General features: G+C 71.8%; 106 protein-coding genes. 43 read left to right on the top strand and 63 right to left on the bottom strand.

All coding sequences use genetic code 11. The annotated features are described in order from the left end of the window. Positions 1–90: 90 nt before the first annotated feature. Positions 91–990 (top strand): M20/M25/M40 family metallo-hydrolase, encoded by a 900-nt coding sequence (locus tag AB0I88_RS18865; protein WP_361025579.1) that lies wholly within the window; start codon positions 91–93, stop codon positions 988–990. On the opposite strand, the gene AB0I88_RS18860 is transcribed toward AB0I88_RS18865, so the two are convergent. Together AB0I88_RS18860 and AB0I88_RS18855 are read right to left on the bottom strand one after the other, a co-directional pair. Further along, positions 973–1,533 (bottom strand): HD domain-containing protein, encoded by a 561-nt coding sequence (locus tag AB0I88_RS18860; protein ID WP_361025576.1) that lies wholly within the window; start codon positions 1,531–1,533, stop codon positions 973–975. The two genes, AB0I88_RS18865 and AB0I88_RS18860, sit on opposite strands and share 18 nt — an antisense overlap. Before the next feature lie 64 nt (positions 1,534–1,597). Then, on the bottom strand, positions 1,598–1,969 hold the full coding sequence (locus AB0I88_RS18855; protein WP_361025573.1) for a hypothetical protein: 372 nt from the start codon (positions 1,967–1,969) through the stop codon (positions 1,598–1,600). 431 nt (positions 1,970–2,400) lie between these two features. On the opposite strand from AB0I88_RS18855, the gene AB0I88_RS18850 reads away from it, so the two are divergent. After that, on the top strand, positions 2,401–3,921 hold the full coding sequence (locus AB0I88_RS18850; protein WP_361025570.1) for a glycoside hydrolase domain-containing protein: 1,521 nt from the start codon (positions 2,401–2,403) through the stop codon (positions 3,919–3,921). A gap of 76 nt (positions 3,922–3,997) precedes the next feature. Here AB0I88_RS18850 and AB0I88_RS18845 read toward each other — a convergent pair whose 3' ends face one another. The 4 genes from AB0I88_RS18845 to AB0I88_RS18830 all read right to left on the bottom strand — a co-directional run bounded on the left by AB0I88_RS18845 (position 3,998) and on the right by AB0I88_RS18830 (position 6,722). After that, complete coding sequence (locus AB0I88_RS18845) at positions 3,998–5,569, bottom strand: ABC transporter permease (RefSeq protein WP_361025568.1); 1,572 nt, start codon at positions 5,567–5,569, stop codon at positions 3,998–4,000. A 4-nt stretch (positions 5,570–5,573) separates the two neighbouring features. Continuing rightward, on the bottom strand, positions 5,574–5,810 hold the full coding sequence (locus tag AB0I88_RS18840) for a hypothetical protein (protein WP_361025565.1): 237 nt from the start codon (positions 5,808–5,810) through the stop codon (positions 5,574–5,576). Between the two features lie 165 nt (positions 5,811–5,975). Next, positions 5,976–6,314 (bottom strand): L-rhamnose mutarotase, encoded by a 339-nt coding sequence (locus tag AB0I88_RS18835; protein ID WP_361025562.1) that lies wholly within the window; start codon positions 6,312–6,314, stop codon positions 5,976–5,978. A 42-nt stretch (positions 6,315–6,356) separates the two neighbouring features. Beyond that, positions 6,357–6,722 carry an Mth938-like domain-containing protein gene (locus AB0I88_RS18830; RefSeq protein WP_361025559.1) on the bottom strand — a complete coding sequence of 122 codons (366 nt, stop codon included), beginning with the start codon at positions 6,720–6,722 and terminating at the stop codon, positions 6,357–6,359. A 109-nt stretch (positions 6,723–6,831) separates the two neighbouring features. Here AB0I88_RS18830 and AB0I88_RS18825 point away from each other — a divergent pair, with 109 nt between their 5' ends. The 3 genes from AB0I88_RS18825 (at position 6,832) to AB0I88_RS18815 (ending at position 9,395) form a co-directional block, all read left to right on the top strand. Continuing rightward, positions 6,832–7,245, top strand: coding sequence for a MarR family winged helix-turn-helix transcriptional regulator (locus AB0I88_RS18825; protein WP_361025556.1), 414 nt, complete (start codon positions 6,832–6,834; stop codon positions 7,243–7,245). Between the two features lie 68 nt (positions 7,246–7,313). Then, positions 7,314–8,666, top strand: coding sequence for an NAD(P)/FAD-dependent oxidoreductase (locus AB0I88_RS18820; RefSeq protein WP_361025553.1), 1,353 nt, complete (start codon positions 7,314–7,316; stop codon positions 8,664–8,666). A 78-nt stretch (positions 8,667–8,744) separates the two neighbouring features. Further along, a complete protein-coding gene (locus AB0I88_RS18815) occupies positions 8,745–9,395 on the top strand; it encodes a thymidine kinase (RefSeq protein WP_361025550.1) in 651 nt (216 codons plus the stop codon). A gap of 86 nt (positions 9,396–9,481) precedes the next feature. On the opposite strand, the gene AB0I88_RS18810 is transcribed toward AB0I88_RS18815, so the two are convergent. From AB0I88_RS18810 to AB0I88_RS18745, 14 genes are all read right to left on the bottom strand, one after another. Next, entirely contained in the window at positions 9,482–10,723 is a 1,242-nt protein-coding gene (locus tag AB0I88_RS18810; protein ID WP_361025547.1) for a lamin tail domain-containing protein, read from the bottom strand. Positions 10,724–10,814: 91 nt separating this feature from the next. Beyond that, positions 10,815–11,774 carry a lamin tail domain-containing protein gene (locus AB0I88_RS18805; protein WP_361025544.1) on the bottom strand — a complete coding sequence of 320 codons (960 nt, stop codon included), beginning with the start codon at positions 11,772–11,774 and terminating at the stop codon, positions 10,815–10,817. A gap of 288 nt (positions 11,775–12,062) precedes the next feature. Further along, positions 12,063–14,591 (bottom strand): M14 family zinc carboxypeptidase, encoded by a 2,529-nt coding sequence (locus AB0I88_RS18800; RefSeq protein ID WP_361025541.1) that lies wholly within the window; start codon positions 14,589–14,591, stop codon positions 12,063–12,065. 438 nt (positions 14,592–15,029) lie between these two features. After that, positions 15,030–15,869: a CoA ester lyase gene (locus AB0I88_RS18795; protein WP_361025538.1), complete on the bottom strand. Its 840-nt coding sequence runs from the start codon at positions 15,867–15,869 to the stop codon at positions 15,030–15,032. After that, positions 15,866–17,029, bottom strand: a complete 1,164-nt coding sequence (locus AB0I88_RS18790; protein ID WP_361025536.1) for an acyl-CoA dehydrogenase family protein — start codon at positions 17,027–17,029, stop codon at positions 15,866–15,868. The genes AB0I88_RS18795 and AB0I88_RS18790 overlap by 4 nt, the downstream gene beginning before the upstream one ends. Further along, the gene (locus tag AB0I88_RS18785) at positions 17,019–17,318 is read right to left on the bottom strand and encodes an OB-fold domain-containing protein (RefSeq protein WP_361025533.1); all 300 of its coding nucleotides are present in this window, start codon (positions 17,316–17,318) and stop codon (positions 17,019–17,021) included. The genes AB0I88_RS18790 and AB0I88_RS18785 overlap by 11 nt, the downstream gene beginning before the upstream one ends. Further along, positions 17,315–18,430, bottom strand: a complete 1,116-nt coding sequence (locus tag AB0I88_RS18780) for a thiolase (protein WP_361025530.1) — start codon at positions 18,428–18,430, stop codon at positions 17,315–17,317. The genes AB0I88_RS18785 and AB0I88_RS18780 overlap by 4 nt, the downstream gene beginning before the upstream one ends. Next, positions 18,427–18,801, bottom strand: a complete 375-nt coding sequence (locus tag AB0I88_RS18775) for a MaoC/PaaZ C-terminal domain-containing protein (RefSeq protein WP_361025528.1) — start codon at positions 18,799–18,801, stop codon at positions 18,427–18,429. The genes AB0I88_RS18780 and AB0I88_RS18775 overlap by 4 nt, the downstream gene beginning before the upstream one ends. Then, positions 18,788–19,246 carry a MaoC family dehydratase N-terminal domain-containing protein gene (locus AB0I88_RS18770; protein ID WP_361025525.1) on the bottom strand — a complete coding sequence of 153 codons (459 nt, stop codon included), beginning with the start codon at positions 19,244–19,246 and terminating at the stop codon, positions 18,788–18,790. The genes AB0I88_RS18775 and AB0I88_RS18770 overlap by 14 nt, the downstream gene beginning before the upstream one ends. Beyond that, entirely contained in the window at positions 19,243–20,202 is a 960-nt protein-coding gene (locus AB0I88_RS18765) for a RidA family protein (protein ID WP_361025585.1), read from the bottom strand. Before AB0I88_RS18765 ends, AB0I88_RS18770 begins: the two co-directional genes overlap by 4 nt. Before the next feature lie 2 nt (positions 20,203–20,204). Continuing rightward, positions 20,205–21,536, bottom strand: a complete 1,332-nt coding sequence (locus AB0I88_RS18760; protein ID WP_361025522.1) for an MmgE/PrpD family protein — start codon at positions 21,534–21,536, stop codon at positions 20,205–20,207. Next, positions 21,533–22,765, bottom strand: a complete 1,233-nt coding sequence (locus AB0I88_RS18755; protein WP_361025519.1) for a CoA transferase — start codon at positions 22,763–22,765, stop codon at positions 21,533–21,535. Before AB0I88_RS18755 ends, AB0I88_RS18760 begins: the two co-directional genes overlap by 4 nt. Then, positions 22,765–23,772, bottom strand: a complete 1,008-nt coding sequence (locus AB0I88_RS18750; RefSeq protein ID WP_361025516.1) for an LLM class flavin-dependent oxidoreductase — start codon at positions 23,770–23,772, stop codon at positions 22,765–22,767. The genes AB0I88_RS18755 and AB0I88_RS18750 overlap by 1 nt, the downstream gene beginning before the upstream one ends. Continuing rightward, entirely contained in the window at positions 23,769–24,230 is a 462-nt protein-coding gene (locus AB0I88_RS18745; protein ID WP_361025513.1) for a MaoC family dehydratase, read from the bottom strand. Before AB0I88_RS18745 ends, AB0I88_RS18750 begins: the two co-directional genes overlap by 4 nt. Before the next feature lie 53 nt (positions 24,231–24,283). On the opposite strand from AB0I88_RS18745, the gene AB0I88_RS18740 reads away from it, so the two are divergent. Continuing rightward, a complete protein-coding gene (locus AB0I88_RS18740; RefSeq protein ID WP_361025510.1) occupies positions 24,284–24,982 on the top strand; it encodes a hypothetical protein in 699 nt (232 codons plus the stop codon). Here AB0I88_RS18740 and AB0I88_RS18735 read toward each other — a convergent pair. Next, the gene (locus tag AB0I88_RS18735; RefSeq protein ID WP_361025507.1) at positions 24,979–25,770 is read right to left on the bottom strand and encodes an IclR family transcriptional regulator; all 792 of its coding nucleotides are present in this window, start codon (positions 25,768–25,770) and stop codon (positions 24,979–24,981) included. The two genes, AB0I88_RS18740 and AB0I88_RS18735, sit on opposite strands and share 4 nt — an antisense overlap. A gap of 172 nt (positions 25,771–25,942) precedes the next feature. Between AB0I88_RS18735 and AB0I88_RS18730 the strand changes: the two genes are divergently transcribed. The 6 genes from AB0I88_RS18730 to AB0I88_RS18705 all read left to right on the top strand — a co-directional run bounded on the left by AB0I88_RS18730 (position 25,943) and on the right by AB0I88_RS18705 (position 33,590). Beyond that, positions 25,943–26,980: a flavin reductase gene (locus tag AB0I88_RS18730; protein ID WP_361025505.1), complete on the top strand. Its 1,038-nt coding sequence runs from the start codon at positions 25,943–25,945 to the stop codon at positions 26,978–26,980. Positions 26,981–26,984: 4 nt separating this feature from the next. Next, complete coding sequence (locus AB0I88_RS18725) at positions 26,985–28,271, top strand: acyl-CoA dehydrogenase family protein (protein ID WP_361025502.1); 1,287 nt, start codon at positions 26,985–26,987, stop codon at positions 28,269–28,271. Beyond that, entirely contained in the window at positions 28,268–29,701 is a 1,434-nt protein-coding gene (locus AB0I88_RS18720; RefSeq protein ID WP_361025500.1) for an aldehyde dehydrogenase, read from the top strand. Before AB0I88_RS18725 ends, AB0I88_RS18720 begins: the two co-directional genes overlap by 4 nt. A 112-nt stretch (positions 29,702–29,813) precedes the next feature. After that, complete coding sequence (locus tag AB0I88_RS18715) at positions 29,814–30,686, top strand: isocitrate lyase/phosphoenolpyruvate mutase family protein (RefSeq protein WP_361025497.1); 873 nt, start codon at positions 29,814–29,816, stop codon at positions 30,684–30,686. After that, positions 30,683–31,834, top strand: a complete 1,152-nt coding sequence (locus AB0I88_RS18710) for an NAD(P)/FAD-dependent oxidoreductase (RefSeq protein WP_361025494.1) — start codon at positions 30,683–30,685, stop codon at positions 31,832–31,834. Before AB0I88_RS18715 ends, AB0I88_RS18710 begins: the two co-directional genes overlap by 4 nt. 193 nt (positions 31,835–32,027) lie before the next feature. Beyond that, positions 32,028–33,590, top strand: coding sequence for an aldehyde dehydrogenase family protein (locus AB0I88_RS18705; RefSeq protein WP_361025491.1), 1,563 nt, complete (start codon positions 32,028–32,030; stop codon positions 33,588–33,590). A gap of 437 nt (positions 33,591–34,027) precedes the next feature. Here AB0I88_RS18705 and AB0I88_RS18700 read toward each other — a convergent pair whose 3' ends face one another. Next, positions 34,028–34,336, bottom strand: a complete 309-nt coding sequence (locus AB0I88_RS18700) for a Dabb family protein (protein ID WP_361025488.1) — start codon at positions 34,334–34,336, stop codon at positions 34,028–34,030. Positions 34,337–34,409: 73 nt separating this feature from the next. Here AB0I88_RS18700 and AB0I88_RS18695 point away from each other — a divergent pair, with 73 nt between their 5' ends. The 10 genes from AB0I88_RS18695 to AB0I88_RS18650 are packed head-to-tail and all read left to right on the top strand — an operon-like array spanning position 34,410 to position 43,389. Next, positions 34,410–36,011 carry a nitrilase-related carbon-nitrogen hydrolase gene (locus AB0I88_RS18695; RefSeq protein WP_361025485.1) on the top strand — a complete coding sequence of 534 codons (1,602 nt, stop codon included), beginning with the start codon at positions 34,410–34,412 and terminating at the stop codon, positions 36,009–36,011. A gap of 49 nt (positions 36,012–36,060) precedes the next feature. Then, a complete protein-coding gene (locus tag AB0I88_RS18690; protein ID WP_361025482.1) occupies positions 36,061–36,870 on the top strand; it encodes an oxidoreductase in 810 nt (269 codons plus the stop codon). Then, positions 36,870–37,829 carry a dienelactone hydrolase family protein gene (locus AB0I88_RS18685; protein WP_361025479.1) on the top strand — a complete coding sequence of 320 codons (960 nt, stop codon included), beginning with the start codon at positions 36,870–36,872 and terminating at the stop codon, positions 37,827–37,829. Before AB0I88_RS18690 ends, AB0I88_RS18685 begins: the two co-directional genes overlap by 1 nt. 5 nt (positions 37,830–37,834) lie before the next feature. Beyond that, on the top strand, positions 37,835–39,037 hold the full coding sequence (locus AB0I88_RS18680; RefSeq protein WP_361025476.1) for an aromatic ring-hydroxylating dioxygenase subunit alpha: 1,203 nt from the start codon (positions 37,835–37,837) through the stop codon (positions 39,035–39,037). After that, positions 39,034–39,726: a hypothetical protein gene (locus AB0I88_RS18675; protein WP_361025473.1), complete on the top strand. Its 693-nt coding sequence runs from the start codon at positions 39,034–39,036 to the stop codon at positions 39,724–39,726. The genes AB0I88_RS18680 and AB0I88_RS18675 overlap by 4 nt, the downstream gene beginning before the upstream one ends. Then, the gene (locus AB0I88_RS18670; protein ID WP_361025470.1) at positions 39,719–40,639 is read left to right on the top strand and encodes a hypothetical protein; all 921 of its coding nucleotides are present in this window, start codon (positions 39,719–39,721) and stop codon (positions 40,637–40,639) included. The genes AB0I88_RS18675 and AB0I88_RS18670 overlap by 8 nt, the downstream gene beginning before the upstream one ends. Next, entirely contained in the window at positions 40,636–41,391 is a 756-nt protein-coding gene (locus AB0I88_RS18665; RefSeq protein WP_361025467.1) for an SDR family oxidoreductase, read from the top strand. Before AB0I88_RS18670 ends, AB0I88_RS18665 begins: the two co-directional genes overlap by 4 nt. After that, on the top strand, positions 41,391–42,032 hold the full coding sequence (locus tag AB0I88_RS18660) for a hypothetical protein (protein ID WP_361025464.1): 642 nt from the start codon (positions 41,391–41,393) through the stop codon (positions 42,030–42,032). Before AB0I88_RS18665 ends, AB0I88_RS18660 begins: the two co-directional genes overlap by 1 nt. Continuing rightward, positions 42,029–42,772: an arylmalonate decarboxylase gene (locus AB0I88_RS18655; RefSeq protein WP_361025461.1), complete on the top strand. Its 744-nt coding sequence runs from the start codon at positions 42,029–42,031 to the stop codon at positions 42,770–42,772. Before AB0I88_RS18660 ends, AB0I88_RS18655 begins: the two co-directional genes overlap by 4 nt. 53 nt (positions 42,773–42,825) lie before the next feature. Next, positions 42,826–43,389 carry a hypothetical protein gene (locus AB0I88_RS18650; RefSeq protein ID WP_361025457.1) on the top strand — a complete coding sequence of 188 codons (564 nt, stop codon included), beginning with the start codon at positions 42,826–42,828 and terminating at the stop codon, positions 43,387–43,389. 107 nt (positions 43,390–43,496) lie between these two features. Here AB0I88_RS18650 and AB0I88_RS18645 read toward each other — a convergent pair whose 3' ends face one another. The 10 genes from AB0I88_RS18645 to AB0I88_RS18600 form a co-directional block, all read right to left on the bottom strand. Next, positions 43,497–44,186 carry a neocarzinostatin apoprotein domain-containing protein gene (locus AB0I88_RS18645; RefSeq protein ID WP_361025454.1) on the bottom strand — a complete coding sequence of 230 codons (690 nt, stop codon included), beginning with the start codon at positions 44,184–44,186 and terminating at the stop codon, positions 43,497–43,499. A 29-nt stretch (positions 44,187–44,215) separates the two neighbouring features. After that, the gene (locus tag AB0I88_RS18640; protein WP_361025451.1) at positions 44,216–47,194 is read right to left on the bottom strand and encodes an ATP-binding cassette domain-containing protein; all 2,979 of its coding nucleotides are present in this window, start codon (positions 47,192–47,194) and stop codon (positions 44,216–44,218) included. Further along, positions 47,191–47,922, bottom strand: a complete 732-nt coding sequence (locus AB0I88_RS18635) for an ABC transporter ATP-binding protein (protein WP_361025448.1) — start codon at positions 47,920–47,922, stop codon at positions 47,191–47,193. Before AB0I88_RS18635 ends, AB0I88_RS18640 begins: the two co-directional genes overlap by 4 nt. Further along, positions 47,912–49,270, bottom strand: coding sequence for an ABC transporter substrate-binding protein (locus tag AB0I88_RS18630; RefSeq protein ID WP_361025445.1), 1,359 nt, complete (start codon positions 49,268–49,270; stop codon positions 47,912–47,914). Before AB0I88_RS18630 ends, AB0I88_RS18635 begins: the two co-directional genes overlap by 11 nt. Then, positions 49,267–50,442, bottom strand: a complete 1,176-nt coding sequence (locus tag AB0I88_RS18625) for a hypothetical protein (protein ID WP_361025442.1) — start codon at positions 50,440–50,442, stop codon at positions 49,267–49,269. Before AB0I88_RS18625 ends, AB0I88_RS18630 begins: the two co-directional genes overlap by 4 nt. 40 nt (positions 50,443–50,482) lie before the next feature. Beyond that, the gene (locus AB0I88_RS18620) at positions 50,483–51,463 is read right to left on the bottom strand and encodes a DUF916 domain-containing protein (protein ID WP_361025439.1); all 981 of its coding nucleotides are present in this window, start codon (positions 51,461–51,463) and stop codon (positions 50,483–50,485) included. 138 nt (positions 51,464–51,601) lie between these two features. Beyond that, a complete protein-coding gene (locus AB0I88_RS18615; protein ID WP_361025436.1) occupies positions 51,602–53,248 on the bottom strand; it encodes a WxL domain-containing protein in 1,647 nt (548 codons plus the stop codon). A gap of 227 nt (positions 53,249–53,475) precedes the next feature. Beyond that, positions 53,476–54,861: an MmgE/PrpD family protein gene (locus AB0I88_RS18610; protein WP_361025433.1), complete on the bottom strand. Its 1,386-nt coding sequence runs from the start codon at positions 54,859–54,861 to the stop codon at positions 53,476–53,478. Between the two features lie 43 nt (positions 54,862–54,904). Further along, positions 54,905–55,675: a cyclase family protein gene (locus tag AB0I88_RS18605; RefSeq protein ID WP_361025430.1), complete on the bottom strand. Its 771-nt coding sequence runs from the start codon at positions 55,673–55,675 to the stop codon at positions 54,905–54,907. Continuing rightward, positions 55,675–56,865, bottom strand: a complete 1,191-nt coding sequence (locus AB0I88_RS18600; RefSeq protein ID WP_361025427.1) for a CoA transferase — start codon at positions 56,863–56,865, stop codon at positions 55,675–55,677. Before AB0I88_RS18600 ends, AB0I88_RS18605 begins: the two co-directional genes overlap by 1 nt. A gap of 77 nt (positions 56,866–56,942) precedes the next feature. Here AB0I88_RS18600 and AB0I88_RS18595 point away from each other — a divergent pair, with 77 nt between their 5' ends. From AB0I88_RS18595 to AB0I88_RS18585, 3 genes are all read left to right on the top strand, one after another. Continuing rightward, positions 56,943–58,376: a dihydroorotase family protein gene (locus AB0I88_RS18595; RefSeq protein WP_361025424.1), complete on the top strand. Its 1,434-nt coding sequence runs from the start codon at positions 56,943–56,945 to the stop codon at positions 58,374–58,376. 348 nt (positions 58,377–58,724) lie between these two features. Continuing rightward, entirely contained in the window at positions 58,725–59,225 is a 501-nt protein-coding gene (locus AB0I88_RS18590; protein WP_361025421.1) for a type II toxin-antitoxin system antitoxin SocA domain-containing protein, read from the top strand. Positions 59,226–59,233: 8 nt separating this feature from the next. Then, entirely contained in the window at positions 59,234–59,716 is a 483-nt protein-coding gene (locus AB0I88_RS18585; protein ID WP_361025418.1) for a hypothetical protein, read from the top strand. Positions 59,717–59,720: 4 nt separating this feature from the next. On the opposite strand, the gene AB0I88_RS18580 is transcribed toward AB0I88_RS18585, so the two are convergent. The 4 genes from AB0I88_RS18580 to AB0I88_RS18565 form a co-directional block, all read right to left on the bottom strand. Further along, positions 59,721–61,682: an acyl-CoA dehydrogenase gene (locus tag AB0I88_RS18580; protein ID WP_361025415.1), complete on the bottom strand. Its 1,962-nt coding sequence runs from the start codon at positions 61,680–61,682 to the stop codon at positions 59,721–59,723. A gap of 217 nt (positions 61,683–61,899) precedes the next feature. Then, on the bottom strand, positions 61,900–62,772 hold the full coding sequence (locus AB0I88_RS18575) for a DUF4437 domain-containing protein (protein WP_361025412.1): 873 nt from the start codon (positions 62,770–62,772) through the stop codon (positions 61,900–61,902). Beyond that, the gene (locus AB0I88_RS18570; RefSeq protein ID WP_361025409.1) at positions 62,769–64,259 is read right to left on the bottom strand and encodes an AMP-binding protein; all 1,491 of its coding nucleotides are present in this window, start codon (positions 64,257–64,259) and stop codon (positions 62,769–62,771) included. Before AB0I88_RS18570 ends, AB0I88_RS18575 begins: the two co-directional genes overlap by 4 nt. A gap of 25 nt (positions 64,260–64,284) precedes the next feature. Beyond that, the gene (locus AB0I88_RS18565; protein ID WP_361025405.1) at positions 64,285–65,181 is read right to left on the bottom strand and encodes a hydroxymethylglutaryl-CoA lyase; all 897 of its coding nucleotides are present in this window, start codon (positions 65,179–65,181) and stop codon (positions 64,285–64,287) included. 58 nt (positions 65,182–65,239) lie between these two features. Here AB0I88_RS18565 and AB0I88_RS18560 point away from each other — a divergent pair, with 58 nt between their 5' ends. The 3 genes from AB0I88_RS18560 to AB0I88_RS18550 all read left to right on the top strand — a co-directional run bounded on the left by AB0I88_RS18560 (position 65,240) and on the right by AB0I88_RS18550 (position 67,785). Continuing rightward, positions 65,240–66,433 (top strand): CoA transferase, encoded by a 1,194-nt coding sequence (locus tag AB0I88_RS18560; RefSeq protein ID WP_361025402.1) that lies wholly within the window; start codon positions 65,240–65,242, stop codon positions 66,431–66,433. Next, complete coding sequence (locus AB0I88_RS18555; RefSeq protein WP_361025399.1) at positions 66,433–67,080, top strand: isochorismatase family protein; 648 nt, start codon at positions 66,433–66,435, stop codon at positions 67,078–67,080. The genes AB0I88_RS18560 and AB0I88_RS18555 overlap by 1 nt, the downstream gene beginning before the upstream one ends. A 159-nt stretch (positions 67,081–67,239) precedes the next feature. Beyond that, entirely contained in the window at positions 67,240–67,785 is a 546-nt protein-coding gene (locus tag AB0I88_RS18550) for a PadR family transcriptional regulator (protein WP_361025396.1), read from the top strand. An 88-nt stretch (positions 67,786–67,873) separates the two neighbouring features. Here the strand turns inward: AB0I88_RS18550 and AB0I88_RS18545 are convergent, their stop codons facing one another. Beyond that, entirely contained in the window at positions 67,874–68,839 is a 966-nt protein-coding gene (locus AB0I88_RS18545; RefSeq protein WP_361025394.1) for an alpha/beta hydrolase, read from the bottom strand. Positions 68,840–69,029: 190 nt separating this feature from the next. Continuing rightward, positions 69,030–69,314 (bottom strand): hypothetical protein, encoded by a 285-nt coding sequence (locus AB0I88_RS18540; RefSeq protein WP_361025391.1) that lies wholly within the window; start codon positions 69,312–69,314, stop codon positions 69,030–69,032. A gap of 253 nt (positions 69,315–69,567) precedes the next feature. Between AB0I88_RS18540 and AB0I88_RS18535 the strand changes: the two genes are divergently transcribed. Both AB0I88_RS18535 and AB0I88_RS18530 read left to right on the top strand, forming a co-directional pair. Then, positions 69,568–71,235, top strand: a complete 1,668-nt coding sequence (locus tag AB0I88_RS18535; protein WP_361025388.1) for a cellulose synthase catalytic subunit — start codon at positions 69,568–69,570, stop codon at positions 71,233–71,235. Then, on the top strand, positions 71,232–73,181 hold the full coding sequence (locus AB0I88_RS18530; protein ID WP_361025386.1) for a galactose oxidase early set domain-containing protein: 1,950 nt from the start codon (positions 71,232–71,234) through the stop codon (positions 73,179–73,181). Before AB0I88_RS18535 ends, AB0I88_RS18530 begins: the two co-directional genes overlap by 4 nt. Positions 73,182–73,185: 4 nt before the next feature. On the opposite strand, the gene AB0I88_RS18525 is transcribed toward AB0I88_RS18530, so the two are convergent. The 3 genes from AB0I88_RS18525 to AB0I88_RS18515 are packed head-to-tail and all read right to left on the bottom strand — an operon-like array spanning position 73,186 to position 75,526. Beyond that, complete coding sequence (locus tag AB0I88_RS18525) at positions 73,186–74,193, bottom strand: glycoside hydrolase family 6 protein (RefSeq protein WP_361025383.1); 1,008 nt, start codon at positions 74,191–74,193, stop codon at positions 73,186–73,188. 30 nt (positions 74,194–74,223) lie between these two features. Continuing rightward, positions 74,224–74,958, bottom strand: a complete 735-nt coding sequence (locus AB0I88_RS18520) for a hypothetical protein (RefSeq protein WP_361025380.1) — start codon at positions 74,956–74,958, stop codon at positions 74,224–74,226. Then, positions 74,951–75,526 carry a sigma-70 family RNA polymerase sigma factor gene (locus tag AB0I88_RS18515; protein WP_361025377.1) on the bottom strand — a complete coding sequence of 192 codons (576 nt, stop codon included), beginning with the start codon at positions 75,524–75,526 and terminating at the stop codon, positions 74,951–74,953. The genes AB0I88_RS18520 and AB0I88_RS18515 overlap by 8 nt, the downstream gene beginning before the upstream one ends. Positions 75,527–75,588: 62 nt before the next feature. Between AB0I88_RS18515 and AB0I88_RS18510 the strand changes: the two genes are divergently transcribed. Continuing rightward, positions 75,589–76,785, top strand: coding sequence for a hypothetical protein (locus tag AB0I88_RS18510; protein WP_361025374.1), 1,197 nt, complete (start codon positions 75,589–75,591; stop codon positions 76,783–76,785). Here AB0I88_RS18510 and AB0I88_RS18505 read toward each other — a convergent pair. Both AB0I88_RS18505 and AB0I88_RS18500 read right to left on the bottom strand, forming a co-directional pair. Continuing rightward, positions 76,768–77,382, bottom strand: coding sequence for a class I SAM-dependent methyltransferase (locus AB0I88_RS18505; RefSeq protein ID WP_361025371.1), 615 nt, complete (start codon positions 77,380–77,382; stop codon positions 76,768–76,770). The genes AB0I88_RS18510 and AB0I88_RS18505 overlap by 18 nt on opposite strands. Before the next feature lie 20 nt (positions 77,383–77,402). Further along, positions 77,403–78,434 (bottom strand): hypothetical protein, encoded by a 1,032-nt coding sequence (locus tag AB0I88_RS18500; protein ID WP_361025368.1) that lies wholly within the window; start codon positions 78,432–78,434, stop codon positions 77,403–77,405. Positions 78,435–78,622: 188 nt separating this feature from the next. On the opposite strand from AB0I88_RS18500, the gene AB0I88_RS18495 reads away from it, so the two are divergent. After that, positions 78,623–79,537, top strand: a complete 915-nt coding sequence (locus AB0I88_RS18495; protein WP_361025365.1) for an AbfB domain-containing protein — start codon at positions 78,623–78,625, stop codon at positions 79,535–79,537. 276 nt (positions 79,538–79,813) lie between these two features. Here the strand turns inward: AB0I88_RS18495 and AB0I88_RS18490 are convergent, their stop codons facing one another. The 4 genes from AB0I88_RS18490 to AB0I88_RS18475 all read right to left on the bottom strand — a co-directional run bounded on the left by AB0I88_RS18490 (position 79,814) and on the right by AB0I88_RS18475 (position 84,884). Next, the gene (locus AB0I88_RS18490; protein WP_361025362.1) at positions 79,814–81,805 is read right to left on the bottom strand and encodes a beta-galactosidase; all 1,992 of its coding nucleotides are present in this window, start codon (positions 81,803–81,805) and stop codon (positions 79,814–79,816) included. Beyond that, complete coding sequence (locus AB0I88_RS18485; protein ID WP_361025359.1) at positions 81,802–83,139, bottom strand: sugar ABC transporter substrate-binding protein; 1,338 nt, start codon at positions 83,137–83,139, stop codon at positions 81,802–81,804. Before AB0I88_RS18485 ends, AB0I88_RS18490 begins: the two co-directional genes overlap by 4 nt. Before the next feature lie 14 nt (positions 83,140–83,153). Continuing rightward, positions 83,154–83,954: a carbohydrate ABC transporter permease gene (locus AB0I88_RS18480; protein WP_361025582.1), complete on the bottom strand. Its 801-nt coding sequence runs from the start codon at positions 83,952–83,954 to the stop codon at positions 83,154–83,156. A 63-nt stretch (positions 83,955–84,017) separates the two neighbouring features. Next, positions 84,018–84,884 carry a sugar ABC transporter permease gene (locus AB0I88_RS18475; protein WP_361025356.1) on the bottom strand — a complete coding sequence of 289 codons (867 nt, stop codon included), beginning with the start codon at positions 84,882–84,884 and terminating at the stop codon, positions 84,018–84,020. A 99-nt stretch (positions 84,885–84,983) separates the two neighbouring features. On the opposite strand from AB0I88_RS18475, the gene AB0I88_RS18470 reads away from it, so the two are divergent. Both AB0I88_RS18470 and AB0I88_RS18465 read left to right on the top strand, forming a co-directional pair. Continuing rightward, entirely contained in the window at positions 84,984–86,045 is a 1,062-nt protein-coding gene (locus tag AB0I88_RS18470; protein ID WP_361025353.1) for a LacI family DNA-binding transcriptional regulator, read from the top strand. Between the two features lie 70 nt (positions 86,046–86,115). After that, positions 86,116–86,499: a sporulation protein gene (locus AB0I88_RS18465; RefSeq protein ID WP_361025350.1), complete on the top strand. Its 384-nt coding sequence runs from the start codon at positions 86,116–86,118 to the stop codon at positions 86,497–86,499. Here the strand turns inward: AB0I88_RS18465 and AB0I88_RS18460 are convergent. The 4 genes from AB0I88_RS18460 to AB0I88_RS18445 all read right to left on the bottom strand — a co-directional run bounded on the left by AB0I88_RS18460 (position 86,462) and on the right by AB0I88_RS18445 (position 89,398). Continuing rightward, entirely contained in the window at positions 86,462–87,178 is a 717-nt protein-coding gene (locus AB0I88_RS18460; RefSeq protein WP_361025347.1) for a PilZ domain-containing protein, read from the bottom strand. The two genes, AB0I88_RS18465 and AB0I88_RS18460, sit on opposite strands and share 38 nt — an antisense overlap. Before the next feature lie 226 nt (positions 87,179–87,404). Then, a complete protein-coding gene (locus AB0I88_RS18455; protein ID WP_361025344.1) occupies positions 87,405–88,094 on the bottom strand; it encodes a hypothetical protein in 690 nt (229 codons plus the stop codon). Further along, positions 88,091–88,921 (bottom strand): ATP-binding cassette domain-containing protein, encoded by an 831-nt coding sequence (locus AB0I88_RS18450; protein ID WP_361025341.1) that lies wholly within the window; start codon positions 88,919–88,921, stop codon positions 88,091–88,093. Before AB0I88_RS18450 ends, AB0I88_RS18455 begins: the two co-directional genes overlap by 4 nt. Before the next feature lie 150 nt (positions 88,922–89,071). After that, on the bottom strand, positions 89,072–89,398 hold the full coding sequence (locus tag AB0I88_RS18445; RefSeq protein WP_361025338.1) for a PadR family transcriptional regulator: 327 nt from the start codon (positions 89,396–89,398) through the stop codon (positions 89,072–89,074). Positions 89,399–89,499: 101 nt separating this feature from the next. Here AB0I88_RS18445 and AB0I88_RS18440 point away from each other — a divergent pair, with 101 nt between their 5' ends. The 3 genes from AB0I88_RS18440 to AB0I88_RS18430 are packed head-to-tail and all read left to right on the top strand — an operon-like array spanning position 89,500 to position 91,870. Next, entirely contained in the window at positions 89,500–90,018 is a 519-nt protein-coding gene (locus AB0I88_RS18440) for a SigE family RNA polymerase sigma factor (protein WP_361025335.1), read from the top strand. Next, positions 90,015–90,818 (top strand): hypothetical protein, encoded by an 804-nt coding sequence (locus AB0I88_RS18435; protein ID WP_361025332.1) that lies wholly within the window; start codon positions 90,015–90,017, stop codon positions 90,816–90,818. The genes AB0I88_RS18440 and AB0I88_RS18435 overlap by 4 nt, the downstream gene beginning before the upstream one ends. Beyond that, complete coding sequence (locus AB0I88_RS18430) at positions 90,815–91,870, top strand: amidoligase family protein (RefSeq protein WP_361025329.1); 1,056 nt, start codon at positions 90,815–90,817, stop codon at positions 91,868–91,870. Before AB0I88_RS18435 ends, AB0I88_RS18430 begins: the two co-directional genes overlap by 4 nt. Here AB0I88_RS18430 and AB0I88_RS18425 read toward each other — a convergent pair. Next, complete coding sequence (locus tag AB0I88_RS18425; RefSeq protein ID WP_361025326.1) at positions 91,864–92,127, bottom strand: hypothetical protein; 264 nt, start codon at positions 92,125–92,127, stop codon at positions 91,864–91,866. The genes AB0I88_RS18430 and AB0I88_RS18425 overlap by 7 nt on opposite strands. A gap of 414 nt (positions 92,128–92,541) precedes the next feature. Here AB0I88_RS18425 and AB0I88_RS18420 point away from each other — a divergent pair, with 414 nt between their 5' ends. The 4 genes from AB0I88_RS18420 to AB0I88_RS18405 are packed head-to-tail and all read left to right on the top strand — an operon-like array spanning position 92,542 to position 96,011. Continuing rightward, on the top strand, positions 92,542–93,267 hold the full coding sequence (locus AB0I88_RS18420) for a PIG-L deacetylase family protein (RefSeq protein ID WP_361025323.1): 726 nt from the start codon (positions 92,542–92,544) through the stop codon (positions 93,265–93,267). Further along, positions 93,267–93,953, top strand: coding sequence for a 4-carboxy-4-hydroxy-2-oxoadipate aldolase/oxaloacetate decarboxylase (locus tag AB0I88_RS18415; RefSeq protein WP_361025320.1), 687 nt, complete (start codon positions 93,267–93,269; stop codon positions 93,951–93,953). Before AB0I88_RS18420 ends, AB0I88_RS18415 begins: the two co-directional genes overlap by 1 nt. 47 nt (positions 93,954–94,000) lie before the next feature. Further along, positions 94,001–95,053 carry a 4-oxalomesaconate tautomerase gene (locus AB0I88_RS18410; RefSeq protein ID WP_361025317.1) on the top strand — a complete coding sequence of 351 codons (1,053 nt, stop codon included), beginning with the start codon at positions 94,001–94,003 and terminating at the stop codon, positions 95,051–95,053. After that, positions 95,046–96,011, top strand: coding sequence for a VOC family protein (locus tag AB0I88_RS18405; RefSeq protein ID WP_361025315.1), 966 nt, complete (start codon positions 95,046–95,048; stop codon positions 96,009–96,011). Before AB0I88_RS18410 ends, AB0I88_RS18405 begins: the two co-directional genes overlap by 8 nt. 2 nt (positions 96,012–96,013) lie before the next feature. Here the strand turns inward: AB0I88_RS18405 and AB0I88_RS18400 are convergent, their stop codons facing one another. Together AB0I88_RS18400 and AB0I88_RS18395 are read right to left on the bottom strand one after the other, a co-directional pair. Then, positions 96,014–96,721 (bottom strand): GntR family transcriptional regulator, encoded by a 708-nt coding sequence (locus AB0I88_RS18400; RefSeq protein ID WP_361025312.1) that lies wholly within the window; start codon positions 96,719–96,721, stop codon positions 96,014–96,016. 272 nt (positions 96,722–96,993) lie between these two features. Then, positions 96,994–97,764 carry an alpha/beta fold hydrolase gene (locus AB0I88_RS18395; protein ID WP_361025309.1) on the bottom strand — a complete coding sequence of 257 codons (771 nt, stop codon included), beginning with the start codon at positions 97,762–97,764 and terminating at the stop codon, positions 96,994–96,996. Between the two features lie 138 nt (positions 97,765–97,902). On the opposite strand from AB0I88_RS18395, the gene AB0I88_RS18390 reads away from it, so the two are divergent. After that, on the top strand, positions 97,903–98,859 hold the full coding sequence (locus AB0I88_RS18390) for a LysR family transcriptional regulator (RefSeq protein WP_361025306.1): 957 nt from the start codon (positions 97,903–97,905) through the stop codon (positions 98,857–98,859). Here the strand turns inward: AB0I88_RS18390 and AB0I88_RS18385 are convergent. From AB0I88_RS18385 to AB0I88_RS18345, 9 genes are all read right to left on the bottom strand, one after another. Next, positions 98,825–100,084: an SPFH domain-containing protein gene (locus tag AB0I88_RS18385; protein ID WP_361025303.1), complete on the bottom strand. Its 1,260-nt coding sequence runs from the start codon at positions 100,082–100,084 to the stop codon at positions 98,825–98,827. The two genes, AB0I88_RS18390 and AB0I88_RS18385, sit on opposite strands and share 35 nt — an antisense overlap. A 227-nt stretch (positions 100,085–100,311) precedes the next feature. Continuing rightward, positions 100,312–101,898, bottom strand: coding sequence for an SPFH domain-containing protein (locus tag AB0I88_RS18380; protein WP_361025300.1), 1,587 nt, complete (start codon positions 101,896–101,898; stop codon positions 100,312–100,314). 31 nt (positions 101,899–101,929) lie between these two features. Beyond that, positions 101,930–103,144, bottom strand: a complete 1,215-nt coding sequence (locus AB0I88_RS18375; protein WP_361025297.1) for a VWA domain-containing protein — start codon at positions 103,142–103,144, stop codon at positions 101,930–101,932. After that, positions 103,131–103,961 (bottom strand): SRPBCC family protein, encoded by an 831-nt coding sequence (locus tag AB0I88_RS18370; RefSeq protein ID WP_361025294.1) that lies wholly within the window; start codon positions 103,959–103,961, stop codon positions 103,131–103,133. Before AB0I88_RS18370 ends, AB0I88_RS18375 begins: the two co-directional genes overlap by 14 nt. Continuing rightward, the gene (locus tag AB0I88_RS18365; protein WP_361025291.1) at positions 103,958–104,809 is read right to left on the bottom strand and encodes a MoxR family ATPase; all 852 of its coding nucleotides are present in this window, start codon (positions 104,807–104,809) and stop codon (positions 103,958–103,960) included. The genes AB0I88_RS18370 and AB0I88_RS18365 overlap by 4 nt, the downstream gene beginning before the upstream one ends. Before the next feature lie 4 nt (positions 104,810–104,813). Then, positions 104,814–105,779, bottom strand: a complete 966-nt coding sequence (locus AB0I88_RS18360; protein WP_361025288.1) for an XdhC family protein — start codon at positions 105,777–105,779, stop codon at positions 104,814–104,816. 65 nt (positions 105,780–105,844) lie between these two features. After that, positions 105,845–108,238 carry an aerobic carbon-monoxide dehydrogenase large subunit gene (locus AB0I88_RS18355; RefSeq protein ID WP_361025285.1) on the bottom strand — a complete coding sequence of 798 codons (2,394 nt, stop codon included), beginning with the start codon at positions 108,236–108,238 and terminating at the stop codon, positions 105,845–105,847. Further along, positions 108,235–108,726 carry a (2Fe-2S)-binding protein gene (locus AB0I88_RS18350; RefSeq protein WP_361025282.1) on the bottom strand — a complete coding sequence of 164 codons (492 nt, stop codon included), beginning with the start codon at positions 108,724–108,726 and terminating at the stop codon, positions 108,235–108,237. The genes AB0I88_RS18355 and AB0I88_RS18350 overlap by 4 nt, the downstream gene beginning before the upstream one ends. Positions 108,727–108,730: 4 nt before the next feature. Then, positions 108,731–109,645 carry a xanthine dehydrogenase family protein subunit M gene (locus AB0I88_RS18345; RefSeq protein ID WP_361025279.1) on the bottom strand — a complete coding sequence of 305 codons (915 nt, stop codon included), beginning with the start codon at positions 109,643–109,645 and terminating at the stop codon, positions 108,731–108,733. 80 nt (positions 109,646–109,725) lie between these two features. Here AB0I88_RS18345 and AB0I88_RS18340 point away from each other — a divergent pair, with 80 nt between their 5' ends. Then, complete coding sequence (locus AB0I88_RS18340; protein ID WP_361025276.1) at positions 109,726–110,967, top strand: XdhC family protein; 1,242 nt, start codon at positions 109,726–109,728, stop codon at positions 110,965–110,967. The last annotated feature ends 227 nt before the right edge of the window (positions 110,968–111,194 follow it).

Here is a 111,194-nt window from a genome sequence, read left to right as displayed (position 1 = left end):
GGGACTTGAGGTCGCTGAGGACCCAGGCCCAGCCGCCGCCACCCTCCGCGCCGGCACCCGAACTCCACACGCGGGGTCGGCCCGCCCAGGGTGATCCTCAACGCCCACCTCGACGTGGTGCCCGGCGTCGCGGAGCAGTTCACCGCCCGCCTCGACGGCCACCGGCTGTACGGACGCGGCGCCCACGACATGAAGGCCGCCGCCGTGGTGATGGCCACCGTGTTCCGGGAGGTGGCGCCGACGCTGCCGTACCCGGTGGCGTTGCAACTGGTCACCGACGAGGAGGTGGGCGGCTTCGACGGCACCGGGCACCAGGTGGCGCGGGGCGTCCGGGCCGGGTTCGTGATCATCGGCGAGCAGAGCGGCCTGCGGATCGTCACCGAGTCGAAGGGCATCGTCCGGGCCCGGCTCACCGCGACCGGCCGCACCGCCCACGCCGCCTACCCGTGGCTGGGGTCGAACGCACTGCTCACGGTGACGGCGGCGGTTCAGCGGCTGCTCGCCCGGCACCCGGTCCCGGCCGCCGAACAGTGGGCCACGACCGTCAACGTGGCCCGCGTCGAGACCTCCAACACGGCCGCGAACGTGGTGCCGGCGGACGCGTCCGCTCTCGTCGACATCCGGTTCCCGCCGTCCGACGAGGACCTCGCCGGGCGCACGGCCGCCGAGATCGCCGCCCATCTGACGGCGGTGACCGGGGTGGAGGTCACCGTCGAGGCGCTCGGCGCGCCGCACCACGCCGATCCGGACAGCGCCGAGGTGCGGCTGCTGCGGCAGGCCGCCCGGCAGGTGGGGTACGACGGGACGCTGCTGCGCAAACACGGGGCGGCCGACGGGCGGTTCTACTCGGCGGTGGGCGTGGACGCGGTCATCTTCGGGCCGGGCGGCGACGGGCAGCACGGTCCGGAGGAGTACGTCGATCTGCGGACGCTTCCGGCGTACCGGAAAGCACTGGAGACGTTTTTGGAAGAGCTAGGCGGCTGCGGCTAGCAGGTGCTCGACGCGGGCGGCCATGCCACGCAGATGCGGGCGGCGCTCGGCGTCGACCTTCGCGTTCCACGAGCAGGGGCCGTGCCGGTGCAGCATCTCGGTGTAGCGGGCCTCGGGGTCGACCCGCAGACCGCTCGGGCCCACCGTCTGGTCGGCGTAGGTGAGGGCGTCGGCCATCAGGCTGCGCTCGTCCGGGAAGGCGGCCAACTGCCCGGCCAGACCGCGGGCGGCGCCCACGAAACGGGCGCCCGAGTGGTAGGCCACCAACCCGGCGATCCGGGCCGGCCAGCCCTCGGCGCTCAGGTGCACGGCGCCGTCCAGCGGATGGAAACCGGTCAGCGCGATCGGCTCGGCATAGCCGATGTCGTGCAGCCAGGCCGCCGCGACGAGCACGTCCGGATCGAGACCGAGCCGGGCGGCGAGCTCGGCCGCCCGCCGCGCCACCCCCGCGGTGTGCCGCCAGCGGTCACCGCTGTCGCCGATCAGCGACCCGGCCACCAGCCGGGCCGTCTCGGCACGCGATCGGAGCAGCACGACGGTCATGGGCGGATGCTATGTCGCCGCAGGTTAACGACGGATGGACGGACGATGGCCGCTGATCGAAAAGTCAGCGGCCGCGGACGCGCTGAGCGGGCACACCGGCCGCCGCGAGCTGCCCGGCGAGCTGCCCGCCGGGATTGTCCCGGCCGCGGACGCGCTGAGCGGGCACACCGGCCGCCGCGAGCTGCTCGGCGAGCTGCCCGCTGGGATTGTCGACGAAGACGGCGACCTGCAAGTCGTCGCCGAGGCCGCACGCCGCCGCCACCGAACCCAGGTTGATCGGGTCCAGCTCCCACACGTCGGCCAGGTCGACGATCAGCCGCAACGGCCGGACCCGGCGCACCGTGTGCACCAGGAGCTGCCGCAACTCCACCGCCGCGTCCGGCCCGACCGATCCGTGCGGCTGGATGACCACGCTGCCGTCGGGACTTGTGCTCACATCGAGTACCGAGTCACGCATCGGACTGCCTCTCGCTACCCAGCGTTCATCTGCCCGCCCACGATAGGTGTGACGGGGCGACACGTCGCCAACGGAACATGACCATCCGGTGAACAGATCAGCGGCACGGGCTCGAGCAACACATCGCCGGCCGGTGACCGGGGTACGGACCGGGGCGAGGGAACCGGGCCGGGATCACGACGGTGGCCGGGGCGACCGCCTGGACCGGCTCGCCGTTCGGGTGATCCGTATCAGCCGAACGGCCCTGTGCGGATCGGCGCCCGTTTGCTTGTCTCGATGGGCCTTCCGACGTGACGAAGTGGGTCCACTTGAACGCAGCACCCAGCCCCGGCCGCCATCGGCTCCATCCCCGCCGGCTCGTCAGGCACCGGAAGCGCCTACTCGGCGCGCTCGTCGTGACACTTTCAGTGATGCCGCTGGCGTTCGTCAACGGCAACGCCACCGCGGCCACCGCCCTCGCCCCGCAGCCGGGCAACTTCACCGGACACGGCTTCGACGCCTGCACCGCCCCGTCCAGCGACACCATGGCGGCCTGGCTGAAGTCGTCGCCGTACCGTGCCGTCGGCATCTACTTCGGCGGCGCCAACCGCGGCTGCACCCAGAAGAACCTCACCGCCGCGTGGGTCCGCGAGCAGGTCAACCGGGGCTGGCGGATGATCCCGCTCTACGTCGGCCCGCAGGCCAGCTGCACCAACGTGACGCGGAAGAACCTGATCGACGACACCAGGGCGGCCGCGCAGGGCCGCGCCACCGCCGACGACGCCGTGCGCCAGGCGAGCGCGCTCGGGCTCTCCAGGGAGAGCGTGCTGATCTACGACATGGAGGCGTACGACAGCAAGAACACCGCCTGCCGCGAGGGCGTGCTCGCGTTCATGAGCGCGTGGACCGGCCGGCTGCACGACCACGGCTACTTCTCCGGCTACTACAGCAGCGCGGCGTCCGGCATCGCCGACATGGTCGCGGTCCACGGCAAGCCGGGGTACGTGCGACCCGACTACATCGACTTCGCCCGCTGGGACCAGGTCGTCACGGTCTCCGACAAGGTCATCCCGGAGACGTACTGGCAGCCGCGACGCCGGATGAAGCAGTACCGTGGCGCCCACCAGGAGACCTGGGGCGGCGTCACGATCAACATCGACAACGACTACCTGGACGTCGCCCGGCTGCCGTCGGCCGGCCAGTCCGACTGGAACCGCAACGGCTGGCCGGACGTCCTCGCCCGGACCACGGCGACCGGCAACCTGTACGCCTACCCGGGCAACGGCGTCCACGTCTCCGAGGACTCCCGGACCAAGGTCGGCTCGTACGCCTCGGCGAACGCGCTGCTGCGGATGGACCTGAACCGGGACGGTCACGTCGATCTGATCGTCCGCAACCGGGCCGGCGCCGTGTACTTCCACCCCGGCCTGAGCAGCGGCAGGTTCGGCGCCCGCAAGCGGCTCTACAAGAACCTGAGCCACCTGCGGGAACTGACCGCGATCGGCGACCTCAACCGGGACGGCTACCCCGACATGCTGGCCGCGCAGACCAGCAACGGCAACGTCTACCTCTACCCGGGGAAGAAGGGCGCCAAGTTCGGCAAGCGCACGGCGATCGCCTACGGCGACTGGAACAACCGCAGCGAGTTCACCGGCGTCGGCGACTTCGACCGCGACGGTTTCCCGGACCTGCTCGTGAAGCTGAACAGCAACAACGGCCTCTACCTGTACCGCGGAAAGCAGGGCGGGTTACAGACCGCGCTGCGGATCGGCTCGGCCGCCGGGCTGCGTGACCTGTACGGCATCGGCGACTTCGACCGGGACGGCCACCCCGACGTGGCCGCCGTGCAGACGTCCACCGGCGACCTGCTGCTCCAGCGGGGCACCGGCACGGCGCTCACCGCCGGGCCGCGGCTGTCCACCGGGTACAAGGGCCGCTCACCCCTGTTCTGATACACCGCCGGCCTCCCCTTCGGCGGCCGGCGGTGTGTCCCACGAACGGACTCCCGTGACAGCTGAACCCGAACGGTCAGTAGCCCACGTCACGTCGCCGGAACCCGAGCACACCCGCCACGATCAGCACCGCCGCGACCGCGCCGACCACCACCGGTGGGCCGGCCGTCACCGGCTCCAACGGCGCCTGCGGCAGATGCGTGAACGGCGACAGCCGCAGCGCCCACTCCGGCAGCCCGAACGACGCGGCGAACAACTCCACCACCGCGCAGTAGCCGAGCACCGACCAGGCGGCCACGGCGGCCGCCCGCGCCACCCAGCCCAGACCGAACGCCGCCACCGCCACCACGGCCCACACCCCCGGCAGGTACACCAGCGCGGCCCCGGCCATCCGCGCCGCCTGGCCCGGGTCGCCGACGGTCAGCCCGTACGCCAGGCCCTCGAAGGTGCCGCCGGCCAGCAGCACCAGCGCGCTCCCGGCCAGCGCCACCCCGAGGTGGCCGCCCAGCCAGGCGACTCGGCTCGTGGCGGTGGCCAGGATCGGCTCGGCCCGCCCGGCCGTCTCCTCGGCCCGCGCCCGCAGCGCCGCCGACACCCCGGCCGCCGCCGCCAGCAGCGCGCTCAGGGTCACGGTGAGCGCCAGATAGGAGTCGACGACGTCCTGCGCGCCGCCCGGCAGGAACTCGGCGATCTCCGGATTGCCGGTCACCCACTGCTCGATGCTGTCGGCGATCGCCCCGTACGCCATCCCGAGCATCCCGACCCCGGCCGTCCAGCCGATGACCAGGCCCCGCTGCAGCCGCCAGGCCAGCCCGGACGGGGTGCCCAGCGCCCGCGAGGCGTGCGGGCGGCCGGGCCGCGACCGCAGCAGGCCGGCCCCGAAGTCGCGCCGGTCCAGCACCGCCAGGGCCGCCGCCACCACCACGACGGCCGCGGCCAGGGTGATCGCCAGCGGCCACCAGCGGTCCGCCCCGAACGGCATGGTCTGCTGGCCCCACCCGATCGGCGACGCCCACACCACCCCGGACCGCCCGGAATCACCGACCGCCCGCAGCGCCCACGCCGCGCCGATCAGCGTGCCGACCGCCGCGTAGACGCCGCGGGTGTGCTCGAAGATCTGCGCGGCCAGCACGGTCAGCGCCGCGAACAGCAGGCCCAGCGCGGCCGTCGCGGCGGCCACCAGCAACGACCCGGCCACCGGCAGACCGGTGCCGGCCAGCGCGGCGAACACCACCGCCCCGACGGCCAGGTCGGCGATCGCGGCCAGCCGCAGCGCCGCGAACACCGGGGCACGCCGGCTGATCGGGGTGGACCGCAGCAGCTCGGCGCGGCCGGCCTCCTCGTCGCCGCGGGTGTGCCGGCCGATCAGGAACATGTTCATCAGCGCGACCACGACGGCCGCGAACCCGAACATCTCGAAGACGATCTCGCCGCCGATGGAGGTGAGCAGCTCGGGCGGGCCGCTCATCGCGATCACCGCGGTGTTGGCGCCGACCGTCTCGCGCAGCCGGGCCAGGGCGGCCGGATCACCGTACAGATCCTGGCTCTGGGTCGACTGGACCAGGAACAGCAGGCCGGTGCCGGCGATCCACCACGGCAGCGTGGCCCGCTCCCGGCGCAGGCCGAAAGTGAGCAGTGGGGCGGGCATCGGCTCAGAACCAGCGCCGGCGCCGGTAGTGGCCGTGGTGCCGATAGTGCCCGTGATGCCGGTAGTGGCCGTGGTGTCGGTAGCCGCCCGGGTGGTGGTAGCCGTAACCCTGGCTGCGCTGGATCCGGTGGTTGACCTCCCGCAACAGCCCGTCGACGGCCGGGTTGTGCCGGCCGTGGGACATCCGCTGAAGCTTCGACGCGACCATCGAGAGCACGAACCGCTTGATGAAGCCGCTCACCGCACCCACTCCTCCGTGTGCCGGGCCGGCCGTTCCACCGGGCCTGTGCCTACCAGGGTAGGCCGCCGTCTCCAGGTCTCAGCTGTTCCGCCATCGGTATCGTGCGGCGCCTCTGGCGGTCCCCTGGCGCGGTGCCGTGGACCGGCCGGCCGCCGCGGACCGGCGTCAGAGCCGGTCGAGCTGCTCCTCCAGGTGGAAGACCTGGTCGAGCACGAGCATGCCCTGGTCGGGGCGGGCCTCGCCGAGCGACGGGAAGAACCCGGCCATCGCGGCCTGCCAGCGGGCGTTCACCTCGGTCCTGGCCATCGCCTCCTGGGCGGCCGCGAAGTCGTCGGTCTGCAGGACGCCGACGAGCAGGCCGTCCGGACGCAGGAAGAGCCGGTAGTCGCGCCAGCCGGTCGCGGCCAGCGCCCGCAGCATCTCCGGCCAGACCTCGGCGTGGGCGGCGCGGTACTCGTCGAGCTTCGCCGGGTCCACCTGCAGGGTGAAGCAGACGTGCGTCATCGGGGCCTCCCTCGGATCACGACTCGCCGCCATCATGGTCGCTCAGCAGGTGGAGTGGAACAGGCCTCCCACCGGCTGCGACCCGGCCAGCTCGTTGTAGATCCGGACCGCCTCGGTGGTCTCCGCCTCGTGCACGGTGACACCCCGGTCCCGCAGCGCCCGCAGGGTGGCCGGATCGATCTGGAGCACCAGGTCCATGCCGCGGGAGAGCACCACCGTGGTGGCGCCGTGCTCCAGCAGCTCCTCGACGTCGGCGGGCTGGATGCCGGGGCGGTGCCGGGTGCCGGTCTCGTTCCAGTCCCAGGGGCGGCCGCCGCCGGGCCATAGCTTGAAGTCCTTGCCGGGCGGCAGGCCCTCGACCGCCATCTCGCCCCACGACACCGATGTGATCCGCGGCGATCGCGCCATCGCTCCTCCTTGAGTCACCGGCCGACGATAGCCGTGCCGGTCCCCCGCGTGGGAGACAGCGAGGCCCGACCCGCTGATCCGGTCGCCCACGGATCGCTAACGTGGCCTGATGGCTCACCGGCTGGTGTTCGATCTGATGACGGCCGAGCGCTCGGTCCGTCGCTGGATCGACGCCCGGTGCGGTGACAGCGGCATCGGTGCGGCCGGCGCCGGGGTGCTGTTCCACCTGGCCGCCCACGGCGACGTGCTGCTCGGCGACGTGGGCGCCGCCCTGGGCGCGTCACCGTCCGGGATGAGCGGGCTGGCGAGCCGCCTGGAGAAGGGCGGCTTCGTGGTCAAGACGCCGGATCCCCGGGACGCGCGGGCGGTGCGGCTGACCCTCACCGAGCGGGGGCGGCGGGCGGTGGCCGCGGCCCGCGAGGTGGTGACCGAGCTGAACGCGGAGCTGGCCGGGGGTTTCACCGACGCCGAGCTGGACGTGGTGGCCCGCTGGCTGGGACGAACGACACAGCGCCTGACCTGAGCGGTACTTCCGCGGACACCCGGGGCATACCAAGGTGTGAATGGGTGCCCTGAGGTGAGGGAGTGCTGATGCGTCACAAAGTGGTAGTCGTGGGGGCCGGTTTCGGTGGCCTCTTCGCGATCAAGGCGCTCCGCCGGGCGGACGTCGACATCACCCTGATCAACGGTACGTCGTACCACCTCTTCCAGCCGCTGCTCTACCAGGTTGCCACCGGCATCCTGTCCGAGGGCGAGGTGGCCCCGCCGATCCGCGAGGTGCTGCGCCGCCAGCGCAATGTGGACGTCCGGCTCGGCTGGGTGCAGGACGTCGACGTCGAGGCGCGGGTGGTCTCGGTGGCCGGGCCGGGCATCGACTACACGGTGGAGTACGACACGCTGATCGTGGCGGCCGGCGCCTCCCAGTCGTATTTCGGCAACGACGAGTTCGCCGACGACGCGCCGGGCATGAAGAGCATCGACGACGCCCTGGAGCTGCGGGCCCGGATCTTCGGCGCCTTCGAGGTCGCCGACCTGCACACCGATCCGGAGACGATCGAGCGCTGGATGACGTTCGTGGTGGTCGGCGCGGGTCCCACGGGCACCGAGATGGCCGGGCAGATCGCCGAGCTGGCGCACCGCACGCTGCGCGGACAGTACCGGCACATCGACTCCCGCAAGGCGCGGATCCTGCTGGTCGACGCGGTCGGGGCGGTGCTGAGCACGTTCGGTGACCAACTGTCGAGCAAGGCCGAGGGTCAGCTCGCCCGGCTGGGCGTCGAGGCGCGGACGAACACGAAGGTGGTGGCGGTCGACCCGGCCGGCATCGAGGTGGAGTCCGGCGGGCGCCGCGAGCGGATCCCGGCGATGACGAAGGTGTGGGCGGCCGGGGTGGCGGCGCCCGCGCTGGCCGGGAAACTGGCCGTGGCGACCGGGGCGAGGACCGACCGGGCCGGCCGGATCCACGTCGAGCCGGACACCAGCCTGCCGGGCCACCCGGAGATCTTCGTGCTGGGCGACATGATGAACCTGGCCGGCGAGGACGGGAAGCCACTGCCCGGGGTGGCGCAGGTCGCCATCCAGAGCGGCCGGCACGCGGCCGGTCAGATCCGGCGCCGCCTGGCCGGGAAGCAGACCGGCCAGCCGTTCCGGTATTTCGACAAGGGCAGTCTGGCGACGATCTCCCGGTTCTCGGCGGTGGCGAGCATCGGAAAGTTGCGGCTGTCCGGCTTCCCGGCCTGGGTGGTGTGGGTGGCGGTGCACCTGTTCTACCTGGTCGGCTTCAAGAACCGGGTGACCGCGGTGATGCACTGGTTCGTCAGCTTCCTGGGGCGGGGCCGTTCGGAGCGGGTCGCCACCGAGCAGCAGGCGTTCGCCCGTCAGGCGATCCGGGCCTACGGCGATCCGTTCCGCCGGGCTGAAGAGGGCGGAGCCCAGGTCGGGTAGCGTGTAGCGGCCCGAGTAAGTCCTGAGGAAGGCTCACCATTGGTCCCGGTCACAGTGTCTACGCCCGTGGTGTCCCGAGTGCGGACGCTCGCGCCGGTCTTCCACGAGCTGACCCTGTTCCACGGCAGCATGGGCGCCGGCAAGTCGACGCTGGCGCTGCAGAACGCGTACAACCGGCGGCAGTCGGGCCGGCCCGGCATCCTGCTCACCAGCATGGACCGGGCCGGCGCCGGGGTGATGTCGTCACGGCTCGGGGTGGAGGCGGACGCCATCGAGGTCACCGACGGCACCGAGCTGACCGCGCTGATCGCCGGCGAGGTGCCGGCCGGCGGGTTCGTGATCGTCGACGAGGCCCAGTTCCTGCGGCCCGAGCAGGTGGAGCAGCTGGCCTGGGCGGTCGACGAGCTGTGTGTCGACGTGGACGCCTACGCGATCTCCACCGACTTCATGTCCCGGTTGTTCCCGGGCGCGCGGCGGCTGCTGGAGCTGGCCGACAACATCGTGTCGCTGCAGGTGGAGGTGACCTGCTGGTGCGGCCGTCCGGGCCGGCAGAACGCGCGGATCGAGGACGGCCGGGTGGCCCGGTCGGGCGCGCAGGTGGCGGTCGGTGACACGTCGGACGCGGCCGACGTGACGTACCGGGTGTTGTGCCGGCGGCACTGGCGCGACGGGATCGCCGGGCCGGACTCCCTGCCGGCAGCGCCCGGCTTCCCGCATCGGACGGACTGACCGGCGGTATCGAGCGGGCGCCGCGTCAGCAGCGCCCGGCTTCCCCCATCGGACGGACTGACCGGCGGTATCGAGCGGGCCCCGTGTCAGCAGCGCCCGGAGCCCCACGCCGTGCACGTGACGGTCCACTGGTCGGCGGTCAGCAGCGTGACCACGCCACCGGCGTCGTCGAGGATCCGGCGGCCGCCGCCGAGCGGGACGGTGATCGCCTCGCCCGCCGCGAGCACGGTGCGTTCCTCGAACCGGTGCGCCCACCACTTGCTCATGACCACGTGGCCGAACAGGTCGACCGCCTCGGTCCCGGTGTTGACCAGTTCGATCAGTTCCGGCCCGGTGGGTTTGACCCGCAGCCGGGCGCGCCCGGTGAGCGGGCTGCCGCACCCGGTCAGGCACGGGTAGATCATCCAGGCGCGGAGGTCGCCCTGTGGGTCGAAGAGGTAACCACCGTCGCCGTTGAAGTGCAGCGCCGGGATGATGTTGGCGAACACCGGGGCGGTCAGTCCCCAGTACTTGTGGGTGGCGGTGTCCCGGCCCCGGCCGATGTGCACGTAGACGGCGCCGCCGGCGGGCGCCACCGTGCCGGCGGCGAAGGTGTAGCGCCGCAGCCCGGAGTCGCGGATCCACCAGCCGCCGATCGGCACGTCCCGGGTGGAGGGGTTGCCGATCCGGACCCATTCGCCGTTGAGGTCGATGTCGTCGAGGCCGTCGGCGTCGCCGTTGACCCAGACGGTGAGGCCGCTGTCCTGGGCCGGGCCCACGCCGCAGGTGTCGGCGTCGTACAGCCGCCGGCGTTCGGTGGCCGCCTGCTGGGCCGCGTACTGGTAGTCGGCGTCCCAGGCCCACTCGTCGGAGAACGGCAGCCACAGGGCGTGGCCCTGGCGGATCAGCTCGTGGCCGAGGTCGCGCCACTGCCCGCCGATCCGTACGGCCACCGACCGCAGCGGACGGTCCCGGCTGCTGCTGGCCGGGTGCTGGGCGGTCATCCGTACCCGTCCGCCGCCGGCCGCGACGAGCTTCTCGAGGGCCGCCGTCGCGGTGAGGCTGTGGCATTCCCCGCGCCGGCGCTCCGGGCGCGGCGAGTAGACGGTCTGCTCCATCGCCTGCACGCCGATGATCCGCACCGACTCGGCGGCGGTGGTGCCGTCGCCGGCGAAGTCCACCTTGAGGGTGTCCCCGTCGGCGACCCAGACGACCCTGCCGGTCCAGACGGCGCAACGGGGGCTGCCGGCCGCCGGGCGGCAGGCGGCGGACACCGCGGCGGCCGGGGCGGCTGTACCGGCCGCGGCCAGGGTGGCGGCAGCGGCGAGAGCGGTGAGACGGCGCAGCATGCCGCGTCGATCGGACGCGGCCCCGGCCGGGTTGAGTGAAGCGGGCCGGCCGCTACCGTTCGCCGCCCGGGTCGCACCGCTACGGCGACCGTCAGCCGTCGCAGCCCACAGCGCACGGGTAGATCATCCAGGCGCGCAGGTCGCCCTGCTTGTCGAACAGGTAGCCGCCGTCGCCGACGCTGTGCTGGTCCGGGTCGGTGTTGGAGAAGATCGGTTTGGTGAGCCCCCAGTACTTGTGGGTGGCGGTCTCCTTGCCCTTGCCGACGTGCACGTAGACGTCGCCGCCGGCGGGCACGACGGTGCCGGCCGGGAAGGTGTAGCGGCGCAGCCCGGAGTCGCGCACCCACCAGCCGGCGATCGGCACGGCGGCGGCGGACGGGTTGTGCACCAGGAACCATTCACCGTTGAGGTTCGTGTCGTCGGCGCCGTCCGGGTCCGGGTTGACGGTCAGGGTGATGCCGCTGTCCTGTGCCGGGCCGGTGCCGCAACTGTCGGTGTCGTAGAGCTCGCGGCGCTCGGCGGCGGCCTGCCCGGCGGCGAGGTGGTAGGCGTCGTCCCAGGCCCACTCGCCGGGGAAGGGCAGCCAGAGCGCGTAGCCGCCGCGGATCATCTGCTCGCCGACGTCCTGCCAGACACCGTCGATCTTCACGGCGACCGAGCGCAGCGGCCGGTTCCCGTTCTTGCTGGAGGCCTTGAGCGAGGTGAGGCGCACCTTGTTGCCGCCGGCTTTGAGGATCTTCTCCAGCCGGGCGGTGGCGGCCAGCGCGTGACAGTCCCCCTTCCGGCGTTCCGGCCGGGGCGAGTAGCGGCTCTGCTCCATCGCCTGCATGCCGAGGATCCGCACCGAGACGAGTTTCCTGGTGCCGTCGCCGGCCAGATCGACGCGGAGGGTGTCGCCGTCGGGCGCCCAGTCCACCGTGCCGGTCCACAGTTGGCAGCGTGGGCTTCCGGGAATCGGCCGGCAGGCCGTGGTCGCGGCTTCGGCCGGGGCGGCGAGGCCGGTCAGGGACAGTGTGGCTGCGGTGGCCAGCGTGGCCAGGCGACGGAACATGACGCCTCAGATCGGCCCGCATCGACATCGGTTGAGGATTCGGCGCCGCTTCCTCCCGCGGCTCGACGGCGGCCCGGCCGGATCAGGGCTCACCGCGGGCGGCGCTCTTGAGAACCCGAAAACCACACACCATCTCCGGTACGCGTGACGCCGCCCCGGCACACTCCGCCCGTCCCGCCGAGCCGCGCGGCCGCCCGAGGTGCGCACGGCTCTGCCGCGGCCGCCGGGCTGACCTGCCCACTCACCGGGTCGCCCCGCGGGCGGACCGCCGCCCGCGGGACATCTCGATCAGCCGGCGGTCCAGAACAGGGCCCGGGCGTAGCCCGCGTACAGGCCCTTCGGGTGAGCCCGGAACAGCGGCTCGGTGCCGAACAGGACGGCGTTGCCGCCGCCGGCCGTGGCGCCGGAGATCACCGCCGCCTGGCCCGCGGCCTGGGCCGGGCCGTTGACGCCCGCCGAGGTGGGCAGCCAGTGGCCGGCGACCAGCGGGTCCGCGCCGTAGCGCTGTTCGACGGTGAAGCCGGTCCCGGTGAACCAGATCGGCGAGTAGACGAACGAGTGCGCCGGGGAGCCGGCGCCCACGACCGGGCCCTCATTGTTCACCGTGACCACGCCGTTGGCGTCGCCCCGGCCGGCGACCGCGGTGGCCGGCAGGACCTTGGCCGCCGCGTTGAAGGCCGCACCGGTGGCGCCCCGGGTGATCACGCCGCCGCCGCGGGCCAGGAACGCGTCGACCGTGGCACGGGCGGTGGCGTTCAGGGCCGTGTACGACAGCCCGGACGACACGATCAGCGTGTCCACTCCGGACAGGTCGAAGCCGGCGTTCAGGACCGCCGTCGACACGGTCTGGACGGTGAAGCCCATCTCCTTGAGGGCGAACAGCTCGTCCGCGGAGACGGCGCCGGCGATCACCGGCTGGTCGAGGACGTCGCCCTTCACCCCGCGCGGGGCGGCGGTGAAGCGTACCCCCAGGGTCTTGGCGAGAGCGGTGGCCTCGGGCCGCGCCTCGGCCGGGACCACGATCGTGCTCGCGTCCGTACGCCGCAGCTTGACACCCTGCGCGAGCAGCTCGTTGACCGCGCGCACGTCGTTGCCGTCGCGCAGCGACAGGGTGAGGTCACGCCCGCGCGGCGCGTCGACCGAGCCGGTGGGGGTGGCTCTGGTGACCGGCGACGTGCGCACGTGCGGCAGCGTGCGGGGGCTGGCGTCGACCCGCGCGCCCCACAGCAGGCCGTGACTCCAGCCGGAGATGTCGTACATCTGCGGCACCAGGTCGGAGATGTCCCGGCCGGCTTCCAGGAGCACGTTCGCGAGGCCGCGCTTCGGCTGGTGCATGTCGACGATGTAGGTGCCGTCCTGGTAGCGCTTCCCGTTCGCGGTGAAGTCGTGGCGGGCGCGGGTGACCCGGACGTCGTTGGCGATCAGGTGGTCGACCAGCCGCGCGGCCGCCGGGGTGCCCGCCGGGATGACGTAGGCGCGCGGGAACGTCGTCGAAAACCGGTCCTCGGGGCCGAAGCCGGGCACGAAACCGTCCGGGATCGTCGGCGACGGCTCGCCCGCCCAGCCGCGGCGGAACTGCTCGATCTGGTCGGCGAGCAGGGTGGCCCGGTTGGTGCCGGTGTAGGTGAGCGCCGCCTCGATGGTCGCGGCCGCCACGTCGGTGTTGATCCGGGCGCGGCGCCGCAGCTCCTCGACCGGCAGGTTGTTGTAGTCGGCGTTGTTGACGCGCAGCGGGATCTCCACGGTGTGCCCGATCGCGCCGTGGTACATGGCGTACATCGGGGTGAAGATGGGCGGCCAGTCGTCCCAGTCGCCGGGAGCGTAGTCCCGGAACGGGATGTCGGCGGCGGCCGTCTCCGGGAGGCCGAGCTGCTGGACGGCCTTCTCCATGCCGAGCGCGTTCGGCAGCGCGTGCTTGATGTACAGGTCGTACTCGTAGTTCTGCCCGTGCGGCGCGGTGGCCGGCTCGATCAGCGTGGTGCCGGTGTAGCCGTGCTCGTCGAGCATGACGAACGGCTGCGTCCCGATCACCACGTCCCGCACCGCCCGCGACTCCGGCTGGGTGCTGGTCGCGTGGTCCCGGTTGACGTCGAAGCCGGCGCCGTTGGCCCTGGTCCCGGCGACGCGGCCGTCCGGGTTGTTGGTGACGGTCAGGTAGACCCGGCTGTGCTCGAGGAAGTCCTTCGTCGCGGGGTCGGTGGCGGTGGCGAGGCGCTCGATGACGCGCAGCGCGCCGTCGGTGCCCTCCCACTCGTTGCCGTGGATGTTCGCGTTGATCCAGACCGGCGCCTTGTAACCGGCCCGGAGAGCACGATCCCGCTTCGCGGCGGCCGGATGGTCCTCGATCAGCTCACGCCAGTGGTCCTGCCGGGCCGTCTCCCCCGCCGACTCCGGCGCGGTCACCGTCACCAGGTAGAGGTCGCGGCCTCCGGCCGACTTCCCGATGATCTCCGCGGACACCCGGTCCGAGGCCTGCTGCAGCGCGTTCAGCTTCGGGGCGATCTCGTGGTACGGGACGAGCCCGAGCTTGATCGAGCGGTCCTCGGGATTCGCGGGCCACACCGGCAGGCTCGTCTGCCTCGGGTAACCCTTGCGTTTCCGGAGACTCCACGTGGACGCGGGCTCCTCCGCGGGCAACGTACGCGCCGACTGCGAGGCGATCGAGTCGACGGCGGCGACCTCGTTGCGTTCCGGCCCGTTGCCGAAGTCACGGGTCGAAGGGGTGTCGCCGGGTGCGCCCGCCTCCGCCGGCGCGGCGAGCAGGGCGGTGGCGAGTAACGCGGCGCCGAATCCGGTCAGGGTTCGTGACAAGTCCACAAAGCACCTCCGTTGGGATTCCCCGACCCTCCCCGGAGTGCCGCGGCATACGCAATGATCTATATGGCTGATTCGCCATACCGTTAGGGTCATCCTCCGCTTCCGATCATGATTCACGTTCTCGCCACGCACCTGTTGATCGGTCGCATCACGTCCCGGCGCATGTTGATCGGTCGCGCTCAGTGCACGGACACGTTGATCGGATCGTCACGCCGGTACATGACGCCGGCAGAGGAACAACACGTCGGCATCGGCCCGAAGATTCTCGCCGGCCGCGTGCCGAACCCGGTGTGTTGAGTTGGGGCGCGATCCGCACCCCAACTCAACACACCGGATCGCGGCCACACCGTGTGAAACTCGGGCACCATCCGCACCCCAACCCAACACACCGGGCCGCGGCCACACCGTGCGGAACTCGGGCACCATCCGCACCCCAACTCAACACACCGGGTCTGGGCCACGCCCGTGCGGAGCGGCCAGGGAGAGGGTGCGGCGGGCGTCGCGGATCACGGCCAGGTCGACCATGCGGCCGTGGGCGTCCAGGCACACCCCGCCGCCGGCCGCCTCGAAGCGGTCCACCAGATCGCGGGCGGTGGCGATCTCCTCGCCGGTGGGGGTGAACACCTCGTGCACGACGGGGATCTGCGCCGGATGGATGCAGGCACGCCCACGGAAGCCGAGCCGTTTGAGGGCGACCGTGGACCGGCGGAGGGCGTCCAGGTCACGGAAGTCGGTGGTGACCGCGGCCGCGGGCGGCTCGATCCCGGCGGCTGCCGAGGCGAGGACGACCGTCGACCGTACCGTCAGAAGCTCTTGATCTCCGGGGGTGATGCCGAGTTCGGCGCTGAGGTCGGTTTCGCCGATCTGCATCCGGGTGACGCGAGGAGCCGCCGCGATGGCTGTTGCCGCGAGGATCGCGCGCGGGGTCTCCAAGAGGGGTACGAGGCCGACCGCACCCGCCGGATCGTGCTCGTCGAGCAGCGCCGCCAGCGCGGTGACCTGCTCCAGGGAGGCCTTCGCCACGACCAGGCCGCGCAGTGCGGGGGCGATGACGGCGCGGGCGTCGCCGAGCCCGGCCGCCCCGGGGTTGACCCGCACCCAGACCGGCGCGGCGGCGGGCAGCCGCCGCAGCCATTCGGCGACGGTGTGGCGGGCCGATTCCTTCTCGGCGGGCGGGACCGCGTCCTCCAGGTCGGCGATCAGCGCGTCGGCGCCCCGGTCGAGGGCGGTGGCGAGCATCTTCGGCCGGTTGCCGGGCACGTACAGGAACGATCTCATCCGATGGCCGCCGCCCCGGACAGCAGCGCGCGGGCGATGACGACGCGCTGGATGTCGTTGGTGCCCTCGCCGATCATCATGAGCGGCGCGTCCCGGTAGAGGCGTTCCACCACGAACTCCTTGGAGTAGCCGTAGCCGCCGTGCACCTGCATCGAGTTCAGCGCGCAGAAGACGGCGGCCTCGGAGGCGAACGCCTTGGCCATGCCGGCCTCCATGTCGACGCGGTGGCCGCCGTCGGAGCGGGACGCGGCCCAGTAGACGAGCAGCCGGGCGGCCTGCACCTGGGCGGCCATCTCGGCGAGTTTCAGCTGGACCGCCTGGAAGTCGCCGATCGCCTTGCCGAACGCCTTGCGCTGCCCGGCGTACTTGAGCGCCTCGTCGTAGGCGGCCTGGGCGATGCCGAGGGCGCGGGCGGCCACGTTGATCCGGCCGGTCTCCAGGCCGGAGAGCACCTGCTGCATACCGCGGCCCTCGACGCCGCCGAGCAGCTGGGCCGCCGGGACCCGGACGTCCTCCAGCAGCACCTCGCACGACTCGGTGCCCCGGTAGCCGAGTTTCGGCAGGTCCCGTTCGACGGTGAAGCCGGGGGTGCCGGCCTCGACGAGGATCACCGACATGCCCTTGTGCGCGGGGGTCGCGGCCGGGTCGGTCTTGCAGAGGACGGGTAGCGGGTCGGCGTGCCGGGCGTTGGTGATCCAGGTCTTGCGGCCGTTGAGGACGTAGTGGTCGCCGTCGCGGACGGCCACCGTGGTGATGCCTTGCAGGTCGGTTCCGGCGTCCGGTTCGGTCAGGGCGATTCCGGTACGCCGCCGCCCGCCGGCCAGATCCGGCAGATATCTGGCCTTCTGGTCGCCGGTGCCGTGCCGGGCGATCAGCCAGCAGGACAGCGAGTGGCTGCCGAGGATCCCGGCGACGCCCATCCAGCCTTTGGCGATCTCCTCGAAGGTGAGGGCGAAACTGACCATGTCGGCGCCGAGCCCGCCGTACTCCTCGGGGACGGTGAGGCCGAACAGGCCCATCTCCCGCATGGTGTCGACGATCTCGGTGGGGTAGCGGCCGGACGCCTCCCACTCCTGCGCGACCGGCCGGATCTCGCGGTCGACGAAGTCGCGCAGCACGTCGCGGAACATCCGCTGCTCGTCGTTCAGGTCAAAGTCCATCGTCACTCCCTGTGAAGACGGGTGGTTCGGAGCCCTCGACGAGACGGACGGGCCGGTCGCATCGGGGATCGGGGATGCCGGTGAGGTGGGTGAGCACGATCGGGCCCTCGGTGAGGCGGACCCGCGCGAGCACGAATGGCTCGCCGGCACGGTGGACGACGGTGAAGCTGTCCACGGTTCCGGTGCCCGCCGCCTCCACTTCGGCCGGATGATCGCCGCCGCAGGTGACGCAGATCGGCCGCGGATAGTGCTGGTACGCCCCGCACGCCGGGCAGTGCTGGATCTTCACCGGTCCACCCCGAGGATCACCGTGGCGTGGCTGGAGAAGATGCCGCCGGTCCCGTGCGCGAGCGCCGTGGACGCCCCCGGAACCTGCCGGGCGCCGCATTCGCCGCGCAACTGGCGTACCGCCTCGACCAGCAGCAGGACGCCGAACTGGCCGGGATGGCAGTAGGCGAGGCCGCCGCCGGTGGTGTTGTGCGGTGTCGTGACGGCGAGCCCCTCACCGGGCGCCGCGAACCCGAGCGCTTCGAGGCCGAGCGGCACCGAGATCGTGAACGAGTCGTAGAGCTGCACCACGTCGATGTCGGCCGGGGTGAGCCCGGCCCGTGCGAAGGCGCGCCGGCCCGAGTCGATCGCGCCGGTGTGCAGCAGGTCGGGGGCGGTGGCCATGCCGGTGTGGGTCAGCGCCTCACCGTAGCCGAGCACTTCGACCGGCTGTTTCGGCAGGTCACGGGCGCGTTCCAGGGAGGTCAGGACGATCGCGCCGCCGCCGTCGGTGACCAGGCAGCAGTCCAGTCTGCCGAGCGGGCTGGAGATCGGGGGCGCGGCGAGGACCTCTTCGACGGTGAGGGCGCCTTTCCCGTACGTCCATGCCTTGGGGTTGATCTGGGCCCGCGCCCGCGCGGCGACCGCGACCGACGCGAGGTCCGCCCTGGTCAGGCCGTGAACGTGCAGGTAGCGCTGGGCGACCATGGCGTAGTAGGAGATCGGGTGGAGCGGGCGGTAGGGGGCTTCCCACTCGGCTTCCGGGGTGCCGTGGTCGTAGACGGCGTTCAGTGAGCGGCTGCGGGCGGACCGCTGGTCGCTGGCGTAGGAGACGACGACCGTGTCGCACTGTCCGGCGGCGATGGCCTGCGCGGCGCGGGCCACGTACATCTCGAAGACCGCTCCGCCGGCGAACGTCGAGTCGCACCAGGACGGCCGCACCCCCAGCCAGTCGGCGAGCTGGGTGGCGGAGAAGCGGGAGATGCCGTTGGTGGCGATGCCGTCCACGTCGGCGAGGGTGAGCCCAGCGTCGTCGAGCGCCCGGGTGACCGCCTGGGTCTGCAACTCCAGGATCGTCTTCCCGGTCGCGCCGAGGTCGCATTCGGCGGCACCGGCGATGGCGACGCCGGTCATTGGAGGGTCAGGGTGGCCGAGGCGGGGGCCACCGCGATCCGGCCGCCGTCGACGACCTCGACGCGCAGGTCCACCTCGATCGTGCCGGCTTCCTCGCGGACGACCGTGCCGACGCAGCGGATCGTCTCCCCGGCGAAGACCAGGCTTTTGAAGCGGAACGACAGGGCGGTGAGCACGGCGTCCGGGCCGAACCACTCGCGCAGCGCGACGGCGAGGTGGGCGCCGAACATCTGACCGTCCACGACCGGCTTGTCGAGGCCGCGTTCCCGCAGGTAGTCGGCGTCGTAGTGGAGTTTGTGCCAGTCCCAGGTGGCGCCGGCGTAGGCGATCATGTCGGGCGGTTCGATGGTGAACTCCCTAGCGAGAGACATGGATCAGCGTCTCCTCGTTGACGGCCAGTACGCGGCCGGCCTGATCGGTGTAGGTGGCGACCGAGGTGACCACGAGCATCGTCTTGCCGCCGCCGGTGACCCGCTCGGTCATGTCGGCCAGCTTCCAGCGGGCGGTGATCACGTCGTCCGGGCCGGCCGGGCGCTCAAACCGGTAGGAGTTCCCACCGCGGACCAGCCGGGTGCCGGGCACGTCCAGATGCCAGCCGTGGCCGGCGTAGCCGTCGGCGTCGCGGGGCAGGTTCGCGTACTGGTTGGTCTCGCAGATCAGCGTCGGCGGGGCCACGTCACCGGCCAGGTGCGCCGGATCGGTGTCGCCGGTGGCCAGCGCGAAGTAGCGGATCGCGGCCCGGCCCAGCGGCTCCGGCGCGGTGTAGACCCGTTCCTCCCCGATCCGCGCGGCCAGCTCCGGGGTCAGCAGCGTCACGACAGCACCGCCGTCGGCACCGTCTCCAGCAGGAACTCCGGTCGCAGCAGGGCCGAGCAGACGACCGACGTGACGACCGCGTTCGGGAAGTGCTCCGCCCGCAGGGCGGCCGTGCGCGGATAGTCGGCGACCGCCGCCGGGGTCAGGTATTCGACCAGGTGGACGACGTCGTCGCCGGTGGCGCCGGCCTCCGCCAGGACGGTCTCGACGCTCCGGTAGACGTGGCCGGCCTGGGCGGCCAGGTCCCCGGCGTGGACGGCCTGCTGGCTGACCGGGTCGAGCGCGCCGAACCCGGCCAGGTAGACGGTGCCGGCCGCCCGCACGGCCGGTTTGTAGGTGAGCGTGTCGTACCTGGACCAGCCGGGGTTCAGCGCGGTCAGCGGCGGGGTCGCGGCGATCGCGTCCAGCGAGACCCGGGCGCCCGGCTCGACCGGGACGTCGACGAGGATGCCGGCCGCGCCCGGATGGACCGGGCCGGAGCCGAGGATCTCCCGGCGCGGGCGCCCGCATCGGGGGTATTCGGCGCGGGTCGCCGTCGCCGTGTAGTCGACGGTCCGGACCAGTGCGCCGGTGTCCAGTCCGGACACGGCCAGCAGGGCGGCGATCCGTTCCAGGCACCAGCCGTACTGGTCACGGAAGTCGCCCTCGGTGGTGTGCACGCTCGGCAGATAGGTGACGCCGTCGGCCACCCGCATCACGTCGCCGCCGTCGGTGAGCAGTGCTCCGCCGCCGGGGTGCGTGACGACGGCCACGGCGTAGGGCGCGTCCGTGCCGACGATCGACTCGACCGGCACCCGCGACACCGGGACGCGGTGCTCGCCGAGCACGGCTTTCCGCGCGGCGCCGAGGGCCGCCGGGTCGGCCAGGGCGGCGGCGGTGACGTACTCGGTCACGTGGACCACGTCGCCGATTGGCACATCGAGGTGGTCGTAGCCGGGCACGGCCGGCAGGTACACGGTCAATGGAGACACCCTTCGATCCGGTCGAGCAGTTCCGTCACGCTCCCGGCGGCGGTCAGCGCGTCCGCGGCCGCGAACACCGCTTCCGCGCCGGGTCCGAGGTTCGCGGCGGCCTTGGTGCGCGCTCCCCCGCCGGTGGGCCGCTCCACCCGGGCGATCCGGCCGTCACCCTCGACGATGCCGGGCGCGGCGGCGGCGACCACGTCGGCGGCGCCGGCCCGCACGGTGATCCGGGCGGCCAGATCGAGGATGTCCGGCCGGTCCAGATCCTCGAACGTGTCCAGGTCCACCCAGCCGTCGACGATCATCGCGGCGACACACCAGTAGACGCTGAACCTGGCCTCGTAGGCGCTGCGCGGCCGCCGTTTCTCCAGGCCCCCGACGATCGGTACGGCGTCCGGGTGCAGTGTCACGGTCAGCGCCGACGGTGCCGCTCCGGTGAACTGCCCGGCCGCGTCGATCGAGGCGTGCGTCAACTGGCAGGCCGGATACGGCTTGATCCCGATCCGGGTCGTCTCCCACCGTCTCCCGAGATCACCGAGCAGGACGTGCGGGTCGGGATCGCGGGCGGTCATGGTCCGGAACAGGCCGTATTCGCCGTCGAGCGCTCCGGGCGGGCCGGTCGCCCCGGCGGCGGCGAGGCGGGCGGCGAGGATGCCGTTCGCGGCGGCGGTGCCCGGGTGCAGCTGTTTGGTGCCGGCCGGGCTGTGCAGGAACTCCAGCAGCCCGCTCGCCCCGCTCGCCGCGATCCCGACGGCGTGCGCCAGCCCCGTCGCGTCGAGGCCGATCAGTTTCCCGGCGGTGACGGCCGCGCCGACGACCCCGCACATCGAGGTGGCGTGCAGCCCGCGCGCGTGGAAGCCGTGCGGCGCCGCCGCCCCGAGCCGGCACACCACTTCCAGGCCCGCGACCAGCGCGGTGATCGTCTCGCTGCCGCCCGCCCCGGTCTGTTCTCCCACGGCGAGAGCCACCGGTACGGTCACCGCGCTCGCGTGCACCAGTCCGCCGGCGTGGGTGTCGTCGAAGTCCAGCGCGTGTACGGCGACGGCATTGCCGAACGCGGCCGCCACCGCGCCGGCCCGTTCGCCGCTGAACAGCCGTGCCTCGGGCGGGCCGCCGAGCCCGCGCGCGACGGTGAGCGCGGGTTCGGCGGCGCCGCGTCCGATGCCGGCGACGGCACAGCCGACCGCGTCGATCAGATGCTCCCGAGCCGCCCCGACGACCGGGCCGGGCAACCGGGTGAAGTCGAGGCGGGCGGCCCACCGCGCCAGCACCACCGCGGCGGGGCCGCCGGCCACCCGGGGCCCCTGTCCCGCAGGGCCGCCGCTCACTCGGGGTCCTTGCCCCGCGGGGCCGCTGCCCACTCGGGGTCCCTGCCGAACGCGCCGGCGGATCGGAGCTCGTCGAGGCGGGCGCCGGAGTAGCCGAGCAGTTCCGCCACGTACCCCAGGTCTTCTCCCCGGCGCGGAGCGCGGCGGTAGGCGGGCGGCGCGCCGCCCACCCGGACCGGTGACGCGACCTGGCGCACGGTGCCGTAGTGCGGATGCTCGGTCTCCACGACGAGCCCACGCGCCACGGTGTGCGGGTCACGCAGCGCGGCGGCCACGTCGTTGACCGGCCCGCACGGGATGCCCGCCGGTTCGAGCAGGGCCAGCCACTCGGCGGTGGCCCGGGTCGCGAAGATCTCCTCCAGCAGCGGGAGGAGCACGCCGGCGTGGGTGCGCCGGTCCGCGAAGGTGGCGAATCGCGGATCGCTCAGGGTGGGCACGCCGAGGACGGTGACGAGCCGCTGCCAGAACTTCTCCTTGGCGCAGCCGACCACGACCCAGCCGTCGGCGGACGGGAAGAGCTGGAACGGGACCAGGGACGGGTGGGCGGAGTAGCGGGTGCGGGCCGGTTCGAACCCGGCGTTGAGGTGCCAGGCCGCGGGGTAGGTGAGCATACCGACCGCGGTGTCGAAGAGGCTCAGGTCGCAGTCCATGCCGTGGCCGTCGCGGCGGGCCGCGTGGACTCCGGCCAGCAGGGCGATCGCGGCGACGAACCCGCCGGAGTAGTCGACGATGGACAGCCCGGACTTGGTGGGCGGCCCGCCCGGTTCGCCGGTCAGCTCCATCCAGCCGGCCAGGCCCTGGAGGATGTAGTCGTAGCCGGGCTGGGCGGCGCGCGGTCCGGTCATGCCGAACCCCGTCAGGGAGCAGCAGACGATGCTCGGGTTGACGTGTTTGAGCCGGTCGTAGGTGATGCCGATCTTCGCGGGCACGTCACCGCGGAGGTTGGAGTAGACGGCGTCGCAGTGGCGTACCAGGTCTTCGAAGACCTCGCGGCCGGCGGGGGACGCCAGGTCGAGCGAGAGCGAGCGTTTGCCGCGGTTGAACGTCTCGAAGAACAGCGAGTCCTCGCCGTGCTGGTAGGGCGGCACGTAGCGGCCGACGTCGCCGCCGGTGCCCGGTTCTTCGATCTTGATGACGTCGGCGCCCAGGTCGGCGAGGTGGACGGAGCCGAACGGGCCGGCGCCGTACTGTTCGACGGCGACGATGCGGATGTCCTCGAGCGGCCTCATCACATGCTCCCGACGAGTTCGAGCAGGCGGGTCTGGGCTTCCCGGACCTCGCCGGCGGGCAGCCCGTACGAGGGTGGGGAGAGTTTGATCGCGTCGGCCAGGCCGTCGTATTCGAGGATCCGGGCGGCACAGTGGGCCGGGGTCCCGGCGATGGTGAAGGCGTCGACCATCGCGTCGGGGATGAGGTCGCCGAGGGAGTCGGCGGGCCGACCGTCCCGGAGGGCGGCAGCGGCCGCCGCGCAGACGTCGGCGCCGAACATGCCGGCGTAGGAGCGGACCGACGCGTAGAAGCCGACGACGTTGGCTGCGCGACGGCGGGCCACGGCCGGATCGGGGTCGACCGAGCAGCAGGCGGCGGCGACCACGTCGAACGGCCGGGCGGGGCGGCGCGCGAATCCGGAACGCAGTGCGGGGAGGATGCGTTCGCGCAGTTCGGCGGGCGGGCACAGCTCGTGGGCGAGCCAGCCGTCGGCGACCTCCCCGGCGAGGGCGACCATGGCCGGGCCGACCCCGGCCAGGTAGACCGGAAGGTGCGGGCGGACCGGCGGGTACGGCCTGTGCCACCCGCGGACCCGGATGGCGCGCACACCCTTGTGGACGATCGGGTCGCCTCCGGCGAGGACGGCGCGGACGATGGTGACGGTGTCGCGCAGCCGGGGCAGCGGCCGGTCGAAGGGGACGCCGTGCCAGTCCTGGTTGAGCCGGGCCACGCCGGTGCCGAGCCCGAGACGGAACCGGCCTTCGGACAGTTCGTCGAGGTCGGCGGCGGCGAGGGCGGTGAGCATGGCACTTCGGGCGAAGGCGAGCGCGATGCCCGTACCGATGCCGACGCGGCCTTGGCCGCCCGCTTCCCTGCCGGTGCCGGCGGCGAGAGCGGAGGCGGTGACGAAGGCGCTGCGGTGCAGTTCGGGGGCCCAGACGACGCCGGCGCCGGCGGTCTCGGCGGCGCGGGCGGCGCTGACCAGCTCGGCCATCGTCTCGCCCCAGGGCTGCACGTCGAGTCTCATGAAGCGGGCCCGTGGCCGCGCTTGTAGGTGAGCATGGTGCGGGTCCAGGTGATGACGTCGGTGCCGTCCTGGTTGAAGCCGGTGGTGAAGACCTTGACGATGCCCGCGTACGGCCGCGACCTGGACTCACGCAGTTCGAGGACGGTGGACTTGGCGTAGATGGTGTCGCCGACGAAGACCGGGTGGGGCATGACGATCCGCTCCCAGCCCAGGTTGGCGAAGGCGTGCTGGCTCACGTCGGGCACCGACAGCCCGGTCACGATGGCCACCGTGAGGGTGGAGTTGACCAGCAACTTCTTGTACGGCGTACGCGCAGCGTAGTCGGCGTTGAAGTGGCTCTGGTTGGTGTTGAGCGTCAGGAGCGTGAACCACGTGTTGTCCGCTTCGGAGATGGTGCGGCCGAACGGATGGCGGTACGTGTCGCCGACGGTGAAGTCTTCGTAATAGCGGCCGAGCATGCGGCGAAGCTAGCACTTGTTTCGCACAGTGGAAAGGTGTTTCCATCTACGCCATGCTCGAAGCGTTCCTCTACCTGCACATCGTGCTCATGGTCTTCTGGCTCGGCGGGGACCTGGGAGTCTTCTACTCCAGCCGGTACGTGATCGACTCCTCGCTGACCCCGGCCGCCCGGCTCACCGCCTTGAAGATCATGCTGGGGCTGGACCTCGGGCCGAAGATCTGCCTCATCCTCTTCCTGCCCAGCGGCCTCACCCTGATCTCCCTGGACGCGCACGGTGGCGAACTGTGGGGCGTGCGGCTGCTGCCGTGGTGGCTGCTCGTACCGGTCTGGGTCGGCTCGTTCGTCTGGGTCCGGCTGATGTGGACCGACCACCACGAACCGGGAAAGCACGCAGCCGTGAAGCGGATCGACTGGGCGATCCGCGTCGCCGTGGTGACCGGCATGTTCGGCGCGGGCGTCTTCACGCTGGTGGCCGCCGAGCCGTTCGGCGTCACGACGAACCCGAAGTGGCTGGGCGGCAAGGTCATCCTCTACGCCCTGGCGATCGCGGCGGGGCTGGGCATCCGCCGGCAGCTCAGACCGTTCGGCCCGGCCTTCTTCGGGCACGTCATGGCGGGTACGGCCGGCGACGCGGACGAGGCAACCGTCAAGCGCAGTGTCAACGGCTGCCTCCCGTACGTCTGGGTGATCTGGGGTTCGGTGCTGCTGGCCGGCCTCCTCGGCGTGGCCAAGCCGCTGGCGAACCTCTAGCCCTGAGGGCGGTACCCCAACTGCGCGGAGATCCGGGACGCGGAGGTGAGCAGGTCGGCGACGGCCTCCTCGGTGTCCGGCTTGAACCGCAGCGCCGGCCCGGCCAGGCTGATCACGGCCACCACCCGGGCGTCGTGGTCGAAGACCGGCGCGGCGACGGACGCGGCCCCGGCCTGGCGCTCGCCGAGCGAGGTCGCGTATCCCCGCTTGCGGACCACGGCCAGGTCCTTGCGCAGCTTGGCCGGATCGGTGATGGTCTTGTCGGTGACCGCCTCGAGCGGATGCCGGGACAGGTAGGCCTCCACCTCGAAGTCCGGCAGGAACGCCAGGAACGCCTTGGACGAGGCGCCGGCGTTGAGCGGGAACGGGATGCCGAGGCTCACCTCGAGGCGCAGTTCCTGGTCGGGGACGACCTGGTCGACGTAGAGCCGGGTGTCGCCGCGGCGCAGCGACAGGGTGGCGGTCTCGTGGGTGCGCGCGGACAGGTGCTTGAGCTCGGGCGCGGCCATCGCGCGGACGTCGGTGCGGGCCAGGTACGCCCGGCCGAGGGCGACGGCGGCATGGCCCAGCGCGTACCGCCGGGTGGCCGGGTCGACGGTGATCAGCTCGCGGCTGCGCAGCGCGGTGAGGATGCGGTGGACGGCCGCCTTGGTGAGGCCGAGCGCGGTGGCGATCTCGGTGACGCCGAGATCGGGCTGGTCGGCGCGGCCGAAGTAGAGGAGCACGTCCATCGCGCGCTCCACGGCGGCGATGGAACGGGACTGGCCTTCGTCCTCACTGACTGCCACTGCGAAAACCCCCACGGAACAGGTACGGAACAGACTTCGCCGAACTCTAGCCTGCCATTTCGCGGTGCGAAACGCCGTACCGTTCCGCGGTTGACACGGCTTGCGAGCGTCGTTACGTTCAGCGTAACGACGTTTCCTAGAGCGAAACAGTCCGCAGGAACGGAGCGTACGAGTGCCGGTCGACAGCACGACCTTCCGATCCGTGCTCGGACAGTGGCCGAGCGGCGTCTGCGTGGTCACCACCGTCGGCCCGCACGGGGTGCACGGGATGACCGCCAGCTCATTCTCCTCCGTCAGCCTCGAACCGCCGCTCGTGTCGGTCTGCCTCGGCAACCATCTGCCCAGCCGGGCACTGCTGGGCGAGGCGGGCAAGTTCGCCATCAGCTTCCTCGGCAAGGACCAGGCGCACATCGGCCGCCGGTTCGCCGGGCAGGAACCCGACGTCAAGAACCGGTTCGCCGGACTCGACTGGACCACCACGCCGAACGGGTGCCCGGTGCTCAGCGACGCGATCGCGTGGCTGGACTGCACGGTGGCCCATGCCTACCCGGGCGGCGACCACACCATCTTCGTCGGCGCGGTCACCGACGCGGCGCTGCCCCGGGTCACCTCGCCGCTGCTGTTCCACTCCCGCAACTGGGGCCAGATCGCCGACCCGCTGCCGCCGGCGGTGAACCTCACCGTCGACGTGGCCGCCGACGACCCGCTCGCCGGCGCGCTGCGGCGGGCCGGCGCGCGGGTCCGCGGCGACGGGCACTGCTTCGAGTTCTCCGCCGACGCCCCGCCCGCACCGGCGGCCATCCGGGCCGCCAAGAAGTCCGGCGCCACCGTCATCGGATACGTTCCCGACGCCTTCGACCCGGACCGGGAGGACGAGGTCCTGGCAGGTGTCTCCGCCCTCACCGCCCTCGGCTGCGACGAGATCGGCTGCGCCGAGTCGCTCGTCGCCCCGGCGTCGCCGTTGCAGGTCCGCCGGGTGCTGCAGGACGCCGTGGCCCGGGCCCGGCCGGCCGTGCTGCGGGTGCGCCTGTCCGGCGACAACCGCCTCGCCCTGGTCAACGCGCTGGTCGCGATGAAGAGCGGGGTCTCGCACTTCGACGTCGTCGCCCCCGGCTCCGGCTCCTCCGGGCTGCCGCTCGGCGACCTGCTCCACCTGTCCCGCCAACTCGAGGTCGCCGGCCCGCCCGACCTCGCCCAGATCAGGGAGTGACACGATGGCCGACCGACTCATCGGCGAGAAGCTCGTCGACGACATGACCGTCGAGGAGAAGGCCCGGGCCGCCCTCGTCGAACAGGTTCTTCCGGCGCTACGGGCCAAGGCCGGCCGGGCCGACGCCGACGGCGCCTTCCCGCGCGAGCACATCGGCCTGCTGCGGGACGCCGGCCTGATGGGTCTCATCGTCCCCGAGGAGTACGGCGGGCTCGGCGGCACCCTGCGCGACCTGGCCGCCGCCACCTACGCGATGGGCAGCGCCTGCCCGTCCACCGCGCTGGCCTTCTTCTTCCACAACACGTCGGCGTCGCGCGGGCTGCTGCCGCTGGAGGCGATCGAGTCCGGGCTCCTCGACGACGACGACGTCCCGGCGGTGCGGGCGTTCGCCGAGAAGGTGCTGCGGCTGATGTCCGGCGGCAGCTGGCTCGCCAACTTCGCCAGCGAGTCGGTCAAGTCCAGCGGCGCCAACATCGCGATCGCCACCACCGCGGTCGCCGCCGACCGGGACGGCGTCCAGGGCTGGGAACTGACCGGCGAGAAATCGTTCGGCTGCGCCACCGGCATCGCCGACCATTACCTGGTCACCGCCCGGCTCGACGGCTACGAGACGGCCGACGGGCTGGTCATGTTCCTGGTGCCGCGCGACGCCGGCGGGGTGTCCGAGCGGCCGTTCTGGGACGGGCTCGGCATGCGCGGCAGCGCCAACCACGGCATCCGGCTCGACCGCGTGTTCATCCCACGGGAGGACGCGCTGACCGTACCGGGCGCGTTCGTGAAGATGTTGCAGTGCAGCCGGGGCAGCTTCGTCGGCAACCAGCTCGCCATCACGGCCGTCTACGTCGGCGCGGCGCAGGGCGTCTACGACGACACGCTGGAGCGGCTGACCCGCAAGACGTTCGCCGACACCGGCCGCCCGATCGCCGAGTCACCCATGCACCAGGTGATCATCGGCGACATGACCGAGAACCTGGAGCGGGCGTACCTGTGGCTGCGCCGCCAACTGCTGCTCGAGACGTGCGAGCCGCCGATCGCCACCAAATCCGAGGTGTACGCGCAGTGGCGCATCGCCAAGGGCAGCATCTGCCAGGCCGCGTTCGACGTGGCACTCGGCGCCCTCAAGGCGTCCGGCACCTCCAACGCGACGATGAACGGCACCGTCGGCCGGGCACTGCGTGACCTGGCGATGGGCCTGGTCATGACGTTCCCGCCGGAGCGCGGCCGGCTGGAGGCCGCGTCGGTGATCACCAGCAACCGCGCCAACGACCTCTTCGCGAGCGTGGCTGAATGACCAGAAGCCTCATCAACGGTACGTGGAAAGCGTGCGCCACCCCGGTAGGAGTGGATCTGGAGAACCCGGCCACCGGTGAGGTCCTCGGCCCGGCCCTCGGCGCGTCGCCGGCGGAGGTCGAGGACGCGCTCGCGGCAGCCGGCGCCCTGGGCGCCTGGGATGCGCCGCCCTCCTCCCGGGCAGACATTCTGGACACCGTCGCCGCCGCGGTCGGCGCCGCCGCACCGGAGATCGTCGCACTGGAGTCGAGGGCCACCGGCGTCCCGATCCGGCAGACCACACCACTCGGGATGATCCTGGCCGGCGCGTTCGCGCTGGCCGCCGGCCGGCTCCGGGCCGGGCTACTGACCTCGACGGCGACCCGCGACGACGGCCGCGAGGTGCTGGTCGAACGGCTCCCGTGGGGTCCGGCCGCCTGCCTCGTGCCGTGGAACGCGCCCGCCCCGATGGCCGCGCACAAGGTCGCCAGCGCGCTGGCCGCCGGCTGCCCGGCCATCCTGAAACCCAGCGAGTACGCGCCGTACGGCACCGAGCGGCTGGCCGAGGCGATCGACACGGCGCTGCGCGCGGCCGGCGCCCCGCCCGCACTGTTCCAGCTGCTGCACGGTGGCGCCGAGGTGGGCGCGGCCATCGTGTCGGATCAGCGGATCCGGGCCGTCTCGTTCACCGGCGGGCTCGGCGGCGGCCGGGCGGTCGCGGCCGCCTGCGCCTACGACATCAAGCCGGTGCAACTGGAACTGGGCGGCAACAACGCGCTGATCGCCCTGCCGGACGCCGACGAGGACGCGGTGGCCCGGGCCGCCGCCGACCTGCTCACCACCCTGAACGGGCAGTGGTGCCGGGCGCTGGGTCGGTTGATCGTCCCGGCCGGCCGGGAGGTGGCCGTCACCGAGGCGGTGCTGCGACGGGTGGAGAGTCTGCGGGCCGGCGACCCCGCCGACGAGGCCACCGACTACGGGCCGCTGATCCATTCCGGACATCGGGCCGCCGTGGTCAAGGCCCGCGACGATCTGGGCGGCACGCTGTACGAAGCCGCCCTCACCGGTCCCGGCAACACCCTGGCGCCCTCGCTGGTCGTCGGCGCCGACCCGGCACGCACCACCGACGAGATCTTCGGGCCGGTCGCGGCGGTGCACGGGTACACGACGGTCGACGAGGCCGTGGCGCTGGCCAACGGCACCCGGTACGGCCTGGAGGGCTACGTCTTCGGGGCCGACGAGCAGGCGGCTCTCGCCGTCGCCAGACGGGTCCGGGCCGGCGAGGTCAAGGTCAACGGCTCGTCGATCATGAGCCTGCACCTGTTCACCCCGCGCCCGGCCTGGGGGATCTCCGGCTACTCGGAGGAGGGCACCGCCGAGACGCTGCTGTTCTTCACCAACCCGCGGGTGGTCGGTGTGGAGAACGGCTTCGCCCTGCACAGCCGCTCATGAGTGGCTGTCCTCTCGCACGGCCGCTTCGGGCCGACCGTGCCGGGCGTCTCGCACGGACGCTTCGGGCCGACCGTGCCGGGTGTTTCTCGCGCCGGGCGAGGAAGATCCAATCATGACTGCCTCCGCGCTGCGCGCCATTCTCGCCTCCGGCCGGGTCACCCACGTGCCCGGCGTCTACGACCCGGTGACCGCCGCCCTCGCCGTGGCGGCCGGCCACCGGGCCGTGCACCTGTCCGGCGCGGCCGTCTCCGCGACCATGCTGGGCCGGCCCGACCTCGGGTTCGTGCACGCCACCCAGATCGCCGACCGGGCGTCCACCCTGGTCCCGGCCCTGGACGGCATCCCGCTGATCGCCGACGCCGACACCGGGTACGGCAACCCGCTGCACGCCGTGTGGACCGCGCTCGCCTACTCCCGCGCCGGGATCGCCGGCCTGCACCTGGAGGACCAGGTCAGCCCGAAACGGTGCGGGCACCTCGCCGGCAAGGAGGTCATCGGAATCGGCGAGGCGGCCGCGAAGATCACCGCCCTGGCCGATCAGGCGCCACAGATGGTGGTGATCGCCCGCACCGACGCGTACTCGATCCTGGGCCTCGACGAGACGATCGTGCGCTGCCGGGCGTACGCCGAGGCGGGCGCCGACGCGGTGTTCCCCGAAGGCGTGGACACCCTGGAGGAACTCACCCGGATCAGCGCCGCGATCCCCGGCGTGCCGATCGTCGTCAACCGCAGTGAGGCCGGCGGCGAACGTCCCGCCCTGACCGACGCCGAGCTCGCCGCCGCCGGTGTCCGTATCGTCCTGCACCCGGTGGCCGCGCTGCTCGCCGCCATGCGCGCGGCGTCGCTGGCCTACCGTGCCATCGCCGACCGCGGCACCGCCGAACCGGTCGACCGGATGCCGTGGGCCGCGTTCACCGCCCTGATCGGCCAGGACGAGGCCCTCGACCTCGACGCCCGCTACGTACCGAAAGGTCTGCAGACGTGAACCGCATCCTGGTCGCCGGAGCCGGACCGGTGGGGCTCACCGCGGCGCTGGCCCTGGCGCGGCGCGGCTTCGCCGTGACCGTGTGCGAGTCCGGCGACGCGCTGGCCGCCGAGTCCCGCGCGTCCACCTTCCACCCGCCCACCCTGGAGATGCTCGACGACCTCGGCGTCGGCGGGGAGTTGCACGAGCGGGGGCTGCGGTCGCCCACGTTCGCGTACCGGGACCGGAACGAGGGACTGGTCGCCATGCTGGACCTCGCGGTCCTCGGCGGCGACACCCGCTTTCCGTACCGGTTGCAGTGCGAGCAGTCGAAACTCACGCCGATCCTGCTCGATCACCTGCTGCGCCACGACGGCTGCGGGATCGAGTTCGGTTTCCACGTGGCCGGGGTGACGCAGGACGGCGGCGTCACGGTCACCGCCGCCGACGGCCGCACCGCCCACGGCGACTGGCTGATCGGAGCGGACGGCGCGCACTCGTCGACGCGGCGGGCCACCGGCGTCACCTTCGACGGCATCACCTACCCCGAACGGTTCCTCGTCGCCTCGGCCGACGAGGAACTGACCGAATGGCTCGACGGCCTGGCCGCCGTCAACTACGTGTTCGACCCGGTCGAGTGGTGTGTGCTGCTGCGGACCCCCGACCACTGGCGGGTGCTGCTGCCCACCCCCGCCGAGACCCCCGACGAGCAGGAGTACGAGCGTCTCGGCGCCCGGCTGCGCGGCGTCCACGATCCGGGCCGCCCGTGGCGGGTCGCGCACGCCAGCATGTACCGCGTCCACCAGCGGGTCGCCACGTCCTTCCGCACCGGCCGGGTCCTGCTGGCCGGCGACGCGGCCCACGTCAACAACCCGCTCGGCGGCCTCGGCATGAACTCCGGCATCCACGACGCCGTCGCCTACGCCGCGGCGATCGCGACCGGCGACGACGCGGCGATCTGGGCGGCCGCCAGCGACCGCCGGCGCATCGCCCTGGAATACGTGCAGAGCGTCTCCCACCAGAACTACGAACGCCTCCGCGCCACCGACCCCGACGCCCGCACCGCCCACCTCGACAGTCTGCGCGCCATCGCCGCCGACCCGGCCCGCGCCCGCGAATCCCTGCTGCGCAGCTCCATGATCGCCTCCCTCCGCCCGGTCGCCGCATGACCGCCCCCACCCGCCGTCACCCCACGGCCGCCTCCGCCGTGGGACTCACCCGGCCGCGCGCCCACACGCCGGGCGGGTTCCCTCCGACCGCGGCCAACAGCCGCCGGGCCCGCGCCGAACCGGCGCCCGGGACCCGCCACGGAATCTCGGCTGCCGGGCGCGCGGGTGTCGTGCCGGGGCTGGGTGTGCCGGGATGAGCGCGCCGATCGGGGCGGGGACGATCGCCCGGGAGAATCCCGCCCGTACCACGGAGATCGTCGGGGTGGTGGCTGAGACGGCGCCGGAAGCGGTCGACACGATCGTCCGCGAAGCGGACGCCGACCGGCGGAGGTGGGCGGCGCGGGAGCTGCCGGACCGGCTCGCCGCGCTGGCGCGCGCCGCCACCGCGATCGAGGAGGCGATGCCCGAGCTGGCCGTTCTTCTCGCGCGCGAGTCCGGCAAGGTGGCCGGCGACTGCCGCGGCGAGCTGGGCTTCGCGGTCCGCTATCTGCGGTGGGTGGTCGAGCAGGCCCCTTCGGCGTACGCGGACCGCACGGTCGACGACGATCTCGGCCGGATCGTCGAACAGCGCAAGCCCTACGGGGTGGTGGCCGCCGTCACGCCGTGGAACGCGCCGATCATCCTGGCCATGCTGAAGATCGCGCCCGCGCTGGCCGCCGGGAACGCGGTCGTCGTCAAACCGTCCCCGCTCGCGCCGCTGACGATCTCCCGGGTGGTGGCGCTCTTCGACGCGCCGGTCCGGGTGGTCCACGGTGGATCGGCGACCGGGGCCGCGCTGGTCGGGCACGAACTGGTCCGGAAGGTGGCGTTCACCGGCGGCGCGGCCGGTGGCCGGGCGGTGGCGGCGCTGGCCGGTGACCGGCTCACCCCGAGCGTCCTGGAACTCGGCGGCAACGATCCGGCCGTCTTCCTCGACGACGCGCCGTTCACCGGCGACGCCATGGACCGCCTCGTCATGGCGAGCTTCGCCACCAGCGGGCAGGTGTGCATGGCGGCGAAGCGCCTCTACGTGCCGTCCGCCCGCCTGGACGAGTTCGTCGAGGCCTACCTGGCCGCCGCGGACCGGGTGCTGGTCACCGGCGACCCGCTCGCGGACGGCGTCACCATGGGCCCGCTCATCTCGGCGTCCGCTCAGCGGGCCGCTCTCGCCTTGCGGGGCGAAGGCGCAGCACGACGGGCGGGTTCGGCGCCCAGAAGCGGATCGGCGCCCAGCCCGGAAACGAGTTCCGTTTCCGGGAGTGGCCGACCGGCCGAACCGGGGACGGGTTTCGTTTCCGGGAAGGCCGCGGGTGGGGTCGTGCACGATCTCGGGCGGTTCGAGGCCGACCCGGACATCGGATACTTCGTGCGGCCCGCGCTCGTCGTCGACCCGGATCCGGCGTCGCCGCTGGTCGTCACGGAGCAGTTCGCGCCGGTGGTTCCGGTCCTCGGCTACTGCGACGAGGAGTCGGTGCTGGCCGCCGCGAACGCCGGGGAACTGGGACTCGGCGCCTCGGTGTGGAGCGCCGACGAGGAGCGGGCGTTCGCGTTCGCCCGGCGCTTCGAGGCCGGTTTCACGTTCGTCAACACGCACAACCGGACCGGCATGAGCCTGCGCGCCCCGTTCGGCGGCGTGAAGCGCTCCGGCTGGGGCCGGGAATACGCCCACGAGGGCCTCGCCGAATACGTCCAGACCTGCGTCATCCACGCCCCCGCCGCGTTCCGGCCGGGCGCTGTGGCGACGACGGCCGGGCCGTCGGCGTACCCCGCGGGTTAGGCCCTGTCCCGCGGCTCAGGCCACAGCCCCGCGTGATCCGCGGGACAGGGCTCCAGACGCCGCGAACCGTGGCCGTGTGCCGGGCGCCGAAGAGAGGGCGGTCGCCGGGCGCCGTCACGGTTCGCGGTCCGGACACCGGCTCGGCGGGTCACGTCGGTCCCACCCGCCGGGCCGGCCATCCGGCCGAACTCGGGAGCGGGCCTGCCCGGATCCTGTCCGGCTGGTCGTGGGCGCTGTGACAGCACCCACGACCAGCCCAAGAAGCTCGGCCACAGCGCATCGCCACCTGACTCCGGGCGCGCCTTGGTGAGACACGGGGCGGCCGGTGCGGGACCACCGGGTCGGCCCGGCGGGCGCGCTGCGGCCCGGTGTGGCAGGTGGCCGCGTGGCACGGCGGGACGGGCGGATTCGACGGGGACGGTCCGCCGCGTACGAGATCAGGGGGTGTAGTCGACGACGGCGCGTGCGGTCAGCAGGGGGCGCAACCACGCGCCCAGCTCGAGATGCGCCGGATGGGCCTGATATGCCCGCAGATCGTCGACGTCTCGGTGGGTGGTGCGCAGGCACAGGTCCCAGGAGACTTCGGTGCGGAGTTCGTCGACGTGTGCCTCAAGGGAACGGATCTCGGGAACGGCATCGAAGAGTTCTTCCAGACGCAACTTGGCCTTGGCAGCATCTTCGGCATCGGCAAACCTCATCAGTACGACGTGCACCAGCACCGCGCGCCCCCAAAATATCTTTGTCATCAAGAGAAACCCTGTTGCGAAAGTGGCACCCGAGTGTAGTTTTGGGAAACGCCGTTTCGCTAGGGGGAACCGGATGTCCGGTGCAGTTCGCGTCGCCGCCGCCCAGATCGAAGCCGGTCAGGATGTCGCGGCAAATCTCGCCGCCTGCCTGCGCGTCATCGACGCCGCGGCCGAGCAGCGGGCGCAGCTCGTGGTCCTGCCCGAGTTCTGCAACCACCTGTCCTGGTATGCGTCTCGCGCCGAGGCGTACGAGCGGGCGACGCGGCCGGGGGACGGATTCCTGACCGCCATCGCCGAGCGGGCTCGCCGGCACGGGATCTGGATAAAGATCAACGTCACGCACGCGCACCCGGACGGGACCACCGGCGGCACGAACCTCCTGTTCGATCCGCGCGGCGAGGTGGCCGGCACCTGTGACAAGCAGACCCTGATGGGCGCGGAGAACGACTTCCTGGAGCCGGGCGGCACGGTCGGGCCGGTGCTGGACACACCGCTCGGACGGCTCGGGATGTATGCCTGCATGGAGGGCGTCATCACCGAGGTGGCCCGCGGGCTGGCGCTGCGTGGCGCGCAGGTGCTGCTCAACAGCCTGAACAGCTTCGCGCTGGACGAGGCCGACCTGCACATCCCGGTGCGCGCCGCGGAGAACAAGGTGTGGGTGGTGGCCGCCAACAAGGTCGGCCCGCTGCTGCCGCGTGACGAGTTGCCGGCCATCGCCGAGCGTCTCGGGGTGCCGCCGGAGTGGCTGCACGGTGCCGGCGAGTCGCAGATCGTCGCTCCGGACGGCACCGTCGTCGCGAAGGCGCCGCGCACCGGTGAGGCCGTGGTGGTCGCGGACATCGACCCCGCCCTGGCCGACGACAAACGGCGGCCGGACGGCACGGACATCTTCGCCACCCGGCGACCCGAGCTGTACGGGGCGATCGCCGAGCCGCCGGCCGGGCGCCGCCGGCCGCCCGGGGCGCCCGTGCTGAAGAGCGCGGTGGTTCGCGATCCGGCGCTGCTGCGCGACGCCGTCGACAAGGGCGCGCTGCTGGTGGTGATGCCGGAGTCGGCCGGCGATCCGGCGGTGCTCGCCGCCGCCCTGGAGGGCACCGGCGCGCACGTCGTCACCACGGCGCTGGAGGACGGCGTGCCGACCGGGCTGCTGATCTCGAAGGACGGCGTCGTGGCCCGGCAGCCCCGGCTGCACGGCCCGCACGGATCGCCCGGCGAAAACGGCGGGCCCGGCACCGGGATCGTGCCGATCGATCTGGAGTGGGGGCGGCTGGCGATCATCGCCGGGCAGGACGCCCTCTATCCGGAGACGTTCCGGCTGGCCGCGCTGCTGGACACCGACGTGGTGGCGGTGCCCTACGCGGCGCAGGAGGACTGGGAGCTGGCGCTCGGCCTGCCCGAGCGGGCCGCTGAGAACCGCCTCAACCTGGTCGTCGCCACCCCGATCGACCAGCCTGCCGCGATCTTCTCGATGACGCCGGACTTCACCCTCTGGACGAGATGGGAGGGGCCGTTCACCGGGCGCATCTCCACCCCGGTCCGCACCGACGTCCCGGCCGGTGAGGCGAGCGGCGCGGCCGAGGTCGCTCCGGCCCAGGCGGCGAATCGCCTGGTCTCACGGAACACCGACCTCGTCGACGGGCGTCCGTGGCGCCTCGTCGGCGCATTGATCCGCTGACCGCCCGCATTGACTTGACGCATTGATTCGATAACGGAGGGTGCACATAGTGGCCGAGACGATCCAGCACGTAGAGGACATGGTCGACAACTCGCCGGTCATCGACGTGCACGACACGTTCGACTTCTACCGGCAACTGCTCGCCGATCTGAAGGCGAAGATCGACGCCCGGTTCGAGTTGAGGCGTGACCCGTCCACCCTGGGTCTGCAGACGTACGGCAGCTACCCGGACGGCCCGGGCGGCTCTCTGGAGGCGTACTCCGGCCCGGAGATCGACTGGCTGGTGCACTCGTGGATCGGCAACCCGGGCGCCAGTTTCGCCAACCTGCACCTGACCGCGTGGCTCGGCCCGCAGGTGAGGGTGCCGCACCTGGGGATCGCCCTGCTGGTGTGGCCGGGCGGCTGGTTCTACCTGGACTCGGTGCCGCGGACCAGCCTGGCCGAGGACGGCGAGTACTACGACAGGTACTACGAGCCGGTCAACGAGGAGTGGCTGGAGCTGCGGGCCGACCCCGAGTTCGAGTACTTCGTGAGCCGTGCCGGGTTCATCCGCGCGAGCCTGTCGCCGACCGCGTACTGCTACTCGTTCGAGCGGTCGCAGCGCAACCTGGAGATCGTGTCCCAGCGGGCGCACGCGCACGTGGATCGCTGGCTGCGCTGGGTGGACGAGGCCGAGCCGGTGCCCGCGGACCAGCGGGAGGCACTGGCGGCGACCGACGAGACGATCCGCCGCAACATCGCCGAACGGGACCCGGCCAACGTGATGGGCGTCCGGTTCTTCGGCGAGGACACCACGAACAAGCTGGTCCGGGCGCTGTGGGGCGGCGACCGTGAACTGCCGCGGCCCGGGTGCCGGTGATGAGCGTCCGTTCGGTCTGGTGGGCCGCCACGATCCCCGGTGCGGAGAAGCCGTTCGACACCGCGCATCTGCGGGTCTTCTATCCGTCGAAGCCGGCCGGGTCGGACGCGGAACGGCTGTCCGGCGTCTTTCCCGCCGATCCGGCGCTCGCCCCGTACCCCGTGGTGTTGATCGTCTCCGGGGTGAACGTCGGGCAGGAGGCCTACCGGTGGCTGGCGGTGGAACTCGCGTCGCGTGGTTTCGTGGCGGTCACCTACGACTGGGTGGGTGAGTTGTTCGGCGGCCTGAAAGGGATCACGCCGGGGGTCGAGTTGGCGGCCGCCAGGCCGGACGCCTACGGCACGCGGGCGACGACGCCGTCGGTGCCCGCCGTGATATCCGCCTTGTCGGAGATGACCGGCCCAGTGGAAAATCTGCTCGATCTGCAGAATGTCGGATTGATCGGGCACTCCGCGGGCGGCACCGTCATCCTCCAGAGCGCCCGCTTCTTCCCGCAGGTGAAAGCCGTCGCCGCCTACGGGACGCACACCATGGTCGCGACGATGCTCGGCTGGCCGGCCGGCACCGTCCTCCCCGCCCAGGTCGACTGCCCGGTGCTGCTGATGAACGGCGAGAACGACGGCGTCATCAACGGGTCCGCCGACCGCTACGGCGAGGACGCCGCCACCCGCAGAGACCCGATCAGCCGTACGTTCGACGAGGCCCTGCCCCACCACGGCGGCGCCAACGTGCAGGTCACGTTCTCCGGTGCCAACCACTTCGGGATCGTGCACCCGGTCGACGAGACCTCGGCCCGGGCGTTCCTCGACCTCGAGGCCACCACCGATCCGGCGGCCACCCGCGCCGCCCTCGTGGACGTCACCGCGGCGTTCCTCGACACCCACCTGCGCGGCGCTTCCGGTGACGCGCTCGACAAGGCCCTCCAGAACCCCGACATCGCCGGCATCCGGCGGAGGTAACAGCCATGCTCAAGAACTTCTGGTACGCGGTGGAGTTCTCCGACAAGGTCACCACCAAGCCGGAGCGGATCACGGTCCTCGGGCAGTACCTGGTGATCTACCGGAGGCCCAGGCAGGGGCGGGTCGTCGTGCTGAGCGACCTGTGTGTGCACCGGGGGGCGGCGCTCTCCGGCGGCTGGCTCAACGACGACAAGATCGTGTGCCCGTACCACGGGTGGGAGTACGAGCCGGACGGCGCCTGTTCGAAGATTCCGGCGAACCTGCCGGGGCGGGGCATCCCCAAGAAGGCGCGGGTGGACTCGTACCCCGTACAGGAGAGATATGGTTTCGTCTGGGTCTTCATGGGCGATCTCCCGGAGGAGGAGCGCCCGCCGATGCCGGTGTGGCCGGAGTTCGACGACCTGGTGGAGAACGGCGGCCGGTTCCGCGCGGTGACCGGCGAGTTCCTGTGGAAGGCGAACTACGAGCGGATTCTGGAGAACGGCTGCGACATCGCGCACGCGCCGTTCGTCCATGCCGGGCGGTTCGGCAACCCGGACATGCCGCAGGTGCCGGATTACGAGGTCGAGCATCCGGACGAGTGGTCGGCGTTCGCCACGGTGGACCTGCATCCGCCGAAGCCGAGCGGGCTGTGGGGGAAGTTCGGCCGGCTGATCGGCAACGATCTGAAGAAGCGGCCGCCGGTCACCACGTCGGCCGGCTGGATGCTGCCCAACATGATCAAGCTGCATGTGCGGCTGCCGATCGGCGACATGATCATTTATGACACCAACATCCCGATCGACGAGACGACGACCCTGGTCAAGTGGGTCGCGCTGCGCACCTTCTTCACCGGCAGGTGGGCCGACAAGGACGCCATCAACCGCACCATGCGGATCTTCTACGAGGACGCCGCCGTGGTGAACAAGGTCCGGCCCGAACTGCTGCCCTTCGACCTCGGCGCCGAACTGCACATCAAGAGCGACCTCATCGCCGTCGAGTACCGCCGCCGGCGTCAGGAGCTGGCCGACAAGGGCTGGCTGCTCGACGAGGACGACTTCATCACCGGCGACGTGCCCAAGCGCACCGCCACGGTGATCCCCTCACCGGCCCGCCGGGAGAGCGCGGAACTGTCCCGCGCCTGGGTGCACAAGGCCCGCGGCGAGCACCCGACCGTGGCCGCCGCCCGCCTGATGGGCACCGACTCACCGGAGGAAGAGACCAAGTGAGCCTGCCCGCCGCCCTCTCCGACACGACGCTCGGCAAGATCCTCGCCCGCTTCGCGGTCACCCTCGACACCGACCGCGAGCTCACGTCACCCATGAGCCCGGCCCCGGTCGGCAAGATCAAGATCTGGCGGGGTACGGGCACCGTCGTCAAAATCGTGAACGTGTCGCTGGTCGTACCGATGATCGGCCTGGACAGCCACATGATCTTCGCGTTCACCGCCCCGTCCTCGGCCGTCCCGCACTTCACCCTGGACTCGGTCGCCAACGGGGACGACTACGCGTTCCACCTCGATCTCATCCCACGGATCGACCTGGCGACGTCGCTGCCCTACCTGGACGCCGTCTACGAGCCGCTGACCTCGATCTACACCTCGGTCTCCCAGCGCGACGGACTGTCACCCGCGCGCCTGACCCCCCGCCAGTACGCCCTCATGTCGCCGTGGATGCTGGTGAACCGGGCGACCCGGCCGGCCTTCGAGGGCATCGGCGACGCCGTCGACGCCTACCTCGACCACTGGGCCGTGCTGGTGGAGAAGGGCGTCGAGGCGATCGGCACCGCGGAACGCGACGCCGCCCACCGCGCGCTGCTGTTCAGCCCCGAGATCGACCCGGTGTGGAAGCAGACCGTCCGCCTTCTCGGCGAGGAGCAGAGCGAATCGGTACGCCTGGCGCTGGTGCAGAATGACTGAGCCGTCGACGTGGCAGAAGCGGATCGCCGGGGAGTGGCACGGGCGGCCGTCGCTGTTCGACCACAACGGCACCTGGTGCGGGTTCGAGGAGATCCGGCGGTCGTCGGACTTCGTGGACGGCGTCACCACGTACCGGATGGACGGCGGCCTGATCGGCGGCGGGCCGCTGGCCGGGCGGTTCCGGCTGGGGGCGCCTTTCTCCTTCGGGGTCGTCGATTCGGACGCCGACCGTGTCTACACCGGACCGGACTTCTTCGGGACCGGGCAGCCGTACGGGTCGTTCGTCGACTCGCACTACTACGGCCCCGGCTGGCAGGTCGACCTCAACACCTGGAATCAGGTGCTGCCGGACGGCGAGACCCAGGTCTATTCGTCGGTGCTCCACCAGGGCTGGGCCGTGGTCGGCTGTTTCAACGGGCTCTACACGCGCACGCCGTCCCGGGTGGACGAGCTGATCGAGGCGGAGACCCGCAACGGTCCGGTGCCGTACATCCTGCCGACCAAGCAGGCCGGGGCGTTCACCGGCGAGTTGGAGCTGTGGGGCGCCGATCAGAAACTGCGCGGCACCGTGTCGGCGTCGCTCGCGCTGGAGCCGATCGACCTGTTGCGCACCCGGCGGACGGTGTCGTGGCAGGGCGCCGGCCTGGACCGGGAGTTCACCACCGAGACGCGCCGGGACGGCAACCGGCTGTTCTTCGAGGGGCCTCAGGCGTGGGGCAACGCGATCGGTTTCGGCCGGGCGTCGTTCCAGTCGCTGCACCTCACCGACGTTGTCAAGATCAAGGCACGGGAGTTCTCCATCGACGCCACCCCCGGAATGTCGGCCGGTGGACAGCTGGCCGTCGTCTACGAACTGTTCCACGGCGGCAACCTCGACTCGGTGCTGCACGGTCTTCTGGAGTGGAAGGTATGACCGTCGTCGTGGTCACGGGTGGGACGCGCGGGATCGGGCAGGGGCTGGTTCACGCCTTCCTCGCGCAGGGCGCGTCCGTCGCCTACTGCGGGCGAAGCCTCTCCGGTGACGTGCCCCCGGGCGCGCTGGCGGTGGCCGCCGACGTGACGAACCGGGCGGACGTCCGCAAGCTCTGGGACGCCGCCGCCGACCGGTTCGGAACGGTCGACATCTGGGTCAACAACGCCGGGATGTCCAACTCCCGCAAGCCGTTGTGGGAGCTTCCGGCGGAGGAGATCTCCAGCGTGGTCGGGCTCAACCTGGAAGGGACTCTCCAGGCCAGCGCGGTCGTCCTCGAGGCGATGCTCGCGCAGGGGCACGGCGCGCTGTGGAACATGGAGGGGCTCGGCTCCAACGGGCAGATCGTGGCCGGCCTCACCCCGTACGGCGCGACCAAACGGGCCCTCACCTACGCGACCCTGGCGATGGCCAAGGAACTCAAGGACACCCCGGTCAAGGTGGGGCTGCTCTCCCCCGGCATGGTCGTCACCGATCTCCTCGTCCAGGACTACGACCCGGCCGAACTGGAGAAGGCGAAGAAGATCTTCAACATCCTGGCCGACCGGGTCGAGACGGTGACCCCCTGGCTCGCCGCGAAGGTGCTGGCCGGCACCCGCAACGGTGGCCGGGTCGCCTGGCTGACCGGACCGAAAGCCGCCTACCGGTTCGCCACCGCCGGATTCCGCAGACGTGACCTGTTCGGGGACGCCTGATGGAGTACCCGATCCTCCTCGCGCTCGAGGACTTCGTACCGGTGATCTTCGGGACGGCCGGGTTCGCGCTGCTCGCGCGGACCGCGCCGACCGAGCCCGCCCGCACCGCCGGACTCGCCGGCGCCACCCTCATCGGCGCCGGCGGCATCGCCAAATGCGTCTGGAAACTCGGGTACGCGTCCGGCGCCGGCGATTGGAAACTGCTCGAACAGGCGCTGTTCCCGCTGATGGCGGCGGGCGCCGTGCTGCTGTCGTGGTCGCTGGCCGTCACCGTCCGCCGGGGCAGGCCGACCCGGTTCTGGCCGTTCGCGCTGGCCTTCGGGTTGTGCCTGGCCGGTTCGGTGGCGGCCGGCAGCCTCGACCCGCTGTTCGTGGCCGCCACCCTGGGTGTGACCGCGGTCAGCGTGCTCGGCGCGATCGTCGCCGGCCGGTACCGGCTGTGGTGGGCGGTGTCCCTCTACGTGCTCGGGCTGGTCCTCGTGATGGGCCTGGTGCCGCTGCGGTCGTCGGACTCGCATCACACGGTCGCCTTCCAGTGGCTCGAACAGTCGATCAACACCGCCGCGCAGGGCTGCCTTCTGGTGGCCGCGTGGCTCACCCTCCGCGCTAGTCGTCCCGCCCTGATCGGAGCATCCCGATGACCGATGCCCTCGGCTGGCGCCGCAAGTTCGGCGTCATCGCCCCGTCCACCAACACGATCGTCGAGCCGGACTTCTACGCGATGGCCGTACCGGGTGTGACCTCCCACTTCTCCCGCATCCACATCCGCAACCAGGATCTCTCCGACGACGCGAACTTCGAGAACCTGCTGGTCCAGATCCGCTCCGAGATCGGTTTCGCCTGCGAGCGGGTGCTCACGTGCGAGCCCGACTACATGGTGATGGGCATGTCGGCCGAGACGTTCTGGGGCGGCGTCGAGGGCAACCGCGAGTTCGTCGCCCAGATCCGGGAGATCACCGGCCTGGACGTGGCCACCGGAGCCGAGGCGTGCGAACGTGCCCTCAAGCTCTACGGCGCCCGGAAGATCGGCGTGGTGACGCCCTACCAGCCGGTCGGCGACGCCAACGTGGTCCGCTTCTTCGGCGAGATCGGTTTCGAGGTGTCCGCCATCGAGGGCTTGAAATGCCCCACGGCGGTCTCCATCGCCCACGTCACCGAGGACGATCTCCGCGCCGCGATCCTGACGGTCAACGGCCCCGACGTGGACGCCATCGTCCAGTGCGGAACCAACCTGTCCATGGTCCGCCTGGCCGACGAGGCCGAACGCTGGCTGGGCAAACCGGTGATCGCCATCAACGCGGCGACCTGGTGGATGGCCCTGCGCGAGAACGGCGTCAAGGACAAGGTGTACGGCGCGGGCTCCCTGCTGCGCGAGTACTGACAGCCGCCCGGCGGCCCGCCCCGTCGTACACCGCGATGGCTCCTATGTGCGATATGTCTCAGGCCGGCTCCTACCACGTCAAGGGCGGCGCCACCCAGGACGGCACGGAGATGGCCATGGACTTCCGGATCTCCGGCGCCGACTTCTCCGGAAAGCTCTCCATGGGCGCCGACGCCGATGTCGACCTGCTGGTCGTCGGCGGCAAGCAGTACATGCGGCCGTCCGAGGGGTTCTGGAGCATGCTCGGGATGGGCGAGACGGCCAAGACGGTGTCCGCCACCCTGGGCACCAAGTGGCTCGAGGTGTCGGCCGCGGACCAGAGCATGTCCAGCATCTTCAGCATCGTCAAGATCGACGAGCTCCTGTCGGTGACCGGCAAGGCCGCCAAGGGCGAGTCGACCGAGGTCGACGGGAAGCCGGTCGTCACGCTGACCGACAGCGCTGACGCCGAGTCGAAACTGTTCGTCGCGACGACCGGTGAGCCCTACCCGGTGCGGCTGGGCGCGGCGACCGGCGAGGGCGTCTCGTTCAGCGAGTTCGGCGGCACCTTCGACGACATCAAGGCTCCCGCCGCCGACCAGGTCCTCGACATGGCGGCGCTGAGCGGCCAGAAGTAGCCGGAACTCACCGGATCGGGGGTGTGGGACCGGCCCCGCGCACAGCCGGGCCCACACCCCTGAACCGTCCTCTCCCGCTCGAGAGGGAGTGCGCGGGAGAGGACGTCCTACTGGAAACCGGCCATCCGCCGCCGCCGTGCGGGCAGCAGGATGAGCAGGCCGGCTCCGGGCAGCAGCAGCGCGCTGCCGATCAGCACGACGGTGGCCCATTCCTGGCCGGGACCGGTCTTGGGCAGGGCGCCCGCGGCCGCGGTGGAACTCTTCGACGAGCCGGCGGTCGCCGACTTGGTCGACGTCGAGGTCTTCGTCGGCGTGGCCGTCTTGGTCGGCGAGGTGGTGCCCCCGCCGCCCGCGCCGAACGTGATCTTCACTTGGACCTTGTTGGCCGCCACGTCCTCCTCGCTGTGGCTGGACGGGAGCAGCTGCGCCGCGATCACACAGCCGTCGTCGCAGTTCTTGGCCCCGTCGCTCCAGGATTTGGCGATGGTGAGGGTGAGCGTCTTGGTCTTGCCGGAGTCGTCGGTGGAGACGAACTCGGCCCCACCGGTGAGGTTGCAGTCGGTGGCGGTGGCCGGGTCGGCGATGCACTGGCCGAGCGCCAGGTCGGTGAGCCCGGCCTTGAACCCGGTCCCATAGACGGTGATCTTCTCGCCGTCGGCGATGCCGCTGGTCTTGGAGACGTGCAGTTCGGGCGCGGCCAGGGCCGGCGACGAGTCGGCCAGCACGATCGTGACGGCGCAGATCAGGGCGGCGGCGACCGAGGCGGCCGGCCGGCGGACGTGGCGGGGAAGGACCATCAAAACCTCCATCATGGGGTATGGGCCGGTCAGCCGGCCGGTTCTCCGGATCGGGCCACGGCAGCCTGATCGGTGCCGAGGTAGGAAAGGACGACCGCCGGGTGGTTGCGGACCTCGTCCGGCGACCCCTGGGCGATGACGGCGCCGGCGTCCATGGCGATCAGCCGGTCGGCGACCCGGGACAGCAGCGGCAGGTCGTGTTCGATGACGAGGATCGTGGTGCCGAGTTCGGCACGGACGCGCAGCATCAGGTCGCCGAGGGCCTTCCCGTCGGCCTGGGTGAGGCCGGAGGACGGCTCGTCGAGCAGCAGCAGCCGGGGCCGCAGGGTGAGCAGGCAGCAGAGTTCGACGACGCGGCGGGTGCCGGTGGAGAGCTCCCCGACCGGCCGCTCGGCCAGCCAGTCCAGCCCCATGGCGTGCAGCGCCGCGTCCGCCTGCGCCGCCTTGACCGTTTCCGATCGCTGATCGCCGACGAGGTCGGCGGCCAGCCGCACCGGCGCGATCCGTTCGGCGGCGACCATCACGTTCTCCCGGACCGTCATCGCCGGGAAGAGCCGCGCGTCCTGGAACGAGCGCACCAGCCCGGACCGCGCCCGCCGCTCCGGCGTCCACCCGGTGACGGCGCGCCCCCGGTACCGGACCACGCCCCCGTCGGCCGCGGTGAATCCGGCCAGGATCTCGAAGAGTGTGGTCTTCCCGGCGCCGTTGGGCCCGATGATCCCGACGATCTCCCCGTCACCGACGGTGAACGTGGCGTCCTGAACGGCCCGTACCCCGCCGAACGACCGCCGGATCCCCGCCACCTCCAGCAGCGGCCCGGCGCCCGCCACGGGTTCGAGCGGCTCCGCGGGCAGCCGCGCGATGTTCCAGAGACGAGGCCTCTCCGCCGCGCCCTCCGGCCGTTTCTCCGCGAAACCCCCATTTTGTACGCTCGAAGCGCTCTGCCCAGCGAAAAAGGCGTCTCCCCCGACACCGGCTCCGGCGAAGTCCCCGAGCGGCCCCGTCCCCGCGCCCACGGATGCGGCACGCTCGCTCTCGGGTGTCACGGTCCCGGACGTCCCGGATCCGAGGCTCGCGGGGTCGAGGCCCGCTGGTGAGGAACGGCGAGTGAGACCCGCCGCCACGCCCCGGACCAGACGGTCGAGGCCGCGCCGTTCACCCCACGTGACGAGGCGGCGCCGCAGGCGGGGCAGGCCGCCGGCGAGGAGGCCGCCCAGCCCGTCCGGCATGAGGATCACGACGAGCAGCCAGCCGAGGGTGAGCAGAGCCTGCCCTCCGATGCCGAGCGGGTGGAGCAGCGGCAACCCGACGATGATGATCGAGCCGAGCAGGGCCCCGCCGGTCCGGGCGAGGCCGCCGACCACGGCAATGGCGACGACGTCGATGCTCGCCCCGGCCGGGAAGTTGTTGATGCTCAGTTGACTCTGCCCGAAACCGATCACCACACCGCCGAGGCCGGCGAGGGCGCCGCCTACCGCGTACGCCTGCAGTTTGCGCAGCGGGGCCGTCACGGTGAGCGCGCGCCCTGCCTCCTCGTTGTCGCGGAGCGCGAGCAGCAGGCGGCCGAAGCCGCCGCCGCCGAGACGGGCCGTGACCCACCAGCCGAGTCCGAGGAGCAGCAGGGCGAACAGGTAGTAGTCGGTGGCGACGCCGACGACGTAGCCGTGCCACACCGGGTAGGGGGTGTCGAGCCCGTCGCCGAGCAGGAACGTCTGGCGCAGCAGCCAGCCGCTCGTGGCGAGGGCGAAGGCGAGGGTGGTGACGCCGAGGGCGACGCCGCGCAACCGCATGGCCGGGATGCCGACGAGGACGGCGGCGAACCCGCCGGCCGCGCATCCGGCGACGGTGCCGAGGAACATGTTGCCGGTGAGCGTGGCGACCTGGACGGCGACGGCGGCGCCGATGCCGGCGAAGCCGAACTGGCCGAGGGAGAGTTCGCCGGCGATGCCGGTCACCAGGATCACCGACAGGGCGACCAGCGTAAAGCCGCAGATGGTGGTGAGGATGCTGGCGGTGGCGTTGCTGACCACGTAGGCGAGGCCGACTCCGAGGGCCGCGAGCAGCGCGAGGCCGATCTTCGCGGACGTGGACGGGGCTCCGCGTTCCTGGCGGGGCCAGGGCGCGGTCTGGTCGTCGCGGCGGCCGCTCTGCCGCCGGCGCAGCAGCGCGACCAGGATGGCGAGCCCGAGGACCACGTCGACGAAGCCGCTGCCCTGCCGGGAGAGCAGGATCTGTTCGCCGACGCCGACGCCGACGGAGGCGCTGAACGCGATCGGCAGCGACGTCATCCGGGCGATGACCGCGCCGGCCAAGCCGCGCAGCAGCAGTTGGGGGCCGAGCGACTCGATCGACTGCACGCCCTGGATGGGGGTGAGCAGGATGGCCGAGAAGGCGGCGATGCCCCCGGCGACCGCCCAGGCGAGGGTGGCCATCCGGGGGGCGGGCACGCCGTCGACGGTGGCGGCGTCCGGGTTGTCGGCGGCGGCGCGGATGCCGATGCCGTATCTGGTGCGCCTGAGGAAGAACGCCAGGGCGGCCAGCAGCACCGGGGTGAGCAGCAGCATGGCGGTGAGCGAGGAGCCGACCGCGGTGGTGCCGATGCTGAAGGCGGGCAGGCCGGGCGGTTTCGGATAGGTGGTGCCGGAGAAGCTGTCCCGGGACACGAGCAGCGCGACGACCAGGATGAACTGGGACAGCCCGAGGGTGGCGATCATGCCGATGACGCGGGGCCGCCGGTAGAGGCGGCGGACGATGACGATCTCGGTGAGCGCGGCGAGGCCGCCGGCGACCACGATGGCGATCGGGAAGGCCAGCCAGTAGGGCATTCCGGTCGCGAACCGGGCGAGCACCGCCGCCCCGAAGACGCCGATCGCGCCGTGGGCGAAGTTGACGAACCGGCTGGACCGGTAGACGAGCACCAGGCCGACGGCGAGCAGTCCGTAGGTGAGGCCGGTGAACAGCCCGACCGTGAAACGGTCGAGCCCGAGGTCGAATCCGAGGAGGCTCATTCGGCGTGGCCCCCGAGTACCAGCCGGCGGGCCAGGCCGGGGGATTCACGCAGCTCGCCGGGGGTGTGCTCGGCGATGATCGTGCCGTGTTCCATGAAGAGCAGCCGGTCGGCGACCGACATGGCGACGTTCACCGACTGTTCGATGAGCAGCGTGCCGACGCCGGCCGCGGCGAGCCGCCGGACGAGTTCGAGCAGGCCGCCCACCACGACGGGGGCGAGGCCGAGGGAGAACTCGTCGATCAGGAGCACGTCGGGCCGCTGGATGAGGGTCTTGGCGAGCACCAGCATCTGCCGCTCCCCACCGGACAGGGTGGAGGCGGGCTGGTCGGCGCGGGCCCGCAGCCGGGGGAAGACGGCGAGTGCCCCGTCGACGGAGGTGCCCGGTCTCTCGTCGTGTCTGGCGACCGGGTAGGTGTGCATGCGCAGGTTGTCGCGTACCGAGAGGGACCCGAACGCCTGCTGGCCGATGACGGTGGACAGGCCGAGCCGGGGCCGTCCGGCGCCGGGCACCCCGGTGACGTCGGCCCCGTTGAGGAAGACGGTTCCGGCGCTGGGCCGGCTCAGCCCGGAGATCATCCGGACGAGGGTGGACTTGCCGACGCCGTTGGGGCCGCACAGCGCCACGGTCTCGCCCTTGCGGACGGTCAGGTCGATGCCGAAGAGCACCTGGATGGAGCCGTAACCGCCGGACAGCCCGGCCACCTGGAGGACGATGTCACCGGCCAAGGGGGGTCACCGGCCCGTCGTACTTGAAGCACGTGCACCCGGTGTCGTATTCGAGGACCCGGTATCCGGTGCCGGCCGCGTACCCGTCGGGGCCGAGTTCGCCGCCGAACCCGCCGGCCGTGCTGAACGACGGCCCGAGGGCGCGGGCGGCGGCGCCCCAGGCGGCCGCGTTCAGGTTGGGTCCCAGGTCCCTGGCAGCGCCGTGGAGCAGCAGCGCGGCGTCGCAGTAGGTGAAGGCGACCCGGGCGTTCTCGCGCTTGGCGAAGGTGATCCCGGCCCGCCGGTAGATGTCCAGGCAGTTCTTCTCGGCGCCGGTGTCCGGGAAGGTCAGCTGGGTGTCCGGCACGTCGTTGGCCGGGGCGAACCCGATGCCGGTCATCCCGGCCAGCGACTCGGGCGGCACGGTGCCCGGATTGTTGACCATGAAGACCGGGCTGTCGAAGGTGGAGACGCCGTACCGGGCGGTGAAGCTCTGTGCCTTGGCGCTGGTCATGAAGAACGGCGCGAGGCGGGCGCCGCCGAGGAAGAACACCCGGTCGATCCGCTTGCCGCGGAAGTCGACGGCCGCCTGGGAGAGGCCGCTGTTGAGGGTGCCGAGGCTGGTGGTGTCGATCCAGTTGACGGTGACCGTCACGCCGGCCTTGCTCAGCAGCGGGACGACCAGCTTGTCGTACACCGATCTGTTGGCCGGGGTGTCGGCGGCGACCAGGCCGGCCCGCTCGCGGCCGTCGAAGAACTTCCGTGCCACGAGCACGTTGAGGAACGAGGTGACGAAGGCGTCGTACTCCGGATAGGAGGCGGTCCACAGGTAGGGGTCGAGCCGGGTGAACGTGGCCCGGTCGTCGGCGATCAGGGTGGCGTCCAGCATGAGGGTGCGCCGCTGGGCGTAGCAGGGCCGGGCGTTGGACTGCAACTGCCCGGTGAGGACCACCGCGAACGCCTTGTCGTCCTGGGTGATCTGGCTGCACAGGGCGGTCTCGGCGGCCGGGGAGTCCTTGCTCGCCTCGTACTCGCGGTAGACGGCCTCCAGCTTGCGCCCGGCGATGCCACCATTCGCGTTCACGTACGTCTCCAGGGCTTTCACCTGCTCGGACGGCTTGCCGACGTCGGCGTTCCTGAAACCGGTCATGGAGGCGGTCCTGGTGAGGTCGGTGCCGATGAACACCACCTTCACCGAATCGTCGGTGACGCCCGGCCCCACGCCGTTCGTGGACGTCCCGGTGGCCCCGTCCGCGCCGGGCATCAGGGTGCCGCAGCTCGTGTAGGCCAGCGCCGCGGCGATCAGCACGGCACCGGCGCGGACCAGCAGCGGCCGGTCCACGGCACGGCGCGGCGTCGGCGATGTCATTCCTCGTCCTCCTCGAAGAGGGTGAGATCCCTGGGGTAGCGCCGGGCCATCACGTGGTCGAGCGCGTCCAGGTCGAGCACGGAGTCGCCGCCGCCCGCCGTCCGCTCCGCGCCGACCAGGGCGCGCAGCGTCTCCAGGCTGAGCTGGGCGCCTGCCATCCGGCGCAGCCGCCGCGCGCCGGGCGCGTCGTCGAAGACCAGGTAGGCGCCGAGGCTGCCGAGGCGGACCACCGGCGGCAGCATGGTCTGCGACGGGTCGGCCCAGGCCAGTGCGGTGCCGCGGCGGCGGATCCGGCGCAGCACGCCCCAGACGATCAGCAGCAGGCCGGCCGCGTTGATCACCAGGAGACCCCAGGGGTACGCGTCGTGCGTGAGCCGGGCCTGGGCGAGCCCGCTGACGTCGGCCGTGACCACGTACTGGCCGAACGCGGCTAGGGGCAGTTCGACCGGGACGGTGAGGGTACGGCTCTGGCCCGGCCCCAGGTCGGTGATCCGCGCCCGGTGGAAGACGTTGTCGTCGCCGCCGCCGCCGAGGCGTACCTGGGCGGTGGCGTCGACCAGCGTCGACGGGGACGGGTTGCGGATCGTGTAGACGAGCAGCAGCCGGTCGGGGGCGCCGAACCAGGCGGCCACGGTGCCGCCGGTCAGCCGGGCGTCCTGCACGACCAGCTCGCGGACCGGGTCGGCGGTCCGGGGGATCTGACCGCTGGCGTGGCCGGTGATGGTGATCGGCAGGTTGACGACCGCGTCGGCGTCGCCCTGGACGGCGGCCACGTGGATGACGCACGGGCAGGCCTTCGGGGGTTCGCCGACGATCAGGTCGACGACGAAGGTGCCGTCCTGGCGTACCGGGGTGGCCATCGAGGCGCGGGTGTCGCAGGCGGCCGACCCGGTCACGCCGCCTTCGCCGCAGGTGACGAACTGGAGCAACTGTGCGGGCTCCCAGCCCTCGCCGGTGACCCGGATCTTGTCGCCGGGCGCCGCCTCGGTGACCGACAGCCGGGCGACCAGGCCGCCGGCCAGCGCCGTTGCCGGTGGCGCGGTGACCAGCGCCAGGAGGACGGCCGCGAGCAGGGCGTCGTACCGTCTCATCGCGACGTCTCCGCTGCGCTCCGGCGGCGCGACCGGTTGCCGGCTGTGCTTGCCGATCGGCTGGCGTTCCGGCGTCGCCATGAGCCCGGATTCGAGCCGGCCGATTCGCCGGCGAGCCCACTCATCTGCCGGCCACCAGTCCCCGGGGCCGGATCTCGCGGCTGCGGGCACGGCGGCGGGCCGCCCCGACGAGCGAGCCGATCAGAACGGCGAGGACCAGGGCGCCGCTGTACGAGTAGACGAACTCCCGGTCGGTGCGGCGGGCGTAGACACCGCCGTCGGCTTCGACGACGACCGAGGTGGTGACGATGTCGAACGGCCAGATGCCCTCCGCGGTCATGGTGAACCGGCCCTCGGAGCCGGGGACCATGTCGCTGGACGGCGTCGACCCGCTCACCTTCACCGGATGCCCGAACAGGCCGGTCACCCGTACCGTGGCCCGCGGCATGAGGTGCACGTTGCCGACGTTGCCGACGGCGTATTCCAGGTCGCCGGTGACCGGCACCGGCAGCAGCGGCGATCCGATGTCCATCCGCAGGCTGGGCACGCCGAGCCCGGGCACGATGGTGCCGGCCACGCGCAGGTAGACGCGGGCGGCGACGGCGCGCTGGATCCGCACGGTGGCGCCGCCCGCCTGGGTGACGGCGCTCGGCTCGGCTTCCAGGGCGACGACACCGCCGACGTGGTCGCCGGGGGTGGCGTTCGGCGGGACGGTGATGGTGAACGGGATGTCCGCGCTGGCACCGCCGGGGATGCTCACCTTGCCGGCGCCGGACTTCACCCAGGCGCCCAGGTCGGTCTGCCGGCGGTCCTTGGTCCGCAGCGCGAAGCCGCCGTCCTTGACCGTGTTGTACGCGTCCGCCCCGTAGATCTCGAACGCCTTCGGGTTCTTGCCCAGGTTGGTGACGCGTACCGATTCCTTGACGGTCTGCCCGGCGGCGGCGTCGAGGAAGAAGTAGAGGCGCGGGGTGGGGCCGGCGTTCTCGGCCGGGGTCGGCGTCACCGCCCATTCGCCGTTGCCGGTGGCCGCGGCCGGGGCGGCCGGGACGACCGTGCAGGCGGCCAGCGCCAGAGCTGCCGCGGCGATCCGGATGATCCGCATGACTGTCCTTCCAGCGGCGCGGCGGACGGGGTTCCGGCCGGCTGTCGGTGCTGTCCCCGGCAGCGCCGGGACGGCACCGGCAGCCGGCCACCAGGGGTGGGTGGGGGCGGTGGCGGCCGCCCTCACCCGCGGTACGGATCAGCTCAGCGTGATCGTGAGCGTCGCCGTGTAGGTGCCCGCGAGCTGGTTCACGGGCACCGCCAGGGCCAGTTCGGCCGAGGCGTCGAACGAGCCGCCCGTACCGGTCGTGGTGTTGACCGGTCCCTTGCAGAGGGTGGCGGCGTTGACCGCCTGCCCCGCGGCGCCGGGCTGCGCCGTGACGGCGTTGGTGGCGCCGGGGTGGGCCACGCAAGCCGGCGTCCAGGTGAGGGCGCCGGCCGGGATGGTGCCGCCGGGCACACCGGTGAAGTCGGTGACCTCAGCCGTCAGGTCCCACCCGAGGGTGCTGCCGCGGTAGTCGGTCACGTTGATCGCCGCAAGGGTGCCCTTCGCGGTCTGCGCCGTCCCGTTCAGGGTGACGCCGTCGAACGCGATGGTGCTGGTGCCCGCGCCACGCGACATCGCCAGCGCGCCGCCGTTCACGGTCTGCGAGAGCTCGTAGGTGAGGTCGCATTCCCCGGCGACGTCGCCGGTCGCCGCGGTGCACGCGTCCGCCGAGGCGGTCCACGCGGCCAGGGCGAACAGCTGACCCGACGACGCGCCGATCCAGGCGGTCGCGGGGTCGTCGACGGTGAACGAGGCGGTGATGCCGCCGGTCGCCGTCGCGGTGGTGGTGACCGGCGCGTCGGTGGTGGCCGGGGGCGGCGGCGCTCCGGCGAGCGCCTTGTACCCGCCGACCGAGACGGTGCTGCCGGGGTTGAAGCCGGTGCCCTTGACGGTGACGGCCGTGCCGGCGCCGCCGCCGGCGGGCGTGATGGTGATCGCCGGTGTGCCGAGGATCGTGATGGATACGAGAACGGTGCCGGTGCCGTCGGTGATCGCCACGGTGCGGTCGCCCGCGGTGGCGTTCGCCGGAACCGTCAGCGTGCCGGTGCCGGAGCCGTTCGCCCCGGTGGTGCCGGTGCCGCTGCCCTCTCCCGTACCGCCGCCGGCGCTGTCCTTCAGCGACGCGGTGAGCGTCGCGTTCGCGGCCAGGCCGGTGACCGAGAAGTTGATGGTGTTGCCGGAGCGGGCCGCGGCGGTGCCGGTCTGCCCGGTGATCGAGGTGATGGTCGCCCCGCCGTCGAAGACGGTGACCGGCTGGACGATCGTGGTGGCCGCCGGGCTCGCCTTGTGGTCCCGGTCGCCCTCCGCCGAGCAGTACGTGGACGCCGTGGTGTTGGCGAACTTGACCTGCTGGACGGTGAGGTTCAGGGTTCCCGCCGCGCCGGCGGTGAAGGTGCCGGTGGCGGTGAAGCCGCCGAGCTTGGCGTAGGCGGCGACCGCGCCGGACGGGTAGTCGGCCTGGTTCAGCGTGACCGTTCCGGTCTGGGAGCCGGAGATCCCGACCGTGACGGCCACCGGCACGGTGCCGGCGGTGAGCGGAACCGGGCCGTTGGTGGACCCCTCCGCCGCGGTGAGGGACACGGTCACGGTCTGGCCGGGCTTCGGCGACGCCGGAGTCTGGGTCAGGGTGAACGTGTCCGCCCACGTGCTCGGTGAGGAGCCGGTGCCGGCGTCGCTGAAGTAGATCCGGCACCCAAGGGAACTCGCGGTCGGCCCGTACGCGGCGGCGGGCGCCTGGACGGCGATGACGCCGACCAGGGCCAAAGCCGCGATCAGGGCTTTTCTTGCGGTGGATGTCATGGTGGTGCCGCGTCCCCTCTCTGACAGTGGGTGCGCCCTCGCCGTCGGGCGGCGGTGGCGCTCTAGCGCGCGGTACGCATCCAGTCTCCTTGTCGTTTCCCTCAGGGAAACGGCGTTTTCTTTCTGCGTGGGATCAATGAACGCAGTCCACAACACTCATGTCAACCCACCGAGCAGCCTTATCTCGCCCTGCGATACACCGTTTCCTAAATGCGCGGGTGAATGCGTCAGCCCGGAAACACGTCCGAAACGGACCCACCGGACCCGAGCCGCCGGACCGCGTCCGACAACTCCGCCACCGCGCCGACCGGAATCGCACGCCCGGCGTTGCCGGTGAACTTCGCGGTCACCTCGGCGGCGCTCAACGGGTGCCCCGGGCCGCCACGCGAACTGTCCACCCGGTGCTCCAGCACCGCGCCGGAGCGGGTGCGCACCCGCAGCACGGCCGCGAACGCACGGGGGAACGCGGCCGTGGCGGCCTCGTCCGCGTACATCCGCACCCGGGACGCCAGATCCAGCCGCCGCCGGTCCAGGCCCGCGAAATCGTCCAGGCCCACACCCAGACCGCCGCCACCGGTCAGCGCCACGGCCAGCGTGTACGGCCCGGAGAACTTGGCGTGGTAGCCACTGCGCGGGCGGGCCTTCTCGGCGGCCGGCTCGGCGATGGTCCGCAGCACCGGCTCGGCCACCCCCAGTTCGGCGCTCTCCACGTCGCCCGGATCCAGCCCGGCCGCCCGCAGCGCCAGCGCGCAGTCGATCCCGGCGTGGGTGAAATGGTTCGACGGGTACGGCTTGAACACCGTCCGGAGCAGCTCCCACCGCTCCCCCAAACCGTCGGTGACGGCCTCCGGGGTGAACCGGCCGGTGTGCGCCGCGAAGAACCCGAACCGTCCCTCCAGGACCGTCGGCGGCCCGGTCAGTCCCTCCGCCGCCAGCGTCGCCGCGACCACGCCACCGTGCGCCGCCCAGCCGCAGTGCGAACGTTTCACCGACCCGCCGGTCCGGTTCGCCTCCAGCACCCCGGCGCCCATCGACACGGCGATCCCGATGGCGTCGGCGATCCCGGCGGCGTCCAGCTCGTACAGCCGGGCCACCGCCACCGCGGCCCCGATCGTGCCGCAGATCGAGGTGGCGTGCTGACCGCGCTCGAAGTACAGGTTCGCGCCGGTCTCCGGATCGCATCCGGCCATGCCGAGCCGGTTGGTCACCTCGATGCCGGCGGCGATCGCGGCGATCAGATCGCCGGGCGCCCCCGCCTCAGCCGCGGCCAGCGCGGCCGGCACCACCGACGCGCTCGGGTGCAGCACCGACGGCAGGTGCGTGTCGTCGAAGTCGAGCGAATGGGCCAGCACCCCGTTCACGAACGCGGCGGACGGGGCCGGCAGCCGGTCGCCGTAGCCGAGCACCGTCGACTCGGGCACGCCGCCCCAGCGCCGCATCGCGGCGAGTGCCGCGGGCGCGGCGTCGGCGTCCTTCTCGGCGTACGCGGCCAGACCGTTGCCGAGCACGTCCAGGATCCGGGCCGGCACGTCCGCCCGGACCCGCCGTGGTGGGTCGGCCCTCGCCGCGAACTCGCCGAGGACCCGCGCGAGCGGAGGCTTCACCGTGCCCATTCGGCAGACCCTCCCGGCCCCTGCTTCGCTGCGGTGCGGCCGGTCACGCCCCGACCACCGCCAGCGGGCGCACCGGCGAACCCGTGGCGCCGACCAGTTTGAGCGGCGCCAGGACGAACTGGAACTCGGCCACTCCGGCGTCGGCCAGCCCGGACAGCAGCATCGTCTCCACGATGTTGATCCCGGCCTCGACCAGCAGGATCCGGTGCACCGGCAGGCTGGTGTGCCCGGCGCCGGGGGCGATGCGCTCGTACGCGATGGTCTCCGCCCCGGTCACCGCGATCCTCCGCTCGGCCAGCCAGCGCGCCGCCTCCTCGCCGGGGCCGGGGGCGCCGTCACGCGTACCGAGAAAGGTCTGCCCGTCGTGGAAGTGGCGCGACCAGCCGGTGCCGACGAGAACCGCGTCGCCGGGGTTGATCGTGAGGTCGCCGGCGGCGGCCGTGAGGTCCGCGGCCGTCACCTCGTAGCCGGGCGGCAGCACCTCGACACCGTGCACCCGCGCCACGTCCAGGAAGACGCCGCGTCCCACGAACGGCGGGAACTCGTCGATGCCCAGCCGGGAGAAGCCCGCGTCGGACTGCACGTCGGCCGCCACCACACCGCCGTGCAGGAGGCCGTCCTGCGACACGTGGGCCAGCGCGTCGACGTGCGTGCCGACGTGCGTGCCCGTCACCAGGATGTCGTTGGCAGCCGAACCGCCGCCGGCCCGCACCATGTCACCGTGCCGGCGCACCAGGGAGTGGGTGTAGGCGGGATGGTTCGGCGACTGTGGCATTCCCTTCCGCATCGGCTGCGCGAGATCGAAAACTTTCACTAGATGACTCCTTCGGCCCTGAGCGCCGCCCGCTCCTCCTCGTCGTAGCCGAGGCCGGCGAGCACATCGTCGGTGTCCGCGCCGCGCGGCCGGCCGGTCCAGCGGATCGAGCCGGGGGTCCGCGAGAGGCGGTACAGCGGGCCGGGCATGCGCACCGGCCCGAGCGTCGGATCGTGCGCGGTCGTCACCGAGTCGCGCGCGATGAACTGCGGGTCGGCGAAGACGTCCGCGATGTCGTAGACCGGGGCGATCGCGGCCTGCGCCTTCTCGAACGCCTCGGTGACCGTCGCCAGGTCGCGGGCGCCGATCCACCCGGCCAGCGCCTCGTCGAGCACGTCGGCGTGCGCGGCCCGGCCCACCCCGGTGGCGAACCACGGCTCGTCGATCAGCTCGGGGCGGCCGACCAGGCGCAGCACCCGCTCGGCGATGGCCTGCGCGCTGGTGGAGACGGCGACCCAGCGGCCGTCGGCGGTCCGGTACGTGTTGCGCGGCGCGTTGTTGACCGACCGGTTGCCGGTACGCCGTTGCACCTGGCCCAGCTGGTCGTACACCATCGCCTGCATGCCGAGGACGGTGAGCATCGGCTCGACGATGGCCAGGTCGACGACCTGCCCGTCACCGCCGCGCGCGTCGCGGTGGTACAGCGCCGTCATGATCGCCTGGGCGGTGGTCAGCGCGGCGATGCCGTCGGCGAGACCGAAGGGTGGCAGGGTGGGCGGGCCGTCCGGCTCACCGGTGATGGCCGCGAACCCGCTCATCGCCTCGGCCAGGGTGCCGAATCCGGGCCGGCCGGAATACGGGCCGGTCTGTCCATAGGTGGTCACCCGCGCGATGATCAACCGCGGGTTGATCTCGTGCAGGATCGACGGGCTCAGCCCCCAGCGCTCCAGAGTGCCCGGCCTGAAGTTCTCGATCAACACATCCGCCGTCTTGACCGATTTTTTCAGTATCTCAGCGCCTTTGGGGGAGCTCAGATCGAGGGTCACCGCCCGCTTGTTGCGGCCCAGCATGGTCCACCAGAGCGGCACACCGTCCTTCGCCGGCCCGTGGCCCCGGGCCGGATCACCCTTGGCCGGGTGCTCGATCTTGGTCACGTCGGCGCCGTAGTCGCCGAGGATCGTCGCGGCCAGAGGTCCGGCGAACAGGGTGGACGCGTCGACGACGCGGACCCCTTCGAGAGGGCTGGGCATGCCTCACCCTAACCGCTCTGTTCCATTAAGGGAAACCTCGTTACTGTGTGCGAAACACCTGTGGGAGGTCGGGCCGGATGAGCCGTTACGAACTGCTGGTACGCGGAGGCACCCTGGTCGTGCCCTACCTGGGAACGATCCGGGCCGACCTGGCCACGAAGGACGGCAAGGTCGCCGCGATCGCCGACACGATCGACGCCGGGGACGCCGACGAGGTCCTCGACGCGACCGGCAAGCTCGTCTTCCCCGGCGCCGTCGACGCCCACTTCCACCTGGGCATCTACCGCCCGCTCGCGGTCGACGCCGCCGAGGAGACCCGGTCGTCGCTGGTCGGCGGCGCGACCACGGTGCTGTCCTACTTCCGCACCGGCCGGCACTACCTCGACCGGACCGGCGCCTACGCCGACATCTTCCCCGAGGTCCTCGGCGCGGTCGCCGGCCACGCGTGGACCGATTACGGCTTCCACCTGGCGCCGATGGACACCGCCCAGGTCGGCGAGGTGCCCGCGCTGGTCGACGGCAGCGGGGTCAGCTCGTTCAAGTACTACATGTTCTACAAGGGCTTCAACCTGGCGGCGAACTCGCGCGACGCCAAGTCCTTCACCATGAGCGACGAATACGACCTCGGCCACCTCTACCAGCTCATGGAGGCGGTGGCGGCCGCCAACGCGGCCACCGGCCGGCGGGTCTCCCTCTCACTGCACTGCGAACAGGCCGAACTGATGCGGCTCTTCATCGAGAGGGTACGGGCGAACGGCGATCCCCAGACGCTGAAGGCGTACTCCGACGCCCGCCCGCCGCTGACCGAACGGGTCGCGATCGGCGAGGCCACCACCCTGGCCCGGGCCACCGACTGTGCCATCAACCTGCTGCACCTGTCCTCCGGCGAGGCCCTGGCCGCCGCCCGTGAGGCCCGGGTCGCGATGCCCGAGGTCGACATGCGTTTCGAGGTGACCCTGCACCACCTGTGCCTCACCCACTCCGAACTCGACGAGCAGGGCGGCCTCGGCGGCAAGGTCAACCCCCCGATCCGGGCGAAGTCCGACACCGAGGCCCTGTGGGCCGGCGTCCTGGACGGCACCGTCGGCTGGGTAGCCTCCGACCACGCCTGCTGCCTGGAGGAGGAGAAGGGCGACGAACTGTGGCCGGCCCTGCCCGGCTTCGGCGGCACCGCCCTGCTCTACCCCATCCTGATCAGCGAGGGCATGCACAAGCGCGGCCTCTCCCCCGCCCGCGTGGCCGAACTGGTGTCGGCGAACCCGGCCCGCGCCTACGGCCTGGACGGCCGCAAGGGCAACCTGCTCCCCGGCTTCGACGCCGACCTGGCGATCATCGACCCCGACCTGGAGCAGGTGGTCACCACCGGCCTGCTGCTCTCCGGCCAGGACCACTGCCCCTTCGAGGGCCGCAAGGTCCGCGGCTGGCCGGTCGCCACCGTCCTCCGCGGCCGCGTCGCCTACCGCGACGGCGAGATCCTCGGCACCCCCCGCGGCGCCTTCGTCTCCCGCTGATCCACACGTGCGGCGGCGCCTGCTCGGATGGCGCCCGCCGACCCGGAGACCGGGTCACTCGTTCATCTGACGTGACCGACAAGTGCCCGCCCTGTCCGGTAACCGACCATCCACGTCAGCCGATCGAGCGCTGCCCGGGGCTCGGGCGATGCCGGAGACTGGGCAGCGAAACACGCCCACACGTTGCGAAGCTCACTCGGATCCAGCGGACCGCCTGATGCGACAAAACGGTCAAATAACCAGAAAGCGGCGTGCCGGCGGATATTCTGAGGACGGAAAATGACACACCCGCTCGCTAAGCTCTTCCGCGCAAGGTCCGAAAGGAAGTCCAGGTCAGGGGGTGACACGGTGGCTACCGCACATGACGTGGCCGCCTACATTCTGGCCGAGCGGGGCCCGATGTCGGCGATGAAGCTACAGAAACTGCTCTACTACTCCCAGGCGTGGCATCTCGTGTGGGATGAGCAGCCGCTCTTTCCCGAGCGCATCGAGGCCTGGGCCAACGGGCCCGTCGTCGCCGAGCTGTATCCCCTGCACCGCGGCCAGTTCCTGATCAGCGAGTGGCCACACGGCGACGCGCTACGACTGACCGCCGCCGAGCGGGAGTCCGTCGACGTGGTTCTCGATTCGTATGGTGACCTCGACGGCCGCAAGCTCAGCCACCTGACGCACGCGGAGGCGCCGTGGGCCGAGGCGCGAGCCGGCCTCCACCCGACCGAGCGTTCGGACAAGGTGATCACTGCCGCGGCCATGCATGAGTATTACGGCTCGCTCGACGCGGCCGAGGAGGCCATACCCATCGACGAGCTGACCTGGGAGGGCTGGGGCGCCACCGTCGCCACCGCGTAGGCGGGCCGATGTCCCCGAAGAGAACCCGCACGGGTTCCCCCAAGCGGATCACGTCCGGCGAGAAGGTCGCCAAGGTCGATGCCAGCGCCGTTCACGGCCCCGATGCCGGGACGCACCGGGTCACGTTCTCCTTCCACTACGCCGATCAGGGGTATCAAGGCGCCTGGTGCTGGCCGACAGCCGACGAAGCACACGAATTGCTTCAATTCCTGTGCAACGTCGGCGCCCTGACATGGAACGAGGTCAGGGCTCAGCTGTCCAGCTCCAAGGGCGGCAGTCACCGGAAGCACCACTTCCAGGGCATCGACACGCTCTGCGCGGAAGCCCAGGACCGGCTCGCTCAACTGCGACTCGACGAGGTGTTCGGCGACGAGGTCTTCCGCTTCCGCGTGGGTAATCGCCGGCGCCTCTGGGGGTTCATCGCGGCGGGCGTCTTCTACATCCTCTGGTGGGATGCCGAGCACGGCGTCTACCCCCTCGATCGCGACTGACCGGTCAGCCCGCGCGGAGCGCGTCGTCCTCCTTGGCCATGGCGTCCTGGCGGGCCGGTTCCTCGCGCAGGATGGCGGCGTTCAACCATTCCTCCGGTACGGCGAACGCGTCCACCAGCGCACGCATGTGCGGCCGCAGGTCGCGCAGCAGGTCGTTGGCGACCGCGGTGACCGCTTTGGAGCGGGCCGGGGTGAGACGCCCGTGTTCCATCAGCCAGGCCTTGTGCTCCTCGATGGTGGTCAGCGCGTACAGATCGCAGACTTTTCCGAGCAGTTCGCGGGCGGCGTCGTCGCCGGTCCGCTCGATGCCGGCGACGAACGCCTCCAGGGTGATCCGGTCGATGTGGGCGGCCGCCACCGACAGGACGTGGTCCTGCACGTCGTTGAAGATGTCGAACGGCCGGTCCTTCTTGCCGGCGGCGCCCTTGCGCAGGCGGCGGATCGCCCCGTCGAGGAGGTGTTTCTCACGGTCCTCGAAGAGGGCCAGGTGCCAGCCCCGGTCGGTGACGGCGACCTCCTCGTCACGGCCGGGCACCGCGCTGACGAGCCGCTGGATGAGCGAGCGCGCGGCCGTACGCTCGAGCATCATCTCCCGCACCTGTTCGGCGACGAACGTGGCCCGCCCCCAGCCGTCGAGGGAGCCGAAGGCGTCGCGATAGCCGGTGAGCAGGCCTTTCGCGACGAGCTGGAGCAGTACGGTGTTGTCGCCCTCGAACGTGGTGAACACGTCGGTGTCGGCTTTGAGCCCGGGCAGCCGGTTCTCGGCGAGGTAGCCGGCACCGCCGCACGCCTCCCGGCACATCTGGATGGTCTTCGTGGCGTGCCAGGTCTGTACGGCCTTGAGCCCGGCCGCCCGGGATTCGAGCTCCCGCTGGCGGCGCTCGTCGGGCTCGGCGAGGGAGAAGACGTCGGCCATGGTGACCGCGAGTTCCTCCTGGGCGAAGGCGTACGCGTACGACCGTGCCACCGCCGGAAGGAGTTTGCGCTGGTGGGCGAGGTAGTCGTTGAGGGTGATCTCCCGGTCGGCGCCGGGGCTGGTGAACTGGCGGCGGGTCTCGCCGTAGCGGACCGCGATGGTGAGCGCGCTGCGGGTGGCCGCGGACGCGGCGGCGCCGACGGTGACCCGGCCGCGGACCAGGGTGCCGAGCATGGTGAAGAAGCGCCGGGTGTCGTTCTCGATCGTGCTGGTGTAGGTGCCGTCCTCGGCGACCTGCCCGTACCGGTCGAGCAGCATGTCGCGCGGCACGACGACGTGGTCGAAGGAGATCCGCCCGTTGTCGACGCCGAGCAGCCCCGCCTTGGCCCCGGCGTCGCCGATGGTGACGCCGGGCATCGGGTCGCCGTGCTCGTCGCGGATCGGCACCAGCCAGGCGTGCACGCCGTAGCACCTGCCTCCGGTGATGAGCTGGGCGAAGACCACGGCCATGCGCCCGTCGCGGGCCGCGTTGCCGATGTAGTCCTTGCGGGCGGCCTCGTGCGGGGTGTGCAGCACGAAATCGCCGGAGGCGGCGTCGTAGGTGCAGGTGGTCCGCAGTTGCTGCACGTCGGAGCCGTGACCGGTCTCGGTCATCGCGAAGCAGCCCATGAGGTCGGCGGAGATGATGTCCCGCAGATAGGCGTCGTGGTGCCGCTTCGTGCCGAGCGCGACGACCGCCCCGCCGAACAGTCCCCACTGCACCCCGGCCTTGACCATGAGCGCCAGGTCGACCTGGGCGAGCATCTCGGCCGCGACGGTGGAGCCGCCCGGATCGTCGGAGCCGCCGTACTCGGCCGGGAACGCGGAGACCACGCCGACGTCGGTGGGCAGTTCGCGGATCAGCCGGCTGACCCGCTCCCGCGCCTGGTCGCCGGTCTCACCGGCAACGGTGACGAACTCGGCGCCGAGCCGCTCCCGGACCGCCCGGCGGACGTGCGCCCAGCGGCCGTCGAGGACCTCGGTGAGGGAGGCGGTGACTCGATCACTCATGCCGCGATATTACCCGCCAGTAACCTCCCTTAACCCCGGAGATCAAGCTCACAAAGCCGGGGTACGCGGTGGACCGTCCCCCGCCGGATCCGCCCCGTCCCGCGGCGCCACGCGAGGCGCTGCGGGGTACAGGCCGTACCGCGCCCGCCGGGCGTGAGTGGTGGGATCGGCTGCCTCAGCTACGCCGAGACAGCCCGGCAACCAGCCGAAGAGCGGGTCACATGCCGTCGCCGGACCACTCCCCGCGCGAACGGGACCGCACCGGCAGCGACGACAGGACCGGGTGGATGTGCCCGTCGTGCTCGTCGTAGTTCTCCGCGTGGCCGCCGTACTCGACCCACTCGCCGGTGGTGTACCAGTTGGTCAGCTCGCCGTCGGAGCGCAGGATCCAGTCGATGTCGGTCTCCGCGACGAAGTGGCCGTGCTTGACCCGGGCCGGCCGGAAACAGTAGGTGCCGTCGTCGATGTCGCCGAAGTTGTAGGCCATCCTCCCGGAGAGGGTGTAGAACTCCTCGTAGCACGGGTGGTGGGCGAGCCGGTGGTCGGTCCAGCCCTTGGGCGCGCGGATCAGCCGGGTGTAGAAGCCGGTCTTCGGGTCGCGGTGCAGCAGCTTGATGTAGAGCGGGGAGAGCGGCCCGACCGACGGGGCCTCGGTCCACTCCATCTTCTCGGCGTCCATCACGGTGACGCCCTCGGTGGACTCCGGGGACGCCTCGGCCGACGCCTCGCCGAGGTTGGTGAACGGGTCGAACCCGCAGTCGCCGTACTCGCGCCAGTGCAGCACCCGGGAGCCCTCGCGGATCTTGATCCAGTCCATGGCCGTGCCCTTGGGGACCTGCACGTAGCCGCCGGCGCCGAGTTCCCGGCCGCCGTACACCATGGAGCCCTCGACCACGTAGAACTCGGTGTCGGCGTGCACGATCCCGGCGCCGCGGCCCCAGTCCGCGGTGGCGTGCAGCGACAGCGAGGACGAGCCGTCCTCCTCGTCGGTCGACAGGCGGCGCTCGAGGATCCTTCCCTCACCGTACGGCAGCTCACCGGCATGGAAGATGTAGTCGTCTTCGTGGATCAACTCCACATGTGCCCTCACGGCGCACTCCTCAGCTCGCGTTTCAGGATCTTGCCGGCGGCGTTGCGGGGCAGCGCCGCGACCGTTCGGTACTGCTTGGGGACCTTGAACCCGGCCAGCCGTGACCGCAGGAAGTCCTCCAGCGTGCCGGCCTCGACGGGCGAGCGGCCGACGTAGTAGGCGACGACCCGCTCCCCCCACCGCTCGTCCGGCTCGCCGACGACCGCGCACTCGGTCACCGCCGGGTGGGTGAGCAGCACCTCCTCGACGTCCCGGGGGTAGACGTTCACACCGCCCGTGATGATCACGTCCTTGACCCGGTCGACGATGGAGATGAAGCCCTCCTCGTCGCGGATCACGATGTCGCCGGAGGTGAGGAAGCCGTCCTCGGTGGTGCAGGCGGCGGTGGCGGCCGGGTTCTCGTGGTAGCCGTTCATCAGGTACGGCGAGCGGCTGTACAGCTCGCCGGGCTGACCGGGTTCGACGGGGGCGCCGTCCGGGCCGACGATCCGGACCTGGGTGCCGAACCACGGATGCCCGACGGTCCCGGCCTTGCGGCGGGCGTCCGGCGGCCGCAGGTTGGTGACCACCCCCGCCTCGGTGGAGCCGTAGAGCTCGTGCACGCCGACGCCGGGGAACGCCTCGAACACCCACTCCTTGAGCACCTTGGGCAGGGCCGCCGCGTTGAAGTAGAGGGTGTCGAGCGTCGGCAGGGCCGGGACCTTCTCGAGCGCGGAACGGATCAGTTGCGCGTGCGTCGGGACGAGGAACACCGACTGGGCGCCGTCGCGCTGGATCATGTCGAGCAGCGCGTCCGGCTGGAAGGAGCGCAGCATGCTGACGGTCGCCCCGCAGTGGACGGCCGCGTAGGCGAAGGCGAACCCGGCGCCGTGGTACATCGGGGCGACCGCGACGGTCCGCCGTCCCGGCCCGAGGCCCCACTCCAGCGCGGTGGCGTAGAAGGTAAGCGACCGGGACCGGTGCGAGATCAGCACGCCCTTGGGGTCGCCGGTGGTTCCGGCCGTGTAGGCGATGCAGAACGGGTCACGCTCGTCCACCGGGATCCACGGGTCCACGGCCCGGGCGGCGTCAAGCCACGCCTCGTACTCCGGCCCGATGCTCACCACCCGGCCGCCGAAGCCGTCCGGCACGGCCCCGGCCAGCGCCGGGTCCACGAGGAGCGCCCGCGACCCGGAGTGGCCGAGGATGAAGTCCACCTCGGGCGCGGTGAGCCGCGGGTTGACCGGCACCAGCACCAGGCCGGCCTTGGCGATGCCGGCCGCGATCTCCGGGTATTCGAGCCGGTTGCCGCAGAGCAGCGCCACCCGGTCGCCGTGGGCGAGCCCGTGGGCCAGCAGCGCGCAGGCGAGCCGTGAGGAACGCTCGTCGAGCGCCGCGTACTTGAGTTCCCGATCCCCGTCGCGCACCGCGACCACGTCCGGGGTGGCCCGGCCGAACTCGCGCACGCCACCGGCGATCGTCAGATCAGCACCACCCGGCCGCAACATGCGAGAATGGAAACACCGTTTCCATTCATGGCGCAAGAGGGAAATCGCCGGCCCGGCCGAGTTGCGCGGGAACCGACGCGAGCCCGAGTTCCGACCCGATCCAGGCGCCGACGGCGGCCGCCGCGGTCACGTCGACGCCGGTCCTCAGCGCCGACCGGTTCAGCAGGTAGGCGAGGTCCTCGGTGGCGATGTTCCCGGTGGCGGCCGGCGCGAACGGGCACCCGCCGATCCCGCCGAGACTGGCGTCCAGCGCCCCGAAACCGCTCGCCACCGCGGCGCTCGCGTTGGCGTACCCCGCGTTTCTGGTGTTGTGGAAGTGAGCGCGCAGCGGCACGCCCGCGGCGACCGATCGCACCTGCGCCGCCAGCTCGGTGACCTGCCCCGGCACGCCGACGCCGATGGTGTCGGCCAGGCAGATCTCGTCCATCGGGCCGGCGTCCTCGACGATCGAGCGCACCCGGGAGGCGGGGACCGGACCCGTGAACGGGCACCCGAACGCGGCGGCCACCGTCAACGTCACGAAGAATCCGGCGTCGCGGGCGCGTGCCGCGACCGCGCGAAAGGCCTCCAGCGAGGAGGCCGTGGACATCCCCTGGTTGCGGCGGGAGAACTCATCGCTTGCGACGACCACATAGTTGATCTCGTCGGGCCGCGCGGCCTCCAGCGCCAGAGCCCGGTCCAACCCGCGCCCGTTCAGGACCAGCGCGGCATACCGCACGCCGGGCGAACGCGGGACGCCCCGCAGCACCTCCTCGGCGTCGGCCATCTGCGGGACCCGGTCCGGCCGGGCGAAGGCGGCCACCTCGATACGCCGCAGTCCCGTCGCGAAGGCCCGCCGCACGTACTCGACCTTGACGGAGGCCGGCAGCACCTTCTTCTCGTTCTGCAGCCCGTCCCGCGGCCCGACCTCGACGATCTCCACGCCCGACACCCCTTGTTTCTTCTAGCGAAACATCGTTTCGCAAGTATAGGGTGACGGCGTGACCGCGCCATTGTCTGACATTCGCGTCCTGGAAACCGGAACCCTGCTCGCCGGCCCGTTCTGCGGGCAGCTCCTCGGCGACTTCGGGGCCGAGGTGATCAAGCTGGAGGACCCCGGCAAGGGCGATCCGATGCGCCAGTGGGGACGCGAGAAACCGCACGGCCAGTCCCTCTGGTGGCCGGTGGTGGCCCGCAACAAGAAGTCGGTCACCTGCAACCTGCGCACCGCCGAGGGCCAGTCCCTGGTCCGACGGCTGGTGGAGAGGTCCGACGTGCTCCTGGAGAACTTCCGGCCCGGCACCCTGGAGCGCTGGGGCCTCTCCTACGAGGCACTGTCCGAGATCAACCCCCGGCTCATTCTGGTACGGGTGACCGGTTACGGCCAGACCGGACCGTATTCGCCGCGTGCCGGGTTCGGCTCGATCGGCGAGGCGATGGGCGGGCTGCGGTATGTGACCGGCGAGCCCGACCGGGCCCCGTCACGGTCCGGCATCTCGATCGGTGACTCGCTCGCCGCCACCTACGCCGCCTTCGGCACACTGGCCGCCCTGCACGCCCGCGAGCGCACCGGCCGCGGCCAGGTCGTCGACTCGGCGATCTACGAGGCGGTCCTGGCCATGATGGAGTCGCTGATCCCGGAGTGGGGCGTCGCCGGGTACCGCCGTGAGCGCACCGGCCCGATCCTGCCGAACGTGGCGCCCAGCAACGTCTACCCCACCGCCGACGGCTCCGACGTGCTGATCGCCGCCAACCAGGACACCGTGTTCCGCCGGCTGGCCGACGTGATGGAGCGCCCCGACCTGCCGGCCGACACCCGGTACGCCACGCACGGCGCCCGCGGCGAGAACCAGACCGAGCTCGACGACGTCATCTCCGCCTGGACGCGGACCATCCCGTCGGCGAAGCTGCTGTCCATGCTGCACGAGGCCGGCGTCCCGGCGGGCGGCATCTACACCGCCGAGGACATCATCGCCGACCCGCACGTGCAAGCCCGCCAGGCGGTCATCGAGGTGGAGCATCCCGAGTTCGGCCGGATCCCGATGCAGAACGTCGCACCCCGGCTGTCCGGGACCCCCGGCGAGGTCAAGTGGGCCGGCCCGGCGCTGGGCTCCGGCAACGAGGAGATCTACCAGGGCCTGCTGGGCCTCACCGGCGAGGAACTGGCCGACTTGAAGACCCGCGGGATCATCTGATGCCCGGGCTCGGCGAGGACTACGCGAAGGCCGGGTTCGCGCGGCGGCTCGGCTGGGGGTCCCGGCCCGCGGTGCTGCTGGTGGACGCGGCACTGGCGTACACCGACCCGGACTCGCCGCTCTTCCTCACCACCGGCGCGAAGGCCGCCGAGGCGATGTCCGAGCTCGCCGACGCCGCCCGCTCCGCCGGGATCCCGGTCCTCTGGAGCCGGGTCCACTTCGCCGACGAGACGTGCGCGGAGGCGCCGCTGTTCGCCGCCAAGGTGCCGGCGCTCAAGGTGTTCGCCGACGGCAACCCGCTCGGCGGTTTCGCGCCGCCACTGTGCCCGGCGCCCGGCGAACAGGTGGTGGTCAAGCACTACGCGAGCGCCTTCGCCGGCACGTCCCTGGCCGCCTGGCTGGCCTCGCACTCGATCGACACACTGCTCATCGGCGGCTACTCCACCTCGGGCTGCGTCCGCGCCTCGGCCCTCGACACGCTCCAGCACGGCTTCCGCCCGATCGTCGTCCGCGAGGCCTGCGCCGACCGTGACGGCGGCCCGCACGAACACAACCTCTTCGATCTCGACGCCAAATACGCCGACGTGGTCACCCTCGCCGAAACCATTCAAACCATCGTCTGGTACGCGGAGGACCGTCCCCGGTAGACGGCGCCGTCCCGTGGCGCACGGCGATCCCGCTGCCACGCGCGCCCGTGCCGCCCGTTCCGGGCGGAGCCGCCGGCACGGTCCGCATCATCCCGGGCACGCCTTTCGCCGCATCGACATATCTGTTAGGAACATCTGGCAGGCGTGAGGGGTGATCACTTGTCCCGTTCCAGCCAGACCCGGATGGCGGTTCTCGGCGCCTTGAGCATCGAGCCGATGACGGCCTACGCCCTACGTGTGGCGATCCGCGACGTGCTCGGGCATTTCTGGAGCGAGAGCTTCGGCCAGATCTATCCGGCGTTGCGGGCCCTCGAGGACACCGGCCGGGTGCGGCGGCGACCGGGCGCCCGGGCGGGCTCCTCGGTCTTCGAGATCACCGAGTCCGGTTCGGCCGAGTTGCTCGGCCTGCTGCTGGAACCGGTCCAGGACAGTCCGCCCCGTGACGGGCTGCTGCTGCGCCTCTTCTTCGGCCGCGCCCTGGGCCCGGAGCACTGCGCGGCGCTGCTGCGCGAGACCCGTGACGCGGCCGGGGCCCGCCTCCGGCGGTACGAGGGGCTGCTCGCCGGGCTGAGCGTGACCGAACGCGACACGCCCGACTGGGCGTTCGTGCGGATCACGCTGCGCGCCGCGATCCATCAGTCCCGGTCCACGCTGGAGTGGGCCGAGGAGTCGCTCACGGCGTTCGCGGCGAAGCCGGCAGCCTGAGACCGGGAACCGGCGGCCTGAGAGCGGAAACCGGCGGCCTGAGAGCGGAAACCGGCGGCCGTGCGGCCGCCGGCTCCGCTGGGGAGTGTCAGCCGAGCGTCTGGATCACGCCCGCGGTGAGCAGGCCCTGATAGTAGGCGCCGCCCGGGTAGTAGGTCGCGGTGGTGGTGCCGGCCACCGCGTCGGCGGCCCAGTTGACCGCGAAGGTCTGCAGGGCGGTGACGTTCTGCGACTTCGGCGCGCCGCCGGTGAGCGTGCAGAGCCAATTGGTGCTGGCGCCCTCGGCATCGCAGTGCGACCCGGTGGTGAGCCGGACCCCGAGGAACGGCCGGTCGACCCGGGCGAGCAACTCCACGGTTCCGCTGGCGTTGCTGTTGGAGAGGTAGGGCGGCGAGGAGATCGTCGTGATCGGCAGCGAGGTGCCGTTCAACCCGGTGAGGGCGTCCGCCATGTTGGTGCCCGACGGCGACTTGACCGGGTCGAGAAGTTGCAGGTATTCGAGGTTCCCGAACGCGGCCGGGAACGTGGTGCGCAGCCGGTTCGCGATGTAGGCGACCGCGTCGCCGCCGGCGGAGTGCCCGGCCAGCACGTACTTCGCGGGCAGTGTGCTGCCGGCGCGCCCGGCCGTGGTCGCCGCCTTCGCGTAACTGGTGGGCAGCGCCTTACCGGCGGTGGTAGCCTCGCCGATCCAGGCGGCGACGCTGTTGAGGAACGCGGTGTTGTCGCCCTGGTTGCTGACCGTGCAGCCGCTGGAGTTGATCGACGGCAGGGTCGGGGTGAAGACCAGGAAGCCGGCGGCCTGGTATTTCCGGGCCAGCGCGGCGACATGGCTGTTCGAGCGGGAGAATCCGTGCTGCAGGAAGACCAGGGCCTTCGGGCTGGTGGTCTCGGGGAAGAACCAGTCGGCGTCCTGGGTGTAGGTCGAACTGCCGCACGGGACGGTGATGTCACCATCGATCTCGGCCGCAGCGGCCCGGGCGGGCGCGGCGGTAACGGCCAGTACGCCGGCGGACATGACGAGCGCGGCGACGATGCGATGTAGGGACAGGTACACGGGACCTCCAAGTGGTCAGCCGTAACACTCTCCGAAACAGTGTTTCCATTAGCGTGCATCCCTGGCGCCCTGTCAAGCGCGCGAACGAGCCCGGCCACCCGCGACAGCGGGCGGCCGGGCTCGACCCGGCTGGTTGTCGGCGCTGCCTCAGCTCTACCGAGACAGCGCCGACAACCAGCCGGTCCGGGGTTCAGTCCTCGTAACCGGGCACCACGAGGGGGTGGCGCTCCTCGTCACGCGCGGCGATGCCGGCCATCGACCGCAGATACTGACGCCTGGTGATCTCGCCGTCCAGGAGTTGCGAGCACAGCACACCCTCCAGGCTCTCCGGCGCGAAGAACGCCTCCGGGATGTTCAGCGGCTCAGCCTCGGCCCGAGCCTCCGCCCGCACCCCGCGCACCGCGAGCACGCAGGCGGCGGCCAGGACCAGGATGAGAAGGGACAGGATCAGCATTGCCACCGCCTTGTCGGTCACCGCGGGGCGCCGTGCCCCGCCTGACAGAGAGAACGGATCACAGGGCGTGCCGGTTCGACGATTTCCGTCACTCCTGGCTACAAAGTCTCGGCCCGCGAATCGGGCACTCCACTAGATCACGACACGTTCCGGTACGCGGTATGCCCGGAATTTACGAAATTTCGCTATCTTCTCCGTTGTGACCGGAAAGCGTGCTATATCACCGCCGCCCGACTACCACGGCTTCAGTCGCCTCGCCGGGGACCCCGAACCCGTGCCCGACGGCGACCACCGGGTCCGCCTGCGCCCGCTGTCCCGGCGCCGCCCGGTCCGATCCGCGCTGATCGCGCTGTTCGCCTTCGCGTTCGAGACGACGTTCTTCGGCTGGTTGCTCGCCTCGATCGAGGTGCCCGACCGGCGGGCCGACACGGCCCTGTTCGCCACCACCGTCTTCATGATCGGCGCGACCGCCCTGATCGAACTGTTCCGCCTGGTCAACGTGGTCACTCTGTGCCTCGCGACGCTGCGGGCCCGGGATCCGCGGCCGGTGCCGCCGGACCCGTCGCTGCGGGTCGCCTTCCTCACCACGATCGTCCCCGGCAAGGAGCCGGTCGAGATGGTCGAGCGGACGCTGCGCGCCGCCCGGCGGATCCGGCACCCCGGCCGCTACCACGTGTGGCTGCTGGACGAGGGCGACGACCCCGGGGTACGGGCGATGTGCGCCCGCATCGGCGTGCACCACTTCAGTCGCAGGGGCGTGCCGGACTGGAACACGCCGGCCGGGGCCTTCAAGGCGAGAACCAAGCACGGCAACTACAACGCGTGGGTGGACCGGCACGGCGACCGGTACGACGTGTTCGTCTCGGTCGACCCGGATCACGTGCCGCTGCCGAACTTCTGCGAGCGGCTGCTCGGCTACTTCCGCGACCCGGACGTGGCGTTCGTGATCGGCCCGCAGATCTACGGCAACTGCGACAACGTGATCACCCGCTGGGCCGAGTCGCAGCAGTACCTGTTCCACTCGCTGCTCCAGCGGGCCGGCAACCGGCTGGGCGTCCCGATGCTGGTCGGCACCAACAACGCGGTCCGCATCACGGCGCTGCGGTCGATCGGCGGGCTGCAGGACTCGATCACCGAGGACATGGCCACCAGCCTGGTCGCGCACGCCACCCGCAACCCGCGGACCGGGCGCCGCTGGCGATCGGTCTACACGCCGGACGTGCTGGCCGTCGGCGAGGGCCCGTCGTCCTGGACCGACTACTTCAGCCAGCAGCACCGCTGGTCACGGGGCACCGACGAGGTGTGCGTGGCCGGCTTCGCCCGGATGGTCCACCGGCTGGGCGTACGGCGGTCGCTGCACTACGCGCTGCTGATGGCGTACTACCCGCTCACCGCGATCGCGTGGCTGCTCGGCGCCGCCACGGCCGCCTGTCACGTGCTGCTCGGTGCGAAGGGCGTCCAGGTGCCGCAGGAGGTGTGGCTGATGCTCTACGTGGACGCCGCGGTGTTCCAGGTGTGCCTGTACCTGTGGAACCGCCGGCACAACGTGAGCCCGCACGAGGAGGCCGGCTCCTCCGGGCTGTCCGGCATGTTGCTGTCCACCCTGTGCGCGCCGATCTACGTGACGTCGTTCCTGCAGGCGGTGCTGCGCCGCCGGGCCGGTTTCGTGGTGACCCCGAAAGGCGATTCGGCCAGCCCGGACCGGCTGCTCACCTTCCGTACGCATCTGCGCTGGGCCGTCTTCTTCGCGGCCCTGCTGATGGTGGCCGCCATGACCGGCCACGCGCACGGCTTCATGTGGCTGTGGCCGTCGCTGAACCTGGCGGTCTGCCTCGCCCCGCCGGCGATCTGGGCGCTGCAGGCGCTGCGCCGGCGGCGGCACGGCCGTGCGATTCCCGCTCTGACCGACCGAAAGGAACTGATCGAGGTGGCAACCCGATGACCGCCCGGAGACGACCGACCCTGGCCCGGCGGCTGATCACCGCGCTCGTGGTGATCCCGGCGGTGGCCGCCGTGGTGACCGTGAACCGGCCGATCGTCGGTTTCGCCGCGGAGCGCTACCACGAGTTCAGCATCAACCGGCAGTCCTACAAGGAGCGGTTCGGCCACTGGTCGATGCTGCCCGTGCCGGGGCGATTCCGGATCAACGCGGTCCACGCGGCGCTGCTGCGGACCGGCAAGGTGCTGATCATCGCGGGTTCCGGCAACAACCGGGAGAAGTTCGAGGCGGGCTCGTTCCGCTCGATCCTGTGGGATCCGGACACCGACGAGTTCAAGGACGTGCCCACCCCGACCGACCTGTTCTGCGGTGGGCACACCTTCCTGCCCAACGGCAATCTGCTGGTGGCCGGCGGCACCAAGTCGTACGAGGTGCTCGAGGAGAACATCGAGAACGCCGCCGGGGTCATGAAGATCAAGAACGAGTCGCCGGACGGCGGCCCGCGCGTCTTCCGTAAGGGCACCCGGCTGTTGAGCGCCGACGGCCGCGTCTACCTGACCAGGGCGGACGTTACCGTGCCCCCGGCGACGAAGATGACGCACGGCCCGCACACCATGGTCCACGCCGGGGAGGTGGAGGTCTGGGTGGACGCCGCCGAACCCGGTGACGCCCCAGTCGTGAAGACCCCGGCGCAGTACCGGATCGAGGGCCTGACCGGGCTGGACACCCGCAACCTGTACGGCGTCTCCGACAAGATCACCCGGGAGAAGCAGGAGTACGGCGGGGACCGCACGTCGTACGAGTTCGACCCGATCGCCGAGCGTTACGTGCGCACCGGCAACCTGACCGAGCACCGCTGGTACCCGACGCTGGCGCCGCTGCCCGGCGGTGACGTGCTGGCCGTCTCCGGGCTGGACGAGTTCGGCCGGATGCTGCCCGGCGTGAACGAGCGTTACCGGGTGGCGAAACGCCGATGGGTGGCCGCGCCGGAGCTGGAGCGGGTGTTCCCCACCTATCCGGCGCTGTTCCTGACCGCCGACGAGCGGCTGTTCTTCTCCGGTTCCAACGCCGGGTACGGCTCGGCCACCGAGGGCCGCACCCCCGGGCTGTGGGACGTGCGCACCAACGGTTTCCAGACGGTGCCCGGCCTGGCCGACCCGACGATGACCGAGACCAGCGCCTCGGTGATGCTGCCGCCCGCCCAGGACCAGAAGGTGATGATCATGGGCGGTGGCGAGGTGGGCGACTCACCGGTCTCCACGGCCCGCACCGCGATCGCCGACCTGGACGAGCCACGGCCCGTCTACCGGCCCGGCCCCGATCTGCCGCACCCGACCCGCTATCTGAACGCCGTGGTGCTGCCCGACGACACCGTCTTCACCAGCGGCGGCTCGTCCGGGTACCGGGGCGGGCCGTACGAGGGACGATCCCGCAGCGACCTGCTGACCGCGCAGATCTTCGACCCGCGCCGCGAGCGGTTCACCGAGGCGGCGGCGCCCCGGGTGGGCCGCAACTACCACTCGGAGGCGCTGCTGCTGCCGGACGGGCGGGTGATCACCCTGGGCAGCGACCCGATCTACGACCCGTCCGGGAAGAACCCCGGGAAGTTCGAGCAGCGGATCGAGATCTACAGTCCGCCGTACCTGTTCGAGGGCGACCGGCCGACCATCCTGTCCGGGCCGCGGACCGTGCGGCCGGGGCGCAAGGCCGGCTTCGCCACCCCGGACGCCGACCGGGTCGTCCGGGCCCGGCTGGTCCGGCCCAGTTCGGTCACCCACGGGACCGATGTGGACCAGCGGTCGGTGGAGCTGGGCGTCCGGCGGACCCCCGGCGGTCTGTCCCTCTCCGTACCGGAGAAACGCGGCCTGCTCCCACCCGGCTGGTACATGCTCTTCCTGATCGACGACGAGGGCGTGCCGAGCCCGGCGCGGTGGGTGCGAGTGGCTTGACGGCTCAGTTGGTGGCGAGCCCGAGCGCGTACTCGGGCCACCACTGACCGGCCGGCGGCGCCCCCGGCCCGCAGGCCCCGTCCGACTCCCCCGGCCGTTTCACCCAGAGGAAGGCGTCGACCCGCGGCACCCCGGTGTCGGTGGTCGGCGCCGGCCCGAGCGCCCGGCCGGGCGGGTTGCACCAGTGGCCGTCGGCGTCGGCCTTGTCGACCGGGGCCGGCCCGTTGCCGTTGCGGCTCGTGTCGATGACGAACGGCATCCCGCCGATACGGTCGGAGATCCTGGTCCCGTACGCGATGTTGGCCTCGGTGGTCTCGAAGTTGGCCACGTTGAGGCTGAACCCGTCGGCCTCGCGCACCCCGGCGCGTTCCAGGGTCTCCGCCACCCGGTCCACGTCCTTGATCCAGCCGGGGTTGCCGGCGTCCAGGTAGACGCGTACCCCCGGGTCCTGTTTGAACGTCCTGATCGCCTCCCGGAGCAGGGTGAGCCGCTCCTCGACGCCTGCCCCGCCGACGAGGCAGTCGTCGATGGCGTGCGGCACCGCGTCCGGTTCCAGGACGACGACCACCGGGTGCCCGCGGACCACACCGGCCAGTTCGGCGATCCACGCCCGGTAGGCGCCGGCGTCCGGGGCGCCGCCGCTGGAGTGGCCGCCGCAGTCACGTCCCGGCACGTAGTAGGGCACCAGCACCGCGGTCCGGCCGTGCGCGGCCGCCGCCTCGACGAGCCGCCGGGCACGGTCCTGAAAACCGGGGTAGCCGTCGGCGAACCAGACGGCGGCCGCCGCGGCGGCGATGCGGCGCAGCGCGGCGGCGTCCGCACCGCGGCCGCCCGCCTCCCACGCGGCCACCTGCCCCACCGCCGGCGCGTCCGGTTCCACGAAGAACACGGACTCGGTACGCGGCGACGGTGACGGCGAGGGCGCCGGGGTGGCCTGCGGCCGCGGTGCGGAGGTGCATCCGGCGAGAACGACCACCGCGGCGAGGCCGCCGAGAGCAGGGAGGTTTCTCATCCGGGCGAACGCTACCTACCCGATCGGGGCTCAGCGCACCGACCGTGCCGCCACTATCGCCTGTTCGAGTGCCGGAATTCCCTCCAACCGGTAGGTGACGGTGCCGGTCGTCCAGATGAGTGTGGGCCCGGCCAGCCGTGCCGTCTCGCTCCGCTGCACGCCGTCGCGGCCCACATAGGTGAGCGGATGCGGCCGTGGCAGCCAGGCCGCCACCAGCACCGTGCCGCCCAGGTCCACCGGCCGCGCGTCCGGTGACGTCTTGAGGAAGGTCGTCTGCAGCTGCCCGTCGAACTGGTCGAACCGGACGCTTCCGCCCTGGTAGACCAGGGTGATCACCCGTGGGCGCCCCTGCCCGTCCGGGTCGGCCGTCAGCACCTGCTCCGGCTGTCCCAGCGCCTCGGGCACGCCGACCGGGAAGGCGGCGGCCCGGCGGACGGCGTCGAGCGAGGAGCCGCCCGGCGACGGCAGCGGGGCGGGGGTGGCGGGCAGGTCGCTACGGGACTGCTCCGCCCGTACCTCGATGCCGGCGACACGCAGCAGGCCGCCGATCACCTCGGCCACCGCGGCGCGGGCCGGGGCGACGAGGGTGACCGAGGCGACGAGCGCGGCCACCAGGCCGGCGAGGACGAGACGGGCGCGAGGCCGTCGCGGTGCGGGCCGGGCGAGGCGCGCACGCACCGCGTCCCTCTGATCGACAGCCGGGGGTACGCGCAGACGACCGCCCAGTTCACGAAGTTCCGCGATGAGATCGTCGGGTTCAGGCACCGGGCACCTCCGTGATCGGCAGCCGGTCGCGCAGTCTCGTCAGCGCCCGGGAGGTCCGCGACTTGACCGTCCCGCGCGGCAGGCCCAGGGTCACCGCGGTCTCCGCCTCGGACAGGTCGAGCAGGTAGCGGCAGACCAGCACGTCACGGTCCCGCCGGTCGAGCGCCCGCAACTGCTCGACCAGGACGCGGCGGCGCTCACCGGCCATCGCCGACTCGGCCGGGTCCGGCTCCAGTGGCAGCGGATCCTCCCGGACGGCGGCGCGCAGCCACAACCCTTCCCGGCGGCGGCGCGACCGGACCAGGTTGCGGGTCTCGTTGGCCACGATGGCCAGCAGCCACGCCTTGAACCCGGCCTCGCCCCGGAACCGGTCCAACTGCCGGTACGCCTTCACGAACGCCTCCTGCACCACGTCGTCCGCGTCGGCGCCGGCACCCAGCAGGACCGCGGCCCGGTGCGCCGGCACGGTGCAGCGCGCGACCAGCACCTCGTACGCGTCCAGGTCGCCCCCGCGAGCCCGGGCCACCACGGTCGCCTCGTCGATATCGATGGCCGCCCCTTCCGACAACAGCACACCTTAGAGACACCGCCCGCCGGGAACCGGTTCCCGGCGGGCGGTGTCTCCATGACATGACGACCCGCCGCAACGTGTTGATGCTCGCCGGCTCGGCCCTCGTACTGGCCGGATGCCGGGAGTCCGCTCCCGCCGTCACCGGCACCTCCGCACCGGACGTGCTGCTCGCCGACTCCGGCCGCGGGCTGCTGCGCCTGGGCCCGTTCGGCGAGCAGGTGCTCGGTACGGCCGCCGCCGGGTTCGACGGGGCCCACCTGTTCCGCGCCCACGACGGCGGCCTGGAGCGGATCCGCCCGGAGACCGGGCTGAGCGTTCTGCGCACCCCGCTGAAGGACGGGTGGCTGCCCCGGGTCGTCGCCACCGACGGCCGGGCGTGCGCGCTGAGCCGGTCGGGGGCCTCCGACCGTCCCGCCGCGCGCCCCCGGACCCCGCTGCTGATCGCCGGCCCCGACGGCGAGCGCGAGTACGACCTGCCCGGGGTGATCGAGCCGGACGCGTTCACCGCCGACGGGACCGGGCTGTTCGTGCTGGACTGGCTGCCGGCCACCGCACCGGACCACTACCGGGTGCGGCTGCTCGACCTCGCCACCGGGGAGATCCGGCCGCTGTCCACCCGGGACAAGCGGGCGGTGCCGCCCGGCGCCGAGGAGCAGATGCGCGGCGACGGACGGCAGGCGGTGCTGTCCGCCGACCGGAAGATGCTGTTCACGCTCTACACCCATCAGCCCGGCCACCGGCACACCCGGGATCTGCTGTCCGGGCGGCCGGGCGGCGCGCACGCCTTCGTGCACGTGCTGCACCTGGTCGACGGGTGGGCGTACTGCCTGGATCTGCCGCACCCGTTCGGTGAGGGGCCGGTGGCCGGGCACGCGCTGGCCGCCGACGCCCGGAATCTGTTCGTCGCCGACGTGAACTCCGGGAAGCTCGCCTACGCGAGCCCGGCGACGCTGACGATCGACCGGGTGGTGGACGTGCCCGTCACCAGAGACGTTCCGGCCGCCCTGGCCCTGAGCACCGACGACCGGGTGCTGCTCGGCGCGGGCCGGACCGTCACCGCCGTGAACCGGGTCTCCGGTGCGGCGGCCGACGGGTGGGCGGTCCCCGGCCCGGTACGCGGGCTGGCGCTGAGCCGGGACGGCAGCCGTCTCCATGTGGGCGGGCCCGCCGGGGTGACCTGGCTGGACGCGCGAACCGGCGTCCCGCTCGGACGGACCGCGGTGGCGGGCCTCACCGCGTTACGCCACGTCGTCTGAGCGGCGCAGCACGTCCAGCAGGAACCACTCGTCCTCGTGGTGCACGACCGGGGTGAGGCCGGGGGTGGCGAGCAGCGCGGCGTGCGCGTTGAAGCCGTCGTAGCTGCCGCCGTTCTCCCGGTCCCGGAAGTGCACCGACACCAGGTCACCGCCCGGCTCCAGACGGGGGACCAGGTCGTCGAGCAGCGTCTTCAGGTCCGGGGCGGACAGGTAGTAGAGCAGGTCGCCGATGACGACCAGGTCGAAGACGCCGTCCGGCGGCTCGGCCGGCAGCTCGGCCCGTTCGGCCCGTACGTTCGCCAGGCCGGCGGTGTTGCGCCGGAGCAGGTCGACCGCCTCGGGGACGCTGTCCACGGCGAGGACCTCGTCGCAGCGGCCGGCCAGCATCCGGGTGAGCGTGCCGACCGAGGCGCCCGGCTCGTAACAGCGGCGGTACCGCTCGCGAGGCAGGCTGGCCATGGTGACGGCGAACTTGCGCCGGTCGTGCCACTTGCTGGCGATGTCCCACGGGTCGTCCTTCGCCAGGTAGAGCCCGGTGAAGTAGTCCAGGGAGACGGTGGTCTCGGGTGGCGCCGCGTCGCCCTCTGCTCGTGTCACCCGAGAATTCTGCCCCGGGGTCAGTCCGCCTCGACGGTCAGGGTGCCGACCCCCTCGGCCGCGACCAGGTCGATCCCACCGTCCCCGTCACCGACGGTGAACACCGACCGCTTGTCGACGCCACGGTTCCGGTCGCCGTACAGCTCCACCTCGCCGGCGCCGCGCTGGAGCACCGCCCGGACCCGGGTCCGGCCGTCGGTGGTGATCCGCCAGTCCCGGATGCCGCCGCCCATCGAGATGGGCACGACCGAGTCCTGCCGGGGCAGCGCGAGCGCCACCCGGCGGGCGCCGCCGAGCAGGTCCACCCGGCCGACCCGGCCGCCGGTCAGGTCGAACTCGCCGGACCGGACGCCGCCGCGCATCAGCACCGACCAGACCACCTCGGGGCTGAGCACCACGTCCAGCCGGGCCGGGCCGTCGCGGCCGGTCTCGGCGACGAACACCCGTACCGACGTGCCCTCGACCAGGGTCCGCGCCGTGATCCCGCTGTCCCGCGGCGTCGACACCGCGAACCAGCCCGCGCCGGGGTCGCCGATCCGTACGCCGACCTCGGTGGTGCCGTCGACCAGTTCGAAGGTGGCGGTGGGCGGGGCGAGCACGGGCGGGAGGCCGGTCTGTTCCACGCCGGCGGGCGGGGACGTCTCGATGGAGACCGGCGGGCCGGCCGGCGGGGTGGCAGGCGCGGCACCCGGCGGGGTGATGACGACCGGCGCCCGGGACGAGGTGCGGTCGGTGTCCGGGCCGAAGATCGTCCAGAACGCGGCGGCCATGACCAGGATGCCGGCGAGCAGGGGCACCACCGGCCGCCACAGCGGGCGGGGCGGCGGGCTGATGGTGGTCAGCTCCAGGGTGGGCCGGTGCGTGGACAGCGAATGCCACGCCGGTTCGGTGCGGGTGGCCTCGGCACCCTCGGCCTCGTAGTGGTCGGCGGCCGGCCCTGCCCGGTGCGGGGCGTCCGGCCAGAATTCCGATATGTCAGGTAGCTCGGTGTTCTCCGGGGCCTCGGCCGGCTTGCCCGGCTCCCCGGTCGCGGGCACGACGGGACTGTCCACGCTGCTCTCCTCGAAGCGCACGGATGGATCCGCCCGGGGATACGGATGTGAACGTCGCACGGATCAACTTGGGAGCGATCCCACGCTTTTTGGGACGGCGTTACCCCTTGCCTCCCGACACATTGACCGTGTAGATCCTTAACGGAACATTAAGTGGCAATGTGAGCGTTCTCCAGGAAGCGAATTTGATGCCGGAAGACGACACCCGCGACGGACTGCGGGTCGGCGGCTGGGTTCCGCCCTATTCACCCGGCGACGGAAGCGCCGGGCCGATCCGGCCGACCGTTCAACCCGCGCTCCCCAGCGGGTCCCATCCCCGTGACAATTTCCCCCGGCTCCGCGGCGCCGGGACGGCGCGACCACGCCTCGTCCTGGCCGCGGCGCTCTGCCTCGCCTGCGCGGCCACCGCCGCGGTCGCCGTCGCCCTGGACGCCGCCCGCGCACCGGAGCCGGTGGCCGCCGAGTTCTCCTTCCCGTCCGGCGCCCCGCAGACCTGGCCCGCGCTGCCACCGGGTCTCGGCGCGTCCCAGGTGCCGGTCAGCGTCCAGCCGTCCCCACCAGCGAGTTCGGCATCGGCGACGCCGTCGGCCGGGCACACCAGCGCGGCGCGCGCCACCACGGCGCCGACCCGTAGCGCCGGCGCGCGGCCGACCCGGACGGCCACCACGAACCCCGCGCCGGTGTCACTCTCCGTCGGCTCGACGGCCGGGCTGGCGGCCGCCGATCAGACCGCGCTGCGGGTCCGGCACCGCCACCACCGCGGCCGCCTGGACCGGATCGCCGACGGCGAGGGGGCCGACGCGAACTTCTGGATCCGATCCGGGCTCGCGAACCACGGCTGCGTCTCGTTCGAATCTGTTAACTTTCCCGGATATTATTTGCGGCACCGCAACTTCCAAATCCTGCTCGAACGCATCGACAACAGTGAGCTTTTCCGTCAGGACGCCACTTTCTGTCCACTCACGATTCGTTCCGGCGCCGCACTGGTGTTGCGGTCGAACAATTACCCGTCACACTATGTCGTGGCCGACGACCAGTGGTTGCGGATCGCCGAGACCTCCGCGGAACGGGCCACCGCGTTCGTGCCGCGGGCGGCGCTCTGACCGCTTTCCGGCCGGCCCATCCGGCCGGGAAGCGGTCAGACCGAACAGTGTGTGGGTTTCGGGTGCGCTCCGCGCCCGAAACCCACACACCGACACGCCCCGCAGCACCGACCAAACGTGGGGAGTACGGGCGCGCACCGCACCCAAACCCCACACACCACAGCACCAACCAAACGTGTGAAGTACGGGCGCGCACCGCACCCAAACCCCACACACCGCAGCAACGGCCAAGCGTGTGGGTTTCGGGCGCGGAGCGCACCCGAAACCCACACGGGTTCAGGGGTGGAAGACTGCTACTCCTCGCGGCTCCAGCATGTCGGGGGCGCCGGGGAGGGCCCGCAGGTCCACCGGCTCGGCGGTCCGGTTGATCAGGAACCAGTGGTCGCCGCGGATCGCCAGCTCCACCCGGCCGGCCAACTCGGCCGGCAGCTCGCCGGTCACCCCGGCCGGGCCCAGCAGCTGCGGCAACAGCACGGCGAGCCCGTCCGGGCCGAGGCGCGTGGAGACGTACGCCGCGGAGCCGTCACCCACCCGCCGCCGGGTGACGGCGGCCCGGTCCGCCTGCTCGCCGGTCTTGTACCGGGCCAGCACCTCGACGTCCGTGCCGGTCACGTCGACCCGGTCGGTCCACAGCGTCCCCGCCGTGCCGTTGTCCAGCGCCACGCTCTCGCCGTCGAGCAACGGCGCGAACTCCTCGATCCGGATGCCGAGCAGCTCCCGCAGCGCGCCCGGGTAGCCGCCCAGCCAGACGTGGTCGTGCTCGTCGACGATCCCGGAGAAGTACGTGGTGACCAGGTGCCCGCCGGACGCGACGTACCCGTTCAGCCGGTCCGCGAGGGCGGCCGGGACCACGTGCAGGATCGGGGCGACGAGCAGCCGGTACTCCTCCAGCGGCCCGCCGGTCGGCACCACGTCGGCACGGATGCCGGCGTCCAGCAGCGCGGTGTACCAGTCCAGCGCCTCCTGCCGGTAGCGCAGCCGGTCGGTGGGGTGCGAGTCCTGCTCGGACGCCCACCACGACTCCCAGTCGAAGACGATGCCGACCGCGGCGCGGCGACGGCGTGAGCCGGCGACGGGCGCCAGCTCGCGCAGCCGCTCCCCCAGCCGGGCCACCTCCCGGAACAGGTCGCTGTCGGTTCCCGCGTGCGGCAGCATCGCCGAGTGGTACTTCTCCGCTCCGGCCCGCGACTGCCGCCACTGGAAGAAGCAGACCGCGTCGGCGCCGTGGGCCACGTGGGTCAGCGAGTCGCGGGCCAGTTCGCCCGGCTTCTTCGCCACGTTGACCGGCTGCCAGTTGACCGCGCTGGCCGAGTGCTCCATCAGGAACCACGGCTCACCGCCGGCGAGGTTGCCGGTCAGGTTGGCCGAGAAGGACAGTTCGTCGCGGGCCTGCGGGCCGGGCAGCACGTAGTGGTCGTTGGACACGAAGTCCACCTCGGCCGCCCAGTCGGCGTAGTTCATCGGCTTCTGCTCGCCCATCACCATGAAGTTCGTGGTGATGGGTACGTCCGGGGTGATCCGGCGGAGCAGGTCGCGTTCGGCCCGCAGATGGTCCTTCAGCGCGTCCGAGGAGAACCGCTTGAAGTCGAGCTGCTGGGTCGGGTTCGGGTGCGAGGCGGCCAGGCGGGGCGGCAGGATCTCCGCGTAGTCGCCGTACCGCTGCGACCAGAAGGCGGTGCCCCAGGCGTGGTTGAGCGCTTCGATGCCGCCGTAGCGCCTCCGCAGCCAGACCCGGAAGGCGGCCGCCGCGTCGTCCGAGTAGTCGTAGACGTTGTGGCAGCCCAGCTCGTTGTTGACGTGCCAGGCGACCAGCGCCGGGTGCTCGGCGTACCGGGTGGCCAGCTTCTCCACCAGGCGCAGCGCGTGCTCGCGGAAGACCGGCGACGTGGGCCGCCAGTGCTGACGGGCGCCCGGCCACAGGATCTCACCGGTCCGGGTGACCGGCAGGATCTCCGGATGCTTGCGGGTCAGCCAGGGCGGCGGCGACGCGGTGGCGGTGGCCAGGTCGACCGTGATGCCGCCGGCGTGCAGCAGGTCCATCACCTCGTCCAGCCACGCGAAGTCGTACTCGCCCTCGCGGGGTTCCAGCCGCGCCCAGGAGAAGATCGCGAGACTGACGATGGTGACGCCGGCCGCGCGCATCGCGCGTACGTCGTCGTCCCAGACTTCGCGGGGCCACTGGTCGGGGTTGTAGTCGGCGCCGAATTCCAGACGCGCCGACCCGGCGCGGCGAAGCCAGCGCCGGGTCGTCTCGTTGCTCAGTGTCATTTAACTGTGAAGCCCTGTTCCTGGCCGTACTTGACCGAAGCGTCCTGCCAGGCTTTCAGCCCGTCCTGCAGGGTGCCCTGCCCGATGTACGCCTTGCCGACGGTGTCGCCGAAGATGCTGTTGGCGTACACCTGGAAAGGCAGGTAGGACCAGCCGGAGACGACCTGCCCGGCGGATTCGGCGAGAACCTCGTTGACCTTCTGGCCACCGAAGTACGGGAACTCCTTGTTCTTGAACTCCGGGGCGGCCAGGTGCTTGGTGGTGGCCGGGAAGGCCCCGTCGTCGATGCGGGTCTGCGCGCCCTCGTCGACGGCGGCGTACTTGAGGAACGCGTACGCGAGGGTCTTGCTGGCGCTCTTCTCCGGGATGGCCAGCGAGCTGCCGCCGTTCTCGGCGGTGGCCTTGCCGCCGGCCTCCCACTGCGGCATCGGGGCGACCCGCCACTTGCCCTTCGCCGCGGCCGCGCCCTTCTCCAGGTTGCTCGGCATCCAGGCGCCGGTGACCAGGGTGGCGATGGTGCCGTCGCCGAGGCCCTTGTACCACTCGTCGGTCCAGCCGACCACCGGCGAGAGCAGCTTGGCGTCGATCAGCTTCTGCCACTGGGTGGCGAACTTCGTGCTGCCCGGGTCGGCGAGGTTGACGCCGACCTCGGTGCCGTTGACCGTGTACGGCTTGCCGCCCGCCTGCCAGATGAGGCTGGTGGTGAACCCGGCGTCGCCGCTGTCACTGGTGATGTACGCCTTCGGGTCGGCCTTGTGCAGCTTCTCGGCTGCCGCCGCGTACTCCTCCCAGGTGGTCGGCACGGCGATCTGGTGCTTGTCGAACACCTCCTTGTTGTAGAAGAGCGCCATCGGGCCGGAGTCGATCGGGAAGCCGTAGATCTTGTCGCCGGTGTGCACCGCGTTCCAGGTGCCGGGGGTGAACGTGCCGTCCAGCGCGGCGGCCCCGTACGCGTTCAGGTCCGTCACCGACTTGGCGAGCGCGAACTGCGGCAGCGCGTAGTACTCGATCTGCGCCACGTCGGGGACCCCGGTGCCGGCCGTGATCGCGTTCTGCAGGGCGGTGTACTGGTCGTTGCCCGTACCCGCGTTGGTGAGGTTGATCTTGACTTTGGGGTATTTGGTCTGGAAGTCGGCGGCCACCTTGGTGAGCGTGGTGTCCCACGCCCACACGGTCAGGTTGCCCCCGGCCTCCAGAGCGGCGGCGATGTCCGCCTCGGGGACCGTGGTGGGGGCGGCGGCGTCCTCCGTCTCGTCGGAGCCGGAGCAGCCGGTGGCCAGCAGGGTTATCGACAGGGCGGCGCCCAGGAGCGCGCGCCGGCGGGTGATCGACATGACGCAATCCCTTCTCATTGCTTGACGCTCCCCGCGGCCAGACCCGACTGCCAGTAACGCTGCAGCAGCAGGAAGGCCACGGTGAGGGGGACGATGGTGAGCAGAGAGCCGGTGATCACGAGGTTGAAGACGACGTCTCCGCCGACCGTGGTGGCCTGCTCGCTCCACTGGTAGAGCCCCAGGGTGAGCGGGTAGAGGTCGGCGTCCTTGAGCATGATCAACGGGAGGAAGAAGTTGTTCCAGGTGGCGACGATGTTGAACAGCAGCACCGTCACCAGGCCGGGCGCGAGCAGCGGCAGGCCCAGTTTGAAGAAGCTGCGGAACTCGCCGGCCCCGTCGACCCGGGCCGACTCGAGGATCTCGTTCGGCACCGCCTCGACCGCGTAGGTCCACATCAGGTAGAGGCCGAACGGTGACACCAGCGAGGGGATGATGATCGCCCACGGGGTGTCGGTGAGCCCCATCTTGGCGAACATCAGGAACGTCGGTACGGCCAGCGCGGTGGGTGGCACCGCGATGCCGCCGAGGACCACGGCGAACACCACGCGGCGGCCCAGGAAGTCGAACTTCGCCAGCCCGTAGCCGGCCAGCGCGGCCAGCAGGGTGGCGCCTCCGGCGCCGACCACCACGTACAGCACGGTGTTCAGCAGCCAGCGGCCGAAGATCCCGTCCTGGTACGTGAAGGTGTCCGCGATGTTCGCGAACAGCGCGAAGTCGCCGGAGAACCAGAGGCCGAACGTGCCGAGCAGGTCCTCCTGGGTCTTGGTGGCGCTGATCAGCAGCCAGACCAGCGGCAGCAGCGTGTAGAGCAGCATCAGGCCGGTGACGATCGTGAGGGTGACGCTGCGCCGGCGGGGGCGGCCCGGTGGGACGGTCACTCAGGCCACCCCCCGCAGCGTGCGGCGCTGGAAGAGGTACGCGACGACCATCGTCGTCACGCCCATCAGGATCGCGACCGTGGCCGAGTAGTTGACCTGCTGCCCGGCGAAGGACAGCTGGTAGGCGTAGATGTTCGGGGTGAAGTAGGTGGTGATCGAGTTGGGCGCCAGGGTGTCCAGGATCTGCGGCTCGTTGAACAGCTGGAAACTGCCGATGATCGAGAAGACGGTGGCGACCACGAGCGGCCCGCGCAGCGCCGGCAGCTTGATCGCCCGGATGATGCGGAGCTGGCCGGCGCCGTCGATCGCCGCCGCCTCGTACAGCGCGGTGTCCACGACGCGCAGCCCGGAATACAGGATCAGCATGTTGTAGCCGACGAATTCCCAGGTCACGATGTTGCCGATGCTGGCGAGGATGAGGTCCGGGGCGAGCGGGTCGGGCAGCGTCACCCCGAACAACTCGTTGATGTTGCCGACCAGGCCGAACCGGGTGCCGTAGAGGAAGCCCCACATGAGCGCGGCCACCACGGCGGGCACGGCGTACGGCAGGAAGATCGCGATCCGGAAGAAGCCCGCTCCGTAGAGCCGCCCGCTGTCGATGGCGAGCGCCATCAGCAACGCCAGGCCCAGCATGATCGGCACCTGCACCAGCAGGAACAGCCCGACCCGGGTGACCGCCTCCCAGAACTGCGGGTCGGAGAGTGCCTTGGTGTAGTTGTCCATGCCGACGAAGGTGGTGCCGCCGACCAGCCTGGTGCGGAACAGGCTGAGGTAGATCGAGTAGCCGATCGGCGCCAGGAAGACCAGCGCGAAGACGCTGAGGAACGGACCGGTGAACTGCCACCCGATCCATGAACGCCGGGTCAAACCTGCCCCCCTCCAAGGATGTTCACGTAAACATGTGCGTCATGTTTACGTAAACATGACTGCCGTATAGTGGCACGTGCCACAAATCACGGTCAAGGAGTGATCAAGATCGAACCACCCCGGCTGCGCGCCGCCACGGACGTCCCGGGCGGCCGGCGCAAACAACGTGTGTCGATGGCTGACGTGGCCCGCCTGGCCGGAGTCTCCTCACAGACCGTCTCGCGCGTCGCCAACGGCCTGCCCGGCGTCGTCGAGACCACCCGTGAGCAGGTGCTCGCCGCGATGAGCGAGCTCGGCTACCGCCCCAACAGCGCGGCCCGCTCGCTGCGCTACGGGCGGTTCAACACCATCGGGGTGATCCTGTTCGGCCTGTCCTCCACCGGCAACAGCCGCACCGTGGAGGCGATCGCCACCCACGCGGCCGCGGAGGGCTACGCGATAACCCTCATCCCGGTCGGCGTCCCCACCCAGGACAATGTTCTGGGAGCGTTCACAAGAATGGGCGAGCTGGCGGTCGACGGCGTCATCCTCATCATCGAGGTGCACCTGCTCGACGCGGCCGCCGTGACCCTGCCGCCCGGCGTGCACGTGGTCGTCGTCGACTCCGACGCCGGCGACCGCTACCCGGTCGTCGACACCGACCAGGCCGACGGCGCCCGCCAGGCCGTCCGGCACCTGCTCGGCCTGGGTCACCGGACCGTCTGGCACCTGGCCGGCCCGGCCGAGTCGTTCTCCGCCGAACGCCGGGCCTCCGCCTGGCGACACGTCCTGGAGGAGGCCGGGCGGCCCGTTCCTCCGCTGGAACGCGGCGACTGGTCCGCCGACTCCGGCTACCGCGCCGGCCTACGGCTGGCCGCCGACCCGGCCTGCACGGCCGTCTTCGCCGCCAACGACCAGATGGCCCTGGGCGTGCTGCGCGCCCTCCACGAACGGGGCCGCCGGGTGCCGGCCGACGTCAGCGTGGTCGGCTTCGACGACATCGCGGACGCCGGGTCGTACCTGCCGCCGCTGACCACCGTGCACCAGGACTTCGCCGAGGTGGGGCGGCGGTGCGTGGACGCCCTGCTGGGCCAGATCCACGCCGGCCCGTCCGGGCCGGGCACCGACCTGGTCCCCACCCGCCTGGTGGTCCGTGCCAGCACGGCGCCCCCGGGATTGTGATCCGGGACTGCGCGCGACGGCACTTCCGCGAGACCCTGGAGCAAGAATTCACGACACGGAGGAGAAGCGCATGCCATCGAAACTCAGCGCCGCCGAGATCCTGGAGCGGGCCCGTGCCGGCACCGAGACGGCCACGGCCGACCGGGTGTTCGGAGCACCGATCGAGCGTGACGGCGTCACCGTCGTGCCGGTCGCCGTGGTGAGCGGGGGCGGCGGCGGAGGTGGCGGCGCGGGCGGGCCCGCCGGCACCGACGACGACACCCAGCAGGGCGAGGGCTCCGGCGGCGGGTTCGGCTTCACCGCCCGCCCGGCCGGCGTCTACGTCATCCGGGGCGGCGACGCCCACTGGCGCCCCGCCCTCGACGTCAACAAGATCATCATCGGCGGCCAACTGGTCGCGGTCGTGGCCCTGCTGGTCACCCGGTCGATCCTGCGCCGCCGCCGTCGCCGGTGACGGCCCGCTGCTTGCGGCGGCGCTCACCGATCTCCCAGGCGAGGATGTACTGCCGGATCATCCGGGCCACGTCCTCCTTGGTGTCGAAGGTGAGGATCAGGTGCTCGCCGGGGTCCCCGTGCGGCGCCGGGCGAACCGTGTGGACGGCACCGCTCAGCCGGGCCTCGGCGGTGCCCAGCCACACCGTGGCATCCACCCGGTCGCCCGGGGCCAGCGAGGTGGCCTGGTCGATCCAGCAGCGCAGACCGCCCTCGCTGATGTCCAGCAGCACCCCCTCGGACGGCTGGCCGGCGACCTCGGCGTCGAGCCGGACCATCGCTCCGGCCCCGCCACGCACGAACTCGCGCCGGTTGTCGTGACGGGCGCCGCCCGCCGGCACCAGGATCCATCGCGGCGGCGAGTCGGTCACCGCGCTCAAACGGCAGGGCAGCACGATCCGGTCCCGCGGCGGCGCCCAGAAGATCTCGAACTCCCGGCCCGGATGGAAGACGGTCAGGCCGGTGGTCTCCAGCGGGGCGGTGACGCTGAGAGCGCCGCCGTCGATCGCCTGCAGTTTCGAGCGGAGATTCAGACCCTCGCCCAGGACGAGGAAAATCGTGGTACCGACCTCCGGCAACTCGATCGGCGGCGCGCCCTCCGCGCCGGGCACGGACATCGGACCAGCTACACCGTTGCTCATCAGCTACCTCGGAATGACACCGTTCTCGGCAGTTCGGACGATCTTCCTTTCGGCCGCCGTCGCCGGAATGTGACCCTCCAGCCCGACTTTGTTCGCCGGAGGAGCGGCTCGACCGCATCCGCCGCCCCGGCCCCGCTGGATTCGTTCCGGGAGCCGCTCGCCCGCATCCGCCGCACCGCTGGATTCGTTCCGGGAGCGGCTCGCCCGCATCCGCCGCCCCGCCCCGCTAGGTTCGTTCCGGGAGCGGCTCGGGATAGCGGGCCAGCCGCAGGCGACGGGCGAAGACGGCCAGGGTGAGGCCGGCACAGAGCAGCCAGACGACCGCCGCGTGGGCGAGACCGCGCCACAGCAGGTCGGTGCCGGCGCCGTCGACCGCGTAGGTGCCGATCTCCCGTGCCGACCAGAACGGCATGAACTTGGCGACCGTACCGGCCGGGTCGGCGAGCATCTGCACGGCACAGACCGAGAGCAGGGCCAGGGCGCCCTCCAGCTCGCGGGGCAGCAGCGCGCCGACCAGGCTTCCGAACGGCGCCGCGATCAGGGCGGTGATCGCCATCATCACGCCGATCGCCCAGAGACGGTCGATGTCCTGGTCGACGCCGACCAGCACCAGGTAACCGCCGGCCAGCAGCAGGCCGAAACCGCTCATCGCGATCAGGCGGCCACCGATGACGCCGGCCACCGAGGCGCCGGAGAGGCGCAGCCGGGGATCTACGCCGCGGGCCGCGTTCACCACGAACAGGGTGAGGGTGGAGACGGCCCAGGCGATGCCGAGGGTGAGCATCCGGGTGGACTGGCCGGTCAGATCCCGCCGGACCAGGTAGAACCAGAGAGGCAGGGAGATCACCAGCAGCAGCGCGGTGCGCCGCCGGCTCACCTCGCGGGCCGACAGCCCGGCCACCGTCAGCGCGGTCATCGGTCTCCTCCCGAGTGGGCGCCCAGGTCCAGGACGTGATCGACGTTCTGCAGCTCGTGCAGCAGGTGGGTGACCACGACCACGGCCCGGCCGGCGTCGCGCCACTCCCCCACCTGACGCCAGAAGTCCAGGTACGACCCCTGATCGAAACCCTGGTACGGCTCGTCGAGCAGCAGCAGGTCGGGACCGTGCAACTCGCCGAGGACCAGGTTCAGCTTCTGCCGGGTGCCACCGGACAGCTCCTGCGCCGGCTGTCCGGGCGCGGGGCGCCAGGCGAGGCGGGACGCCAGGTGCATGCCGGTCGACCGGGCCTTGCGTGGCGCCATGCCGGCGGCGGCCCCGAAGAGGGTGAAATGCTCCTCGGCCGTGAGCCAGCCCGCGGTGCCGCCGTCCTGCGGGACGAATCCCACCCGGCGGGTCCGGCGAACCTCCCCGCCGGTGGGACGGGTCAGGCCGGCACAGATGCGCAGCAGGGTGGACTTGCCGCAGCCGTTGGCGCCGACGATCGCGGCCACCTCGCCGCCGCGGACGGTGAGGTCGACGCCGGAGAAGACCGGCCGCCCGCGGTACCGCTTGCTCACCCCGGCCAGGCTGAGCAGCACCGGCCCCGGGACGGCCCGGAACGACCGGGCCGGCGCCTGCAGCTCGGCGACCAGATGGCGGGCGTACAGATGGGCCGGGCCGAAGAAACGGTCCGGGTCGGCGGCGTGCTCCCCGGCCTGGGCGGTGGTCTCCGCACCCAACTGCCGGGCCCGCTCCGGTCGCACGCCGAGCCGGATCAGCTCGGCCTCGAAACGATGTGGCCAGTCGCTCGCAAGCTCGCTCATGCCGTCCCCTCCGCTTCGCTCCGGCGCCGCCACGAGTACAAACCTGAGCCGACCGATTCGCTCGCAAGCTCGCTCATGCCGTCCCCTCCGCTTCGCTCCGGCGCCGCCATGAGATCAACCCTGAGCTGACCGATTCGCTCGCAAGCTCGCTCATGCCACGCGCTCCCCGATGAGGGAGTCGACGCCGTCGCGGAAGCCGCGCCACTCCTCGGCCTGGGCGGTCAGCGCGGCCACGCCGGCCGGGGTGATCGCGTAGTACTTCCGGCGCGGCCCCGAGCCGGACGGCGCCCAGCTCGGCTCGGCCAGTCCGTGCTGCTCCAGGCGCAGCAGCGCCGGGTAGAGGGTGCCGCCGGGGATGTCGGCGACACCGGCCGCGGCCAGCCGCTGGGCCAGCCCGTAGCCGTAGTCGGGCTGGTCGCGCAGCATCGCGAGCAGGCAGAGGTCGAGGAAACCGTGCAGCCACGGCCGGGGTGTCATGTAGGCAGGCTAGCTGCTTAGCAGACTGTCTATCTACTGGCCTCCGGAAAATAATCTCGGATTCGACTGCACAGATCCGGCCCGGGGTGCGTCGATGAGGTGTGACCTTCGAGCAGTTCGCGTTGGCCCGCCTGCCCAGTCTGCTGCGCTACGCGGTCGTCCTCACCGGCGACCGCGACCTGGCACAGGACGTCGTCCAGGAGGTGCTGGCCCGAGCCCAGACCCGATGGCGGCGCATCAGCGGCGCCGACTCCCCGGACGCGTATGTCCGGCGCATGGTGCTCAACGAGTACCTGTCCTGGCGGCGCAGCTGGGCGGTCCGGCACGTGCACGCGGCCGGCGAGCGGCTCATCGAGCTGGACGACGCGCGCGGCGGTGTGCGCGACCACGCGGACGGTGTGGTCGAGGCCGACGCGCTGTGGCACCGGCTCGCCGCGCTGGGCCGCAAGCAACGGGCCGTGCTGGTGCTGCGCTACTACGAGCAGCTGGACGACGACGCGATCGCCGACCTGCTCGGCTGCACGGCCGCCACGGTGCGCAGCCACGCGTCGAGGGCATTGAGGATCCTCCGGCTCGACCAGGAGTCGGACCTGCGAGTAGTTGCCAAGGAGAGGTCGTGACCGAGCACGGAGACCGGCTGCGGGAAGCCTTCATCACCCACGAGAACCAGACGCCGGATCCCGCCGCGGTCTACGCCCGCGTCGAAGAACTGGCCCGAAAGCACCGGTGGCGGCGCCGCGGTGTGCAGGCCGCGAGCGGAGTGGCGCTCAGCGCCGGCCTGATCGCGGGCGTCACCCAGATGTCGGCGTTCCTGCCGGCCGAGCCGGGCACGTCCGGCCCGGTCATCCAGGTCGCCGCACCCAATCCCACCCCGTCGTACACCGACGATCAGGCGTTCGACGCGTACTTCGAGGCCGGATTCGGTTACACCAACGCTCTGGAGCTGGCCAAGCTCTGGAACATGACCGAGACCCAGGCGGGCGACATCAAACTGCTCGCCGGGCGGAGACTGCTGGCCGGGGAGACCCTGCCGGTCCAGCCGAAGCCGAACACCGAGGGCGTCCCCGGGCAGACCGAGGAAGGCCGCAACTCGGAGGCCTTCTTCAACGGGGGCTACGACTGGGACGACGCCGTCAAGCTTGCCAAGCTGTGGAAGCTCGACGACCCGTACCAGGCCAAGATCGAGGGCGGGAAACGGCTGCTGGCCGGGGAGACCCTGCCGATCAAACCGGATCCGAAGCAGCTCGAGGAGGCTCGCAAGGCCAAGTTCGCCACCATCTTCTGGGAAGCCGGCTACGACGGTGCGGACGCCGCCAAGCTGGCCAAGCTCTGGAAGATGGACAGCGACGACACGTACGCCGTGAAGGTCGAGGCCGGCCGTCGCCTGGAGGCCGGCGAGACCCTGCCGATCAAGCCGTGATCCCTGAGCTGCGCCGGCGTATCGGCTTCGAGATCGAGCTGATGGCCCCACCCGGGGTCAGCCGGCGCACGCTCGCGCTGGACCTGGCCGGACGCTGCGGGGGCAGTGTCCGGCCGGTGTGGCACCACGACAGCGAGCCGTCCCTGGTCCCCGGCCTGGGACGGTTCCTGAACCTCACGCAGGGTTTCGAGGTGCGGCGGCGGGACGGTTCACCGCTGTGCACCCTGGTCGACGACATCACTCTCAAGCACGGCCTCGATCCCCGGGCCCCGGCGACCCCCGGCTGGTTCCGGGTGCTGACCGACGACGGCCGCCTGCTGCGCCTGCTGTCCGCCCGGTGCGATCCGGGGACCACGCTGCCCCGGGTGCTGGAGCCGGCAGCCGAGTTGTGGGGCACCACGATCGAACGGCACGGCGACGTCCACCGGCTCGACGACGCGGCCGGCGCCACGATCGCCCTGGCCTCCCCCGCCGGCGGTGAACGGGAACGCCCCTGCGAGATCGTCACCCCGCCGCTGACCGAGAATCATCACGCGGAGCTGTCGTCCCTGCTCACCACGGCACGCGAGCTCGGTTTCACGGTGCCGCGCGAGGCGGCCGTGCACCTGCACGTGGACGGCGGGCCGTTCCGCTCACCGGCGGCGCTCGCCAATCTGATCCGGCTGTTCGCCCATTGGCGCGAGCCGCTGCGCACACTGCTGGCCACCAATCCGGCCTGCCGCCGTCTGGCCCCGCTGCCGGAGACTCTGGTCCGAGCGGTCGCCGGCAGTCCGACGACCAGCGAGTTACGCGAAGCCGCCAAAGCTGGACATATTACGAAGTTTTTCGATATAAACCTGACGCAGGTCCTGACCGACGATCCACCGCTGCGCGACACCGTGGAGATCCGCATCCTCCCGGGCTCCATCGACGCGAGCGAGATCGTCCACCGGGCCGCACTGGTCGAGCTCCTGCTCGACCGCTGCCTCGACCCCACGCCCATCCCCGCGGGCCCGCCCTCCCCCGACGCCCTCCTGGAGATGGCCGCGTCAAGCTTGATTCAAGATCAATAACCCCTTCCCCGGTACGACAGAACCGCGATCACCGCGCCACTGACGAACCATGCCGCGACCGCCGGGCTTGAGCGGCCGGTCCAGCCACAACCCCACCGGAGTGCCCAGATCGCGCCGGGCGCCAGCGACGGCAGCGAGTCGCGCAGCGCGTCCACCGCGTCGGCGGCGCTGTTGACGCTGAGCACGATCGACGCCCCGGCACACGCCTGGGCGTCGCTTCCGGCCGGCCGCACCCCGGCGGGCGCCTTCGCCCGCAAGGTGCGGCTGCCCGTGCCGGCGCCTTCGGGTCGTGGCCGCGCACGGCGGCGCCGGCCTCGGCCGGATCGGCGCCGGCTTCGGCCGGATCGGCGGCGGCTTCGGCCGGATCGGCGGCGGCTTCGGCCGGATCGGCGGCGGTGAGGCTGCCGGCCTCACCGAGGCCGAGGACGGCGATGACGGCCTCGGTCACGGCGAAACCTCCGGGCACACCATGGGCCGGCTGCGCACTCGCGGGCCTCCTCGTTGCCGCGGGAACCGAAGTCCGACCGTGAGTGTTCCCACCCGGCGACAGAATTGTCAACAATTGTTCGGGCGCGGTGGTTCCCCTACGGTGGGCCGTGCGGCCGCGCTCTCGGGACATCGCCGTCCCGGGGATCGTTGACAATGCTGTTGGCAATCGAATGGGAGTCGCGATGACCGATTCGACCCTGGTGCTCACCGCCCACCCCGGCGACTTCGTCTGGCGTGCCGGCGGCGCCATCGCTCTGGCGGCGTCCCGCGGTCAGCGCGTGGTGATCGGCTGCATGAGCTTCGGCGAGCGCGGCGAGTCGGCCTCGCTCTGGCGCAAGGGTTACACCCTCCAACAGGTCAAGGACCACCGCAAGGCCGAGGCCGGGCAGGCCGCCGGGGTGCTGGGCGCGGAGATCCGGTTCTTCGACGCCGGCGACTACCCGCTGGTGGAGACGCCGGAGCTGCTCCAGGCGCTGATCGACCTGTACCGGGAGGTGCGGCCGTCGGTGGTGCTGACCCACGCGGCGGCCGATCCGTACAACTTCGACCACGCGTTCGCGCACGGCGCCGCCCTCAAGGCACGGGTGCTCGCACAGGCGCCGGGCGTGGAGGGGCCGGGCGAGGTCATCGGGGCGCCGCCGGTGTTCGGCTTCGAGCCGCACCAGCCGGAACAGTGCGGTTTCGTCCCGAACGTGCTGCTCGACATCACGCCGGTGTGGGAGACCAAGCGGGAGGCCATGCGGATCCTGGCGGCGCAGCGGCATCTGCACACCTACTACACCGAGCTGGGCAGCCGGCGCGGCCTGCAGGCGTCACGGAACTCCGGGCCGAACCTGGGGCTGCCGAACCAGACGTACGCCGAGGCGTACATGCGGCTCTACCCGCAGGTCACCCAGGAGCTGAACTGATGGCCCGGCATGTCGTCGTGCGTACCGTCAGAAGGGTCTCCGAAGAGGTTCTCAGGGGTTTGGCGGAGGCCGGCGCGTCCACGGCGCACGAGGCGGACGGCCGGCGCGGTGCGGTGTCCCCCGAGATCAGGCCGATCCAGGCGGGGGCGCGGATCGCCGGCAGCGCGGTGACCGTCTCCTGCCACCCGGGCGACAACCTGATGATCCACGCGGCCGTGGAGCAGGTCCGGCCCGGTGACGTCGTCGTCGTCACGACCACCTCGCCGTCGGCCGACGGAATGCTGGGCGACCTGCTCGCCACCTCGCTGCGGGCCCGGGGTGCGGTCGGCGTGGTCCTGGACGCCGGGGTACGCGACGTGGCCGAACTGCGGGAGACGGGTTTCCCGGTGTGGTCGCGGGCGGTCAGCACGCAGGGCACGGTGAAGGCGAGCCCGGGGTCGGTGAACGTGCCGGTCGTGCTCGGCGGTCAGGTCGTCGATCCTGGTGACGCGATCGTCGCCGATGACGACGGTGTCGTGGTGATCCCGTACGAGCGGGCGGCCACGGTGCTGGAGGCGGCCCGTGCCCGTACCGCGAACGAGGACGCCAAGCGTGCCCGGCTCGCCGCGGGTGAGCTGGGACTGGACATGTACCACCTGCGCCCGCTGCTGGCGGAGCTGGGCGTCGTCTACGTGGACGAGCCGTGAGCGGGGGGACAGCGATGATCTCCACGCGGCACCGCGGAGGTGGCGACATGAGCGTCCCGGTCGTGATCATGCGCGGGGGGACGTCGAAGGGCGCGTACTTCCTGCGCGAGGATCTGCCCGCGGACGAGACCGAGCGGGACGCGCTGCTGCTGTCGGTGATGGGGTCACCGGATCCGCGGCAGATCGACGGCATCGGCGGCGGGCACCCGCTGACCAGCAAGGTGGCCGTGGTGAGCGCCTCGGACCACCCGGAGGCCGACGTCGACTACCTGTTCCTGCAGGTGCGGGTGGATCAGCCGCGGGTGAGCGCGGAGCAGCCGTGCGGCAACATCCTGGCGGGTGTCGGCCCGTTCGCCGTCGAGCGCGCCCTGGTTCCCGTCTCCGGCGACATCACCCCGGTACGCGTCCGCATGCTCAACACCGGCGCCCTGGCCGTCGTCTCGGTGCCCACCCCGGGCGGCCGGGTGGTGTACGCCGGGGACACCGCGCTCAGCGGCGTGCCCGGCACGGCCGCCCGCCTGGAGGTGGAGTTCCGGGACACGGCCGGTTCGGTCGCCCCCGGCCTGCTCCCGACCGGCCGGGTGCTGGACGACCTGGACGGCGTCCCGGCCACCCTGATCGACAACGGCATGCCGGTGGTCCTGATGACGGCGGCGTCGCTGGGCGTCACCGGCGCCGAGACTCCCGCCGAACTGGAGGCGGACGGCCGTCTGCGCCGCCGGGTGGAACGGTTGCGCCTGCTGGCCGGCGAGCTGATGGGTCTCGGTGACGTGAGCGCGGCGACCGTACCGAAGATGTGCCTGATCTCGCCGCCCACCGCGGGTGGCACGCTGAGCACGCGGATGTTCATCCCGCATCGCGTGCACGCCTCGATCGGGGTGCTCGCCGCCGTCACGGTCGGCACGGCGGTGGCGATGCCCGGCAGCGTGGCGCACACCGAGGTGTCCGGAACCATCCGGCTGGAGCATCCGGCCGGGTTCTCCGACGTGGTCGTCGACGCCGATGCAGGGCGTTCCGCCGTCGTCAGCACCGCCCGCCTGCTCCTGGAGGGGCGGGTTCATCCCCGTCGCAACACGGAAGGAGCCATCGTCCATGGTTGAGAAGATCCGCGACATCGCCCACGTCTCCGCGGTGGAGCTGCTGACCCCGGTCCTCGACGACACGATCGGGTTCTTCACCGCCACGATGGCGATGGAGGTCGTCGAGCGGCGCGGGGACAGCGCCTATCTGCACGCCTGGGACGACTACGAGAGCTTCACGGTGAAGGTGACCGGGGCGGGCACGTCCGGCATCGGCCGGACGTGGCTGCGGGCCCACGGACCGGAGGCCCTCCAACGGCGGGTGGCGGCCGTCGAGGCGGCCGGGCTCGGCGCGGGCTGGAGCACGGACGAGCCCGGGTACGGGCCGGTCTACCACTTCACCGACCCGGACGGGCACCCGTTCGGGCTCTACTACGAGACCCGGCGGTACGTGGCCTCGGACGCCACCCGCCCGTCGCTGAAGAACCAGGCCGCGCGTTTTCCGGGCCGCGGCTCGAACGTGCGGCGCCTGGACCACGTCAACTTCCTGGCACGGGACGTGCCGCCGAACGAGGAGTTCCTGTCCACGGCGCTGACCGGCCGGGCCAGTGAGCAGATCGTGCTGGACGACGGCACCAAGGCGGCCGTCTGGTACACGTTCGGTGACAAGTCCTACGACGTGGTCTACACCCGGGACTGGACCGGTTCGCGAGGGCGGCTGCACCACGTGGCGTTCGCGACCGACACCCGGGAGGACATTCTGCGTGCCGCGGACGTGTTCCTGGAGGCCGGCGTGCACATCGAGACCGGGCCGCACAAGCACGCCATCCAGCAGACGTTCTTCCTGTACGTCTGGGAGCCCGGCGGCAACCGGATCGAACTGTGCAACGCGGGCGCCCGGCTGCTGCTCGCGCCGGACCACGAGGTGATCACCTGGACCGAGGCGGAACGCGCGAAAGGCCAGGCCTGGGGCCTGAAGACGATCGAGACCTTCCACACCCACGGTACGCCGCCGGTCGCCGAGGCGCAGTGGGCGTAACCCTAGCCGTGCGCTCCGGGGGTGTCCTCCAGCGAGCGGAGCACGTCGATGACGCTCGCGATGTGCTCGCGCATGGCCGTCTCGGCGGCCGCCGGGTCGCGGTCGCGGATGGCCGTGATGATGCGCTCGTGCTGGGGCAGCGACACCTGCGGCCGACCGGGCAGCAGCGACAGCATGAACTGGTGCCGGGCCAGCTGGGCGCGCAGGGTGCCGATCAGCCGGTCGGCGGTGGCGTGGCCGGCGATCTTCCGGATCAGGCCGTGCAGGCGCTGGTTGAGGTCGCTGTACCGGCGGAACTCGCCGGCCTCCACGGCGCGGCGCATGAGCAGCCCGATCTCGTCGAGCTCGCCGGCCTCGGCCGCGGTGACGCGTTCCGCCGCCTGTGCCGCGACCAGGCCCTCCAGGACCATCCGGACCTGGGTGATCTCGATCGTCTCGGCCAGGGAGATCTTCCGGACCTGGGCGCCACGGTTGCGCTGGATCTCGACCAGTCCCTCACCGGCGAGGTCCTGCAGGGCCAGCCGGATGTTGAACCGGCTCACCCCGAACCGTTCGATCAGCTGCGCCTCCACCAGGCGTTCGCCGGGCATGTACTCCCCGGCCAGGATCGCGGTGCGCAGCTGGTCCCGGGCGGTCGCCTTGTCCTTCCCGTCAGCCGTGCCACGTGGCCGTGACCGGCGTACACCGGTGAGGTTCTTCTCCGCAGACATTCCGATCCCGTCGCCCAGTGCCGATGGACAGCAGATCTGAGGGCTGTTCGCAGCGACAGCCGGTTCAGTGCCGGTACGATACCGCGCCCGCTCGATCACCGCCGGTCAAGATCCCGGAAGGCGCGGGGCCACCGATCTCGGCCCGGCGGGCGCGGCACGGGGGTGAGTGGGCAGGTGGATCGCGCCGGACGGACGGAACGGCCCGAACGAGGCGGGACGATGTCACGCGTACCGGAGAGAAGGGGTGAGGCCGGGACGGACGGCCCACCGCCTCAGCCGGAGGTGCCGAGGAAGGCGAGCAGCTCGCCGGTGAAGGCCGGGACGCGGACGGCGCCGAGGTGGTCTCCGTCGATGACGGCGAGGCGGGCGTCCGGGATGGCCTTCGCCAGGATCTCCGGGCGGCCCGCCAGGACGTCGTCGCGGCCCGCCAGGACGAGCGTGGGCACGGTGATGGTGTCCAGCGGGATGGGCTCGCGATGCAGGGCCGCGGCCTGCGCGGCCAGGGCGGTACGGTCGCCGCCCACCGCGTCGACGAAGGAGCGGAAACCGGCGGCGGCCGGGGAGGTGATGGTCGCCGGGTCGCCGGTCTCGAACGCCTCGCGGAAGTCGGCGGCCGGGATGATCCGGGTGTCGACGCCGCCGAGTTCGACGACCGCCGAGCCGACGCCGCCGATGACGAGGCGGCGGACCCGGGCGTCACGGGTGGTCAGGATCAGTGAGACGACGGCGCCCATCGAATAGCCGGCCACGTCGACCGTCTCGACGCCGAGCAGATCGAGCAGGGTGGCGACGTCGGCGGCCATCCGGCTCTCGCCGTAGAAAGACGGGTCGTGCGGTTTGCCGGAGCGGCCGTGACCACGGGCGTCGATCGTGATGACGTGCCGGCCGGCGGCGGTCAGGGCACTCACCACGCCGGGCAGCACCCAGTTGGTGAGGCCGTCGGCGATGAAACCGTGGTGCAGCAGCACGGGTGGCAGCGCCGACTCCTGCTCCCACTGCTGGTAGTAGATCTCCACACCGTCGGTGGCCTGGAACGTTGGCATGGCGGGTCCCCCTGAGTCCGGCGAGCGGACGACAGCGTATGCGCCGGGGCGGGCGCCCGGGATCGGCGAGATCGCCGGTGTGGTCATAGTCTGCGACGCCGGGCGCGTCCCACACGTTGATCGCGATACATTTCGGCGGTGACCCCCACTCAGTTGCGCGCCTACTCCGCCGTGGTCCGGTGCGGCTCGGTGAAGCAGGCAGCCGCCCAGCTAGAGGTCTCCGAGTCGGCGGTGTCGCTGCACATCGGACAGTTGCGAAAGGAACTCGGCGATCAGCTGTTCTCCCGGTCGGCGAACGGGCTGACGTTCACCCCCGGCGGTCTGCGCCTGGCCAGCCGGGCCACCGAGCTTCTCGGCCTGCAGGACATCACGGTGCTGGAGGTGAGCGCCGCCGGGCAGGGCCGGCGGCTGCTGCGGGTGGGCGCCTCCAGCCTGTTCGCCGAGCACGCCGCGCCCGGCCTGATCGAGCTGTTCGCGAACCGGGCCGCCGACCTGGACGTCGAGTTGAGCGTGCGCAACCCGGGGTCGTTCGGGACGGCGCTGATCGAGCGGAGCGTCGACATCGCGATCGGGCCACCGCCGGCCGATCCGGATCCGGCGGTGGTGTGCCGCCCGGTCATGTACTACAAGGTCGTGACGGTGGCCGCCCCGGATCATCCGCTGGCCGGCACCCGGCCGTCACCGCGGCAGCTGCGCGATCAGACGTGGCTTCTCGGGCCGTCGGCGGCCGCCGACCACGGCGCCATCCCCACACTGCTGCGCCGGCTCGGGGTGCCGGACGACCGGCAGCAGATCTTCCAGAGCCACGCGGCCGCCATCGAGGAGGCCAAACGCGGGCACGGGGTGGCGGCGGCGCTGTCGTTCACCGTGGCGCCGGAGGTCCGCAAGGGCCGTCTCGTGCAGTTCTGCGGCCCGCACACCGGGCTGGAGGACGTGTGGCACTCGCTCGCCCTGGCCGACACCGGGGCGCCGTCCGCGGCGGCCGAGCTGGCCCGCTTCGCGTCGACGCCCCGGGCCATTCAGGCGATGATGCGCGGCGCCGGGGTCAACGTGGGACGGTTCAAGCCGTCGATTCACGTGACTCTGTGGAGCTGATGCTCCGCGGCAGCAGCTGGGCGGCGATGAGCGTGGCCAGCGCGCCGTTGTCGCTGCCGCCGTCGGTGCGGATCACCACCGGCTGCGGCGCCCGGCCGGCCAGCTCGGCGCCCACCTCGAGGCGGCGCAGGGCCAGCTCGTACTGCAGGACGGCCCGGTTGTCCCGGTACGCCTGGGCGAGCCGCCGCTGGGCCTTCGCCTCGTTCTCCGCCGCGATCAGTCCGCTGCGGCCCCGGGTCTCGATCTCGAACCGGACCCGCTGGGCGTCGGTCTCCTGCTTCTCCAGCAGCTGGGCGACCTGCTCACGCGCCTTGTTGAGGGCCGCCTTCACCTCGACGATGCGGGCGTCGCGGACCTTCTTGGCGCGTTCGATGTCCATCTGGAGCTGGTCGATGCGGCGTTTCCGGGTGAGACCCCACTCCTGCACGTAGGCGGCGCTCTCCTTGGCGACCCGTTCCCGGGTGGCCAGGTGCTGCTGGTACTGGGTGGGCAACTGCACGTCCGGGATGTTGCAGCCGGTGATGCGTACGCCGTACCGGGACAGCTGCCGGTTGAGCAGTTCCTGCATGTCGGCCACGTCGGAGCCGCGCAGATCGTACGCCCGCTCGGTCTGCACGAGCCGGGCCCGCTGCCGGATGGCGTCCTGGACGGCGCTGGACAGCACCAGGTCGAAGTTGCCGGCGCCGATGGTCCGCACGAACAGGACGGCGTCGGTGATCCGCAGCTTCATGAAGAACTCGATCGACCGCAGCGGCACGTTCTCCCGGGTGGGGCAGGCCATGACCGGCGCGGAATACGGGATCTCGGTGGCCACGTCGACCACGAACGCGACCCGCGACCACGGGTGCCACAGGTAGTGCCGGCCGGGGTCGAGGGTGCCGGCGACCGCGCCGTAACGGGTGAGGACGCCGTGGGTGCCCTGCTCGATCTCGACGATCGACGTGCGCCACCACCACAGCATCCCGGCCAGCAGAAGGACGACCCCGGAGGTGTACGCCAGCGCGGCCAGGATCCCGGAGCCGTCGATGGTGAACATGACCCCGGACAGCACGGCGAGCAGGCCGAGCCAGAGGGCGGCGATCCAGCCGAGCCGGCGCCGGTGCTTCGGGATGACGACCGGCACGAGCGTGCCCGCGTCACCGCCGCGCAGCAGCCGGGCGATGTCGCTCCACGGCGCCACCGCCTCGGCGATGACCGAGCTGCGGCCACCGAAAGACCTGCTCATGCCGCCACCTCCGCTGCGCTCCGGCGTCGCCATGAGTCCACACCTGAGCTCGATGATTCGCTCGCAAGCTCGCTCATGCCGCCACCTCCGCTGCGCTCCGGCGTCGCCATGAGTTCGACCCTGAGCCCGATGATTCGCTCGCAAGCTCGCTCATGCCGCCACCTCCGCTTCGCTCCGGCGTCGCCATGAGTCCACACCTGAGCTCGATGATTCGCTCGCAAGCTCGCTCATTGCTGCTCCTCGATGTCGTCGGCGGCCGGGGCGATCGCCGGGGCCTCGGGGGCGGACGGGGAGGCGGTGGCCGCACGGAGCGCCTCGATCTCCGGCTCGCGTTCGGCGATGCGCCGCGCCACCGCGGTGAGCCGGTCACGCATGACGGCCATGTCGACGTCGGTGAACAGCTCGGTGCCGCGTTCGCCGAGCATCTCCCGGGCGAGTTGCAGCAGGTCGACGCCGGCCGCCCCGTTCGGGTCGCCGGACCCGCCGATGCGGACCAGCCGCGGCAGGTGGGCGGCCACCTCCTCCAGCCGGTCCAGCACCTCGCGCTGGTAGCGGTACTCCAGGATCTCCGGGGCCTCGGCCGTGGTGACGGCACGGATGTCCAGCGCCTGCGCCTCCAGCAGGGCGGCGTTGGCCTTCGCCTCCGACTCGGCCAGCACGTACCGCTGGCGGGCCATCGCCTCGGCCCGGTTGGTCTCCCGCTCCACGGCGGTGTCCATCTGCGCCTGGTACTGGGCGATCTCGGCCTGGATGGCGGACAGCGTCTCGGTGAGGGTGGCGAGCTCCTTGGTCAGGTCGCCCTCGTCCTGCTCCTTGCGCAGCTGCAACGCGTACTCATGGGTGTAGGCGTCCTTGGCGACGCGCACCATCTCCGGCGCGGCGAGGTCCATCCGGTATCTCTGGTCGGACGGCTCGGCGTGCGTGATGTTGGCGTTGGTCAGCTCGACGGCCGGGCGGAACTGCTGGTTCAGCATGTCCAGCAGGCGGCCGGAGTCCTCGCCGACCATGTTGTAGATGTCGGCGGCCGCCTGCTCGTAGATGAGGCTGCGGATGGTCTCGCTGACCGCGTTGCTGAGTTTCTCCTCGAAGCCGCGGACCGCGCCGAGCGTGTAGACGAACTCCACCGGGTCGTTGATGCGGAACTGGATGAACAGGTCGATCGACGCCTTCACCCCACCCTTGGTGGGCGCCTCCCGGACCGGGGCGTTGAACGGGTACTCCCGGGTGGTGTTCACGATGTACGACACCCGCTTCCAAGGGTTGAGCAGGATGATCCGGCCCGGGCCGACGACCTGCTCCAGCTTGCCGAAGCGGGTGATCAGCGCGGCGCAGCCGTCCGGCACCATCACCATGCCCTGCCGCCACCACACGAACCCGACCGCGAACAGCGACAGCACCCAGTAGTGCACGCCGACGAACGGGTTGAGCAGCACGTCTCCGCCGGCGGCGCCGACCACGGCGACACCGAACAGTCCGATCACCAGCAGCGACAGCACCGGCAGCATGGTCACCAGGGAGCGGCCCTTGGGGATCACCATGGGGCAGATGACGTGCACCTGCTCGCCGTCCTGCCGCCGCAGCTCGCTGCGGTTGAGCACCTCGCCGGCCTCGTCGAGCGGGACGGTCCGCTGCTCCATCACGGTGTCGACGCTGCCGCCGAGCTCCTGCGCGGCCGGGAAGTCGGTGGGATCGACACCCATCTCCGGCACCGAACCGGCGAGCCGGCCCACTTCGGCCCGCGCCACCTCCCTCGGGTCGGCTCCCTCGACGATCGCGCCGGCGGCTCTCCGTAAGCTCTGCTGGATCCGTGCCACGGCCTTCCTCCCCCGGTAGAAAACGCTGAGCCTATCGCCGGCCGGCCACTTCCTGTAGATGCAGAACGGCCCGCGTGAGATCGGCGAAGGTGGCGGCCGGCAACAGCCGGTCACAGAACGGCAGCGCGGCGGCCATGCCACCGACGGCGGGAGTCCATCCAGGAGCGCCGGCGCGGGGATTCAACCAGATGATCCGGTACGCGCGCCGCCGCAACCGGGCCATGACGGCGCTCATCCGTTCCGGCGGGTCGCTGTCCCACCCGTCCGACGCCACGATCACCACTCCGCCGCGTACCGACTGGCCGTGGTGGGAGTCGAGGAGCGCACCGATGCCGGCGGCGATCCGGGTGCCGCCGAACCGGTCGCCGACGGCCGCCCCGGCCTGCTCGACCGCCTCGGCCGGCGAGGTGTGCCGCAGCGGCACGGTGAGCCGGGTCAGCCGGGTGGCGAAGGCGAACACCTCGGCGTCGGCGACCGTGGCGAACGCCCGCATGAGCTGGAGACAGCCGGCCGCCTGGGCGCGCATCGACTCGCTGACGTCGCAGAGCATGACGACCCGGCGCGGGCGTGGCACCGGCCGTTCCCGCACCACGCCGACCGCCTCCCATCCGGTACGCCGGGCCCGGGCGATGGTGGGCCGCAACGCCACCCGCCGGCCGGCCGGATGGGCGGCGTACCGGCGGCCGCGCCGGTGCGGCCAGCGCGTGAGGGTGTCCCGCAGCGCCTCGCCGAGCGCCGCCGTCTGAACCGCGTCGAGGTCCTCGAAAGGCTGCCCGGACAGTGCGGCCAGCTCGCTGGGACGCAGGTCGGGCACGAGCGGGCCGCCGTCGGCGGGCGTCTCGTCGGCGGCGACCACCGGCGGCAGGGTGGCCCAGGGCAGGCCGTCGCCGCCGGAGACGGCTTCGTCGCCGGAGCCGGGAACGGCCACGTTGACGGTGTCGTCGCGGCGGGACGGCGGCACGGCGGAGCGGCTCAACGGCAGCGGCGGGCCGTCGTCGAAGACTGCGGCGAAGACCCGGTCGAAGACGGCCAGGTCAGCGTGCCGTCGGACCAGGGCGACCCGGGCCGTCCAGTAGAGGGCGGTGCGGGACACCGGTGGGCTGGCGGCCAGTGCCCGTACCAGGTCGTCGGTCTCGGTGATTCCGGCCGGCAGGCCGGCGCGGCGCAGCCGGGCCGTGAACGCCACGGCGAACGCGGCCCGGTCGGCGCCACGCAGCAGCACCGGGGTGGGGTCAGCCGCGGGCAACGAACCAGATGACGACGGCCGCGACCACGGCCACGCCGACGGCCACCGGTACGAGGCGCTTGTAGACGGAGCCGCCGGCGACCTGGAGCAGGTCGAGCGGCTCAGGCTCCGAAGCGGAAGCAGCGGAAGCGGCCGGGACGGCCAGCCCCGGCTCCGGGGTGCGCAGCGGGGCGACGGGCTCGGGGGTGCCCGCGGCGGTCCGGATACGGCCGGCGGCGGGCTCGACCTCACCGGCGGAGGGGTCCGGTGCGACCGGCGCGGCGGCCGTCTCGTCGATGCGCGGGACGTCGGGGGCGGGGTCGCCCAGGGCCGCCGCGGTGGCGGGGGCGGTCTCGGCCGCCGCGGCGGAGACGGTGTCCGGGCCGGGCTCGCCGGCGGCCAGCTTGGCCTCCAGGTTCGCCACGAACTGGGCGAGCAGCTTCGACGACACCTCCTTGATCATGCCGCTGCCGAACTGGGCCAGCTTGCCGCTGATCTTCAGGTCGGTGTCGACCGACACCTTGGTGCTGTCGTCGCCCTCCGGCGACAGCGACGCGCTGACCACGGCGGCCGCGTTGCCCGCCGACCGCGCGTCGCGGCCCTTGGCGTCGATGACCGCCCGGTACGCGACGTCGTCCTTCTCGGTGAACCGCGCGGTGCCGGAGAAGTCGGAGATCACCGGGCCGACCTTGACCTTCACCTTGCCCTGGTAGACGTCCCCCTCCACCCCGGTGAGCCGGGCGCCCGGCATGCAGGGGGCGATGCCCTCGAGGTCGGTCAGCACCTGCCAGGCACGGTCGATCGGGATCCGCACGACGAACTCGTTGGTGATCTTCATTGAGGGCTCTCCTGAGTTGCGGCCTCGGCGACCAGGATCCGGTCGTCAGGGGTTTTGGCGATGGTGCCGATGGTGCGCAGTACATCCCCCGTGGCGAGTTCGGTGACACCGAGAGCGGACAGCGCGGAGACCCAGTCGATGGTCTCGGCCAGGCCGGGCGCCTTGTCGAGTTCGAGGCCGCGGACCCGGCCGATGAACTCGGCGGCGTCCCGGATCAGCGGCGCGGTGGCGGCCGGAACCGCGCGGCGCACGATCGACGCCGCGCGGTCCGGAGACGGGAACTCGATCCAGTGGTAGAGGCAGCGGCGGCGCAGCGCGTCGTGCAGGTCGCGGCTGCGGTTCGAGGTGAGCACCACGATCGGCGGCCGCAGGGCGGCGAAGGTGCCCAGCTCGGGAATGGTGACCGACGCCTCGCCGAGGAACTCGAACAGCAGCGCCTCGAACTCGTCGTCGGCCCGGTCGATCTCGTCGATCAGCAGCACCGGCGGGGTGGGCCCGTCGTGCCGGACGGCGCGCAGGATCGGCCGTTCCAGGAGGAAGTCGTCGGTGAACAGGGAGGAGTCGTCCGAGGCGTGGCCGAGCCGGATGTGCAGCAGCTGCCGCTGGTAGTTCCACTCGTACAGGGCCTCGCCGGCGGTCAGGCCCTCGTAGCACTGGAGCCGGATGAACGGCGTGTCGAGGGCGCTCGCCAGGGCCTTCGCGGCGGCGGTCTTGCCGACGCCCGGCTCGCCCTCCAGCAGCAGCGGCTTGCCCAGGCGCAACGCCAGGAAGATCGCCATGGCGAGGCCGTCGTCGACCAGGTAGTCGACGGCGTCCAGCCGCCCGATGACATCGTCAGGAGTGTTCAACCGGTCAGGCCTTCGTGTACTTCTTCAGACAGCCGGGGCAGCAGAACCAGAAGTCCTCACCGTCCACGACCCCGTGCGGGGTGTCCGGTCCGATCACGACGGTCATCCCGCAGACCGGGTCGATCGCGGTCCGCGCCGGGGCCTCGGCGACGGGGAGAGTGGCCGGCCCGACGGGCAGGGCCGGGCCGGCCACGAATTCGGGCCCGGCCTTCGCGAACGCCGCCGCTTCGGCGTGCGTCGCTCCGGGCTTCTTGGGCGCGGCGGCGGCCAGGCCACCGATCCGCATCTCGCGCACGATCTCCGCCACCACGGAGAGGGCGATCTCCTTGGGCGTACGGGCGCCGATGTCGATTCCCGCGTGCGCCCGGATCCGGGACCGCTCCTCCGGGCTCAGGCCCATCGCGTCGAGCAGGATCGCCGACCGGGTGTTGCTGGCCACCAGGGCGATCAGCGGGACGCCGGCGTCCAGCGCCTCCCGGACGACGCGTTCCTCGTCGCGGCCCAGTCCGGCCACGACCACCGCGGTGGCCCCTTCGGGCGAGTGGGTCACCTCGAAGTCGAGGAACTCGGCCAGGGCCGTCACCGCGGTGCCGATCGGGCTGCCACCGGCCACCGCGATGAGTGGTTTCGGCAGCACCGGCCGGAGGAAGATCTCGATCGCCCCGCCGGAGTGGCAGGGGTTGACGACGACGAGCGCGCCGGGCGTCTCCGGGAACTCGGCCGAGTCCTCCGGCAGCACCCGCAGCAGGACGGTGTTGCCGTCGCGCAGCGTGTCCATGGCGGCCGCCCGTACCGACGTCTCGGCGCAGACCCCGCCGACGAAGCCCTCGATGGACCCGTCGGCCAGGATCACCGCGTCGTCGCCGGCCCGCGCCGAGGTGGGCTCCTGGGCGCGGACCACGGTGGCGTGCACGAACGGGCGGCGGGCGGCCGTCAGCTCGTGCGCGCGCTCGGCGATGCTCGTCGTCATCACGTACTCCTTCCTTCCGTGTGGCTTTCGGGTGCGATTCGCACCCGAAAGCCACACGATGCTTCTCAGATCGGCGGGGTGGCCTGGCCGCGCATCGCGTCCCACACCCGGCTGGGGGTGAGCGGCATGTCCGCGTGCCGGACACCGAACGGCTTGAGCGCGTCGACGACCGCGTTGACGATCGCCGGCGGCGAGCCGACCGTGGCGGACTCGCCGACGCCCTTGGCGCCGATCGGGTGGTGCGGCGACGGGGTGACCGTGAAGCCGGTCTCCCAGTCGGGCACCTCGAGCGCGGTCGGGATCAGGTAGTCCATCAGCGAGGCGCCGAGGCAGTTGCCGTCCTCGTCGAACGAGATCATCTCCATGAGGGCCATGCCGACGCCGTCGGTGAGGCCGCCGTGCACCTGCCCCTCGATGATCATCGGGTTGATCCGGGTGCCGCAGTCGTCGACCGCGATGAACCGGCGGACCTTGACCTCGGCGGTGCCCGGGTCGATGTCGACGACGCAGATGTACGCCCCGTGCGGGTAGGTCAGGTTCGACGGGTTGTAGCAGATCTGCGCCTCGAGACCGCCCTCGACACCGTCCGGCAGGTCGCCGGCGCCGTGTGCCCGGAACGCCACGTCCTGGATCGTCACCGACTTGCCCGGGTCGCCCTTCACCTGGAAGGCGCCCTTGACCCACTCCAGGTCGGCGACCGACACCTCCAGCATCGCCGACGCGATCAGCTTCGCCTTGTCGCGGACCTTGCGGGCCACCAGGGCGGCGGCCGCCCCGGAGACCGGAGTGGACCGGCTTCCGTAGGTGCCCAGGCCGAACGGCGTGTTGTCGGTGTCACCGTGCAGCACGTCGATGTCGGCCGGCGGAATGCCCAGCTCCTCGGCGATGATCTGCGCGAACGTGGTCTCGTGGCCCTGCCCCTGGGTCTTCACCGACAGCCGGACGACGGCCTTGCCGGTCGGGTGCACCCGCAGCTCGCAGCCGTCGGCCATGCCCAGCCCGAGGATGTCCATGTTCTTGCGCGGGCCGGCGCCGACCGCCTCGGTGAAGAACGCGATGCCGATGCCCATCAGCTCGCCGCGGGCCCGCTTCTCCGCCTGCTCCTTGCGCAGCTCCTCGTAGCCGGCCATCTCCATCGCCAGGCGCATGGTGGGCTCGTAGTTCCCGGAGTCGTACACCCAGCCGGTCTTGGTGGTGTACGGGAACTGCTCGGGCTGGATGAAGTTCTTCAGCCGCAGCTCGGCCGGGTCCATCTGCAGTTCGTAGGCCAGCGTGTCGACGATCCGCTCGACCAGGTAGACGGCCTCGGTGATGCGGAACGAGCAGGCGTACGCCACACCGCCGGGCGCCTTGTTCGTGTAGACCGCGGTCATCTTGCAGTGCGCGGCCTGCAGGTCGTAACTGCCGGTGAAGACGCCGAAGAAACCGGCCGGGTACTTCACCGGGGCGGCCGTGCCGTTGAACGCGCCGTGATCGGCCAGCACGTTGGTGCGGATCGCCAGGATCCTGCCCTCACGGGTGGCCGCGATCTCGGCCCGCATGATGTAGTCGCGGGCGAAACCGGTGCTGATCAGGTTCTCCGAGCGGTCCTCCATCCACTTCACCGGCTTGCCGGTGACGATGGAGCCGACGATGCTCAGCACGTAGCCCGGGTAGATCGGCACCTTGTTGCCGAAGCCGCCGCCGATGTCCGGCGCGATCACCTGGATCTTGTGCTCGGGCAGGCCGGCGACGATCGCGTAGAGGGTGCGGTGCGCGTGCGGGGCCTGGGTGGTCGACCACAGCCGCAGCCTGCCCTCGACCGGGTCGAAGTCGGCGACCGAGCCGCACGTCTCCATCGGCGCGGGGTGCACGCGCGGATAGACGATGTCCTCCTTGACGATCACGTCCGCCGAGGCGAAGACGCGGTTCGTCTCCTCCTCGTCACCGGTCTCCCAGTCGAAGACGTGGTTGTTCGTCTTGCCCTCGAGGTCGGTGCGGATGACCGGGGCGTCCGGGTCGAGCGCCTTGCGGACGTCGACGACCGGTTCCAGCACGTCGTACTCGACGTCGATCAGCTCGAGCGCGTCCCGGGCCTTGTAGCGGTCCTCGGCGACGACGAACGCCACCTCCTGGCCCTGGAAGCGGACCTTGTCGGTGGCGAGCACGGCCTGCACGTCGTTGGAGAGGGTCGGCATCCACGCCAGGCCGAGGCCCTTCAGCGTCTCGCCGGTGACGACCGCCTTCACCCCCGGCGACGCCTCGGCCGCGCTCGTGTCGATGCTGACGATGTTGGCGTGCGCGAACGGCGACCGCAGGATCGCCAGGTGCAGCATTCCGGGCAGCTGCACGTCGTCGACGAACCGGCCGCGGCCACGGAGCAGGCGCGCGTCCTCCTTGCGCAGCATCCGGCCGAAGCCGATCGGGTTCTGGTCGTTGTCCTCGAACTCGGTGAGCTTCTTGTCCTGAAGGTCGGTCATGCCTGCGCCACCTCCTCTTCCTTCGCCTTGGCCTCGTGCACCGCGGCCCAGCGGACCGAGCGGATGATCGACGAGTAACCGGTGCACCGGCAGATCTGGCCGGAGATCGCCTCGCGGATCTCGCCCTCGGTCGGGTCCGGATTCTTGTCCAGCAGCGCCCGGCAGGTCATCAGCATGCCCGGCGTGCAGAATCCGCACTGCAGGCCGTGGCACTGCCGGAAGCCCTCCTGGATCGGGTCCAGCTCGGCGCCGTTCGCGAGGCCCTCGACGGTACGGACCTCGTGGCCGCCCGCCATCGCCGCCAGCACGGTGCACGACTTGACGGGCTCGCCGTCCAGCCACACCACGCAGACGCCACAGTTGCTGGTGTCGCAGCCCCAGTGGGTGCCGGTCAGGCCGAGCACGTCGCGCAGGAAGTGCACGAGCAGCATGCGGCCCTCGATCTCACGGGTGTACTCGGTCCCGTTGACGGTCATCGTGACCTGCATCAGTTCAGCTCCTCGCCCGTTCCACGGCCGTGCGCAGGGTGCGCCGGGTCAGCTCGTCCGCCAGATGGCGCTTGTACTCGGCGCTGCCCCGGGTGTCGGTCACCGGCTCGCAGCTGCGCGCCGCGATCGCACCGGCGATCCGGTACAGATCCTCGCTGGGCTCGTAGCCGCGCAGCGCCGCCGAGATCTCCGGGATGCCGGTGGTGTTCGGGCCGACCGCGGCCAAGCCCACCCGGGCGTCCACGATCCGGCCGGCGTCCAGCCACACCGCGGCGCCCGCCGACACCACGGCCCAGTCACCGGCACGGCGCTCGACCTTGGCGTACGCGCTGCCGACCTTGAAGTTCTTCCGCGGAATCCGGATCTCGGTGAGGATCTCGTCGTCCGCGACCGCCGTCTCGTACGGGCCGACGTGGAACTCCTCCATGGTGACGACCCGCTCGGCGCCGCCCGGACCCCGGATCACGCAGCTCGCGTCCAGGGTCGTGCACACCGCCGACAGGTCCTCGGACGGGTCCGCCTGGCACAGCGAACCGCCCAGCGTGCCGCGGTTGCGGACCACCGGGTCGGCGATCACGCGCTCGGCGTCGGCGAAGATCGGGAAGACTCCCGCCAGCACCTCCGACTCGAGAAGCTCCCGATGCCGGGTCATGGCCCCGATCCGCACCTCGTCGTCGCTGAGCCTGATATAGCCGAGCTCGTCGTGCAGATCGTTGATGTCGATGAGATATTCGAAATTGGCGAGCCGGAGCTTCATCATCGGCAAAAGACTGTGACCACCGGCCACCAGCCGGGCCGAGCTGCCCAGTCGCTCCAACAGTCCAATGGCTTGATCCACGCTTGTGGCACGTTCGTATTCGAACGGAGCCGGCACCTGCACCCTGCACCTCCCGCGAGTCGCGCAGACCCTCGCTTGCATAGAGTCCAATGTCAACAGCTACCTAAGGGATCTCTTAAGTCGTCGTTGACTCCCACGTGTTGATCACGGAAGGTGCTCTGATGCGCGAGATCGTGGACGGGCTGATCGCCTGGCGCGCCGCCGGCATCTCCTTCGCCGTGGCGACAGTGGTGAACACCTGGCGGTCGGCCCCCCGCCAACCCGGTGCCGCGATGGCCGTCAACGAGCACGGCGACGTCCTGGGCAGCGTGTCGGGCGGCTGCGTGGAGGGCGCCGTCTACACCGCCGCCCAAGAGGTCATCCAAACCCGCAAAGGCCAGACCCATACGTACGGGGTGAGCGACGGCGACGCGTTCGAAGTGGGTCTGACCTGCGGCGGAACCATCGAGATCATGATCCAGCCGGAGGTCGCCCTCACCTACCCGCTCTCCGGGCCCACGACATCCTCCGCATCCGCGCCACTCACGCCTTCTTCAGCGGCCACGCCGTCCACCCCCGCCACGCCGTCCACCCCCGCCACGCCGTCCACCCCCGCCACGCCGTCCACCCCCGCCACGCCCTCCACCCCCGCCACGCCGTCCACGCTTTCGTCACCGGCCACGCCCACCTCGCTGGACGCGTTGCTCGCCGACATCGCCGCCGGGCGGCCGGTCGCCACCGTGTCCCTGCCGGACGCCCAGCTCGTGGTCTGGCCGGACCGCACCGCCGGCACCCTGGGCGACCCGGAACTCGACCGGATCGCCGCCGCCCAGGCGCGGGGTCTGCTGGCGCACGGTCGCAGCGCGATCGTGACGGCGTGCGAGCGTGAGGTGTTCGTGCAGTCCTGGGCCTCCCCGGCCCGCATGATCGTCTTCGGGGCGATCGACTTCGCCGCCGCCGTGGCCCGCATCGGCAAGTTCCTCGGCTACCAGGTGACCGTCTGCGACGCTCGGGGAGTCTTCGCCACCCCCGCCCGCTTCCCCGAGGCGGACGAGGTGATCGTCCAGTGGCCGCACCGCTACCTGGAGTCGACCCACGTCGACGAGCGCACGGTCCTGTGTGTCCTCACCCACGACCCGAAGTTCGACATCCCCCTGCTGGAGGTCGCCCTCCGGACCCCGGCCCGCTACATCGGCGCGATGGGCAGCCGCCGCACCTGCGAGGATCGCCTCCACCGCCTCCGCGAAGCGGGCGTCCCCGAAGCGGCCCTGGCCCGCCTGCGCGCCCCGATCGGCCTCGACCTGGGCGCCCGCACCCCGGAGGAGACGGCGGTGGCCATCGCCGCCGAGATCGTCGCCCTCTCCTGGGGCGGCTCCGGCGCCCCGCTCACCGGCCTGACCGCCCCCATCCACGGCCCCGCCTGACCCCGCCGCCCTTACCGGTCACCGGTCCGGGCTCGCGCCCGGCACCGCAGCACGCGGGCCACCGCCACCGGACTGCAATCAGCGGCCGGTCATATCGGCTGGCCGCGAAAGCCGACCCTGCTGGCTATTCAAGGAAGGGTGCGCTCACAGGTCCTTCTCGCCGATCTTCCTCAGATGACGAACGCGACCCGGGACCCGTCGCTGAGCAGTCTGCCCCTGCAGGCGAA

It is taken from the genome of Actinoplanes sp. NPDC049802, assembly GCF_040656595.1.
Classification (GTDB): Bacteria; Actinomycetota; Actinomycetes; order Mycobacteriales; family Micromonosporaceae; genus Actinoplanes.
This window is presented reverse-complemented; position numbering and strand designations above follow the sequence as displayed.

Bases quoted from the DNA above. Each gene is read 5' to 3' on its own strand.
- AB0I88_RS18860 (WP_361025576.1), bottom strand. From the start codon at position 1,533: ATGACCGTCGTGCTGCTCCGATCGCGTGCCGAGACGGCCCGGCTGGTG.
- AB0I88_RS18850 (WP_361025570.1), top strand. From the start codon at position 2,401: ATGCCGCTGGCGTTCGTCAACGGCAACGCCACCGCGGCCACCGCCCTC.
- AB0I88_RS18845 (WP_361025568.1), bottom strand. From the start codon at position 5,569: ATGCCCGCCCCACTGCTCACTTTCGGCCTGCGCCGGGAGCGGGCCACG.
- AB0I88_RS18835 (WP_361025562.1), bottom strand. From the start codon at position 6,314: ATGACGCACGTCTGCTTCACCCTGCAGGTGGACCCGGCGAAGCTCGAC.
- AB0I88_RS18830 (WP_361025559.1), bottom strand. From the start codon at position 6,722: ATGGCGCGATCGCCGCGGATCACATCGGTGTCGTGGGGCGAGATGGCG.
- AB0I88_RS18825 (WP_361025556.1), top strand. From the start codon at position 6,832: ATGGCTCACCGGCTGGTGTTCGATCTGATGACGGCCGAGCGCTCGGTC.
- AB0I88_RS18820 (WP_361025553.1), top strand. From the start codon at position 7,314: ATGCGTCACAAAGTGGTAGTCGTGGGGGCCGGTTTCGGTGGCCTCTTC.
- AB0I88_RS18810 (WP_361025547.1), bottom strand. From the start codon at position 10,723: ATGCTGCGCCGTCTCACCGCTCTCGCCGCTGCCGCCACCCTGGCCGCG.
- AB0I88_RS18805 (WP_361025544.1), bottom strand. From the start codon at position 11,774: ATGTTCCGTCGCCTGGCCACGCTGGCCACCGCAGCCACACTGTCCCTG.
- AB0I88_RS18795 (WP_361025538.1), bottom strand. From the start codon at position 15,869: ATGAGATCGTTCCTGTACGTGCCCGGCAACCGGCCGAAGATGCTCGCC.
- AB0I88_RS18790 (WP_361025536.1), bottom strand. From the start codon at position 17,029: ATGGACTTTGACCTGAACGACGAGCAGCGGATGTTCCGCGACGTGCTG.
- AB0I88_RS18780 (WP_361025530.1), bottom strand. From the start codon at position 18,430: ATGACCGGCGTCGCCATCGCCGGTGCCGCCGAATGCGACCTCGGCGCG.
- AB0I88_RS18775 (WP_361025528.1), bottom strand. From the start codon at position 18,801: ATGTCTCTCGCTAGGGAGTTCACCATCGAACCGCCCGACATGATCGCC.
- AB0I88_RS18755 (WP_361025519.1), bottom strand. From the start codon at position 22,765: ATGAGGCCGCTCGAGGACATCCGCATCGTCGCCGTCGAACAGTACGGC.
- AB0I88_RS18750 (WP_361025516.1), bottom strand. From the start codon at position 23,772: ATGAGACTCGACGTGCAGCCCTGGGGCGAGACGATGGCCGAGCTGGTC.
- AB0I88_RS18745 (WP_361025513.1), bottom strand. From the start codon at position 24,230: ATGCTCGGCCGCTATTACGAAGACTTCACCGTCGGCGACACGTACCGC.
- AB0I88_RS18740 (WP_361025510.1), top strand. From the start codon at position 24,284: ATGCTCGAAGCGTTCCTCTACCTGCACATCGTGCTCATGGTCTTCTGG.
- AB0I88_RS18725 (WP_361025502.1), top strand. From the start codon at position 26,985: ATGGCCGACCGACTCATCGGCGAGAAGCTCGTCGACGACATGACCGTC.
- AB0I88_RS18720 (WP_361025500.1), top strand. From the start codon at position 28,268: ATGACCAGAAGCCTCATCAACGGTACGTGGAAAGCGTGCGCCACCCCG.
- AB0I88_RS18715 (WP_361025497.1), top strand. From the start codon at position 29,814: ATGACTGCCTCCGCGCTGCGCGCCATTCTCGCCTCCGGCCGGGTCACC.
- AB0I88_RS18705 (WP_361025491.1), top strand. From the start codon at position 32,028: ATGAGCGCGCCGATCGGGGCGGGGACGATCGCCCGGGAGAATCCCGCC.
- AB0I88_RS18700 (WP_361025488.1), bottom strand. From the start codon at position 34,336: ATGACAAAGATATTTTGGGGGCGCGCGGTGCTGGTGCACGTCGTACTG.
- AB0I88_RS18695 (WP_361025485.1), top strand. From the start codon at position 34,410: ATGTCCGGTGCAGTTCGCGTCGCCGCCGCCCAGATCGAAGCCGGTCAG.
- AB0I88_RS18685 (WP_361025479.1), top strand. From the start codon at position 36,870: ATGAGCGTCCGTTCGGTCTGGTGGGCCGCCACGATCCCCGGTGCGGAG.
- AB0I88_RS18680 (WP_361025476.1), top strand. From the start codon at position 37,835: ATGCTCAAGAACTTCTGGTACGCGGTGGAGTTCTCCGACAAGGTCACC.
- AB0I88_RS18670 (WP_361025470.1), top strand. From the start codon at position 39,719: ATGACTGAGCCGTCGACGTGGCAGAAGCGGATCGCCGGGGAGTGGCAC.
- AB0I88_RS18665 (WP_361025467.1), top strand. From the start codon at position 40,636: ATGACCGTCGTCGTGGTCACGGGTGGGACGCGCGGGATCGGGCAGGGG.
- AB0I88_RS18660 (WP_361025464.1), top strand. From the start codon at position 41,391: ATGGAGTACCCGATCCTCCTCGCGCTCGAGGACTTCGTACCGGTGATC.
- AB0I88_RS18655 (WP_361025461.1), top strand. From the start codon at position 42,029: ATGACCGATGCCCTCGGCTGGCGCCGCAAGTTCGGCGTCATCGCCCCG.
- AB0I88_RS18650 (WP_361025457.1), top strand. From the start codon at position 42,826: ATGTCTCAGGCCGGCTCCTACCACGTCAAGGGCGGCGCCACCCAGGAC.
- AB0I88_RS18645 (WP_361025454.1), bottom strand. From the start codon at position 44,186: ATGGTCCTTCCCCGCCACGTCCGCCGGCCGGCCGCCTCGGTCGCCGCC.
- AB0I88_RS18640 (WP_361025451.1), bottom strand. From the start codon at position 47,194: ATGAGCCTCCTCGGATTCGACCTCGGGCTCGACCGTTTCACGGTCGGG.
- AB0I88_RS18630 (WP_361025445.1), bottom strand. From the start codon at position 49,270: ATGACATCGCCGACGCCGCGCCGTGCCGTGGACCGGCCGCTGCTGGTC.
- AB0I88_RS18625 (WP_361025442.1), bottom strand. From the start codon at position 50,442: ATGGCGACGCCGGAACGCCAGCCGATCGGCAAGCACAGCCGGCAACCG.
- AB0I88_RS18620 (WP_361025439.1), bottom strand. From the start codon at position 51,463: ATGCGGATCATCCGGATCGCCGCGGCAGCTCTGGCGCTGGCCGCCTGC.
- AB0I88_RS18615 (WP_361025436.1), bottom strand. From the start codon at position 53,248: ATGACATCCACCGCAAGAAAAGCCCTGATCGCGGCTTTGGCCCTGGTC.
- AB0I88_RS18610 (WP_361025433.1), bottom strand. From the start codon at position 54,861: ATGGGCACGGTGAAGCCTCCGCTCGCGCGGGTCCTCGGCGAGTTCGCG.
- AB0I88_RS18600 (WP_361025427.1), bottom strand. From the start codon at position 56,865: ATGCCCAGCCCTCTCGAAGGGGTCCGCGTCGTCGACGCGTCCACCCTG.
- AB0I88_RS18595 (WP_361025424.1), top strand. From the start codon at position 56,943: ATGAGCCGTTACGAACTGCTGGTACGCGGAGGCACCCTGGTCGTGCCC.
- AB0I88_RS18585 (WP_361025418.1), top strand. From the start codon at position 59,234: ATGTCCCCGAAGAGAACCCGCACGGGTTCCCCCAAGCGGATCACGTCC.
- AB0I88_RS18580 (WP_361025415.1), bottom strand. From the start codon at position 61,682: ATGAGTGATCGAGTCACCGCCTCCCTCACCGAGGTCCTCGACGGCCGC.
- AB0I88_RS18570 (WP_361025409.1), bottom strand. From the start codon at position 64,259: ATGTTGCGGCCGGGTGGTGCTGATCTGACGATCGCCGGTGGCGTGCGC.
- AB0I88_RS18555 (WP_361025399.1), top strand. From the start codon at position 66,433: ATGCCCGGGCTCGGCGAGGACTACGCGAAGGCCGGGTTCGCGCGGCGG.
- AB0I88_RS18530 (WP_361025386.1), top strand. From the start codon at position 71,232: ATGACCGCCCGGAGACGACCGACCCTGGCCCGGCGGCTGATCACCGCG.
- AB0I88_RS18525 (WP_361025383.1), bottom strand. From the start codon at position 74,193: ATGAGAAACCTCCCTGCTCTCGGCGGCCTCGCCGCGGTGGTCGTTCTC.
- AB0I88_RS18510 (WP_361025374.1), top strand. From the start codon at position 75,589: ATGACGACCCGCCGCAACGTGTTGATGCTCGCCGGCTCGGCCCTCGTA.
- AB0I88_RS18495 (WP_361025365.1), top strand. From the start codon at position 78,623: ATGCCGGAAGACGACACCCGCGACGGACTGCGGGTCGGCGGCTGGGTT.
- AB0I88_RS18490 (WP_361025362.1), bottom strand. From the start codon at position 81,805: ATGACACTGAGCAACGAGACGACCCGGCGCTGGCTTCGCCGCGCCGGG.
- AB0I88_RS18485 (WP_361025359.1), bottom strand. From the start codon at position 83,139: ATGTCGATCACCCGCCGGCGCGCGCTCCTGGGCGCCGCCCTGTCGATA.
- AB0I88_RS18480 (WP_361025582.1), bottom strand. From the start codon at position 83,954: ATGCTGCTCTACACGCTGCTGCCGCTGGTCTGGCTGCTGATCAGCGCC.
- AB0I88_RS18465 (WP_361025350.1), top strand. From the start codon at position 86,116: ATGCCATCGAAACTCAGCGCCGCCGAGATCCTGGAGCGGGCCCGTGCC.
- AB0I88_RS18460 (WP_361025347.1), bottom strand. From the start codon at position 87,178: ATGAGCAACGGTGTAGCTGGTCCGATGTCCGTGCCCGGCGCGGAGGGC.
- AB0I88_RS18455 (WP_361025344.1), bottom strand. From the start codon at position 88,094: ATGACCGCGCTGACGGTGGCCGGGCTGTCGGCCCGCGAGGTGAGCCGG.
- AB0I88_RS18450 (WP_361025341.1), bottom strand. From the start codon at position 88,921: ATGAGCGAGCTTGCGAGCGACTGGCCACATCGTTTCGAGGCCGAGCTG.
- AB0I88_RS18445 (WP_361025338.1), bottom strand. From the start codon at position 89,398: ATGACACCCCGGCCGTGGCTGCACGGTTTCCTCGACCTCTGCCTGCTC.
- AB0I88_RS18420 (WP_361025323.1), top strand. From the start codon at position 92,542: ATGACCGATTCGACCCTGGTGCTCACCGCCCACCCCGGCGACTTCGTC.
- AB0I88_RS18415 (WP_361025320.1), top strand. From the start codon at position 93,267: ATGGCCCGGCATGTCGTCGTGCGTACCGTCAGAAGGGTCTCCGAAGAG.
- AB0I88_RS18410 (WP_361025317.1), top strand. From the start codon at position 94,001: ATGAGCGTCCCGGTCGTGATCATGCGCGGGGGGACGTCGAAGGGCGCG.
- AB0I88_RS18405 (WP_361025315.1), top strand. From the start codon at position 95,046: ATGGTTGAGAAGATCCGCGACATCGCCCACGTCTCCGCGGTGGAGCTG.
- AB0I88_RS18400 (WP_361025312.1), bottom strand. From the start codon at position 96,721: ATGTCTGCGGAGAAGAACCTCACCGGTGTACGCCGGTCACGGCCACGT.
- AB0I88_RS18395 (WP_361025309.1), bottom strand. From the start codon at position 97,764: ATGCCAACGTTCCAGGCCACCGACGGTGTGGAGATCTACTACCAGCAG.
- AB0I88_RS18385 (WP_361025303.1), bottom strand. From the start codon at position 100,084: ATGAGCAGGTCTTTCGGTGGCCGCAGCTCGGTCATCGCCGAGGCGGTG.
- AB0I88_RS18370 (WP_361025294.1), bottom strand. From the start codon at position 103,961: ATGAAGATCACCAACGAGTTCGTCGTGCGGATCCCGATCGACCGTGCC.
- AB0I88_RS18360 (WP_361025288.1), bottom strand. From the start codon at position 105,779: ATGACGACGAGCATCGCCGAGCGCGCGCACGAGCTGACGGCCGCCCGC.
- AB0I88_RS18355 (WP_361025285.1), bottom strand. From the start codon at position 108,238: ATGACCGACCTTCAGGACAAGAAGCTCACCGAGTTCGAGGACAACGAC.
- AB0I88_RS18350 (WP_361025282.1), bottom strand. From the start codon at position 108,726: ATGCAGGTCACGATGACCGTCAACGGGACCGAGTACACCCGTGAGATC.
- AB0I88_RS18345 (WP_361025279.1), bottom strand. From the start codon at position 109,645: ATGCAAGCGAGGGTCTGCGCGACTCGCGGGAGGTGCAGGGTGCAGGTG.
- AB0I88_RS18340 (WP_361025276.1), top strand. From the start codon at position 109,726: ATGCGCGAGATCGTGGACGGGCTGATCGCCTGGCGCGCCGCCGGCATC.